The sequence below is a fragment of the Actimicrobium sp. CCI2.3 genome, from assembly GCF_035019065.1.
In the GTDB taxonomy this organism is placed as follows: Bacteria; Pseudomonadota; Gammaproteobacteria; order Burkholderiales; family Burkholderiaceae_D; genus Actimicrobium.
Window position 1 is genome coordinate 1 of sequence record NZ_JASJWR010000018.1, and the last position, 93,053, is coordinate 93,053.

The 93,053-nt window shown below is 59.3% G+C and carries 83 protein-coding genes, 1 other RNA gene and 1 riboswitch; of the genes, 31 read left to right on the forward strand and 53 right to left on the reverse strand.

Annotated elements, in window-relative coordinates; translation table 11 throughout:
• Positions 1 to 186: 186 nt before the first annotated feature.
• The gene (purB, locus tag QN370_RS11295) at positions 187 to 1,554 is read right to left on the reverse strand and encodes an adenylosuccinate lyase (RefSeq protein ID WP_322126463.1); all 1,368 of its coding nucleotides are present in this window, start codon (positions 1,552 to 1,554) and stop codon (positions 187 to 189) included.
• Between the two features lie 167 nt (positions 1,555 to 1,721).
• Between purB and QN370_RS11300 the strand changes: the two genes are divergently transcribed.
• Positions 1,722 to 2,330 carry a glutathione S-transferase family protein gene (locus tag QN370_RS11300; RefSeq protein ID WP_322126464.1) on the forward strand — a complete coding sequence of 203 codons (609 nt, stop codon included), beginning with the start codon at positions 1,722 to 1,724 and terminating at the stop codon, positions 2,328 to 2,330.
• A gap of 94 nt (positions 2,331 to 2,424) precedes the next feature.
• Here QN370_RS11300 and QN370_RS11305 read toward each other — a convergent pair whose 3' ends face one another.
• The 3 genes from QN370_RS11305 to QN370_RS11315 all read right to left on the reverse strand — a co-directional run bounded on the left by QN370_RS11305 (position 2,425) and on the right by QN370_RS11315 (position 4,584).
• On the reverse strand, positions 2,425 to 2,835 hold the full coding sequence (locus QN370_RS11305) for a hypothetical protein (protein WP_322126465.1): 411 nt from the start codon (positions 2,833 to 2,835) through the stop codon (positions 2,425 to 2,427).
• A 145-nt stretch (positions 2,836 to 2,980) separates the two neighbouring features.
• Complete coding sequence (gene mnmA / locus QN370_RS11310) at positions 2,981 to 4,093, reverse strand: tRNA 2-thiouridine(34) synthase MnmA (protein ID WP_322126466.1); 1,113 nt, start codon at positions 4,091 to 4,093, stop codon at positions 2,981 to 2,983.
• Between the two features lie 20 nt (positions 4,094 to 4,113).
• The gene (locus QN370_RS11315; protein ID WP_322126467.1) at positions 4,114 to 4,584 is read right to left on the reverse strand and encodes an NUDIX hydrolase; all 471 of its coding nucleotides are present in this window, start codon (positions 4,582 to 4,584) and stop codon (positions 4,114 to 4,116) included.
• A gap of 234 nt (positions 4,585 to 4,818) precedes the next feature.
• On the opposite strand from QN370_RS11315, the gene QN370_RS11320 reads away from it, so the two are divergent.
• The 3 genes from QN370_RS11320 (at position 4,819) to QN370_RS11330 (ending at position 7,769) form a co-directional block, all read left to right on the forward strand.
• Positions 4,819 to 5,934 carry a Re/Si-specific NAD(P)(+) transhydrogenase subunit alpha gene (locus QN370_RS11320; RefSeq protein ID WP_322126468.1) on the forward strand — a complete coding sequence of 372 codons (1,116 nt, stop codon included), beginning with the start codon at positions 4,819 to 4,821 and terminating at the stop codon, positions 5,932 to 5,934.
• A 63-nt stretch (positions 5,935 to 5,997) separates the two neighbouring features.
• Positions 5,998 to 6,324, forward strand: a complete 327-nt coding sequence (locus tag QN370_RS11325; RefSeq protein WP_322124516.1) for an NAD(P) transhydrogenase subunit alpha — start codon at positions 5,998 to 6,000, stop codon at positions 6,322 to 6,324.
• On the forward strand, positions 6,321 to 7,769 hold the full coding sequence (locus QN370_RS11330) for an NAD(P)(+) transhydrogenase (Re/Si-specific) subunit beta (RefSeq protein WP_322126469.1): 1,449 nt from the start codon (positions 6,321 to 6,323) through the stop codon (positions 7,767 to 7,769). The genes QN370_RS11325 and QN370_RS11330 overlap by 4 nt, the downstream gene beginning before the upstream one ends.
• A 90-nt stretch (positions 7,770 to 7,859) precedes the next feature.
• Here QN370_RS11330 and QN370_RS11335 read toward each other — a convergent pair whose 3' ends face one another.
• The 4 genes from QN370_RS11335 to QN370_RS11350 are packed head-to-tail and all read right to left on the reverse strand — an operon-like array spanning position 7,860 to position 12,106.
• Positions 7,860 to 8,996 carry an FAD-dependent monooxygenase gene (locus QN370_RS11335; protein ID WP_322126470.1) on the reverse strand — a complete coding sequence of 379 codons (1,137 nt, stop codon included), beginning with the start codon at positions 8,994 to 8,996 and terminating at the stop codon, positions 7,860 to 7,862.
• Positions 8,996 to 10,339, reverse strand: coding sequence for an aminopeptidase P N-terminal domain-containing protein (locus QN370_RS11340; RefSeq protein WP_322126471.1), 1,344 nt, complete (start codon positions 10,337 to 10,339; stop codon positions 8,996 to 8,998). The genes QN370_RS11335 and QN370_RS11340 overlap by 1 nt, the downstream gene beginning before the upstream one ends.
• Positions 10,336 to 11,055 carry an N-acetylmuramate alpha-1-phosphate uridylyltransferase MurU gene (murU, locus tag QN370_RS11345; RefSeq protein WP_322126472.1) on the reverse strand — a complete coding sequence of 240 codons (720 nt, stop codon included), beginning with the start codon at positions 11,053 to 11,055 and terminating at the stop codon, positions 10,336 to 10,338. Before murU ends, QN370_RS11340 begins: the two co-directional genes overlap by 4 nt.
• A 28-nt stretch (positions 11,056 to 11,083) precedes the next feature.
• Complete coding sequence (locus tag QN370_RS11350) at positions 11,084 to 12,106, reverse strand: aminoglycoside phosphotransferase family protein (RefSeq protein ID WP_322126473.1); 1,023 nt, start codon at positions 12,104 to 12,106, stop codon at positions 11,084 to 11,086.
• 111 nt (positions 12,107 to 12,217) lie between these two features.
• On the opposite strand from QN370_RS11350, the gene QN370_RS11355 reads away from it, so the two are divergent.
• Genes QN370_RS11355 through rsmA form a run of 4 tightly spaced genes read left to right on the forward strand, consistent with a single transcriptional unit; the run spans position 12,218 to position 17,674 of the window.
• Positions 12,218 to 14,431 carry an LPS-assembly protein LptD gene (locus QN370_RS11355; protein WP_322126474.1) on the forward strand — a complete coding sequence of 738 codons (2,214 nt, stop codon included), beginning with the start codon at positions 12,218 to 12,220 and terminating at the stop codon, positions 14,429 to 14,431.
• A gap of 32 nt (positions 14,432 to 14,463) precedes the next feature.
• Entirely contained in the window at positions 14,464 to 15,861 is a 1,398-nt protein-coding gene (locus tag QN370_RS11360) for a peptidylprolyl isomerase (RefSeq protein ID WP_322126475.1), read from the forward strand.
• 14 nt (positions 15,862 to 15,875) lie between these two features.
• Positions 15,876 to 16,898 carry a 4-hydroxythreonine-4-phosphate dehydrogenase PdxA gene (gene pdxA / locus QN370_RS11365; protein WP_323581724.1) on the forward strand — a complete coding sequence of 341 codons (1,023 nt, stop codon included), beginning with the start codon at positions 15,876 to 15,878 and terminating at the stop codon, positions 16,896 to 16,898.
• Positions 16,895 to 17,674 carry a 16S rRNA (adenine(1518)-N(6)/adenine(1519)-N(6))-dimethyltransferase RsmA gene (rsmA, locus tag QN370_RS11370; RefSeq protein ID WP_322126477.1) on the forward strand — a complete coding sequence of 260 codons (780 nt, stop codon included), beginning with the start codon at positions 16,895 to 16,897 and terminating at the stop codon, positions 17,672 to 17,674. Before pdxA ends, rsmA begins: the two co-directional genes overlap by 4 nt.
• A gap of 77 nt (positions 17,675 to 17,751) precedes the next feature.
• On the opposite strand, the gene QN370_RS11375 is transcribed toward rsmA, so the two are convergent.
• The 13 genes from QN370_RS11375 to trxA all read right to left on the reverse strand — a co-directional run bounded on the left by QN370_RS11375 (position 17,752) and on the right by trxA (position 32,398).
• Positions 17,752 to 19,710, reverse strand: a complete 1,959-nt coding sequence (locus QN370_RS11375; protein ID WP_322126478.1) for a PKD domain-containing protein — start codon at positions 19,708 to 19,710, stop codon at positions 17,752 to 17,754.
• An 84-nt stretch (positions 19,711 to 19,794) separates the two neighbouring features.
• A riboswitch (cyclic di-GMP riboswitch) is annotated at positions 19,795 to 19,881 on the reverse strand.
• Between the two features lie 119 nt (positions 19,882 to 20,000).
• Positions 20,001 to 20,387, reverse strand: coding sequence for a lactoylglutathione lyase (gene gloA / locus QN370_RS11380; RefSeq protein ID WP_322126479.1), 387 nt, complete (start codon positions 20,385 to 20,387; stop codon positions 20,001 to 20,003).
• A 66-nt stretch (positions 20,388 to 20,453) separates the two neighbouring features.
• On the reverse strand, positions 20,454 to 21,278 hold the full coding sequence (locus QN370_RS11385; protein WP_416172132.1) for a M48 family metallopeptidase: 825 nt from the start codon (positions 21,276 to 21,278) through the stop codon (positions 20,454 to 20,456).
• A gap of 22 nt (positions 21,279 to 21,300) precedes the next feature.
• Positions 21,301 to 22,053 carry a lysophospholipid acyltransferase family protein gene (locus tag QN370_RS11390; protein WP_322126481.1) on the reverse strand — a complete coding sequence of 251 codons (753 nt, stop codon included), beginning with the start codon at positions 22,051 to 22,053 and terminating at the stop codon, positions 21,301 to 21,303.
• 28 nt (positions 22,054 to 22,081) lie between these two features.
• Positions 22,082 to 22,642, reverse strand: a complete 561-nt coding sequence (gmhB, locus tag QN370_RS11395) for a D-glycero-beta-D-manno-heptose 1,7-bisphosphate 7-phosphatase (RefSeq protein ID WP_322126482.1) — start codon at positions 22,640 to 22,642, stop codon at positions 22,082 to 22,084.
• On the reverse strand, positions 22,639 to 24,735 hold the full coding sequence (glyS, locus tag QN370_RS11400) for a glycine--tRNA ligase subunit beta (RefSeq protein WP_322126483.1): 2,097 nt from the start codon (positions 24,733 to 24,735) through the stop codon (positions 22,639 to 22,641). The genes gmhB and glyS overlap by 4 nt, the downstream gene beginning before the upstream one ends.
• Positions 24,736 to 24,833: 98 nt before the next feature.
• Entirely contained in the window at positions 24,834 to 25,754 is a 921-nt protein-coding gene (gene glyQ / locus QN370_RS11405; RefSeq protein WP_322126484.1) for a glycine--tRNA ligase subunit alpha, read from the reverse strand.
• Between the two features lie 131 nt (positions 25,755 to 25,885).
• The gene (gene lnt, locus QN370_RS11410; protein ID WP_322126485.1) at positions 25,886 to 27,397 is read right to left on the reverse strand and encodes an apolipoprotein N-acyltransferase; all 1,512 of its coding nucleotides are present in this window, start codon (positions 27,395 to 27,397) and stop codon (positions 25,886 to 25,888) included.
• The gene (locus tag QN370_RS11415; RefSeq protein WP_322126486.1) at positions 27,384 to 28,268 is read right to left on the reverse strand and encodes an HlyC/CorC family transporter; all 885 of its coding nucleotides are present in this window, start codon (positions 28,266 to 28,268) and stop codon (positions 27,384 to 27,386) included. Before QN370_RS11415 ends, lnt begins: the two co-directional genes overlap by 14 nt.
• Before the next feature lie 120 nt (positions 28,269 to 28,388).
• Complete coding sequence (locus QN370_RS11420; RefSeq protein WP_322126487.1) at positions 28,389 to 30,113, reverse strand: glycosyltransferase; 1,725 nt, start codon at positions 30,111 to 30,113, stop codon at positions 28,389 to 28,391.
• Positions 30,114 to 30,239: 126 nt separating this feature from the next.
• Entirely contained in the window at positions 30,240 to 30,509 is a 270-nt protein-coding gene (locus QN370_RS11425; protein WP_322126488.1) for a type B 50S ribosomal protein L31, read from the reverse strand.
• Between the two features lie 182 nt (positions 30,510 to 30,691).
• Positions 30,692 to 31,957, reverse strand: coding sequence for a transcription termination factor Rho (gene rho / locus QN370_RS11430; RefSeq protein ID WP_322126489.1), 1,266 nt, complete (start codon positions 31,955 to 31,957; stop codon positions 30,692 to 30,694).
• Positions 31,958 to 32,071: 114 nt separating this feature from the next.
• Positions 32,072 to 32,398 (reverse strand): thioredoxin TrxA, encoded by a 327-nt coding sequence (gene trxA / locus QN370_RS11435; RefSeq protein ID WP_322126490.1) that lies wholly within the window; start codon positions 32,396 to 32,398, stop codon positions 32,072 to 32,074.
• 325 nt (positions 32,399 to 32,723) lie between these two features.
• Between trxA and QN370_RS11440 the strand changes: the two genes are divergently transcribed.
• The 7 genes from QN370_RS11440 to QN370_RS11470 all read left to right on the forward strand — a co-directional run bounded on the left by QN370_RS11440 (position 32,724) and on the right by QN370_RS11470 (position 40,938).
• Positions 32,724 to 35,387, forward strand: a complete 2,664-nt coding sequence (locus QN370_RS11440) for a PD-(D/E)XK nuclease family protein (protein ID WP_322126491.1) — start codon at positions 32,724 to 32,726, stop codon at positions 35,385 to 35,387.
• A complete protein-coding gene (locus QN370_RS11445; protein WP_322126492.1) occupies positions 35,384 to 38,656 on the forward strand; it encodes a UvrD-helicase domain-containing protein in 3,273 nt (1,090 codons plus the stop codon). The genes QN370_RS11440 and QN370_RS11445 overlap by 4 nt, the downstream gene beginning before the upstream one ends.
• 59 nt (positions 38,657 to 38,715) lie before the next feature.
• Positions 38,716 to 38,946, forward strand: a complete 231-nt coding sequence (locus QN370_RS11450) for a DUF904 domain-containing protein (protein ID WP_322126493.1) — start codon at positions 38,716 to 38,718, stop codon at positions 38,944 to 38,946.
• Positions 38,943 to 39,254: a cell division protein ZapA gene (locus QN370_RS11455; protein ID WP_322126494.1), complete on the forward strand. Its 312-nt coding sequence runs from the start codon at positions 38,943 to 38,945 to the stop codon at positions 39,252 to 39,254. Before QN370_RS11450 ends, QN370_RS11455 begins: the two co-directional genes overlap by 4 nt.
• A gap of 92 nt (positions 39,255 to 39,346) precedes the next feature.
• A non-coding RNA gene (ssrS, locus tag QN370_RS11460) (6S RNA) lies at positions 39,347 to 39,526 on the forward strand.
• A 78-nt stretch (positions 39,527 to 39,604) separates the two neighbouring features.
• Positions 39,605 to 40,072 carry an EVE domain-containing protein gene (locus tag QN370_RS11465; protein ID WP_322126495.1) on the forward strand — a complete coding sequence of 156 codons (468 nt, stop codon included), beginning with the start codon at positions 39,605 to 39,607 and terminating at the stop codon, positions 40,070 to 40,072.
• A gap of 62 nt (positions 40,073 to 40,134) precedes the next feature.
• Entirely contained in the window at positions 40,135 to 40,938 is an 804-nt protein-coding gene (locus QN370_RS11470; RefSeq protein ID WP_322126496.1) for a sulfite exporter TauE/SafE family protein, read from the forward strand.
• 413 nt (positions 40,939 to 41,351) lie between these two features.
• Here the strand turns inward: QN370_RS11470 and QN370_RS11475 are convergent, their stop codons facing one another.
• The 3 genes from QN370_RS11475 to QN370_RS11485 are packed head-to-tail and all read right to left on the reverse strand — an operon-like array spanning position 41,352 to position 44,579.
• Positions 41,352 to 42,869, reverse strand: coding sequence for a malonyl-CoA synthase (locus QN370_RS11475; protein WP_322126497.1), 1,518 nt, complete (start codon positions 42,867 to 42,869; stop codon positions 41,352 to 41,354).
• On the reverse strand, positions 42,866 to 43,669 hold the full coding sequence (lgt, locus tag QN370_RS11480; RefSeq protein ID WP_322126498.1) for a prolipoprotein diacylglyceryl transferase: 804 nt from the start codon (positions 43,667 to 43,669) through the stop codon (positions 42,866 to 42,868). Before lgt ends, QN370_RS11475 begins: the two co-directional genes overlap by 4 nt.
• 13 nt (positions 43,670 to 43,682) lie before the next feature.
• A complete protein-coding gene (locus QN370_RS11485; protein WP_322126499.1) occupies positions 43,683 to 44,579 on the reverse strand; it encodes a LysR substrate-binding domain-containing protein in 897 nt (298 codons plus the stop codon).
• Between the two features lie 117 nt (positions 44,580 to 44,696).
• On the opposite strand from QN370_RS11485, the gene ilvD reads away from it, so the two are divergent.
• A complete protein-coding gene (gene ilvD / locus QN370_RS11490) occupies positions 44,697 to 46,370 on the forward strand; it encodes a dihydroxy-acid dehydratase (protein WP_322126500.1) in 1,674 nt (557 codons plus the stop codon).
• A gap of 271 nt (positions 46,371 to 46,641) precedes the next feature.
• Here ilvD and QN370_RS11495 read toward each other — a convergent pair whose 3' ends face one another.
• Positions 46,642 to 46,875, reverse strand: a complete 234-nt coding sequence (locus QN370_RS11495; protein WP_322126501.1) for a TIGR04438 family Trp-rich protein — start codon at positions 46,873 to 46,875, stop codon at positions 46,642 to 46,644.
• A gap of 164 nt (positions 46,876 to 47,039) precedes the next feature.
• On the opposite strand from QN370_RS11495, the gene QN370_RS11500 reads away from it, so the two are divergent.
• Positions 47,040 to 47,348: a c-type cytochrome gene (locus QN370_RS11500; protein ID WP_322126502.1), complete on the forward strand. Its 309-nt coding sequence runs from the start codon at positions 47,040 to 47,042 to the stop codon at positions 47,346 to 47,348.
• Between the two features lie 66 nt (positions 47,349 to 47,414).
• Here QN370_RS11500 and QN370_RS11505 read toward each other — a convergent pair whose 3' ends face one another.
• The 3 genes from QN370_RS11505 to QN370_RS11515 form a co-directional block, all read right to left on the reverse strand.
• Positions 47,415 to 48,416 (reverse strand): MBL fold metallo-hydrolase, encoded by a 1,002-nt coding sequence (locus tag QN370_RS11505; protein WP_322126503.1) that lies wholly within the window; start codon positions 48,414 to 48,416, stop codon positions 47,415 to 47,417.
• A gap of 96 nt (positions 48,417 to 48,512) precedes the next feature.
• Complete coding sequence (locus QN370_RS11510) at positions 48,513 to 49,286, reverse strand: SDR family oxidoreductase (protein WP_322126504.1); 774 nt, start codon at positions 49,284 to 49,286, stop codon at positions 48,513 to 48,515.
• Positions 49,287 to 49,367: 81 nt separating this feature from the next.
• A complete protein-coding gene (locus tag QN370_RS11515) occupies positions 49,368 to 50,519 on the reverse strand; it encodes a branched-chain amino acid ABC transporter substrate-binding protein (RefSeq protein WP_322126505.1) in 1,152 nt (383 codons plus the stop codon).
• A 141-nt stretch (positions 50,520 to 50,660) separates the two neighbouring features.
• Here QN370_RS11515 and QN370_RS11520 point away from each other — a divergent pair, with 141 nt between their 5' ends.
• Entirely contained in the window at positions 50,661 to 51,170 is a 510-nt protein-coding gene (locus QN370_RS11520) for an Lrp/AsnC family transcriptional regulator (RefSeq protein WP_322126506.1), read from the forward strand.
• Between the two features lie 38 nt (positions 51,171 to 51,208).
• Here QN370_RS11520 and QN370_RS11525 read toward each other — a convergent pair whose 3' ends face one another.
• From QN370_RS11525 to folD, 11 genes are all read right to left on the reverse strand, one after another.
• On the reverse strand, positions 51,209 to 51,643 hold the full coding sequence (locus tag QN370_RS11525) for an EamA family transporter (protein WP_322126507.1): 435 nt from the start codon (positions 51,641 to 51,643) through the stop codon (positions 51,209 to 51,211).
• Between the two features lie 50 nt (positions 51,644 to 51,693).
• Entirely contained in the window at positions 51,694 to 53,115 is a 1,422-nt protein-coding gene (locus tag QN370_RS11530; RefSeq protein ID WP_322126508.1) for a sensor histidine kinase, read from the reverse strand.
• Positions 53,091 to 53,756: a response regulator transcription factor gene (locus QN370_RS11535; protein WP_322126509.1), complete on the reverse strand. Its 666-nt coding sequence runs from the start codon at positions 53,754 to 53,756 to the stop codon at positions 53,091 to 53,093. The genes QN370_RS11530 and QN370_RS11535 overlap by 25 nt, the downstream gene beginning before the upstream one ends.
• A 25-nt stretch (positions 53,757 to 53,781) precedes the next feature.
• Positions 53,782 to 54,540 (reverse strand): hypothetical protein, encoded by a 759-nt coding sequence (locus QN370_RS11540; RefSeq protein ID WP_322126510.1) that lies wholly within the window; start codon positions 54,538 to 54,540, stop codon positions 53,782 to 53,784.
• A 47-nt stretch (positions 54,541 to 54,587) separates the two neighbouring features.
• Positions 54,588 to 55,394 carry a hypothetical protein gene (locus tag QN370_RS11545; RefSeq protein WP_322127214.1) on the reverse strand — a complete coding sequence of 269 codons (807 nt, stop codon included), beginning with the start codon at positions 55,392 to 55,394 and terminating at the stop codon, positions 54,588 to 54,590.
• Between the two features lie 239 nt (positions 55,395 to 55,633).
• Positions 55,634 to 56,950 (reverse strand): D-amino acid dehydrogenase, encoded by a 1,317-nt coding sequence (locus QN370_RS11550; protein ID WP_322126511.1) that lies wholly within the window; start codon positions 56,948 to 56,950, stop codon positions 55,634 to 55,636.
• A 122-nt stretch (positions 56,951 to 57,072) separates the two neighbouring features.
• Positions 57,073 to 57,501, reverse strand: coding sequence for a hypothetical protein (locus QN370_RS11555; protein WP_322126512.1), 429 nt, complete (start codon positions 57,499 to 57,501; stop codon positions 57,073 to 57,075).
• A 9-nt stretch (positions 57,502 to 57,510) separates the two neighbouring features.
• Complete coding sequence (locus QN370_RS11560; protein ID WP_322126513.1) at positions 57,511 to 57,936, reverse strand: DNA polymerase III subunit chi; 426 nt, start codon at positions 57,934 to 57,936, stop codon at positions 57,511 to 57,513.
• 10 nt (positions 57,937 to 57,946) lie between these two features.
• Entirely contained in the window at positions 57,947 to 58,591 is a 645-nt protein-coding gene (locus tag QN370_RS11565) for a glutaredoxin family protein (protein WP_322126514.1), read from the reverse strand.
• Between the two features lie 14 nt (positions 58,592 to 58,605).
• Positions 58,606 to 60,711 carry a M3 family metallopeptidase gene (locus QN370_RS11570; RefSeq protein ID WP_322126515.1) on the reverse strand — a complete coding sequence of 702 codons (2,106 nt, stop codon included), beginning with the start codon at positions 60,709 to 60,711 and terminating at the stop codon, positions 58,606 to 58,608.
• Between the two features lie 4 nt (positions 60,712 to 60,715).
• Entirely contained in the window at positions 60,716 to 61,561 is an 846-nt protein-coding gene (gene folD / locus QN370_RS11575) for a bifunctional methylenetetrahydrofolate dehydrogenase/methenyltetrahydrofolate cyclohydrolase FolD (RefSeq protein ID WP_322126516.1), read from the reverse strand.
• Positions 61,562 to 61,845: 284 nt separating this feature from the next.
• On the opposite strand from folD, the gene aceE reads away from it, so the two are divergent.
• From aceE to lpdA, 3 genes are all read left to right on the forward strand, one after another.
• A complete protein-coding gene (gene aceE / locus QN370_RS11580; protein ID WP_322126517.1) occupies positions 61,846 to 64,542 on the forward strand; it encodes a pyruvate dehydrogenase (acetyl-transferring), homodimeric type in 2,697 nt (898 codons plus the stop codon).
• Between the two features lie 80 nt (positions 64,543 to 64,622).
• Positions 64,623 to 65,981 (forward strand): dihydrolipoyllysine-residue acetyltransferase, encoded by a 1,359-nt coding sequence (gene aceF, locus QN370_RS11585; RefSeq protein WP_322126518.1) that lies wholly within the window; start codon positions 64,623 to 64,625, stop codon positions 65,979 to 65,981.
• 62 nt (positions 65,982 to 66,043) lie between these two features.
• Positions 66,044 to 67,816: a dihydrolipoyl dehydrogenase gene (gene lpdA / locus QN370_RS11590; protein WP_322126519.1), complete on the forward strand. Its 1,773-nt coding sequence runs from the start codon at positions 66,044 to 66,046 to the stop codon at positions 67,814 to 67,816.
• Between the two features lie 54 nt (positions 67,817 to 67,870).
• On the opposite strand, the gene QN370_RS11595 is transcribed toward lpdA, so the two are convergent.
• The gene (locus QN370_RS11595; protein WP_322126520.1) at positions 67,871 to 70,405 is read right to left on the reverse strand and encodes a chemotaxis protein CheW; all 2,535 of its coding nucleotides are present in this window, start codon (positions 70,403 to 70,405) and stop codon (positions 67,871 to 67,873) included.
• Between the two features lie 169 nt (positions 70,406 to 70,574).
• On the opposite strand from QN370_RS11595, the gene QN370_RS11600 reads away from it, so the two are divergent.
• From QN370_RS11600 to QN370_RS11615, 4 genes are all read left to right on the forward strand, one after another.
• Positions 70,575 to 71,321, forward strand: a complete 747-nt coding sequence (locus QN370_RS11600; RefSeq protein ID WP_322126521.1) for an ABC transporter ATP-binding protein — start codon at positions 70,575 to 70,577, stop codon at positions 71,319 to 71,321.
• On the forward strand, positions 71,318 to 71,854 hold the full coding sequence (locus tag QN370_RS11605) for a hypothetical protein (protein ID WP_322126522.1): 537 nt from the start codon (positions 71,318 to 71,320) through the stop codon (positions 71,852 to 71,854). Before QN370_RS11600 ends, QN370_RS11605 begins: the two co-directional genes overlap by 4 nt.
• Positions 71,855 to 72,110: 256 nt before the next feature.
• Positions 72,111 to 73,652: an ABC transporter permease gene (locus QN370_RS11610; protein WP_322127215.1), complete on the forward strand. Its 1,542-nt coding sequence runs from the start codon at positions 72,111 to 72,113 to the stop codon at positions 73,650 to 73,652.
• Complete coding sequence (locus QN370_RS11615; protein ID WP_322126523.1) at positions 73,652 to 74,881, forward strand: efflux RND transporter periplasmic adaptor subunit; 1,230 nt, start codon at positions 73,652 to 73,654, stop codon at positions 74,879 to 74,881. Before QN370_RS11610 ends, QN370_RS11615 begins: the two co-directional genes overlap by 1 nt.
• 4 nt (positions 74,882 to 74,885) lie before the next feature.
• On the opposite strand, the gene QN370_RS11620 is transcribed toward QN370_RS11615, so the two are convergent.
• The 3 genes from QN370_RS11620 to QN370_RS11630 all read right to left on the reverse strand — a co-directional run bounded on the left by QN370_RS11620 (position 74,886) and on the right by QN370_RS11630 (position 77,961).
• Positions 74,886 to 75,497 carry an FMN-binding negative transcriptional regulator gene (locus QN370_RS11620; RefSeq protein ID WP_322126524.1) on the reverse strand — a complete coding sequence of 204 codons (612 nt, stop codon included), beginning with the start codon at positions 75,495 to 75,497 and terminating at the stop codon, positions 74,886 to 74,888.
• 8 nt (positions 75,498 to 75,505) lie between these two features.
• On the reverse strand, positions 75,506 to 76,708 hold the full coding sequence (locus tag QN370_RS11625) for an acetylornithine transaminase (RefSeq protein WP_322126525.1): 1,203 nt from the start codon (positions 76,706 to 76,708) through the stop codon (positions 75,506 to 75,508).
• A 209-nt stretch (positions 76,709 to 76,917) separates the two neighbouring features.
• Positions 76,918 to 77,961, reverse strand: a complete 1,044-nt coding sequence (locus tag QN370_RS11630) for a CDP-6-deoxy-delta-3,4-glucoseen reductase (protein WP_322126526.1) — start codon at positions 77,959 to 77,961, stop codon at positions 76,918 to 76,920.
• Positions 77,962 to 77,973: 12 nt separating this feature from the next.
• On the opposite strand from QN370_RS11630, the gene QN370_RS11635 reads away from it, so the two are divergent.
• Together QN370_RS11635 and QN370_RS11640 are read left to right on the forward strand one after the other, a co-directional pair.
• Positions 77,974 to 78,864: an SDR family oxidoreductase gene (locus QN370_RS11635; protein ID WP_322126527.1), complete on the forward strand. Its 891-nt coding sequence runs from the start codon at positions 77,974 to 77,976 to the stop codon at positions 78,862 to 78,864.
• A gap of 114 nt (positions 78,865 to 78,978) precedes the next feature.
• The gene (locus QN370_RS11640; protein ID WP_322126528.1) at positions 78,979 to 79,284 is read left to right on the forward strand and encodes an EF-hand domain-containing protein; all 306 of its coding nucleotides are present in this window, start codon (positions 78,979 to 78,981) and stop codon (positions 79,282 to 79,284) included.
• A 48-nt stretch (positions 79,285 to 79,332) separates the two neighbouring features.
• On the opposite strand, the gene QN370_RS11645 is transcribed toward QN370_RS11640, so the two are convergent.
• Positions 79,333 to 80,277: a LysR family transcriptional regulator gene (locus QN370_RS11645; protein WP_322126529.1), complete on the reverse strand. Its 945-nt coding sequence runs from the start codon at positions 80,275 to 80,277 to the stop codon at positions 79,333 to 79,335.
• A 109-nt stretch (positions 80,278 to 80,386) separates the two neighbouring features.
• Here QN370_RS11645 and QN370_RS11650 point away from each other — a divergent pair, with 109 nt between their 5' ends.
• A complete protein-coding gene (locus QN370_RS11650; protein ID WP_322126530.1) occupies positions 80,387 to 81,640 on the forward strand; it encodes an MFS transporter in 1,254 nt (417 codons plus the stop codon).
• A gap of 12 nt (positions 81,641 to 81,652) precedes the next feature.
• A complete protein-coding gene (locus QN370_RS11655; RefSeq protein ID WP_322126531.1) occupies positions 81,653 to 82,630 on the forward strand; it encodes an LLM class oxidoreductase in 978 nt (325 codons plus the stop codon).
• A 178-nt stretch (positions 82,631 to 82,808) separates the two neighbouring features.
• Here QN370_RS11655 and QN370_RS11660 read toward each other — a convergent pair whose 3' ends face one another.
• The 9 genes from QN370_RS11660 to hda all read right to left on the reverse strand — a co-directional run bounded on the left by QN370_RS11660 (position 82,809) and on the right by hda (position 90,751).
• The gene (locus QN370_RS11660; protein ID WP_322126532.1) at positions 82,809 to 83,300 is read right to left on the reverse strand and encodes a hypothetical protein; all 492 of its coding nucleotides are present in this window, start codon (positions 83,298 to 83,300) and stop codon (positions 82,809 to 82,811) included.
• Between the two features lie 192 nt (positions 83,301 to 83,492).
• A complete protein-coding gene (locus tag QN370_RS11665; protein WP_322126533.1) occupies positions 83,493 to 83,984 on the reverse strand; it encodes a hypothetical protein in 492 nt (163 codons plus the stop codon).
• 135 nt (positions 83,985 to 84,119) lie between these two features.
• Positions 84,120 to 85,940 (reverse strand): GspE/PulE family protein, encoded by a 1,821-nt coding sequence (locus QN370_RS11670; RefSeq protein ID WP_322126534.1) that lies wholly within the window; start codon positions 85,938 to 85,940, stop codon positions 84,120 to 84,122.
• Positions 85,941 to 85,987: 47 nt separating this feature from the next.
• On the reverse strand, positions 85,988 to 86,818 hold the full coding sequence (panB, locus tag QN370_RS11675; RefSeq protein ID WP_322126535.1) for a 3-methyl-2-oxobutanoate hydroxymethyltransferase: 831 nt from the start codon (positions 86,816 to 86,818) through the stop codon (positions 85,988 to 85,990).
• A 2-nt stretch (positions 86,819 to 86,820) separates the two neighbouring features.
• Complete coding sequence (locus QN370_RS11680; RefSeq protein ID WP_322126536.1) at positions 86,821 to 87,462, reverse strand: deoxynucleoside kinase; 642 nt, start codon at positions 87,460 to 87,462, stop codon at positions 86,821 to 86,823.
• A gap of 4 nt (positions 87,463 to 87,466) precedes the next feature.
• Entirely contained in the window at positions 87,467 to 88,012 is a 546-nt protein-coding gene (gene folK / locus QN370_RS11685; RefSeq protein ID WP_322126537.1) for a 2-amino-4-hydroxy-6-hydroxymethyldihydropteridine diphosphokinase, read from the reverse strand.
• Positions 88,009 to 89,376, reverse strand: a complete 1,368-nt coding sequence (pcnB, locus tag QN370_RS11690; RefSeq protein ID WP_322126538.1) for a polynucleotide adenylyltransferase PcnB — start codon at positions 89,374 to 89,376, stop codon at positions 88,009 to 88,011. The genes folK and pcnB overlap by 4 nt, the downstream gene beginning before the upstream one ends.
• On the reverse strand, positions 89,373 to 90,056 hold the full coding sequence (locus tag QN370_RS11695; RefSeq protein ID WP_322126539.1) for an HAD family hydrolase: 684 nt from the start codon (positions 90,054 to 90,056) through the stop codon (positions 89,373 to 89,375). Before QN370_RS11695 ends, pcnB begins: the two co-directional genes overlap by 4 nt.
• Positions 90,053 to 90,751 (reverse strand): DnaA regulatory inactivator Hda, encoded by a 699-nt coding sequence (hda, locus tag QN370_RS11700; protein ID WP_322127216.1) that lies wholly within the window; start codon positions 90,749 to 90,751, stop codon positions 90,053 to 90,055. The genes QN370_RS11695 and hda overlap by 4 nt, the downstream gene beginning before the upstream one ends.
• A 189-nt stretch (positions 90,752 to 90,940) precedes the next feature.
• Between hda and purM the strand changes: the two genes are divergently transcribed.
• Both purM and QN370_RS11710 read left to right on the forward strand, forming a co-directional pair.
• Positions 90,941 to 91,984, forward strand: coding sequence for a phosphoribosylformylglycinamidine cyclo-ligase (gene purM / locus QN370_RS11705; protein WP_322126540.1), 1,044 nt, complete (start codon positions 90,941 to 90,943; stop codon positions 91,982 to 91,984).
• Between the two features lie 570 nt (positions 91,985 to 92,554).
• Positions 92,555 to 92,809, forward strand: coding sequence for a type II toxin-antitoxin system Phd/YefM family antitoxin (locus QN370_RS11710; protein ID WP_322126541.1), 255 nt, complete (start codon positions 92,555 to 92,557; stop codon positions 92,807 to 92,809).
• The last annotated feature ends 244 nt before the right edge of the window (positions 92,810 to 93,053 follow it).

Consider the following 93,053-nt stretch of genomic DNA (forward strand, 5'->3'; position numbering starts at 1 on the left):
TCAACATCAACATCAACATCAACATCAACATCAACATCAACATCAACATCAACATCAACATCAACATCAACATCAACCCCTACTACTACTACCGCTCAATCGTAGGGTGCAATAACCGAAGGGCATTGCACCAGCCGACGTCATCGACGTCATCGACGCCACGACGTCCGGGCGACCTCCCGCCCGTCAGATCGCCCGCGCCAGCTTCTCCGCAATACCGATGTAATTCGATGGCGTCATCGCCAGCAGCAAGTCCTTGGCATCCTGTGGAATTGCCAGGCCGACGATGAAGTCGCGCAATGCGTCTTTCGAAATACCTTTGCCGCGCGTCAGTTCCTTCAACTGCTCGTAGGCGTTTTCGACTGCGTAGCGGCGCATCACGGTTTGCACCGGTTCGGCCAGCACTTCCCATGTCGCGTCCAGGTCTTCGGCCAGGCGAGCCGGATTGACTTCGAGCTTGTTGAGGCCACGCAGGCAGCTGTCGTAGGCGAGGATGGTGTAGCCGAAGGCGACGCCGATATTACGCAGCACGGTCGAGTCGGTCAGGTCGCGCTGGAAGCGCGAGATCGGCAATTTGTCCGACATGTGCTTCAACATCGCATTGGCCAGACCGAGGTTGCCTTCGGAGTTTTCAAAGTCGATCGGGTTGACCTTGTGCGGCATCGTTGACGAACCAATCTCGCCGGCTTTCAGGCGCTGCTTGAAATAGCCGACCGAGATGTAACCCCACAGGTCGCGGTTCAGGTCGAGCAGGATGGTGTTGGTGCGGGTGATCGCATCGAACAATTCGGCCATGTAATCGTGCGGTTCGATCTGGATTGTGTACGGGTTATAGGTCAGGCCAAGACGCTGTTCAATGACCTCGCGTGAAAAGCTCTCCCAGTCGAAGTCCGGATAGGCCGACAGGTGCGCGTTGTAATTGCCGACAGCGCCATTCATCTTGCCGAGAATTTCGACGGCAGCGATGCGCTGTTCGGCACGGCGCAGACGGGCCACGACGTTGGCGATTTCCTTGCCGAGCGTGGTCGGGCTGGCCGGCTGGCCGTGGGTGCGCGAGAGCATCGGCAGCGCGGCATTGTCGTGTGCGAGCGTGGTCAGCCTGGCGATCACTGCCTGCAGCGCCGGCAACACGACGTCATTGCGGGCGGCTTTGAGCATCATGCCGTGCGAGGTGTTGTTGATATCTTCGGAGGTACAGGCAAAGTGGATGAACTCGGACGCCGTGACCAGTTCCGGGACATCCTTGACCTGTTCCTTGAGCCAGTATTCGACGGCCTTCACATCATGATTGGTCACCGCTTCGATGGCCTTGATGCGGGCGGCATCCGCTTCGCTGAAATCACTGGCGAGCTTGTCGAGCAAGGCACTGGCCGTTGGCGAGAACGGTGTGATTTCGCTGAAGCCCGCTTGCGCCAGCGCCTGCAGCCATGAAATCTCGACTTTCACACGGTGATGCATGAACCCGGTTTCGGACAGGATAGGGCGCAAGGCATCGGTCTTGGCGGCATAACGGCCATCGAGTGGGGACAGGGCGGATAGGGAAGTCAAGGGCATGATGAAGGCTCGGTGGACGAAAAAGGGAAGGGCGGATTCTACCATCCGCAGCCAGTGGAAAATCCGGTTTTGTCAACCTGTTATACGTACCGCAACGACCACAAAGAGCGGCCGGAACAGCGGTCTGCCGGTGCTATAATCCGGCAAAATCCACCTTCTAAGCGTCTATGAAACTCATCGGATCCCTGGCCAGCCCCTACGTGCGAAAAGTTCGTGTCGTGATGGCCGAAAAAAAGCTGGACTACGATTTTGTGCTGGAGGACGTCTGGTCTGCTGACAGCACCATCCTTGCATCGAATCCGTTAGGCAAGGTGCCGTGCCTGATCATGGAAGATGGTACGGCGATGTTCGATTCACGCGTGATTGTCGAGTACCTTGATACGCTCACGCCGGTGGGCAAATTGTTGCCGCCGCCCGGCCGCGATCGGGCCGGCGTCAAATGCTGGGAAGCGCTGGCCGATGGCGTCTGCGACGCGGCAGTGCTGGTCCGGCTGGAAAAAACACAGCGCCTGGAGGCGCTGCAAAGTCAACCCTGGATTGATCGCCAGACCCTGAAAATCAACGCCGGTATCAAGGCGATGTCAACCGGGCTGGCTGAAACTGCCTTTTGTACCGGCAACCAATACACGCTGGCTGATGTCGCCGTGTGCTGCACGCTGGGCTGGCTGACTTTTCGTTTCCCCGACATCGACTGGCGCACCGACTATCCGAATCTGGCCCGGCTCGCGGACAAAGTTGGCGAGCGTGCTTCGTTCAAGGATACGCTGCCACAATAAAACTGGTTCCACGTTGCGAGGGTTTGCAGGTGAGCCAAGATGGTTCGTTGCTTGCCAGGGGCCTAGTTTTTGGAAGCGGGTTTCTGTATTACTTTTAGGCTCCTTCGTTAATATTTTCCATCCCCTTAAAAATATCCATGTTCGATACGTCGAGCGTCGCCTGAGAGTTTGAAGGTTGGTTGACAGACTGTTGGAGTAGCTGAGCCTGTGCGTTTTGGTAGGAAGCCGCCATTGCTGCTACGGCGGGGTCTGATAGTTGCTGCGCAGTCCACTCCATCGCGCCGCCTATTGCACTCGCAGTACTTGCAACATGTGAGACTAAACTTCCAACTGTACTTACAGGGGGCTTAGCGTCTTGTCCATCTCCACCTATAGTGTTGTCGTGGCTTAGGACGGATTCTGGACCAGAATTTGTGCCGCCGGTTTTTCCGGGTTGTGAACTTGGAGACGATAACGCATTTGAGAATGAATCGTTTTTGCTTAATACACTTTGTGGGCCGCTCATGGTGTTGCTCCTCGAAAAAAAGTTGCGTTGTTAGGGATTGAACACTGATCAGTGGCAAGCGTGAATGGATGAGTTCCATCACCGTGTCCGGCACGGCGAAGACTTGCCACCTCTCCCGTACTGCCGCACACCAACCCAGGCAGCGCTACAACACCAGCGAGTTCGCAATAATCCCGCCACCCAGACACACATCATCCCGATACAGCACGGCCGATTGCCCTGGCGTCACCGCCCACTGACTGGCATCGAATGCCAGCTGCATCCGTTGTGGATCGACCATCCGGAAATCGCATGACACGTCAGCCTGGCGATACCGCGTCTTGGCCGATAGTTGACCACCAACCGGCGGCATCCCGGCGATCCAGCTCAGCTGTTCGGCATCGAGGCTGGCCGACAAGAGCCAGGGATGGTCATGACCCTGCACTACATACAGCGTGTTGCCTTCCATATCCTTGCGTGCGACATACCAGGCGTCACTGCTGCCGTCGGCATGTTGATGCGCCTTGATGCCGCCGATGCCGATGCCTTTGCGCTGGCCCAGCGTATAAAAACTCAGGCCGACGTGTTCGCCGACGATGTCGCCTTCCGGCGTTTTCATCGGGCCAGGCTGATACGACAGGTAGCGATTCAAAAATTCGCGGAAGGGCCGTTCACCGATGAAGCAGATGCCGGTCGAGTCTTTCTTGGCAGCGTTTGGCAAGCCAAGTTGTTCGGCCATCTTGCGTACCTCGGTCTTGCGGATTTCACCGAGCGGGAACAGGGTCTTCGAGAGCTGGGCCTGATTGAGCCGATGCAGGAAGTAACTCTGGTCCTTGGTGTGATCGATGGCCTTCAAGAGTTCGAAGCTTCCTGGTGCGACAGTCGATTCGCGCACGCGGGCATAGTGGCCGGTGGCGATCAAGTCCGCGCCAAGGTGCATCGCATGGTCGAGAAAGGCCTTGAACTTGATTTCGGCATTGCACAGCACATCCGGGTTCGGCGTGCGGCCGGCCTGATATTCACGCAGGAATTCGGCGAAGACGCGGTCCTTGTATTCAGCTGAAAAATTGACTGCCTCGATGTCGATGCCCAGCACGTCGGCCACGCTGACGGCATCGATCCAGTCCTGCCGGGTCGAACAGTACTCGGCGTCGTCGTCGTCTTCCCAGTTTTTCATGAACAGGCCGATCACTTCGTAGCCCTGTTCTTTCAGCAATGCTGCCGATACCGACGAGTCAACGCCACCCGATAATCCGATCACCACTTTCTTTTTGCTCATTGCGCACTACCCGTTTGTCTTCAGAAAATCGAGGGAGCACTGTACAGCATCGACAGGGGGATGCGCTTGCCAGCCAGATAATCATCGACACACAGCAGGACAATATCGCTGCGATGCGTCGCCCGCGTGGCGACCAGTTCGTCATAAGACATCCAGAGCGTACGGATGATGCCGTGGTCCAGCGGCTGGTCGTGCACGGCACCGGCGTTGCCGCAAAAGGTGAAGCGCAAATAGGTCACGTCGATGCCGCTGCGCACCGACAAATAGCGCGCCATGTAAAAACCGACCAGTGCGGTCGGGATAAAGTCATGGGCAGTTTCTTCCAGGGTTTCGCGGATCACGGCTTGTTCGAGCGATTCGCGCGGATCAAGATGGCCGGCCGGCTGATTGAAGCGGATGCCATCGCTGGTCTCTTCCTCGACCATCAGGAACAGGCCATTGCGCTCGATGATCGCAGCAACGGTGACAGATGGTTTCCATTGATCGGACATAAGTTCCCCTGAAAGAGCGGCCATTTTACCGTGCCATTTCAGCGTTATGGTGGCGTTTCGGTTGCCACTATTGGTAAAGGTGCGTGTTCTGTTACTGTGCCCCAAGTTAACGCGCTTTAATCTTGCGCAAATTTTTTTAGCAAGCATTTGGTGAATCGAAAAAAAAACGGCAAAATCAGTCACCTTTTTTTCATCCGCACGCCGCCAACAACAACCAACAACAAGGAACATCCCATGAAAATCGGCATACCCGCTGAAACGCGGTACGGTGAAACCCGCGTTGCCGCTACGCCCGAGACGGTCAGGAAACTGATCGCTGCCAAACATACTGTCGTCGTACAAGCCGGTGCGGGCGTCAGTGCCAGCGTCACCGATGAATCCTATGTGGCCGCCGGAGCAACCATCGGTAGCGCCGCAGACGCGTTCGGTGCAGCGATGGTGCTCAAGGTGCGTGCACCGAGTGCCGACGAACTGCCGCTGATGACTTCCGGCACCGTCGTCATCGGCATGCTCAACCCGTTCGATGCCGACAATACCGCCGCGATGGCCGCGCAAGGGTTGTCCGCCTTCGCGCTCGAAGCCGTGCCGCGCATCACGCGCGCGCAATCGATGGACGTGCTGTCCTCGCAAGCCAACATCGCCGGCTACAAGTCGGTGCTGCTGGCGGCGAATACCTATCAGCGCTTCATGCCGATGCTGATGACGGCAGCCGGTACCGTCAAGGCGGCACGGGTACTGATCATGGGTGTCGGCGTGGCCGGGCTGCAAGCCATTGCCACCGCCAAGCGTCTGGGTGCCGTCATCGAAGCCTCGGATGTGCGGCCATCGGTCAAGGAACAGGTCGAGTCGCTCGGCGGTAAATTTCTTGACGTGCCCTACCTCACCGACGAAGAAAAAGAAATCGCCGTCGGCACCGGCGGTTATGCCCGCGCGATGCCAGCCGACTGGATGCGTCGGCAAGCCGAACTGGTCCACGAGCGTGCCCAGCTGGCCGACATCATCATCACGACCGCGCTGATCCCGGGCCGCAAGGCACCGGTCCTGATCAGCGAAGACACCGTCAAGGTGATGAAGCCCGGCTCGGTCATCGTCGACATGGCCGTCGAGCAGGGCGGCAATTGCCCGCTGTCCGAACTCGGCAAGACCGTCATCAAACATGGCGTGCATATCATCGGCGAACCAAACCTGGCGATGCTGCTGGCGGCCGACGCGTCGGCGCTGTATGCGCGTAACGTGCTCGATTTTCTCAAGCTCATCGTCGATGCCGATGCCGCACTGGTGATCAATCGCGAGGACGAAATCGTCGCCGCCACGCTGCTGTGTTCGGGCGGCGAGGTGCTTCGCAAATAAGCAGCGCAAATAAGCTACGCAAATAAGCAGCGCAAATAATCCAAATAAATAATCGAGGACATCATGGAAGTCAGCCACACCATCATCAACCTGATCATTTTCGTACTGGCGATTTACGTCGGCTACCACGTGGTCTGGACGGTTACTCCCGCGTTGCATACGCCGCTGATGGCGGTCACGAATGCGATCTCGGCCATCATCATCGTCGGCGCGATGCTCGCTGCCGGTCTCACCGAAGGCCGTCTCGGCCAGGTCATGGGCACGCTCGCCGTGGCACTGGCTGCGGTCAATGTCTTCGGCGGATTTCTGGTGACGCAACGCATGCTCGAAATGTTCAAGAAAAAAGAACCGAAGGTCGCCAAAGCCCCGGTTGAAGGAAGCAAGCCATGAGCATGAACCTCGTTACCCTGTTGTATCTGATCGCGTCGGTCTGCTTCATTCAGGCTCTCAAAGGCTTGTCGCATCCCTCGACCGCACGGCGCGGCAATGCCTTCGGCATGGGCGGCATGGCGCTGGCCATCGTCACCACGATTGCGCTGATCATCAAACTGAAATCGGAAGCGATGGGCGCACCGCTGGGCTATGGTCTGGTGATCTTTGGCGTGGTTGTCGGTGGCGGCATCGGTGCCTATCTGGCACGCACTGTCGAAATGACGAAGATGCCGGAACTGGTCGCGGCAATGCATTCGCTGATCGGTCTGGCTGCGGTCTGTATCGCCGTGGCGGCCGTGTCGGAGCCGTGGGCCTTCAACATCGCCGCACACGAGATGGCGATCCCGTTCGGTAACCGTCTGGAACTGTTCATCGGCACCTTTGTCGGTGCGATCACGTTCTCCGGTTCGGTCATTGCGTTCGGCAAGCTGTCGGGCAAATACAAGTTTCGCCTGTTCCAGGGCCAGCCGGTCAGTTTTCCGGGGCAGCATTTTCTGAATCTGGCGCTGGCGATTCTGATGGTTGGTTTCGGCCTGATTTTCTGCTTTGCACCGGGTACCGAACCGGCGTGGATTGCCTTCGTGCTGATGGCCATCATCGCCTTTGTGCTGGGTGTGCTGATCATCATCCCGATCGGTGGCGCGGATATGCCGGTGGTGGTGTCGATGCTCAACAGTTATTCAGGCTGGGCGGCGGCCGGGATCGGCTTTTCGCTGAATAACTCGATGTTGATCATTGCCGGTTCGCTGGTCGGTTCGAGTGGTGCGATCCTGTCGTACATCATGTGCAAGGCGATGAACCGCTCGTTCTTCAACGTCATCCTCGGCGGCTTCGGTGGTGATCCTGCGGTCGCCGCAGCAGTCGGTTCGCAAGCGGCACGGCCGGTCAAATCCGGTTCGGCTGACGACGCGGCTTTCCTGATGAGCAACGCTGAAACCGTCATCATCGTGCCGGGTTACGGCCTGGCCGTGGCGCGTGCCCAGCACGCATTGAAAGAGCTGACCGCCAAGCTGACCGCGAAGGGTGTGAGCGTCAAATACGCAATCCATCCGGTGGCCGGGCGCATGCCGGGACACATGAACGTGCTGCTGGCCGAAGCCGAAGTGCCCTACGACCAGGTCTTCGAGATGGACGACATCAACGGCGAATTCGCGCAAGCCGACGTGGTGCTGGTGCTGGGTGCGAACGACGTGGTCAACCCGGCCGCGAAAGATCCGAAATCATCGATTGCCGGCATGCCGATTCTGGAGGTCTACAAGGCCAAGACCGTCATCGTCAACAAGCGTTCGATGGCCTCTGGATATGCCGGGCTGGACAACGAACTGTTCTACATGGACAAGACGATGATGGTGTTCGGCGATGCGAAGAAGGTCATTGAAGAGATGGTCAAGGCCGTCGAATAAAACCGGCGTGTGGGCCAGCGTGCCCGCACGCGAGCAGCACAGCATTGTCCGGTTCGGCCTGCCTCAGTCAGGCCGAATGCTTTTGGTACGTTACCTCTGTCCGTACATCATCTGCTGCGCCAGCATCTTGCGTGCCGGTGCCACCGCATCCATCAACCCCAGCGACAAGCCCAGCAAGCCTTGCGACAGCGTGCCTTCCGGTGCACTGGCGAACACGCGCGCCATCGCATCCGTGACGCGAATGGTCATGCCGCGATCCTGGCTGCGCTGCGCGTGGAACGCGGTCAGTGCGGCGGGACTGACGTCGCTGGCCAGCAAGCGCGCCAGCACCATCGCGTCGCGCAAGCCGAGGTTCAAGCCCTGTCCGGCGACCGGATGCAGCGTCTGCGCGGCATTGCCGATGGCGACCGTGCGGGCGGTAGGCGCGACATGCGCGTTCAGACCGAGCGGGTACATGAAGCGCTGCTTGCAATCGAGGAAGCGGCCGACCCGTCCACCGAATAACGCTGCGAGTTCGATCAGGAACGCGCTGTCGGTCAGCGTCATCAGACGCTCGGCGGTGTCGCTGTGGGCACACCAGACGACTGCGTAGCCATCGTCCTGCGGCAACAGCGCCAGCGGGCCTTCCGAGGTGAAGCGCTCGAAGGCCCGCTGCATCAGCGGCACGCTGGTCGTCACATGCGTGACGATGGCGCTTTGGCGGTAGTCGCGATGCAGCGTGCGGGCCGGTTGCTGCGCAAACACGCCGCCTTCTGCCTGTATCAGTACGTCGCTACGCAAGCTGCTGCCGTCATCGAAGCTCAGCGTCACGTGGTCGGTTAGTTCATCGGTGGCGCTGACCTGCATCGGCCGGCGCACGACAATGCCGGCTTGCGTCGCAGCCGCCGACAGGGCCGTCACCAGCGCACCGTAGCGCGTGACATAGCCCAGCGCCGGCAAGTCGTAGTCGGCACGATCCATCAGCGTGCGACCAAAATGGCCGCGCCGCGAGACGTGAATCTGGGAGATGGCTTGTGCCGGTACCGGCCACGCACCGACCTGTTCGAGAATTTGCCGGCTGCCATACGACAGCGCGATCGAGCGCGGATCAGCGGCTGATTGTGCCGCTGTCTTCGCATCAATCAGGGCGATACGCGCCGGTGCCACGCCGCGCTGCACCAGCAAACCTGCCAGCACCAGCCCGACCGGACCGGCGCCGCAAATGGCGATATCGACGTCGGTCTGCATCAGGTGTTGCGCATCATGGCTTCGATGTCGGCGATGGTTTTGGGTGCGGCGCTGCTCATGACCTCCGCGCCATCGGCGGTGACGGCAACATCGTCTTCGATGCGGATGCCGATGTTCCAGTATTGCTCGGGAATGCCGGGGGCTGGCCGCACGTAGATACCCGGTTCGACCGTCAGCGTCATGCCGGGATGCAGGATGCGCCATGGCTTGTCGCCGCCCTCGCTGGTGGTGTCATTGACTTCGCGGTATTCGCCGACATCATGCACATCCATGCCCAGCCAGTGGCCGGTACGGTGCATGTAGAAATGGCGGTAGTCGCCATTGGTGATGACGTCGTCGAGCGTGCCGACCTTGTTGGCATCGAGCAGGCCGGTATCGAGCATGCCTTGCGAGAGGATGCGCACAGCAGCGTCATGGCCATCCATGAAACGCTGGCCCGGCCGGATGGCGGCAATGGCGGCATGCTGGGCCGCCAGCACCAGTTCGTACAGCGTGGTTTGCGCTGGCGTGAAGCGGCCGTTGGCGGGAAAAGTGCGCGTGATATCGGAGGCATAGCTATCAAGTTCGCAACCGGCATCGATGAGCACCAGATCGCCGTCTTGCAGGACCGTGGCACCCGCGCGGTAATGCAGCACGCAGGCATTCGCGCCGGTGGCAACGATCGAGGTGTAGGCCGGGAAGTCGGAGCCGTGACGGCGGAATTCGTGCAGCAGTTCGGCGTCGATCTGGTACTCGTGCAGACCGGGTTTGGCCATGCGCATTGCCCGTGCATGGGCTTCGGCGGAGATCGTCGCGGCACGGCGCATGATGGCCAGTTCGGAGTCGTCCTTGATCAGCCGCATTTCATTGAGCAGACCGCTGACATCATGGGCTGACGACGGTGCGGTGATGCCGGCACGCGACTGGGTCCGGACTTTTTTCAGCCAGCCCTGGACCTGCGCATCGAGTGCGCTGTTGCTGCCCAGCGCGTAAAACAGCGCTGGCTGGTCGGCCAGCAGTTTCGGCAAGATGGCATCGAGCGCGTCGATCGGGAAGGCGGCGTCGAAACCGAATGCTTCACGGGCATTGTCAGGGCCATGCCGAAAACCTTCCCAGATTTCACGCTCGCTGTTTTTCTCGCGACAGAACAGGATGGATTGATTCTTCTTGCCCGCGACCAGCACGATGACGGCTTCCGGTTCGACGAAACCGGACAGGTAGTAAAAGGTGCTGTCATGCCGGTACGGATATTCGGCATCGCTGTTGCGGTGCACTTCCGGCGCGGTCGGGAGGATGGCTACGCCGCCTCCGCGTGCCTGCATTTGTGCGATCAGGCTGGCGCGACGGGCGGCGTAGGAACTCATGGTTGTTTGCTTTCAGTGAGGGGACGGTTCAATTGGGCCAGACGCTCGGGCGTACCGACGTCTGTCCAGTCGCCACGATACACCTCTCCGCCGATTTGTCCCCGGGCAGCAAAATCGCGTAGCAGTGGTGCTAGCTTGGCGGAGTGTCCGGGAATAAGTGTAGCGAATAATTCCGGCCGGTAGACGCCGATACCCGAGAATGTATACCGTGGTGTGCCATCGTTGTTGACGGCGAAAGTGGTCAGGCCGAAGTCGCCGTCGGGCACGTGCGGCGGATTTTTTACCAGGTAGATCCAGCCGATATCGCGCTGGTCAGCCGGATACGGATTGCCCCACATGTCGGCATCGACCAGCGCCGACTTGACCTGCTCGAAATCGAAATGCGGGCAATAGATATCGCCATTGACGACCACGAACGGCGCATCGCCCAGCAGCGGCAGCGCCTGCGCAATGCCACCGGCGGTGTCGAGTGCGGTGGCTTCCGCCGAATATTGCAGGGTCGCGCCGAACTGACTGCCGTCGCCGAGCGTGTCGACCAGTTGCTGGCCGAGATGGGCGTGGTTGATGACGATTTCGGTGATGCCGGCACGCACCAGGTTCAGGATGTGCCAGACAATGAGTGCGCGGCCGCGGACTTTGAGCAGTGGTTTGGGGCAGGTGTCGGTGAGCGGACGCATCCGCTCGCCGCGCCCGGCGGCGAGGATCATGGCTTTCATGCAGCAGGCTTTCAGTAAGAGATGAAGATCAGAAGGTGTAGCCGACCGACGGTGCCTTGTCCTCGAGTTCATCGAGCAGCACGATCAATGGTGCCAGCACCTTGTAACGACCGGCGACCTTGCGGGTGTAGCGCATTACGAGCGGCAAGTCTTTCAGATAGGCGTCCTTGCCATCGCGGTGATACAGACGCGCGAAGATGCCGAGCACTTTGAGATGACGCTGCAAGCCCATGAATTCAAAGTCACGGTAGAACGCGTCAATGTCGGGGTTCACCGGCAGGCCGGCGCGCTTGGCCCGTTCCCAGTAGCGGATAGCCCAGTCCAGTACTTGCTCTTCATCCCATTCGATGTATGCATCGCGCAGCAGCGACACCAGGTCGTAGGTGATCGGGCCGTACACCGCATCCTGGAAATCGAGGATGCCGGGATTGCCGACCGGTAGCACCATTAAATTGCGTGCATGGTAATCGCGATGCACATACACCTGCGGTTGCGCCAGGTTGTTGGCCAGCAGCGCATCGAAGACGCCATTGAGTGACTTGTGCTGGGCTTCGCTGAGCGTGACGCCGAGGTGTTTGGCGACATACCAGTCAGGGAACAGCATCAGCTCGCGCTGCAGCAGCGCGCGGTCATAGTCGGGCAGCACACCGGGCTGGCTGTGCATCTGGATGTGGACCAGTGCGTCGATCGCATCGAGGTACAGCGCGGGTGCCGTGTCGGCGTTGAGCTGCTCCAGATAGGTGGTCGCGCCGAGGTCGCTGAGTAGCAAAAATCCTTGCGCGACATCCTGCGCCAGCACGGTCGGCACCGATACGCCGGTGGCACCGAACAGTTGGGCGACGGCGATGAAAGGCTGGACATCTTCCTGCGGTGGTGGCGCATCCATCACGATCGCGCTGCTGCCGCTGTTGCCATTCTCGCCGAGGTCGACCCGGAAGTAACGACGGAAGCTGGCGTCGGCTGACGCGGGGCGCAAGCTGTCAAGGCGGATGTCGGCAGGCAGGCTGGCAAGCCAGAGTTTTAAATTGGTCAAACGAAGATCAGTTGGCATAAGTAAAGGCAGGAGACAGTCCGGGTTTCCGGTCGGGAGGGAATGAGTTCCCCTATAATAAGTGATTCAATTTAAAAAATCGCCTGCCACGGTGGTCACTCCCCCCATTTCATGATCCGGTTCCCTGTCCTGTCCCCGACGCAGCGTCTGCTTCGCACCCTGACCGCTGTGGTCGCGGCTGCCGCACTGCCCAGTTACGTGCTGGCCCAAAGCGCGTCCAAGCCTGTGAAGCAGAGTGACCGTGAAGCACCGGCCGAGATCAGCGCAGAGAGCATGACCGGTCGACCTGATCGCGAACTCGATCTGGCCAACAAGGTCGAGATCGTGCGCGGCGTGACGACGATCAACTCCGACAAGGCCCAGTACCATGTCGTCGAAGATGAAGTCGAAGCCATCGGCAATGTCCGCATGAAGCGCGTCGAGGACATCTATACCGGCGACGAGCTCAAGCTCAACATGGATGGCGGTATCGGTTATGTCACCAATCCGACCTATCGCCTTGAGCGCACCAAGGGTCAGGGTGCGGGCAAGCGGATCGACTTTGAATCCGAAACCGAAGCCACGGTGGTCGATGGCACGTACAGCACGTGCGAAGGACCGAACCCGGATTGGTATTTGCGGTCGGGCACACTGAACCTCGACACCGCGCGCGACATCGGCCTGGCCCGGAACAGTGTCGTGTATTTCAAGGGTGTGCCCATCCTCGGCGCGCCGGCCATGTCGTTCCCGCTATCGGGTGCGCGCAAGTCGGGCGTGCTGCCGCCTACCATCGGCGCGACCAACCGCGGCGGTCTCGAAGTCATGGTGCCGTATTACTTCAACATTGCACCGAACCGCGACCTGACCGTTTATCCGAACGTCATTGCGCAGCGCGGTTTGCAGCTTGGTGCGGTGGCGCGGTATCTTGATCCGTCGTATTCGGGCGAAACCAAGCTCGAAGGTTTGCTCAAGGACAAACTGACCGGGACCGACCGCTGGTCCGTGTCATCCATCCATACGCAATCGCTGCTTCCCGGACTGACGCTGAACTGGAATATCAACGCGGCATCCGATGATGCCTATCCAAGTGATTTTTCGCGCACCCTGACCACTGCCCAGCAACGTTTGCTGTTGCGCGACCTGAGCCTGAGTTACGGCCAACCGTACTGGAGCCTGACGGCACGTGCCAGTAAATACCAGGTCTTGCAGGATCCGCTGGCACCGATCGCGCAGCCGTATGACCGCTTGCCACAGATTACTTTCAGTTCGGCGCGTCCGGATATCGGCGGTTTCGATCTGGCACTGGATTCGGACCTGACGCGCTTCGCGCATCCGACGCTGCAGCAGGGTGACCGCCTTTTCGTCAGTCCGAAAGTGTCGTATCCGATTATCGAGCCAGGCTTTTTCATTACACCAAAACTGTCGTTCCATGCGACGCGCTATCAGCTTGCCGATGGCGGTGCCGGTGTCGCGCCAGGTACTGATACCTCGTTGCAGCGGACTATTCCGACCGCCTCAATCGACAGCGGCATGGTATTTGAACGCGAGTCCAATTTCTTTGGCCACGGCATGACCCAGACGCTGGAGCCGCGCCTGTTCTATGTCTACACGCCTTACCGCGACCAGTCGATGCTGCCCAATTTCGACAGTGGACTGGCCGACCTGAGTTTTACCCAGTTGTTCAGCGAAAACCGTTTCGTCGGTAATGACCGCATTGGTGACGCCAACCAGGTCACCGCAGCAGTGACCACGCGCTTTCTGGAAGAGACGGGTGCGGAGCGGGCGCGCATCGCGCTGGGCCAGCGCTACTATTTTGCTGATCAGCGCGTTGCACTCGGGACCTTGCCCAATCAAAGCCGGTCCGACTTGCTGCTGTCGGCCAATGGTCGCGTCAGCCAATCGTTTTCGGCGGAAACCAACCTGCAATACAGCCAGAGCCAGGGTGTGCTCAACCGTGCCAACGCAGGCATCAAATATCAGCCGGGTCCAATGAAGGTACTGAATCTGGCGTACCGGCAGGACTTGCCGAATAATCTGGAAAAATCATTCGAGGTGTCGACGCAGTGGCCATTTGCCAGTCGCTGGTATGGTGTTGGCCGGATCAATTATTCGCTGACCACCAGCAAGGTTGCCGAAGGCTTGCTCGGGGTCGAGTACAAAGCCGACTGCTGGGTGTTTCGCGTCGTTGCGCAGCGCATTCCGACAGCGACCTTGCAAGCCACGTCGGCATTATTTTTCCAGCTTGAATTAAACGGATTGTCCAAACTGGGGTCGAACCCGCTGCAAGCGCTGCGCAGCAGCGTACCGGGTTACCAGAACGTCAATCAACCTTATAACCGTCAATGATTACGAATTTTTCCAGGACTCCAGATCACACCATGCGACAAGTCAACTCCCCAGTTCAGTATCTGAAAATTGCTGCCGTGCTGATCAGTCTCGCCTTCGGCGCGATGCAACCGGCGAGCGCGCAGTTCACACCGTCCAATCAAGTTGCGCCCGCTACCACGGCACCGCGCAGCAAAGAACCGCAGCCCATCGATTCGATCGTCGCCGTCGTCAATAGCGATGTCATCACGCGCCTGGAACTTAACAACCGGGTTGTCATGGTCGAATCGCGCATGAAGCAGCAGGGCACGCAGTTGCCGCAACGCGCATTACTCGAAAAGCAGATCCTCGAGCGCATGATCGTCGATCGCGCCCAATTACAACTGGCGGCTGACAGTGGCATCAAGATTGATGATGTGATGCTGGACCGCGCCATGGCGCGACTGGCCGAGCAGAATCAATTATCGATGCAGGATTTCCGCAACCAGCTGGAACGCGAAGGCATGTCTTTCTCACGCTTCCGTGAAGAGATTCGCGAAGAAATCGCGATGCAGCGGATTCGTGAACGCGAAGTCGACAACAAGCTCCAGATCACCGAATCCGAAGTGGACAACTACCTCGAAGCCGCGAAGAGCGCGCCGCAGATTCAGCCCGAGTACAACATCGCACAGATCCTGGTGCGCATTCCCGAAAACGCGACTGCCGAACAGATCGCTGCACGCCGTGCGCGGGCTGACGACGTTGCCCGCCAATTGCGTGGTGGTGCGGATTTCAACAAGCTGGCGGCGTCGTATTCGGACTCGGTTGATGCGCTCAAGGGTGGCGAGCTGGGCTGGCGGACGGCCGACCGTTTGCCACAAATCTTCGTCGATGCCGTCGCCAAGCTCAACGAGGGCGAACTGTCCGACGTGATCAAGAGCGCCAGTGGTTTCCATATCCTGAAAGTCGTCGGCAAGCGCAGCCGTACCGCCGAGAACAGCACGGCGGCAGTTGCCGCCGCCGCAGTCGAGCAAACCCATGCGCGGCATATCCTGATCAAGGTCAACACCATCGTGACGGCGTCCGAAGCGCTGCGCAAACTGACCGACCTGAAACAGCGTCTCGATAACAAGGCCGCGACTTTCGATGAACTCGCCAAGCTGTATTCGAATGACCTGTCCGCCTCGAAAGGCGGCGACCTTGGCTGGATTTATCCGGGCGATACCGTGCCTGAATTTGAACGTGCGATGAACCTGCTCAAGCCGGGCGAAGTCAGTGCGCCTGTCGAAACACCATTCGGCTATCACCTGATCGAAGTGATCGAACGCAAGAGTCAGGATGTGTCGCAAGAGCGCCAGCGCCTCGCCGCACGTCAGGCATTGCGTGAGCGCAAACTCGAAGAAGCCACGCAGGATTGGGTTCGTCAGTTACGCGATCGCGCTTATGTCGAATACCGGCTGGATAGCCAATAATGGCGACTGCCAGCATGACCACTGTGCGACCGACCGTCGCCATTACCTGTGGCGAACCAGCCGGGATCGGTCCGGAAATCGCCTTGCGCGCCGCCTGGGAGCTGCGTAACGATGTCAATTGCGTGCTCATCGGCGACGCCGCGTTCCTGGCCATTCTGGCCGATCAGATCGATCCGGCCATTGCGCTGGCGGCTACCTCGGTGCAGGCCGTACGCAATGGCGGATTGCCGACTTTTCCGCCGCAGCGACTGGTGGTGCTCGACAGCCCGCTGGCCGCTCATGTGGTGCCCGGTCAGCTCGATCCGCGCAATGGCCGCAGTGTGCTGCAAATGCTCGACATGGCCATTGAAGGTACCCGTGCCGGCTGGTTTGCCGCGATGGTCACTGCTCCTCTGCAAAAAAGCACGATCAATGATTCCGGCGTGCCGTTCACCGGTCACACCGAATACCTCGCTGAAAAAACCGGTACCCCGCATGTCGTGATGATGCTCGCGGCCAGCGGCGCGCATCCGTTGCGGGTGGCACTGGCGACGATTCATCTCGCGCTCAAGGACGTACCGGCGGCGATCACGTTCGACAGTCTTGGCCGCACGCTCGACATCCTGCAGCAAGAGTTGCAGCGCCGTTTCGGACTGGCCACGCCGCGCATTCTGGTGGCGGGACTCAATCCGCATGCGGGCGAGGGCGGCTATCTCGGACACGAAGAAATCGACATCATCATTCCTGCGCTGCAGGCAGCGCGCGCGCGCGGCATCAGTGTGGCGGGTCCGTATCCGGCCGATACGCTGTTCCAGCCCAAGTATCTGAAAGACGCCGATTGCGTGCTGGCGATGTATCACGATCAGGGCTTGCCGGTGCTCAAGTACGCCAGTTTTGGACATGGCATCAATATCACGCTGGGCTTGCCAATTATTCGCACCTCGGTCGATCACGGCACCGCGCTCGATCTCGCGGCACTGGGCGTCGGACATGCCGACCATGGCAGCATGGTCGAGGCGATCCGTACCGCAGTGCAGATGGCGGCGGTCGCTCCATGAAGCACGTCGCCCGCAAACGCTTCGGCCAGAATTTCCTGACCGACAAGCAAGTCCTGCAAGACATCATCCAGACCATCGCCCCGGCCCGCGCCGATACCATGGTCGAAATCGGTCCCGGCCTGGGTGCGATGACGCGATTGCTGCTCGATGACCTCGATCAGCTGCACGTGGTCGAACTCGATCGTGATCTGGTCGTGCGCCTGCAAAAAACCTTCGATCCGAAAAAATTGCTGATCCATTCCGGCGACGCATTGCAGTTCGACTTCGGCACCTTGCCGGTGCCGGCCGGACAGAAGCTGCGTGTGGTGGGCAACCTGCCTTACAACATTTCCAGTCCGCTGCTGTTCCACCTCGCCAGTTTTACCGCGCTGGTGCAGGATCAGCATTTCATGCTGCAAAAGGAAGTGGTTGAACGCATGGTCGCGCCACCCGGTGGCAAGAGCTATGGTCGGCTGTCGGTGATGCTGCAATGGCGCTACGCGATGTCGCTGCGTTTCATCGTGCCGCCGACGGCCTTTGATCCGCCGCCACGCGTCGAGTCGGCCATCGTGCGCATGATTCCTCTCGAAACACCGCTGCCATGCAATCAGCAATCGCTGGAGGCCGTGGTGCTCAAGGCGTTTTCGATGCGCCGCAAGGTACTGCGCAATTGCCTGGCCGGCATGTTCACTGAAAATCAGCTGATCGATGCCGGCGTCGATCCGACCTTGCGGCCCGAGACGATATCGCTGGAGCAGTACGTCGGATTGGCCAACCGGTTGCCGGTCGGCGAGTAATTCGCCGTCGCAAAAAAAACCGGCAAGCGCTTCCTTTCGGAAGCCCTTGCCGGCTTTGTTGTTCCTGCTGAAATGAATCAGGAGATGGTGATCTTCACGCCCTTGACGAACGTTACGCCAGCCTTGTTGACACTTTTCAAGACGACATCATAAGTACCTGCCTTGGTGAAGGTGTGCGAGGAACTGGTGCCGGCAACCACCGGGGTGGCATCACCAAAATTCCATTGGTGCGATGTGAAGTCGCCGGTGGCTGAGGTCACGACGGTGATGGCGTCGAACTTGATGGCCAAGGGAGCCTTACCCGAGACGGCCGAGGTACGGATCGCTGGAGCGAGGGCCGGCAAGGTGGACAAGGCGCTAGTGCCGCTGATGTTGTACTCGCCAAGATTGCCGTAGTTGGTATAGCCGGTGGTCTTCGCGTCGCCGCGTCCTGCACCGCTGACGCTCAGGTAATAGACGCCGCCTGTCGGTATCGATGCACTGATCGTTTTGGACAGCGTGGTAGCCGTCGGGCTACTGGTCGCCAGGACCTTGCCGTTGACATCAAGCAGTTTCAGCGAGATGTCGAGCGTGCTGCCCAAGATGGCACCACCGACTTTCAGATTCACCGGACCGGCACCGGCAACAAAACTGAACATGTCGACATCGTCAGGCTTTTCAATGCGACCCAGACCGCTCAGGTTGCTGAGTCCATTGGCGTTGCTGGCAACGAGTGCATCAGCGAATGGAATCGTATCGCCATGGTCATCGGCGCGTGGGCTCAGGCCGCGTGCGAGCATGACGGCGTAAGCATCTTCCTTGTTGTTGGCATTGGCGTACTCGCCCTTCGACCATTGCGGCAGATTCTTGTAGTAGCCGACTCCCATGATGGGTGCCCAACCTGTCTCGCCGGTGCCCTGTCCAGCGTAGTAGGCTGACGATGGTAGCTGACCCTGGTGATTCAGCCCCAGTGTGTGGCCGAGTTCATGCGAGACGCAATCGGAAATGTACTTTTCGGCATTGGCCAGATTGTTCGGAAAGCAGAATGCCGGCGCTGCACCGGCAGCGAACTTGCTGAACGAGTTCAAATAGGCGTAGCCACCTGCCGAACTGCTTTGCGGCGTGATCAGGATGGTTGCACCGATCTTGCCGGCGGGGACGGCTGGCGCTTCTGTCGTGATATCGACATCAAATGCGGCATAGGCTTCTGCTACCCGTAACAACACTTTCTGGATCACCAGACGTTCGGCGTCGCTGAAGGTCGCTGGTGCCTTGTCGAGATCAAAGGCGGGATTGCTGCCCTGGCCGGTAAAGTTCAGGTAGAGCACGCGGGTCGAATCTGGTTTGGTATGCAGCTTGAAAGTCTGGTCAAACGGGAACGGGCTGGCACCACCGGCAGTCGCGACCGATGCAGTCACGGCAGCGGTTGCCATCGTGGTGCCATTGGCAGCGCCAGGGATGACAGTTTCTTCATCGATGTGGAGGACGCGACCTTTGGTATCGACGTGCACGCTCTTGTCGGACAACAGCAGTTGACGGAATGCGGCGCTGCTCATGCCGTACCATTTGGCGACGGCGTCAAGGCTGCCCCCGAGTTGCGTGATCGCATTTTGACCCGACGACATGGCATCGAGCTGGATGCGGCCAAAGGGCGCATTCTCGGTAGAACCCTCAGCGCTGACCGGCACAAAATTACCGGACAGTTCCATGCGCGCCATCATCGCTGGTGTCAGGCCGGACTCAGCCGGAACTTCGGGCGTGACCTCTTTCATGGCAACAGTCATCATGCCGGGCGAATCATTGGTGATGCTGGATTGGCTATTGCTGGCTGTCACCAGCTCGGCATGGGCCATCAACATCGGATTGGCTGCCCATGGGCTGGATGCAGAGGTGACGGTGCTTTGGGCCGGTGCCAGTGCAACAGGCGCGGCGTTTTGTTCTTGCGTGGTGTCGTTGAAACGTGTTGCGGCGTAGATGCCAAGTCCGCCGAATGCGATGGCGATGGTGGCAACGATGGCTGTGTAAGCTGGTTTTTTACTAGTTATCGGTGATGTCATGGTAGTACCCCTTTGTTATATCGATGAGTTGAACAAAGGGCTTACGCGGTCAACAAGACAGCCAGCTCCTGCTGGAATAGTCTTGCTGGCAACCCCGCTACCGTGATCCGTGAAGACCGTAGGCCGGAGGCTTTGCGTCCTTGCTTTTCAACAAGTTTGCCCTGCAGTAATAGTCTATCTTGCTCGGAAGCAAGTCAAGAGGAATTTGGTGAATTTGTTTCTGTTGTGGATAAGTTCTTTATGGCGGTCGACTGCCGGTCTCGCTTGCCGATGGCAGTCGGCCTGAGCGATTACTCTGCGCGTTGAATCAGTTCGATTTTGTAGCCGTCCGGATCTTCAACGAAAGCGATGATCGTCGTACCGCCCTTGACCGGTCCCGCATCGCGGACCACTTTGCCTCCGGCTGCGCGGATGCTGATGCAAGCCTGCGCCACATCCGGGATGCCGATCGCGATATGGCCGTAGGCATTGCCCATCTCGTAGCTATCGGTGTCGTAGTTCCAGGTCAGTTCCAGTTCGGCGTGGTCCGGGTTGGTGCCGTAGCCGACAAAAGCCAGCGTATATTTTTGCGACGGGTTGTCGCTGGTGCGTTGCAGTGTCATGCCCAGCACGGTGGTGTAAAAATCGATCGAACGCTGCAGGTTTCCAACGCGCAGCATGGTGTGTAGTAATCGCATGTAACTCTCCGGGAAAAGGGTGGGACTGAGGAGTTGCCTGCATCGATGATGCGGGCAACAAAGAAATCAGCAGGGAGGCAAGGTCGCCGGTGCCTGCTGACGCAGCATTTTGCGCGCCGCTTCAAACTCGGGGAAGATCGATTGCACGGTGGCCCAGAACTGCGGTCCGTGGTTCATCTCGCGCAAGTGTGACAGCTCATGCGCGACCACGTAGTCAATCAGCGGCAGCGAAAAATGGATCAGCCGCCAGTTTAACCGGATACGTCCGTCGGCCGTGCACGAGCCCCATTGCCGGGTTGCCGAGGACAACGTGTAGGAGCGATAGCTGACACCGAGCCGCGCTGCATACAGTGGCAGGCGCTCGCCGAATACCCGGCGCGCTTCGACTTGCAGCCAGGCTTGAACGCGATCTTTGCGTTGCTGTTCGGTGCTGTCGGCGGGAAGGCAGAGGATCAGCTCGGTGGTGCTGGTGTCGACGTGAATCACCTTGTCTTGCAGTGCGCGCAGTCGCAGTGTCAGCGGGCTGCCAAGATAGGACAGCGTCGCGCCATCGATCCATTGCATCGCTGCTGGCCGCGTGCGTGCAGCGCGCTCGCGCCGTTCGGCCAGCTTGGTCAATATCCAGTGTTGCTTCTCGCGTATCGCACTGTCGATTTCGCCAACGCTCACCCAGCGCGGAGCCGTCACGCGCAAACCGTCGTCATCAATGATGAAGCCGATGCTGCGGCGATTCGAGCGCTTGAGGCTGAATTCGAGGATGTGGTTGCCGACATGCAGGCGACGCTTCGGTACTGCCGTCGCGGTGTCGGCGATGGGCGTCAGCTCTGCCGCGAACAGGTTCAGTTGCGGCTCAGGCAGGGCCGCTGGCGTGGGTTGGAGGCGCACTGTCAGAGGGTTCGCTCAGTGGAATAGCTTATTTTTTGATAAAAGGCGTGGCATAGATCGTTGGCGAAATCACGCGCATTTCGGACTCGATCCAGTTTTCAACGGCCTGCATCAGTTCAGCCGGGGTCTTGCCCTCGGGGGAGATCGGTGCCCCGATCGAGACCGTGATCAGGCCAGGTTTCTTGATGAAGGAATTTTTTGGCCAGCACTGGCCCGAGTTGACGGCAATCGGTACGACTACGGTGCCGGTTTCGATCGCCAGGCGCGAACCGCCACCCTTGTATTTGCCCTGGCTACCGACTTCGGTACGGGTACCTTCGGGGAACATGATGACCCATTGTCCGTCGGCCAGGCGTTGCCGGCCCTGCACCACGACTTGCGCAAAGGCATCGCGGCCGTTGCTGCGGTCGATCGGGATCATGCGCAGCAGCGCCAGCGCCCAGCCGAAGAACGGCACGTACAGCAGTTCTTTCTTGAGCACGAAGATCAACGGACGGGGCATGTCAGCCAGCAGGAAAATGGTTTCCCAGGCCGACTGGTGTTTGCAAAGCAGGATCACCGGCGACTCCGGCAAGTTGGCGCGGCCACGGACTTCGTAGCGGATGCCGCAGACGACCTTGGCCAGCCAGACCACGAACACATTCCAGCGCGACGTAATGAAGTAGCGCGCACGGTACGGCAGCGGCAAGCAGATAAAACAGATGCAGGCCCACGGAACCGTGACGACAACCTGCACGACAAGAAACACCAGGGACCGCAACAGCAAAATGAAACGCGACATCAGAACTCCGGAAAAAATAAAGGGTGGGTCAGGCCGGCATCAGCAAGTGGTCGACCGCTGCGGACAGATTGTCAAAGACGAGGGTGCCAGGCGGCAAACCGCCCTTGGCTTCGGTGTTCAAGCCCTTGCCAGTGCGCACCAGATAGGGCACGCAGCCAACCACGAAACCGGCCTGCAGATCCCGCAATGAATCGCCGATCGTCGGTACGCCCTTCAGATTGACGCCATATCGCTGTGCAATTTCATGGAGCAGGCCCGGTTTGGGTTTGCGGCAGTCGCAATTGTCGTCGGCGGCATGCGGGCAAAAGAAGACGGCATCGATTTCGGCACCGACGAGTTGTGCTGCGGCGTGCATTTTTTGATTGATGGCGTTGAGTGTTGGCATGGTGAACAACCCGCGTGCCAGTCCGGACTGGTTGGTGGCAACCACGACACGGTAATCGGCCTGATTGAGGCGCGCGATGGCTTCCATCGAACCCGGAAGTGGACTCCACTCGGCGGCTGATTTGATGAAGGCGTCCGAATCCTGGTTGATCACCCCATCGCGGTCGAGGATGATCAGTTTGACCGGTGGCGTGCGATCGCTCATGTGGCCAGCTTTGAAATGTCGGCTACCCGGTTCATCATCGCGTGCAGCTGTGACAGCAGGGCGATCCGGTTCGCCCGGAGCTGTTCGTCTTCGGCCATCACCATCACGTCCTTGAAGAAGGCATCCACGCTTTGGCTCAACTGCGCCAGTGACAGCAAGGTGCCGCTGAAATCGCCTTTGGCGAACGCTGCATCGACCTGCGGTTGCAACCGCATCATCGCACCGTACAGCGCTTCCTCGGCGGCTTCACGCAGCAGGCCGGTGTGCACCGGACCGGGCGTGCCGTCGGTCTTTTTCAGGATGTTGGTAATGCGCTTGTTGGCCGCAGCCAGCGACTCGGCTTCGGGCAGCGCGGCAAAGGCGTGGACGGCATCGAGGCGGTCGATGATGTTGTCGAGGACGTCCGGTTGCTGCGCGAGCACGGCCTCGATTTCGTTGGGCGTGAAGCCGCGTTCGCGCAGCAGACCGCGCAGGCGGTCAACCAGGAAAGCCAGCAATTCCGGGCCGGGTGCCGTGAATGCAGGGTTGTCTGCGAACAGGGCGATGGTGTCGCCCAGTACCGTCGAAAGCGACAGCGGCAGACGCTTTTCGATCAGCATGCGCAAGACACCCAGCGCATGGCGGCGCAAGGCGAACGGGTCCTTGTCGCCGGTTGGCTGCAGGCCAATGCCCCAGATGCCGATCAGGGTTTCGAGCTTGTCGGCCAGCGCCACGGCGGTGCCGGTGGTGCTGGCTGGCAGCGCGTCGCCGGCAAAGCGCGGCTGGTAGTGTTCGGAAATCGCTTGTGCTACTTCGGCCGGTTCGCCGTCATGGTGCGCGTAATACGTGCCCATGATGCCTTGCAGTTCGGGGAACTCGCCGACCATATCGGTGATCAGGTCGGTCTTGGCCAGCAGTGCGGCGCGTTCGGCCAGCGCCACGTCGGTGCCGCTGGCCAGCGCGAGCTGGCCGGCCAGCGCAGTCACGCGCGCGGTGCGCTGCGCCTGCGTGCCGAGCTTGTTGTGATAAACGATGCTGGCCAGTCCGGGCAAGCGGTCGGCCAGGGTTTTTTTCTTGTCCTGCTCGAAGAAAAACTTGGCATCCGACAGACGTGGACGGACCACGCGCTCGTTGCCGCCGATGATGTGTTGCGGATCGTCGGTAGCGATATTGGAGACGATCAGAAAACGCGAGCGCAGCTTGCCGTGGTCATCGGTTAGCGCAAAATATTTCTGGTTAGTCTGCATCGTCAGGATCAGGCATTCCTGCGGTACGGCCAGAAACTCTTCTTCAAAATGACAGGCATAGACCACCGGCCATTCGACCAGTGCCGACACTTCATCAAGCAGCGCTTCCGGCATCAGTACCTGATCGGCACCGGCAGCAGCGAGCAAGGCGGCGCGGATATGTTCCTTGCGCGCACTCGGACTGGCGATGACTTTGCCTTGCAATTGAAGCGTGCTGGCATAACTGTCGGCATCGCTGATGCGCAGTTCGCCTTCGGACAGGAAGCGATGCCCCAGAGTGATTTGTCCAGCCTTCAGGCCCAGCAGCGACACGGGCACCACTTCATTACCGAACAGCGCAATGAGCTTGTGGACCGGACGTACGAACTGGACCGTGCTGCCGTCAGGACGCTGGTAGCTCATCAGCTTCGGGATCGGCAACTTGGTAATGGCGTCTTCAAGGACGTTTTGAAGCACGCCGTGCAAGGACGCACCGGCTGCGCTGTAGTTGTAGAAAAAACTCTCGGCCTTGCCGTCAGCGGCGCGTTCGAGATCAGCCAGCGTCGGCGTTGCGCCCGGAATCGCGAGGGCCATCGCTGCCAGTTTTTTCAGCAGCGGCGCAGTCGGATTGCCGTCGGCGTCGAGTGCGACGGACACTGGCAACACCTTGTCGCGCATCGTTTTGGTGGGCGAGAGCGCACGCACTTGCGTGATCGTGACGGCGAGTCGGCGTGGTGATGCAAAGGTGGTGGCGATCGCGCCGGCATCGAGGAAGTCGCGCGCAGTGAGACCGGCGACGACGCCGTTGGCAAAGGCATCGCCGAGTTTGGCGAGCGCTTTTGGCGGCAGTTCTTCGGTAAGCAGTTCGACCAGCAGCGTTTGATTCATGATTGGGCAGTCATTTCAGAAGCAGGCCGCCAGCACGTGGCGACCGAAATTAGAGGGGCGAACGTTCGGACACATTCCAGGCTGCATTCAGGCAGTATTCAGACTGGTAGCGGCGTACCAGTGACAACGTCGCACATCGGAAAACCAAGCTGCTCGCGCGAGGCCAGATAGGCATGCGCGACCGCGCGTGACAGCGTGCGGATACGGCCGATATAAGCCGCCCGCTCGGTCACTGAAATCGCACCGCGCGCATCGAGCATGTTAAAACTGTGGGCTGCCTTGAGGATCATTTCGTAGGCCGGCAAGGTCAGCGGAACCTCCATCAGGCGCTTGGCTTCGGCTTCAAAACTGGTGAATTGCGCAAACAGGAAATCGGTATTGGCATATTCAAAATTGTAGGTGGATTGCTCGACCTCGTTTTGATGGAAGACATCGCCATAGGTCAGCTTGCGCGTCACGCCGTTGGTGGTGGCTTCGGTCCAGACCAGGTCATAGACATTTTCAACGCCTTGCAGATACATCGCCAGTCGCTCGATACCGTAGGTGATTTCGCCCAGTACCGGCTTGCAGTCGAGGCCGCCGACTTGCTGGAAGTACGTGAACTGTGTCACTTCCATGCCATTGAGCCAGACTTCCCAGCCCAGACCCCAGGCACCGAGTGTCGGGTTTTCCCAGTCGTCTTCGACGAAGCGCACGTCATTTTGCTTGAGGTCCAGCCCGAGTGCCTCGAGCGAGCCGAGGTACAGGTCAAGGATGTTTTCCGGTGCCGGCTTGAGCACCACCTGATACTGGTAATAGTGCTGCATCCGGTTCGGATTGTCGCCATAGCGGCCATCCTTGGGGCGGCGCGACGGCTGGACATAGGCGGCGCGCCACGGCTCGGGACCGATCGCGCGCAGGAAGGTGGCGGTATGCGAGGTGCCGGCACCGACTTCCATGTCGTACGGTTGCAGCAGCGCGCAACCCTGGGCGGCCCAGTATTCTTGCAGTTTGAGGATGACTTGTTGGAATGTGAGCATCTTGTGTCGACTCTTGGTTCGTATCTTGGTTCGGATTGCAGCGGGAGAAAAAATTGTTGCGCGCGATCCGGAGGGACCGGCGCAAAGAGCACGATTCTAGCATTGCAGCGGGGCTGCGGCCCCGCAATCCGTCATGTTGGCTGGCTTTTGCGCAGCAAGCACGCTGCCAGCAACATGATGCCTGCGATTGCCAGTGCCAGCCAGTTACCCATCAAGATGTAAGGCGTCTTGCCGGTATAGCCTTGTACCGATGCGCCAAGCACGCCGGTGCTCAGCGGTGTGAGCTGGCTCACGACGCGACCGCGCTGATCGATGACCGCCGTCGCACCGGTATTGGTCGCACGCAGCATCGGCCGGCCGGTTTCCCGCGCGCGCATTTGCGAGATCTGCAAGTGCTGCGGCAGGGCAATCGAGTTGCCGAACCAGGCGATGTTTGAGACATTGAGCAGCACCGTAGTGTGTGCCGCACGACCGTTGAGCTGGGCGGCAATTTCCTCGCCGAACAAGTCTTCATAGCAGATGTTCGGCAACACCCATTGGTCTTGCACGGCCAGCGGTGTTTGCTGCACATCGCCGCGGCTGAAGTCGCCCAGCGGAATGTGCATCAGGTCAGTGAACCAGCGAAAGCCGAAAGGAATGAATTCACCGAACGGCACCAGATGGTGTTTGTCGTAACGGTACGGTTGCTTGCCACCGATCCCGATCACGCTGTTGGTGTAATGCAGCGGCGAGTCATTCACCGGCACACCGACCAGTAACTGGCTGCCAGTCGATTGCGCAAATCCGGCCAGGCGCGGCAGGTAGTCCTCGGGCAATTGGCCCAGCAACAGCGGCAGAGCGGTCTCGGGTGTGACGATCAGGTCGGCGGGCGCGGCAGTGATCATGGCGTGATACTGGATCAGCGTGTCGGGTACGCGTTCCGGATTGAATTTCATTTCTTGCGGGACGTTGGCTTGCAGCAGCCGCACCGAGATCGGCTGGCCTTGCGGTGTAGTCCAGCTGACTTGCTGCAGCAACGCGCCGACAATGAACAGCAGCGCCGCCAGCCAGCCGAGTCGCCGATGTTGTGGCAGCAGGACCAGCGCGCCGGTGATGACGGCGGCGATCAGGCCGATGCCGTAGACGCCCACCAGCGGCGCATAACCAGCCAGTGGTCCGGCATTGTGGGCATAGCCCGACGAGAGCCACGGAAAGCCAGTGAAGATCCAGGCCCGGGTCCATTCGGCCAGCATGAACAGTGCCGGCACGACCAGCAACAGAAAGACGGCGGGCGAGCAGCGCCAGCGCACCCGCATCGCCGCCGCCATGCCGGTCGCTGCCGCCATCAGGCCAGCGAGGAACAAGGCTAGTCCGGCGACGGCGATGACGGTGATGACCGCTGGCAGAGCGCCATAGTCATGCAGACTGATGTAGAGCCAGCACGTGCCAAAAAGCAGCCAGCCGAAACCATACATCCAGCCCAGCAACGCGCTGTGACGTACCCGTTCGCTGCCCAGCAGCAGCCAGCACAGTACGCAAAGCGAAAGGATTTGCAGCGGCCACAGGCCGTAGGGAGCGAAGGCCAGCACATTACCGGAGCCAGCCGCAAAGGCCAGCAAGGGTCCAAACCGCTGCGGCCAGCGGCCCGGTTTATTCAGTGGCATCCGTGGCGATGATGCCGAGCTTTTCGACTAGCAGCACATGCACCTGGCGCGCGTCGGCGCGCAGGACTTCAAAGCGCAAGCCATCGATATCGAACGCGTCACCCTTGTGCGGCACACGGGCCAGGTGGTTGGCGACCAGTCCGCCGATGGTATCGACGTCTTCATCCGAAAAATTCACGCCGAGTTCGGTATTGAACTGGCCGATTTCGGTCAGTGCCTTGACGCGCCACTTGGCACCGAACTGGCCGTCTTTGATGGCGAGCACGTTGTCGTCTTCTTCATCGAAATCGTATTCGTCCTCGATGTCACCGACGATCTGTTCGAGCACGTCTTCGATCGTGATCAGACCGGCTACGCCACCGTATTCATCGACCACCACCGCCATGTGATTGCGGTTGGCGCGGAAGTCGCGCAGCAGCACATTGAGACGTTTTGATTCGGGGATGAAGATGGCGGGGCGCAGCATGTGGCGCACATCGAAGGATTCTTCGGCGTAGTAGCGCAGCAGATCCTTGGCCAGCAAGATACCGACCACCTTGTCGCGTTCGCCTTCGACCGCCGGAAAGCGCGAGTGGGCGGTTTCCAGCACCATCGGCAGCCATTCTTCGATCGGCTTGGCGATGTCGACCATGTCCATTTGCGAACGCGGAATCATGATGTCGCGGGCTGACAGGTCCGATACCTGGAACACGCCTTCGATCATCGACAGGGCGTCGGCGTCAATGAGGCTGCGTTCATGCGCGTCCTGAAGTATTTCAAGGAGCTCTGCGCGGTTTTCCGGTTCGGGCGAAATGAGGGCGGTGAGTCGTTCGAACAGCGAACGATGGGGTTTGGCGTCGATGGGTTTCGCGCCAGTAGAGTGATCTTGCATTGGGCTGGGAGCCGTGGGTTCGGTGTAGTTCTGGAGTGCTCAGGATACACCATCTGCGTCGTAGGGCTGATGATTCTGCGCATGCCGCCACATGTTCGGGCGACCCGCATTGCGTCCAGTCTAACTGCCGACCCGCTGGTAGAGCCGGTAACGTTCGTCGCGATCCGACGGACGACGGCCTGCCCACAGCAACTTCCAGCGCACGCCATCGCCGAATGGTTCGATCATGACGTCTTTGGCGAGCGGCCGGTTATTGTCCTGGAGTAGCAAAAAGTCGCAGTCGGCACCGTTGAACGATGCAAAGTTGACCTGTCCGAAGTAAGCGAACGTCGCACGCTGGGTCGGACCGACATTGGTATCGACACAGGCATTTGCGCGCGGCAGTTGTGAGGCGATCTGCTGCGCGACGCTCGCGTAACTCTTGCCGTAATCCAGCCAGGGCAACCACAACGTCATCAGCAGCAGCCAGCACAGGATGACTCCGGCAGTCGACAGGACCACCGCGCGCCAGAGTACCGATGGCCGGCGCGAAATGCGCCAGTGCACGACCACGATCCAGCCAGCGGTGGCCAGCACGGCGACGACAAAAGCCAGCCAGTTGAATTCCGGCTTGAAGCCGGGAGCCAGCTTGAAGGCATTGCGTGCCAGTTGCGCTGGCCAGCCGGTCTGTTTGGCGATCCAGCCAATCCAGATGAACGCCGCTGACGTCGAGAGCGTCATCACGGCGAACCAGTCGACGGCATTGATGGCACCGCGCTTCATGGTCGGCAAGCCGAAGGCGGCCAGGATCGCCAGTGGCGGCAGCAGCGGCAACAAGTTGCCTTCGACATGATGCGTATTGAGTAGCACCAGCAGCGTGACGACAAGAAAGGTTGTCAGCGGTAGCGTGATGTGCAACGCACCGCGCTGCTTGCGCCAGGCATACACAGCCCAGGCGGCAAATGGCCAGGCTGGCCAGGCAAACCAGATGCTGTAGCGGAAAAAGTATTTCACTCCGGCTGCCGAGGGCAGTGCCAATTGGCTCAGGTTCCACGACATCCAGGCCGACACAGGTGAACCATCGTAAGGTTGCAGCAGATTGGCCAGTATCGGCCAGCTGGCGGCGATCACCAGCGCCAGAGGCAAGGTCAGTATCAGCAACCAGCGCAACAGCGCCGGCTGGCGCCAGCCGGCCAGCAGCGTGAAACCGATGAACAGTCCGGCCGGCATGACCCATCCGCGCGTCAGTGCCAGCAAGCCGAACACCAGTCCGGCCACTACGGCAGTGCGCAATGACGGGCGGTTGAACAACCGTGCGACGGCGTACAGGGTGGTTCCTGTCAGGGCCACATAGAGTGCTTCGGCACTGGTTTCATGGCTGTGCAGCAGCAGACCCAGACAGCCGAGATAAATCAGCAGCGCGCCATCAGCCAGGGTGCGGCCGTAATCGCGCGGCTCGGGCTGGCCACCGAAGGCCAGTTGCAATGGCTGGGTTTCGGGCCGACGGCCTAGCAGATAGGTTGTTTGCCAGACCGATACCGAACCGAGCAGAAAGAATCCGACGGTGGCAAGGCGAGCGGCCAGAGCGTCACCGACCAGCCAGCCGAACAACTTGATGCAGATCGCGCCTAACCAGAATGCCAGCGGACCTTTTTCGGGCATGGCGAGCCCGACAATATTGGGCCACAGCCAGTCAGCAATGCCGCCATGCGCCATCGTCCACATGATGCCGAAACCGGCCGCGTCGTCGGTTTTCCACGGATCACGTCCGATCAGGCCGGGCAGGATGTAGAGGATACACAGGGCAAACAGCGCCATGCGCGGAAGCGCTTGGGTGGCGGAGGCAGGGAGGCGGACTGGCTTCATCAAGGTATGGCGGTCGGCATGGAGCCTAAAGTCTGGTCGGCGTTATTGTGCAACAAAAGGGCACTTCATATTGATCATTAAACAAAAAAGGCAGCCGAAGCTGCCTTTTTGTCGAGCCAGGGGAGATTAGTCCTGAGCGATCTGGGTGCGCGAACCAACAGCACCAAATTTCTTGCGGAACTTGTCAACGCGGCCTGCCGTGTCGACGATCTTGTGTTTGCCGGTGTAGAAAGGATGCGATTCCGACGAGACTTCGATCTTTACCAATGGGTATTGCTTGCCTTCGAACTCAGCCATTTCACGGGTCTGAACGGTCGAACGGGTAAGGAATTTGAAATCGCATGACAGATCGTGGATCAGTACTTCGCGATAATTCGGGTGAATGCCTGCTTTCATTTGGAGCCTCGGTAGTTGAATTTTGGTAGCCAATCGCCACTTCGTCGGTCGTTCTGCTTCTTGACCCGATTGATGATCACTTGCCGTTAAATGGATCGCGGAGTGTACAGGATAAATCCGTGCTGTGGTGTCGTGGCGCGACAAAATGGTTCAGGCCACGACAACCAACCCGCGTTGGCGCGTCAGGAATTCCCGCGTCGCATCATGTCAAAGAATTCGGCGTTGTTCTTGGTCGCCTTCATCTTGTCGAGGATGAATTCCATCGCTTCGATTTCATCCATGCTGTAGAGCAGCTTGCGCAAGACCCAGATTTTTTGCAGCTGGTCTGGCTTGATCAGCAATTCTTCGCGGCGGGTGCCGGATTTGTTGAGGTTGATGGCAGGATAGACGCGCTTCTCGGCCAGACGGCGCTCGAGATGGACTTCCATGTTGCCCGTACCTTTGAATTCTTCAAAAATCACGTCATCCATGCGGCTGCCAGTTTCGATCAGGGCGGTCGCAATGATGGTCAGCGAGCCGCCCTCTTCGATATTGCGGGCGGCACCGAAGAAACGCTTCGGACGCTGCAACGCATTGGCATCGACACCACCGGTGAGCACTTTGCCGGAGGCAGGGATCACGGTGTTGTAGGCGCGTGCCAGTCGGGTGATCGAGTCGAGCAGGATGACGACGTCTTTTTTCATTTCGACGAGGCGCTTGGCTTTTTCAAGCACCATCTCGGCAACCTGCACGTGGCGGGTAGCTGGTTCGTCGAAGGTCGAGGCAACGACTTCGCCGCGCACCGAACGCTGCATCTCGGTGACTTCTTCCGGCCGTTCGTCGATCAGCAACACGATCAGCGTGCAGTCAGGATGGTTCGCGGTGATCGCGTGCGCCATGTGCTGCAGGATGACTGATTTGCCGGATTTTGGTGATGCCACCAGCAAGCCACGCTGGCCTTTGCCGATCGGAGCGATCAGGTCGATGATGCGGCCGGTGATGTTTTCCTGGCCGTTCATTTCGCGCTCAAGCCGCAGCGGCTCGTTCGGATGCAATGGGGTCAGGTTTTCAAACAGGATGCGGTGTTTCGAGGCTTCCGGCGATTCGCCGTTGACCTTGTCGACTTTCACCAGCGCGAAGTAGCGTTCGCCATCCTTCGGGGTGCGCACTTCGCCTTCGATCGAGTCGCCGGTATGCAGATTGAAGCGGCGGATTTGCGAAGGCGAGATATAAATGTCGTCGGTCGAGGCCATGTAACTGGCATCGGGCGAGCGCAGGAAGCCGAAGCCGTCAGGCAGCACTTCCAGGGCGCCATCGCCGAAAATTTGTTCGCCGGTTTTTGCGCGCTTCTTGAGAATTGCAAACATCAATTCCTGTTTGCGCAAGCGGGCGGCGTTGTCGATATCGAGGCCGATGGCCATTTCGAGCAGGGCGGAGACGTGAAGCGCCTTGAGTTCAGATAAGTGCATGGTCATTAATAAAGTTGAGTATCCCGTGACGGGAATAGTGAGGTGGGGGAGTGGACTGCGTGGCGAAAAATTAGTGGGGTGTGCGACGACGCAGGCGCCTCGTCGCTCTCGGTATTAAATGTTGCTGTCGATGAATGAAGTCAGCTGGCCCTTGGCCATGGCACCGACTTTTTGCGCAGCCGGGACGCCGTTCTTGAACAGGATCAGGGTCGGAATGCCGCGAATGCCAAATTTGGCCGGTACGGCCTGATTGCTGTCGACATCCATTTTTGCTATCAACAGCTTGCCGTCGTATTCCTTGGCAATTTCTTCCAGGATCGGAGCGATCGATTTGCAGGGACCGCACCACTCTGCCCAGAAGTCAACCAGGACAGGCTTGTCGGATTTCAGTACGTCGATGTCAAAGGACGCATCGGTAATATGTTTGATGTTTTCGCTCATGATTTCCTCGGATGAGGGTTTTAGTGATTCAGTGTTGAACCAAAGGGTGAATCAACGTCGCAACTTCATCGCCATTGTTCCTCGACGTCTCCGTGCGTACCACGACGCTGCCGTAACTACAGGACAGAGATGGAGGTAACAGGGTGAAAATCAAGGGAACTTGCAGGTCAGAGAAAAGTCCTGCGACTAAATATGGCTCAAACTATAACCGATTTTTTCCGGCTGCGGGTTCGCTGCCTGCTTCCGCGTGGACCCCTGCATAAAATGCGTGGTGATCCGTCATGATCGTGGCACCATGCCTGATCCTTTTTCCGATACGGCTCTCATGTTGTTAACCCCTTGCCTGCTCGCGCCGTCAGCGCATTTCTGGACTGATGCGGCAGTCCGTCTGCTGGCATTCCTGCGCGCACAGCAGGCCACCGATGCGCTCGCCGATTTTTCTTCCTGTCGCGTACTGGTGCCGACCTTCGAACAGGCGCGTCGCTTGAAGCTGGCGCTGGCTGCCGCGGTTGGTACCGCCTTTGTGCCGCCGGTCATTACGACGTTGTCGTCCTGGCTGGCATTGCAGGTGCCGCCGGACAGCGTGGCTGGCGATAGCGAGCGGTTGATGGCGCTCTATGCCGAGCTGCGCCAGCATGCCTGGCTGAAAAAACTGTTCACGGCACGCCGCAATACGGACCTGCTGCCGCTCGCGCAAACCCTGCTGGCGTTATCGGACGAACTGACCTTGAGCCTGCTGCCGGCAATGCGCCAGTACCCGATGGAGTCCGAGCAGCGTTGGCAAGCCGCGCTCGACCAGTTGTCGCCGGCGGCCCGCGAGCTGCTCTCCGATGAGAGCCAGCTGGTCTGGACCATCTGGAAAACCCAGCTTGATTTGCGCGATGCCAACGCCAGCCGGCTAGACCAGTTACTGCAACTGGCTGCACGCGGATCGCAGTCGCTGGTCTGGATTTCGCCGGTCGAGGCCGATCCGTTTGAACAGGCGTTCCTGTCTGCTTATGCCGAGCGGCATCCCGTCCTGCCGATTTGCCTGGACTGGCATGTCGAGGCGCTGGCACCGGTATTTGTCGCGGCGTGGCCGGAGCTGGCCGACGGTGCTGCGGTCAGTCAGGTAACTGCCGGGCCGCAACGCGTTGCGCTATTTCCGGCGAGTAGTCTTGAAGACGAGGCGGTCAGTGGTGCGCGAACGGTGCTCGACTGGATTGCCGCTGGTCATCCGCGTATTGCCATCATTGCGCAGGACCGGGTGGTGGCGCGCCGCTTGCGGGCCTTGCTTGAGCGCGCCGAAGTCTTCGTTGCGGATGAAACCGGCTGGAAATTATCGACCACCCGCGCCGCCTCGGCGCTGATGGCGTTATTCGATGTCGTCACTTCACGGGCCGAAACCGGTGCCTTGCTCGACTTGCTCAAGTCGCCGTTCATTGCCGTCGCGCCATCAAGTGTGATGACGATCGAACTGGCACTGCGCCGTGCCAATGTCACCGGTGGTTGGGATGCCGTCGCACTGGCATTGCAGGCACTGCCCGTCGAACACCAGTTGCTGCTGCGCTTGCGCGAGCAAGCCGGTCGCTTCCAGCGCAACCGCAGTCTGGGCGACTGGCTGCGCCTCACCCGTGAGGTGCTCGATGTCCTCGGCATGTTGGCTGCGTTGTCAGCCGAAAGCGCCGGTGAGCAATTGCTGGCGCTGCTTGACCGGATTGCGCTGGAATGCGGTGCGCTCAGCCAGCCGTTTTCGTTCGCCGAGTGGCGTGCTTTTTTCAGTCTGCAATGCGAAGCAGCGGCATTCGAGGTGTCCGAATCGGACCAGCGCGTGATCATGTTGCCGCTCAACGGCGCGCGCTTGCGCAGCTTCGATGCGGTGCTGGTGGTGGGTGTCGATGCCGCGCACTTGCCGTCGCAACCGCCCGAGACGCTGTTTTTTGCCAATGCAGTGCGGCGTGAATTGGGCCTGGCCACGCGTGAAATTCGTCAGCGCCAGCAATTGCGTGACCTGACTGAATTGCTCTCCAGCGGCAGCACGATTGTGCTGTCGTGGCAAGCCAGCGCGGATGGCGAGCCCAATGCAGTCAGTCCGTGGATAGAACGCCTGCAACTGACCTTGCTGCGCGCCGGTTTGCCGGCGCTGCCGCTGCACCAGAGCGACATCGCCCTGCAGCAACTGCAACCCGCGCTGGCGACGATGCCGGCCCCCGCGGCGGCGGCTTTGCTGCCGGCCAAACTGTCGGCCAGCGGTTACAACAGTCTGATTGCGTGTCCGTACCAGTTCTTCGCGACGCGGATGCTGGGGCTCAATGCGATTGACGAACTGTCCGACCTGCCTGAAAAACGCGATTACGGCGACTGGCTGCATCAGATTCTGGCCCGGTATCACGCCACCGTTCGTGCCGGACAGACACCGCTGCCGCAACGCGCGGCGTTGCTGGCTCATGTGTCGGAGCAGGTTTTTCAGCAAGAACTGGCGCGTAACGCGGCGGCGCTCGGTTATTACGTGCGCTGGCAAAAAGTCATGCCGGCGTATTTGCAGTGGGCTGGTGAACGCGAGGAAGAGGGCTGGCAATTCGTCATCGGCGAGCAGCAGATGGAGCGCGAGCTGTCCTGGCCCGGTGGTGCCATCCGGCTGCATGGCCGGGTCGACCGGATCGACGAACATACCGATGGCACCCGCGCAGTGCTCGACTACAAGACTAAAGCCGTGCAGGCTTTACGTGATCGCTTCAAGCAGACCGAAGATCATCAGCTGCCGTTTTACGGACTGTTGGCGGACGCCCGCATGAGCGCCGGTCACTATGTCGCGCTGGAACTGACCGGCAGCAAAACCGGTGACGTGGCCGCCCCCAATTACGCCCTGTGGCAAACCACTCTGGAGCATCGCATCATCGAACAAATGCACGCCATCTCCACCGGAGCCGCCTTGCCCGCCAACGGTATCGACACCGTCTGCCAATACTGTGACGTGCGCGGCCTGTGCCGCAAGGGAGCCTGGGCATGACCCTGCCACGCGCCTACACCATCAACAATGCTGAGGCCTCGACCGAAGCCTTCATCGCGGCGGCCTGCGATCCGCGCCATTCGGTCGTCGTCGAAGCCTGCGCCGGCAGCGGCAAGACCTGGCTGTTGGTGGCGCGCATGTTGCGCTTGCTGCTGGCTGGTACCGCGCCATCGGAAATGCTGGCTATTACCTTTACCCGCAAGGCCGCGCAGGAAATGCGCGACCGCCTGATCCAGCTCTTGCGCGAACTGGCACTGGCACCGGACGACACGGTGCGCACGCTGCTGCGCGAGCGCGGCATCGACCCGTCCGAGTTGAGCGCACTGATGCCGGTCGCACGTGGCCTCTACGAAAAAGTCCTGGCCAGTCCGCAAGCCCTGTCGATCGACACCTTTCACAGCTGGTTTGCCAAGCTGATCCGGCTGGCTCCGTTGGCCTCCGGTGTCCCGCACGGTTACAGCCTGACGGCCGCGACCGGTGCGTTGATGCTGGATGCGTACAGCCGTTTCATGCAAGTGCTCAACGAAGAAGGTCAATCCGAGGTCCGGCAGGCGCTACAAAAATTATATGAACTGGTCGGTGACTGGAGTGCGAAAAAGCTGCTCGATGCCTTCGTTGGCAAGCGTGCCGAATGGTGGGCTGCCGCGCAAACCGGATTGCCACTCGATGCGCTGGCCGAGTTGTGCGGCGACGATGGCGTGCGCGATGCGCGTCTGAGTCTGTGGCAGGACGCGGCACTGGTCAATCGCATGCAGCGGATGGCATGGCTGCTGGGGCAGGGTGCTAAACGCAATCAGGAACGGGCGGTGGCGATCGAATCGGCGTTGACGGCGGGAGCCAGTCTTGACGGTTTCCAGCAATTGTTCCTGCAGTTCATGGATGACAAGGGCAAGGTACGCGCCAATGATCACCGGCGCGGCAAGCTGCTCGCCGCCAACGAGGCCAATCTCGGCGAGAACAGCGCCGACAGTTTCGAGGCCGAATTCGGCGCGATTGCTGCCGCGCTGCTGCAATTGCAACGGCGCAGCGCAGAGACGACGGTGCTGGCACTCAATGCCGCACTGTTCACGGTCGGGGCGGCCTACCTGGAGGTGTATCAGGCGGTCAAGGCCGAGCAGCGCGTGTTCGATTTTTCCGATCTCGAATGGCAGGCCTACCGCTTGCTCGGCAACGAGGAGCATGCCGCCTATTTGCAAAGCCGGCTTGACTCGCGCTACCGCCACATTCTGCTCGATGAATTTCAGGACACCAATCCGCTGCAATGGAGCATTGTGCGCGCCTGGCTGGCGGCCTACGGTGACGACAGTTCGGCACCCAGTGTCTTCATCGTGGGTGATCCGAAGCAATCGATTTATCGCTTTCGTCGTGCCGAACCCCGTGTATTTCTGGCGGCGCGTGCGATGCTGGCCGCGCAGGGTGCGGCGATCCTGCAAACCAACCAGACCCGGCGCAATGCGCCCGCCATCATCGACCTGCTCAATGGCAGCTTCGGTCCGAATCCGATCTTTTCGGCGCAGACGACCCTGTCAGAGCGGCCCGCAGTGATCTGGCGTTTGCCATTGGTGGTGCCGCCTGCCAGCACGGTGGTCAAGCCCGACGGATTGGTGCTGCGCGACCCGCTGGTCACAGCGCTGGAAGAAGAGGACGATGCGCGCCGTCTCGATGAAGGCCGCGCAGTGGCCGTGGCGATACGGCGTGCACGGCTGGAGCTGGCTGCGGGCAACGGCAGCATGCCGCGCTGGTCGGATGTGATGTTGCTGGTCAAGAAGCGCGCCCATCTCGGTGCCTACGAAACGGCGTTGCGCGAAGCCGGGATTCCGTTTGCCTCCGACAAGCGCGGCGGGTTGCTGGAATCGCTGGAAATCGCCGACCTGATCGCCTTGCTGACCTTTCTGATCACGCCTGGCGATAACCGCGCACTGGCCCACGTGCTGAAATCTCCGATCATCGGTGCCGATGACACGGACCTGATCCGGCTGGCGCAGCACGATGGCGGTAGCTGGTGGCAGCGCCTGCTCGCGCTCGACGCGGTATTGCCCGACGCCACCCGGCAACTGCAGCACTGGCTGACGATCGCACCCGGCCTGCCGGTGCACGACTTGCTCGACCGACTCCTGCATGAGGGTCAGCTGGTGGCACGCTATGCGGCGTCCGTGCCGGCGCTGCTGCGCGGGCAGGTGATCGGCAATCTCGAAGCCTTCACGGCGCTGGCGCTGAACCTCGATGCTGGTCGCTATCCCAGCTTGCCGAAATTCATTGATGCCTTGCGGGCATTACAAAATGCTGCGCACAACGATGCCCCCGACGAAGCCGATATCGATGCCGCGCTCGATGCCGTGCGCATCCTCACCATCCACAGCGCAAAAGGACTGGAGGCCGACATCGTCGTCCTGCTCGATGCCAATCACAGCGAACCGGCGCGCGACGACGTCGGCATCCTGTGCGAATGGCCGCAGGACGCCGCTGCACCTACCCATTTCTCGGCGTTCGGCCGGGCCGCCGAACGCGGTGCTGCACGCGATGCGTTGTTCGCCGATGAAGACCGGTTTCGCACGCAGGAAGACTGGAACCTGCTGTACGTCGCAATGACGCGCGCCCGGCAATGTCTGATCATCAGCGGCGTGGCGGGCAAGCGCAATGCGCGGGCCGATGGCACGGTCGAGGGTAGCTGGTATGACCGTTTGCTGGAGGCCACCGAAATGCAGTTCGAGGCACAAGAGTGTGGTCAGGAAGACCGTGTCGAACCCGATTTCCTCTGGCCGGTTTTCAATCCGACGGTGAGGCCGCCGGCGGCCATCGAGGCGGTGGCGGTGAGTACGCCCGAAATCGACGAAGGCATTGCGTTGCATGGTTTGCTGGAGCGGCTCACGCAGCATCGTGATGGCGTGTTCGCGGTGCCTGACGCTGCCATCATCGCGCGCTGGCTGGACTGTCCGCTGGCTTGCGCGGGCGTCGTGCGCGAGCAGGCAATCACCATCCTTGGTGCGCCAGCATTGAGCCGGTTTTTTGATCCGCAGCAGATCGTGTTTGCCCACAATGAAATCGAATTACTGCATGATGGAGAGCTGCTGCGCTTTGACCGGCTGGTGCAATTGCCGGATGCGTTATGGATACTCGACTACAAGCGCCGCTTGCTCGCCAGTGAACGGGCTGACTATGCAGCGCAACTGGCGCGTTACCGGCAGGCGGCGCTGGCGGTGTATGCCGGCCAGACAATTCGGTCTGCGCTCATTCTGGTCGACGGGTCGTTCCATGAATTTGTCAGTTAATTCCGTGTCGGCCTGCTCTAATCGGTTGACGCCGGTTACGCCGCAAAATATAGTGCGCCATGATTTCAGATTTCAGCAAACTCTCCGATAAAGTCAACCAGCTCGCCGAGCTGGTTATTTCTTTGCGTAGCGAAAATATCGCCTTGCAAAAATATGCCGTCAGCGTTGCCGTCGACAACGCCGAACTGACGCGGCGCATGCAGGAAGCGCATGATCGCGTCGCAGCCCTGATGGACCGGTTGCCTTCCGAACCGGAAATTGAAGCCAAAGATGTCGAGGAATCTCCATGATCCAGCTGCCAGTCCTGATGATGGGACAAACCTTCACACTGGTGTGCAAGGAAGGTGAAGAAGGTGCGCTGCAAGCGGCGGTCAATTATCTTGACAAGCGCATGTGTGCGATTCGTGATGGCGGAAAAATCAAGGGCAACGATCGGATCGCAGTGATGGCCGCGCTCGGTATTGCAGTCGAATTGCTATCGACCAAAGCGCCTGCCGGACCACTGTCCGACCTCTCAATGGCCGAAGTGCATCAGCAGATTGCGCACATGCATACGGTGCTCGATCAGGCATTGACGCCGCAAGAAAACCTCTTCTGAAATGGGGTCTCTTCCCTCTCGGAGAGCCCTGAAATAAACCGCGAAATAACGGCCAAAAGGTTTGACAGAAGGATCGATCAGAGTAGACTTTAACCTCCCTGCAGTGTTCGCGATTGCCATATATTCCTAGAACCATTTATGTGCATCGGCCGCGGAATATTGTTTGATGGGTGTGCATGTCGCTAGTCCGATGAGCCCGAAATTGAACTGACTGTAGCCACCTTGAACCGGTTGGTTCGGGATGCCGGCAAAGCGGCACCAGCGGGGATTTTACAGTGCAGCGGTTGCATGAAAATGCAGCCGTTTTTTTTCGCCTTTTCCATTTCGTTCGTTTTCCTGGGATACGCCCGATGGCCTATTGGCTCATGAAATCCGAACCGACCGAAGTCAGCATTGACGATGTGCTGGCCGCGCCCGACCAGACCATGCCGTGGTTCGGCATCCGCAATTACCAGTCGCGCAATTTCATGCGCGACGCGATGCGGGTGGGTGATGGCGTGCTGTTCTACCACTCCAGTTGCGCCGCGCCCGGCATTGTCGGCCTGGCCGAAGTCGCCAGCACGTCCTACCCGGACTTCACCCAGTTCGATCAGCGCAGTCATTATTTCGATCCGAAAGCCACGCCGGAAAATCCGCGCTGGATGATGGTCGATATTCGCGCATTGCGCGCCGTGCCGCTGGTGCCGTTATCGGCGTTGCGGGCGGCCGAAGAGCTGGTCGACATGCAGGTGCTCAAGCGCGGTAACCGGCTGTCAATATCGCGCGTCGAACCGGCCGACTGGCGCTGGATCAACCAGCACCTGATTGCTCCCGCCTGATCTCTACGCTTTTATCGCACATTGATGCAGGTCAAACTCACTCACCCGCAGGAGCACCATTGATGGATCCCAACCTGATCATTGCTTTTCTTGTCCTTGGCAGTGCCGTGGGTTTTGCTGCCGGCTTGCTTGGCATTGGTGGCGGCATGTTGCTGGTGCCGTTCATGACCGCACTGCTCACTTACAAGGATTTTCCGAAGGAGCTGATCATCCACATGGCCATCGCGACGTCGCTGGCCACCATCATGTTCACCTCGGTGTCTTCGGTGGTTGCGCATCACCGGCGCGGCGCGGTGCGCTGGGATATCGTCAAGCTGCTGGCACCGGGCATCCTGATCGGCTCGGTGATCGGGCCGTGGATCGGCCAGCAAATGAATTCTTCGACGCTGGCGCTGTTCTTTGCCGCATTCGTTACCTTGTCGGGGATACAGATGCTGTTCGATAAAAAGCCGGCCGGAACACGCGGCTTGCCAGGCAAGTTCGGAACCTTCGGCGCTGGCGGGGTCATCGGCGTGCTGGCTGGACTGGTCGGTGCCGGTGGCGGTTTTGTCTCCGTGCCCTTCATGACCTGGTGCCAGGTCAAGATTCACAATGCGGTCGCCACCAGCGCAGCGCTCGGTTTTCCGATTGCGTTGGCGGGGACCGTGTCGAATATCTATTTTGGCTTGTCGATACCGGACCTGCCGTCGGGTTCGATTGGGTATATTTACCTGCCCGCGCTGCTGGTGATTTCGATTGCCAGCGTGGTGACAGCGCCGCTCGGGGCGAAGGCGGCGCACGCGTTGCCGGTGAAGACTTTGAAAAAAATCTTTGCCGTGATGCTGTTTGCGCTGGCGGGGTACATGCTTTACAAGGCGCTGGTGTAGTCTTCGCGGTGATCGGTGCAATGCCCTGCGGTTATTGCACCGAATGTTCTGACTGCGGTTGCTGATTCCTTATGTGCTCCGTCATGACCTAGCCGGGGGCGGCCCGGCAGCCGGACCGGCATGCGGTCCCTTCTTTTTGCTTCGCCAAAAAGAAGTAACCAAGAAAAAGGCGACCGCGAAGCGGCTGCCCTTCGGGTTCCCAAAAGCCGGAGCCAGTCAGGGGGAAGGCCGCAAACTCGCTTCGCTCAGACATGCGTCCTTCTTATCCCCTGCCTGACTCCGACTTTTGGCAGCTGCTTCAATGCGGAACAGGTCAACTGCAACTTCAACATCAACATCAACATCAACTTCAAAACGACAATGCAATGGTTCGATAACCGACACCAAATGCACTGATGCCCGAAGCTACAGCGCTAGGACTGCGCCACCAACGGATACCGCTCCCGCAACAAATTTTTCTGCACCTTGCTCATCGCATTGCGCGGTAATTCGTCGACGAAGACCACCTGCTTGGGTACCTTGAAGTTGGCGATGCTGGCTTTCATCGCTGCGATGACGCCGGCTTCGGTCAGCGTCGCACCTTTGGTGGTGACGATGATCGCCATCACGGCTTCGCCGAAATCCGGGTGCGGTACGCCAATCACGGCCGATTCCTCGACCCCATCGAGTTCATCGAGGAAGGATTCGATCTCTTTCGGGTAGATGTTGTAGCCGCCGGAAATGATCAGGTCTTTGCTGCGGCCGACGATGCTCAGGTAACCCTGTGCGTCGAAACAGCCGACGTCGCCGGTGATGAAAAAGCCGTCATCGGTAAATTCCAGCGCGGTCTTTTCCGGCATTTGCCAGTAGCCCTTGAACACGTTGGGTCCGCGCACTTCGATGGCACCAATGACGCCGGTTGCGCACACTTGCCGTTGCTCATCGACGACCCGCATCGTGATGCCGGGCAAGGGCAGACCGACTGTGCCGCCGACACGTGCGCCATCGTACGGATTCGAGGTCATCATCGCTGTTTCGCTCATGCCGTAGCGTTCGAGAATCGTCTTGCCGGTGCGGGCAATGAAACTGTCGAAGGTGTCGAGCAGCAGCGGGGCCGAGCCGGATACGAACAGGCGTATTGATGCACAGGTGTCGCGCTCGAATGCCGGATCGGCCAGCAGCCGGACATAAAAGGTCGGCACGCCCATGAAGACGGTCGCACGTGGCAAATGCCGGATCACGGTGGTGCTGTCAAAGCGCGGCAAAAAAATCATTTTGCTGCCGTTGAGCAGCGCACCATGACATGCGACGAACAAGCCGTGGATGTGGAATAGCGGTAGCGCATGCAACAGCACATCGTCTGCTTGCCAGTGCCAGGCTTGCTGCAACACTTGTGCGTTGGTTGCGAGATTGCGATGGCTGAGCATCGCACCCTTGCTGCGTCCGGTGGTACCCGATGTGTACAACAGCGCGGCCAGATTGTCGTCGGTTACGGCGACTGTCTCGAAGGTGTCCGGTTGTGCCGCGGCGCGTTCGAGCAGCGAGCCCTGGCGCTGGTCATCCAGCGTGAAGACTTGCTGCGTGCCGGCCGCAAACGCCAGTTTTGACAGCCAGCCGAAGGTCGACGGCGCGCAGACCAGCAAGGCCGGTTTCGCATCGTTGAGGAAATACGTCATTTCAGCGGCGCGGTAAGCGGTATTCAATGGCACGAAGGTGAAGCCGGCGCGCAAGGTGGCGAGGTACAGGATCAGCGCTTCGGGCGACTTCTCGACTTGCACGGCGATGCGCGCACCGGCCGGCAACACCAGACTGGCGAGCAGGTTGGCCATGCGTGCGCTGGCGTGTTCGAGGTCATGCCACGAGTACTCGAGGCCGTCGTGGGTTTCGATACAGCAGGTGCTGCGGTCAGCCGGAAAGTTGGCAGCGAACAGGGCGTACAGGTTACTCATCAATGTGGGACTTTCTTGCTGCGGTAAGCGATGACGATCAGGATGATGCCGAGCACGATCATTGGCACCGACAACATCTGTCCGGCGGAAAGCGTGACCGGTCCGAGCGGCACCACATAGTCGGGTATGCGGAAGTATTCGGTGAAAAAGCGGGCGCAACCATAGCCCAGTGCGAACAGGCCGCTGACCGCCATGCGTGGTCGCTCTTTGCGCGCATACAGCCACAGTACGATGAACAGCAGCAACCCATCGACCAGCGCCTGATAGATCGGCGAAGGATGGCGCGGCAGGTTATCGACATTGGGCCAGATCATCGCCCAGGGCAGCGATGCATCGGCGATCCGGCCCGGCAGTTCGGCATTGATGAAATTACCGATCCGACCAAACGCGTAACCCAGCGGTACCAGCGGTGCAATGAAATCCATCACGTCCATCAGGTGGCGACCTCGCCGACGACTCCAGAGCGCCATCGCCAGCAGCACACCGAGGAAGCCGCCATGGAAGGACATGCCGCCTTTCCAGACCATGAAGATATCGAGTGGATTGCTGAAATAAAAGGCAGGGTTGTAAAACAGGACTTCGCCGAGACGTCCGCCAATGACGACGCCCAGCACGCCGTAAAACAGCATGTCATCAAGGTCTTCTTTTTTCCAGCCCATGACGGCGATGTGGGTCTGCTTGATCCGCACCCGGCCGAGCAAAATGAATTGGGCAAAGGCGGCCAGGTACATCAGCCCGTACCAGCGGATGGCCAGCGGGCCAAGATGGATGGCAATCGGGTCCGGCATCGGATGGATCAGCATGGAAATTTCCGCATCAGGTTTTCTTTCGCAATAAATCGAGGAAGGCGTGCAGGACCGGCGAGTGATTGTCGCGCCGCCACGCCAGTCCGGTTTCGACCAGGGGTGTTTTGCCACGCAAGGTTTTGTACTCGACGCCGGGGCGCTTCAGATTGGACACGGATTGTGGCACAAGTGCAATGCCCATACCCGCAGAAACGAGTCCGACGATAGTTTGCATCTGGATCGCTTCCTGACCAATGTGCGGCGTCAAGCCCGCATCGCGGAAGGTCGCCAGGATGGCATCGTGGAAGGCGGGCGCGATACGGCGCGGAAAAATAATCAGCGGCAGGTCAGCCACGGCCTTGAGCGATACGGCGCCGCTGCCAGCGAGCGCCTTGATGCCCTTGGGTGCCGCCAGGATCAGCGGCTCCGACAGCACGCGCAGGTAAGCCAGGTCGGTCGACGATTTTTCGGGCAGCGGCGCGATCAGCAGGCCGACATCAATGCGGTTGTGGGCCAGGTCCTCAAGCTGGATATCGGTGGTGGCTTCGCGCAATTCGATGTGCACGTGCGGCGTGTGTTCGCGAAATTCGCGCAGGAACGGCGGCAGCACGCTGTAGTCGGCCGTCGAGACAAAGGCCAGTACCAGCCGTCCCGACGCGCCCGAGGCGGCCAGTCGTACCAGTTCGGGCAACGCATGCGCCTGCGCCAGCAAGCGCCGCGCTTCGGTCAGCAGCGCGCTGCCAGCCGGCGTCAGCGCAACGCTGCGATTGGTGCGGGCGAACAGCCGATGACCGAGTCCGGCTTCGAGCGCCTGGATGGTTTGCGACAACGGTGGCTGCGTCATGTGCAGCCGCGCGGCGGCACGGCCGAAGTGCAGTTCTTCGGCCACCGTCACAAAATAGCGTAGCTGGCGCAGTTCGATGGTCATGGATTGTTGTCTTCTTCCATTGAGTCGTCAATCGTCTCAATCTCGTGCGAATCATATATTTGACAGCATGCGACACGCAAGGCACTGTAGCGCTTTTATTCCTCTCCGGAGACTTCCATGGCATTCAATCGCCGCTCGAAAAATATCACCCAGGGCGTCTCGCGCAGCCCGAACCGTTCGATGTATTACGCCATGGGCTACGAGAAGGCCGACTTCGACAAACCGATGGTCGGTATCGCCAATGGTCACTCGACCATTACACCGTGCAATTCGGGCTTGCAGAAACTGGCTGACATCGCGATCTCGACGATCAAGGAAGCCGGCGGTAATCCTCAAGTGTTCGGCACGCCGACGATTTCGGATGGCATGTCGATGGGTACCGAAGGCATGAAGTATTCGCTGATTTCGCGCGAAGTCATTGCCGACTGCATCGAGACAGCGGTCAATGGCCAGTGGCTCGATGGCTGCCTCGTCATCGGCGGTTGCGACAAGAACATGCCAGGCGGAATGATCGCGATGGCGCGGACCAATGTGCCGAGCATCTATGTCTACGGCGGTACGATCAAGCCGGGCAACTGGAAGGGCAAGGACCTGACCATCGTGTCAGCGTTTGAAGCGGTCGGCGAGTTTTCGGCTGGCCGCATGTCGCAGGAAGATTTTGATGGCATCGAGCGCAATGCCTGCCCGTCGTCGGGTTCGTGCGGCGGCATGTACACCGCCAACACGATGTCGTCATCGTTTGAAGCGCTCGGCATGTCGCTGATGTACTCGTCGACCATGGCTAACCCCGATGATGAAAAAACCGGTTCGTGCGCCGAGTCCGCCCGCGTGCTGATCGAAGCGATCAAAAAAGACCTGAAGCCGCGCGACATCATCACGCGCAAGTCGATCGAGAACGCCGTGTCGCTGATCATGGCTACCGGTGGTTCGACCAATGCCGTGCTGCATTTTCTGGCCATTGCCCACGCGGCTGAAGTCGAGTGGACCCTCGATGATTTCGAGGCCGTGCGGTTACGCGTGCCCGTGATCTGTGACCTGAAGCCATCCGGCAAATATGTCGCGACCGACCTGCACAAGGCGGGCGGCATTCCGCAAGTCTTGAAGCTGCTATTGAATGCCGGCTTGCTGCACGGCGACTGCATGACGATTACCGGACGCACGATGGCCGAAGAACTGGCTGCCTTGCCCGATGTGCCGCGGGCTGACCAGCACGTGATCCACACCCTTGAAACCGCGCTGTACAAACAAGGTCATCTGGCCATCCTGAAAGGCAACCTGTCACCAGAAGGTTGCGTGGCCAAGATCACCGGCCTGAAGAACCCGGTCATTACCGGACCGGCGCGCGTGTTTGAAGATGAATACACGGCGATGGATGCGATCCTCGCTGACCAGATCAAACCGGGCGATGTGCTGGTGATGCGTTACCTCGGCCCGAAGGGTGGTCCGGGCATGCCGGAAATGCTGGCACCGACTGCGGCACTGATCGGCAAAGGATTGGGCGAAACAGTTGGCCTGATTACGGATGGTCGTTTTTCAGGTGGTACCTGGGGCATGGTGGTGGGTCACGTCTCGCCGGAAGCTTTCCTGGGCGGCACCATTGCGCTGGTGCAGGAAGGGGATTCGGTCACCATTGATGCGCGTCAGTTGCTGATTCAATTGAATGTCGCTGACGAAGAAATTGCCCGTCGGCGTGCTTTGTGGACCGCACCGGCACCGCGTTACACTCGTGGCGTATTGGCCAAGTTTGCCAAATTGGCGTCGTCGGCCAGCAAGGGTGCGGTGACGGACTGAGGTTTTTCTTTGCGAAGAGAGGTGTGACCTTGGGAGCTTGTTCGGTGCAATGCCCTTCGGTTATTGCACCCTACGCAAAGTAGACACCGCTCAAAAAACCGTAGGGTGCAATAACCGAAGGGCATTGCACCAAATGCAAAGTAGACACCGCTCAAAAAACCGTAGGGTGCAATAACCGAAGGGCATTGCACCAAATGCACTGGCAAGCCCGTTTGAAAGGAGATGTGACGTCTTTCCGGAAAAGCTTTACCGGTATGCGATGGGGAAATGATTACCAGCGCGGTGGTTTTTTCTCGAAGGTTTTCTTGACGCGCTCTGTGCGGATGCGTTCCATTTCGTCGTGTGCTTTGCGCTTGTCGAGTCCGAAGAGGGGTTCGATGAATTCAAACCAGATGAAGGCAACGCCGAACAGAGCGGCAATCCACCACCAGGATAAATTGGCGACCGGGCCGATCTCGAAATAGCGCAGCAGACCCAGAACGACGATCAGGATGATGATTGGCATTACGACTCCTCTTAGTTTTTGTAGGATAGGGTGTCTGGAACTAACGGTCAACCGCGTTGGGCGGGGGTTGCGTGCAGTCGGCGGAGGATTTGTCACAACTTAGCTGTCAAGGCATTCCGATAATCCACTGTAGAATCGATCGCTAGTCTTACATGGAGATCGCGATGAAATTTTACTTTCTGGTGGGTGTGGCCTTGAGTGCATTCGTGTCGAATGTGGCGTTGGCCAATGCCGATTTGGCGAAGTCGAAAAACTGCATGGCGTGTCATGCGGTTGCCAACAAGGTGGTGGGTCCCGGATACAAGGACGTCGCAGCCAAATACGCCGGACAAAAAGATGCGGAAGACAAGTTGACGCAAAAAGTACTTAAAGGCGGCAGTGGTAACTGGGGTGCGATACCGATGCCTGCCAATACGCAGGTCAGTGAAGCCGAAGCGCGCACGCTGGTGAAATGGATATTGACGCTGAAATAAGCGTCGGGCAATTAAAAAAGCCGCCGGGTTGATTGAACCCGGCGGCTTTTTTATGGGAGCGGCAGGTTAGCGACCGATGCCAAACGGTGCGTACTGCACCGGTACCCAGCCGTAGCTGGCGCCTTCGCTGCGCAACTGGCCAATACCTGGAAACGGCAAGTGGGCACCCGCGACATAGCTCTGCTTCTTGACCGCGTCATCGAAGATTTTTTTGCGCATCGGGACGGCTTTGCTGCTGTCGTTGTCAAAACCGATGGCGATGCCGGGACGCGGGAACTGCGTTGCATAACTGTGGATCAGGTCGCCCAGGATCATCAGGGTCTGGTCTTTCGAGGTGACCTGATAGCTGGTGTGGCCGGGCGTGTGTCCCGGTGTCGCTACAGGCGTGATACCGGCGACGAGCACTTCGCCACTGGCGAAAGGCTTGAATTTTCCCGCGTCGATGTACGGTTGGACCGAGTCACGCGCCATCTTGAAGAAGCCTTGCGCGTCTTTCGGTGCCTTGGCGGCAATCGCTGCATCCAGCCAGAAATCGGCCTCGGCCTGCGCCGGACGCAATGTCGCATTCGGATAGGCAGGCTTGCCATCAGCATCGAGCAGGCCGCAAGCATGGTCCGGGTGAAGATGAGTCACCACGATGGTGTCGATCTGGGATGGCTCGTAGCCCGCCGCTTTCAGGTTGGCAGGCAGCGCACCCAGCGTCGGGCCAAAGCATTTGGCCGACCCGGTATCGACCAGGATCAGGTTGCTGCCGGTGTTGATGAGATAGGCATTGACGGCTGTCTGGATACTTTTCTTGTTGACGAACGAACGTGCCAGCAATGCCTTGATCTCTTTCGGTGTCGCATTTTTCAGCAGCGCCGTGTCGAGTTCGATATAGCCGTCGTAGAGCGCAGTGACTTCAAAGTCACCAATGGCCATCCGGTAGTAGCCGGGAACCTGGGTCTTGACTTGCGCGGGTGCCGCCGCCAGCACTGCAACGGGTGCCAGTAACGTGCAGGTCGCCAGGCCCGCCAGAGCGAGCGTCAGGACGCTGCGTTGTGCAAAATGAAAAGTGATTGATGGCATGAGAATCCTTGTAGCAAGTTGATCGGAAAGTGCCGTAGTCGGTTTTTTTCAAATGGCAGGATAGGCGATCCGGGAAATGTCTGCAGGCGGCAGTGGTTATCGTCCCAATGTCGGGAACTTGGCGAAGCCGCTATCGACCAGGATGAACTCGCCGGTAGTGCGGGCTGCGCCATTGCAGAGCCAGAAGCAGGCGTCGGCGACGTCGTCCGGCTGGATCGTCGACGCCAGCGGGGTGACCTTTTCGTAATTGGTCCGCATCGCGTCATAGCGCTCTATCCCCATGCCTTGTTGCAGCCAGGGTGTTTCGACCAGGCCCGGTCCGACCGCATTGACCCGGATCGCAGGTGCCAGTGCGCGTGCCATGCCAAATGTCATGGCGTTGAGTGCACCTTTCGACGCCATGTAGGCAAGGCAGGAGCCGCTGCCCATGACCGATGCGACCGACGACACGTTGACGATGCCGGCTCCGGGATTACGCTGCATCAGCGGTGCGAAGGCACGGATCATCTGGTAGGCACCGATCACGTTGACTGCATAAATGTCATGGAAGTCCTGGGCCGACAACCCGTCTAGATCGGTTGCGGCGACGAATTTCGTCGTGCCGGCATTGTTGACCAGCGCATCGGCACGTTGCCACTTAGCGTCCACCGCTGCGGCGAGTGCGCGGCAATCGGTATCTTGCGCGACATCCGCTTGCATGACCAGAACGTCCGCACCAAGCGCACGGCATTGTTCGGCAACGACGTTGGCCGGTTCCGGATTGCGCGAAAAATTGATGACCACGTTGTAGCCGTTGCGGGCAAACAGGCGCGCAGTGGCGGCACCGATGCCCGACGATGATCCGGTAATGACTGCTACTTTTTTAGACATGACATCCTCGACTGGAAACAGAGTGGCAAAAAAAAACGCCCCGATCTTGCGATCGTGGCGCCTTGGGGAGCAACCGGATAATTACTTCACTACTGCCAGTTGAAGACGCTTGCCGCTCTGGTAGGTGTACAAGGTCAGTGTGCCGTCCTTGATGTCGCCTTTGCTATCAAACGCGATATTGCCGGTCACGCCTTTGTGCTGGATTTTCGACAGCACGGGTGCGTACTTGGCGGGATCTGACGAGCCGGCCTTGACCATCGCATCGACCATCGTCATGACGGAGTCATAGACGTACGGTGCGTAGATCTGCACATCGACGCCGAATTTTTTCTTGTACGCCGCCTTGAAGTCTTCCATGCCTTTTTTCTGTGCATCTTCGACACCGCCTGCTTCAGCGCAGACCACCTGATTGTCGGCCATCGCATCGCCGGCCAGGGTGGCCAGTGCTTCGGTACAGATACCATCACCGCCCATGAACTTGGCTTCGATGCCCAGTTGTTTCATCTGACGCAGCATCGGACCAGCGACGGCATCCATGCCGCCGAAGAACACGACGTCCGGTTTTTTCGATTTGATCGAAGTCAGGATGGCGTTGAAGTCGGTTGCCTTGTCGTTGGTGTACTGGGTGGCGACGATCTCGACACCGGACGATTTACCTTTGGCACCCTTGATGAATTCCTCGGCAACACCTTGACCATAGGCAGTACGGTCATCGATGACCGCAACACGCTTGGCCTTCAGGACTTGCACGGCGTAGCGACCCAGCGTACCGCCGAGCTGACCGTCATTGGCGACCACGCGGAAGGCGGTCTTGAAGCCTTGCTGCGTGTATTTTGGATTGGTTGCTGATGGAGAAATCTGTGGAATGCCGGCTTCGTAATAAATCTTCGAGGCAGGAATCGTAGTACCTGAGTTGAGGTGACCGATGACGCCGTTGACTTTGGCATCGACCAGTTTCTGTGCGACGGCCGTACCTTGTTTTGGATCGGCTGCATCGTCTTCTGTCAGTAGCTCGAACTTGACTTTTTTTCCACCGATGACGACGCCTTTGGCGTTGAGTTCGTCGATGGCCATCCTGGCACCGTTTTCATTGTCTTTGCCCAGATGGGCGATCGCGCCAGAGATCGGACCGACGTGACCGATCTTGACGATCTGTTCCTGGGCGGAAGCAGTTCCTGCAAATGCAAATGCCAACGCGGCGGCCAAGGGAATCATTTTTGGTTTGAACTGCATTTATATACTCCTGAGGATTGAAAAAAAACAGCCTAGCGGCAACACTGTCATTCAGATTTCTGAACATGTAGAAGTTACATGACATGAACGTGATCGCAAAGCGTTTTTCTGCGATTTTTTAACCAATTGTTCATTTTTTATATGCCTAAAATTTACGCACTAGACAAAGTCGATCGCAAGCTCCTGAACCTGCTGCAAAAGGACAATCAGACCCCCACGCGCATGCTGGCCGACAAGACGCATATCTCGCAGCCGACCTGCCTGCGCCGTCTGCGCAACTTGCGCGAGGCCGGCATTATCAACGCCGATGTGGCGCTGGTCGATCCGTTTGCGCTGGGCTACGGCATGCTCGCTTTTCTTGAAATTTCACTGACGAATCAGTCCGACGAATGCATGCAGGAATTCGAGACCAGAATGAGCAAGGAAGCCGAGGTCATGCAATGCTATTTCATCTCGGGAGATTTCGACTATTTCCTGGTAGCGCATGTCATCGACATGGACGCGTATTACCAATTTGTGCGCAGGGTGATTTCAGGTTCGGGTAACGTGCGGCATTTCCAGTCGCGCTTTCCGATGAAGCGCTCCAAGTTCGTGACACGGATTGCCTTCGATGAAAAGTCGCTGGAAGTGCAAGTGCGCGCAAAAAAATGAACTCTCTGCAGCCGATTCTCCCTAAGTCCGACAGGCTCCTAGCGCTTGAAGGCCAGCAAGAGCACCCCACCAGCGACCATCGCGATACCGGACCACTCCCGTAACGATGGCCGTTCGCCGAGAAACGCAAAGGCAAATACCGCGACCAGGACAAGACTGAGCTTATCGACTGGAGCGACCTTCGACGCTTCACCAAGTTTGAGTGCTCTGAAATAACAGACCCACGATGCGCCAGTCGCCAGGCCGGACAAGGTGAGAAACAACCATGTTTTCGGTGAAAGTGCGAAGGGATCGGACCACTTGCCTGTCGCCGCGACGAAGACTGACAGGACCACGATGATGATTGCCGTTCGGATCAAGGTGGCGAGGTCGGAATCGACGCCCTGAATTCCGATCTTGGCAAAAATGGCGGTCAGTGCCGCAAAAATGGCGGACAGAATTGCCCAGTAAAACCAGCCGGTTGTTGTCGTCATCTGTTTCCCTTTTTTGCGGGTGGATTCATTTTTCGGTGGTCACGACCAGATCAAACTGACTCGGTGTCTTGAGGTAACGGCGGTGCATTTCTCGTCCTTGCAGACCCTTGATGAGACGGCCTGGCCAGCGAAACGGACACCTGAACACGCAAGCCTGAATGGCTTGCTTCGTCTGTCAATGCTAGCGCAATCTTCGCGCCAATCCGGTCCGTGATTGCCTTGACGATGGCAAGTCCCAGACCTGATCCGGCTTGATCACTGCCCGGTGTGCGATAGAACGGGTCAAATACCCGCTGTTGCTCGGCCACTGAAATACCTGGTCCGGAATCCTGGATACGCACAATAGCCTGGCCGTCTTTCGTGGTGACCGAGAGATCGACCGTGCCGCCATCTTGCGTGTAGCGAATAGCGTTATCGACTAAATTCTTGATCACGGCAATCAGATCTGCTTCGCTGACCCAGAGTGCGGCGTCTTGCTCGCCGTCGACACCGATATCGATCTGCCTCGCTTCTGCCAGTGGCAAGATATCTTCCAGCACACGGCGGAAGATATGTTGCACGGATATCGGCGCTTTGGGTACCGTGGAGACAGTCTGTGCCTTGGCCAGGGTGAGGAGTTGGTCCAGCAGGTTGCGGCCGCGCTCTATGCCCCGGCGCAATGTAATGAGACGTTCATGCGCCAGGTCGGACATCTCGGCCTGGGCCAGTCGTTCGGCTTGCAGCGACAACGCAGTCAATGGCGAACGCAGTTCATGCGCGGCATCCGCGACAAACCGGCGCTGTGTCTCCATCGATTGCTCGACGCGAACGAGCAGACGGTTGATCGCCACCACGAATGGACGTACTTCGGCGGGAAGATACCTGTCTTCGACGGGATGTAATTCCTGTTCGGATCGCCCGTCAATTTCTGCCGACAACGAAGCGATCGGCAGAAACAGCTTGCGCACCAGGTCAGCCACGATCAGGAGCAGGATGGGCACCAGTATCAGCAGCGGCATCAGGGTACGCAAGGCACTGGCGCGCGCAATGTCATTGCGTACACCGGCTTCCTGCGCAACGGCGATCCGTTCGTTATCGGACGTCGTTTTGACCAGCACACGGAATGGCTCGCCGCTGACGTCAAGCGTATGCAAGCCGTCGGGGAGGGTTGGCGGCAGCAGCAGCGGTGCGCCAATGTTTCCCGTGGCGGCCGCCTTGCTGCCATCGTAAAGATATTGAACGACGACACGCGATTCCTCGTCGCTGTCCCTGGCGCGGCCATCGTCCCCGAGATGGGATAGCGGCAGATGCTGCCGGTCGAAAAGGGCGGCAACCTGTCGCAGCATGTCGTCTTGCAACTCGTGCGCTTCGTCAAATGCCGATACGAAGGAAAATGATCCCGCCAGTATCGCAATGACCAGAATCACAAGCGACAGCGTAAAGGACAGCTTGAACTGAACCGATTCGTTCAAGCGTTTTTTGAAACCATCCATCCGACTCCTCTGACATTTTTGATGACGTCGCTACCTAGCTTGCGCCGCAACGCATGGATCAGGAATTCGACGGCGTTGCTCTCAACCTCTTCGCCCCAGCCGTAAAGTCGGTCTTCCAGATCGCGCCGGGAAAGAATTGCGCCGGGGCGTGTCAGCAAGGCATGCAGCAAGCCGAACTCACGGTTGGACAGTTGTACCGACTCACCGTCGTTGACAGCGACCTCCCGGGTTGCCGGATCGAGCGACACGATGCCATTGCCGAGAACCGGTGTTGCGCTGCCTCCCTGGCGTCTGAGTACGGCTCGCATGCGAGCCAGCAGTTCGGCGATCTCAAAGGGTTTGAGCAGGTAATCATCGGCCCCGCCGTCCAGACCACGCACGCGATTATCGAGGCCATCGCGGGCGGTGATGATGAGAAGTGGAACCGGATTGCCGCTGGCGCGAATGCTGGTCAGTACTTCCAGACCATCCTTGCCGGGAAGTCCAAGGTCGAGCAACACCAGATCATAGTGCTGGCAAGCCAGCGTCGTGAGGGCGGTTTGACCATTCTTGACCCAGTCAGCCGCGTACGACGCGTCTTTCAGCGCGCCCTGGATGGCTTCGCCAATCATGATGTCGTCTTCGACCAGCAATACGCGCATGTCAACTCCCGCAAATAACGATCAATCAGTGCGCTGTTCTAGCCGCATTTTGCTTGAAAAGCAGAATGCTGATCAGGATAAAAGCAAACAGGGCCGCCGAGGCGGAATAACGACTCAGTGCCAGGCCGCCAGCATTGAGCGGCTTGTCCAGAAAGTCGCCGACCACGGCCCCGAGGGGACGCGTCAAAATGAAGGCGGCCCAAAATAGCAGAGTGCGCGACACCGTGGTCCAGTAGTAGAGGGCCACGACCAGCGCCAGCAACGCGCCAAATATCATGGCCGCACCGGCATACGCCAGTCCGGCGGTGCCGGCAGTCCAATCGCCCAGTGCCGTTCCTAATGTTTGAGAAAACATGATGGTCACCCAATAAAACATTTCGGCTCTCGGTGAACTGACGGTGCTGACTGAGACCGAGCCGAGTGTCCGATGCCAAAGCAGCAGCGAGCCGAGCAACAAGGCCGTCAACAATGCCGAGCCCCCCGCGTAGCCGATACCAAGGGAACGGTCAGCAAAATCCGCGAGCGTCGTGCCGACGGTAGTGGTGGCGATGATGGTGGTCCAGTACAGCAATGGCTGAAAGGTCCTGGACTTGATCTGGGCAAATACCGCAATCAAAAACACGGCCATGAAAATGATCGACCCAACGAGGTAGCCCAGATTCATTGACATCGACACGGCATCGCCGCCGGTTTCCCCCAGTGTGGTGGCTGCAATCTTGATGACCCAGAAAACGAGCGTGACTTCCGGCACTTTGGCCAAGGATTTTTTTAGTGATGCATTCATGGAGGTTCCTGTAAGTGGGGCAACGGTTGACGGGAAGGGGGCCGATGTTATTCGGCAGCGCGTACGTTCCGGTTGCTGCCAGCGCCGAACTGCGCGAGCGCGACCAGCATCACGATGACGCTCAGGAACAAGGCGCTGGTCCACAACGCACCCATGCCAAGCCCGCCATCGGTCCCGGCCTGCGTCAGCAGGTCGCCGAGTGCGGCACCGAACGGGCGAGTCAGGATGTAGCCAATCCAGAAGGTGAGAACCGCATTGCCACCAAAGCGCCATGCGGCATAGGTGATCGCAATAAGGATGCCGAACGACACGGTGCCCCAAGCGAAACCAAGGCCCACCGCTTCGGTGGTCAAATCACCTGCGGCCGTCCCCAGGGCAAACGTGCAAAGTATGGCTGACCAGTAAAACAATTCCCTGCGGCGTGTCACGATGTCGTGCATCGACAAGCTGCGCTCGACCCGGAACCAGACCGTAAAAATCGCCGCAAGCATCACGGCAAATACAGACGTGCTGATCGTCAGGCGCACGCCCAGACTATCGGTAAGAAAATCGGTAATCTGGGTGCCGACGATGCTGACCAGAACTACGGTCAGCCAGTAAATCCAAGGGACATGGCGTCGGGTACGACATTGCATCAATAGCGCAATCGCCAGCAGTGCAGCCATCGCTGCGCGCGTGACGCCATGGCCGAGTCCCGCATCGACTGCCAGATAATCGGCACCCGTTTCGCCGACCGTCGTGGAGAGAATCTTGATGATCCAAAACGCGAGCGTCACTTCCGGGACTTTGTTAAGCGAGGGTAAGGTGGATGAGACAGAGGAACTGGAGGACGTGATGGAAGTGGTGGTCGGCATGGACATGGCGTGTTCTCCGTACAAGGACTATTGATGTTGACGCCAGTATTGCCGGACAAACTTAGCTCAGTCATAGGAGGAATCATTGACCTGCTCACTCGCGCTGAACAAGGTCATCGATGGTCGCCGGATACCAGCGCGTTGCGCGCAAGGCTAACCGTTCCGTTGGCAGCGAATGAGGGTGACGACCAAAAAAAACGAGACCGCCTGGTCTCGTTCGTTGGGGGTGCTCGTAGCGATCAGGCTTGTACGGGCGATCCTTTTACGCCGGTTTTGGCAGGCCGACGCGGCATGCCGGTGAAGGCAAAATCGACTTCCGGCTGACGGCCGCAAATGATGTCGGCAATCGCGCGGCCGGAGCCGCAACCCATGGTCCAGCCCAACGTACCGTGGCCGGTGTTGAGGTACAGATTACTGAATTTCGTTTTGCCGATGTACGGCACATTCGATGGCGTCAGTGGCCGCAAACCGGTCCAGTAAGTTGGGTTGTCATAGTCGCAGGCACCCGGAAACAATTCTTTGGTGCGGCGCGTGATGGCTTCGCAGCGGGCCGTATTGAGTTCACGCGTGTAGCCATTGAGTTCGCAGGTGCCTGCCACGCGTAGACGGTCACCGAGGCGCGAGACGACCAGCTTGTAACCGTCATCGGTCAGCGAGACCGACGGTGCCAAGTCCGGATTGATGATCTTGTACGTCGCCGAATAGCCTTTGCCCGGATAGATCATCAGGTCAATGCCCAGTGGCTTCAAGATAGGTACCGAAAAACTGCCCATCGCCATCACAAAAATATCCGCGTGCAGCACTTCATGGCGACCGGCTTCATTGATGATTTCCACGCCGGTGACTTTGGCGGAGGCACCACGGCCTTCAGTGATGAGTCGCGTGATCTGCGTGTTGAACTGGAACTTGACACCGGCTTCCTCGGCTTTTTTTGCCAGTCCGGTGGTGAACTTGTAGATGTCGCCCGATTCATCGCTCGCCGTGAAATCGCCGCCGACAATCTTGTCGCGCAGGCTCGCCAGAGCGGGTTCGATGCGGACCACTTCTTCTGCGCTGATCGAGTCACGCTGGCAGCCAAGCTCGCACATCAGTTTGGCGGCAGGCAGCGATTCTTCGAAGTCTTTTTTGTCCGTATAAAAATGCAAAATGCCGCGCGTCAAATGATCGTAATCAACGCCGGTTTCTGCACGCACTGCTTGTAGTGTCTGGCGGCTATATTCGCAAATCGCCACGATCTGGCGAATGTTGTCCGCAGTGCGGGCCGGCGTGCATTCGCGCAGGAAGTTCATGGCCCAGCGCCATTGCAGCCATTCAGGCCGGAAGCGATACAACAGAGGAGCATCTTCCTTGCCCAGCCACTTGAGTATTTTCATCGGGGCGGCCGGATTAGCCCAGGGTTCGGCATGCGATACCGAGATCTGGCAGCCATTGGCAAAGCTGGTTTCTTGCGCGGCACCTGGCTGGCGATCGATCACCGTCACATCGTGACCTGACTTGTTCAAAAACCACGCTGAGGCGGTGCCGATAATCCCTGATCCCAATACAATAACTTTCATGGCCATCTCCAATTTACGATGACTCAATTGTAGAAAATTATGGTCTGTTCAGGCCCGCAATTACGTGGCCTAAATATTTATTTATGAAAGAATTATCTGGGTGAGTGTCGATAAAACAAAATTTAAAGCGGATTATTTTTTGTTTGGAAATTCGGCATTTCCTGCGCGACGGCGCGGCTGATCGCTTCTTCAAGTGTCTGCTTCAGTTCCTGACGGATTTCCTGCGCCAGTCCACTGACAGCCAGTTGCAGCACGTCGGCCAGGCTATCGCGGATACGGTCTTCAAGCATGACATCGAGTCGCCTGAGTACCTGGCGCGTGATGCGGTCGCTCATCTCCGCTTGCATGCTGGCAAAGTCTTCCTCGGTCCACGTGGTTTCCTGCAGGTCGGCCAGCGCGCTGGGGAGAGTGCGTTCCGGAATGCTGGCTTTCATCAGCAACAGGGGTGGCTCATACAACGTTGCCTGATCGTCGGCACGCGTCGCCTCGTCATCGATGGGCATGACTTCGGTCAGCAAAGGAATGCCGCTATCGGCGTCGTGATTGATCATCGCTGGGCCTCATTTGTCGGCAACAAAATGCGTCAGCGCATAGCCACGCTGCTGGTAAAAACGGTAACGATCGCGACCGCTGGCAATCTCGGCTGCATCGGTGGCGACGATTTCAAACAGCCGCTCGAAGCGGGCAAAGGTTGGCGGTGGCTGGCTGGTCAGGTTGATCAGGATTTGATGGTGCGGCAGTGCATCGGCATCCGCATCGGTGGCGGCGAGAATGACTGGCGTATGGATCGCCAGTGCATCGTCGGCCATCACGTGCGCAACAAAATCATGGTCGGAAAATGTCCACAGTGCCGCATCGAGTGCGGCCAGTTGCGGTGGTTCGCCCATCAGCACGATCTTGCAATTGGCATGGCGCGCCTTGCGCACCAGCCGGCAGACGTAATGAATCTTGTCAGGGATATTGCTGTAGAAGTCGACTCTGGTCATGGCAAGGGTATTAGAAACGGAATCCGGAATCTGTCTTCCCGCTCGGCAGTGGCGCAGAAGAAGAACGACTTGCTGGCGTACCGGGCAGTTCGGCTGGCTCGGTCTGCACCTTGTCGGTGACGGGTGCTGCCGCGCCCGCTGGCGGATTGCGATAGCCCGTCGGCAAGCGACTGGTTTCCGGATAAGCCGCCGCCGTCAGCATATTGCCCCAGGCACCGCTTTCAAAGCCGGTCTGCTTGGAGCGTCCGACCAGCAGCATCGGCATCGTGCCATCGCCGCCAGCCTGTTTCAGGTGGACGATGTCGGCTGCGCTGTTGACGGTTTTTTCGGTGTACGGAATGCCACGTTTGGACAGGTAGGCACGGCCAAGGTCGCAGGGGACACAGGTCTTGGTTGTGTACAGCACGACAGGGTGATCCCGGGCCGCTCGCACTAACGCATAGGGCAGGGCGGTATTGCTGTCGCTGTCGCTGGTGGCGGTGGCAACTTCCGAGGATTCGGAGCGGCGCGCCGTCGCCGGCGGCGGCGTGTCGGTGTAGTTGAGCTTGCCGTCGGCACCGGTCCACTTGTACATTTGCTGCGCCATCCCGCCGCCACTGGCGAGCACGCTCGCCACCATCAGTACGCCGCTCAGGATTGCCTGCAGATGCTTCATGGTGTCTCCCTCATTCAGCTCGCACTCGGAGCCATGCCGCTGTGTCGCAACAAGGCGTCAATGTTGGGTTCGCGACCACGGAACGCCTTGAACGAATCCAGCGCAGGGCGGGAACCGCCGACTGCCAGTACCTCGCGCAGGAATCGCTTGCCGGCTTCGCTGTAGCCCTTGTCGCCGTCTGCCGAACGGGCCTCTTCAAAGGCACCATAGGCATCGGCGGACAGGACCTCGGCCCACTTATAGCTATAGTAACCGGCAGCATACCCGCCGGCAAATATATGGCTGAACGAGTTCTGAAAGCGGTTGAAATCGGGCGGAATGAGGACAGCGACTTGCTGCCGAACCTTGGCAATCAGATCGGCGACGGCATTGTTGGCGGAAGCATCGAAGTCGTCGTGCAACAACATGTCGAACAGCGAGAACTCCACCTGACGCAAGGTTTGCATGCCCGACTGGAAGTTCTTGGCGGCCGTCATCTTGTCAAACAGCGCGCGCGGCAGTGCGGCACCGGTATCGACCCGCGCTGTCATGTGCTGCAGGACATCCCATTCCCAGCAAAAATTTTCCATGAATTGCGATGGCAATTCGACCGCATCCCATTCCACGCCAGAAATGCCGGAGACGCCGATTTCATCGACTTGCGTGAGCATGTGATGCAAGCCATGGCCGAACTCATGAAACAGCGTGATGACTTCATCATGCGTGAACAAGGCTGGCTTGACTTTGCCATCGATGGTTGTTGGCTCGGTGAAGTTACAGGTCAGGTACGCCACCGGTGTCTGTACTTGCGTGCCATGCAGGCGACGACCACGTGCATCGTCCATCCACGCACCGCCACGCTTGCCGCTGCGGGCGTAGAAGTCGAGATAGAACTGGCCGATCAGCTTGCCGTCGCGCTCGATGCGGAAGAACTTCACATCCGGATGCCAGACCGGCGCGCTATCGGCCTTGATCTCGACCGAGTACAGATTTTGCACCAGGCGGAACAAGCCCTCGGTGACTTTGGTCTGCGGGAAATATTGCTTTACTTCCTGCTCGGAGAACGCGTAACGCTGCTCGCGCAATTTTTCGGAGGCGTAGGCGACGTCCCACGATGCCATCTCGGTCAGGCCGAGTTCGGTCGCGGCGAAGCTGCGCAGTTCTTTCAGGTCCTGTTCGGCAAACGGACGGGCACGCTGGCCCAGGTCGCGCAGGAAGTCACTGACTTGCTGCGGCGTGTCCGCCATCTTGGCCGCCAGCGAGACTTCGGCATAGCTGGCGTAACCAAGCAGGCTGGCTTCTTCCTTGCGCAGTGCCAGCAAATCGATGATGTTCTGGGTGTTGTCCCACTCCGGTTTCACGCCGAGTTCGGAGGCTTTCGTGACGTTGGCGCGATAGACCTGCTCGCGCAGCGCACGGTTGTCGGCATATTGCAGGATAGGGAAGAACGACGGGAAATGCAGCGTGAACTTGTAGCCGGCCTTGCCGTCCTTGTCGGCCGCAGCACGGGCAGCTTCTTTCACGTCCTCCGGCAAGCCGGCCAGTTCGGCCTCGGTCTCGACGAACAGCGCGTAATCATTGGTCGCATCGAGTACGTTCTCGGAGAAGCGGGTCGAGATGTCGGCGTGCTTTTCCTGAATCGCGGCAAAACGCGGCTTCAGGTCGTCGGACAGTTCCGCCCCGCTCAGGCGGAAATCGCGGATCGCGTTGTCGATGATTTTCTGGCGGGTTGGCGACAGGCTGGCAAAACCGGCGTCGTTGCGCAAGGCCTTGTACTTGTCGAACAGCGCCAGGTTTTGTCCGAGTGCGGTCCAGAATTCGGTGACCTTGGGCTGGTTTTCGTTGTACACGGCGCGCAGCGCTGGCGTGTCCATCACGCCATTGAGATGGCCGACGATGCCCCAGGCACGGGCGAGTTTCTCGGTCGCCAGATCGAGCGGTTCGACAAAATTGTCCCAGCTGACCGTCTCCATCGGTGCTTCCAGTTGCGTAATCACGGCGCTGCATTCGGCAATCAGCTGATCGATCGCCGGTGTCACATCGGTCGGCGTGATCAGATCGAAACGTGGCAGGTCGGAAAAGTCCAGCAAGGGGTTGGCAACTGAGTTTGCAACCGCGTTAGCAGCAATGGAGGTGGTCATCGGTTTATTTTCCTTCAGCAGATTCAAGGGTATTGACGAGCAACATCGTGATCGTCATCGGACCGACACCGCCCGGTACGGGCGTAATCCAGCCGGCAATATCTTGTACTCCGGCGAAGTCCACATCGCCGCACAGCTTGCCGTCATCGTCGCGGTTCATGCCGACGTCGATGACGATGGCACCGGGCTTGACCATGTCTGCCGTCAGCGTATTGCGCTTGCCAACGGCTGCCACGACGATGTCGGCCTGACGCGTGTGATAGGCCAGGTCCGGAGTACTGCTATGACAGATGGTGACAGTTGCATTGGCTTGCAAGAGCAGCAGTGCCATCGGTTTGCCGACCGTATTGCTGCGGCCGATCACCACCGCATGCTTGCCCTTGATCGGTACGCCGGTGCTCTCGATCATTTTCATGCAGCCGAACGGCGTGCACGGACGAAAGCCCGGCAAACCTGCCATCAGTTCACCGGCACTCTGGACCGAGAAACCATCGACGTCCTTGCGGGTCGAAATCGCGTCAATGACTTTGGCGGGATCAATATGCCTGGGTAGCGGCATCTGGACGAGGATGCCGTGGACCGACGGATCGGCATTGAGTGCCGCGATGCGGACCAGCAGATCGGCTTCGGACAGCGTGGCGGCATACCTTTCCAGCGTCGATACGATGCCCGTATCAGCGCATGCCTTGACCTTGTTGCGTACATAGACTTGACTGGCCGGATCTTCGCCGACCAGAATCACTGCCAGTCCGGGCGGTGTCCCGGCAGCGGTCAGCGCGGCAGCGCGGCGGGCGACATCGGCGCGCAATTGTTGGGAGAGCTGGGTTCCGCTGATCAGTTGGGCTGGCATGGTGATGGTTTCCGGCTGAAATAAAACCGCGATTATAAAGCCCGGTCGCTTTGGGCGGGCAGGCGGTTGCTGTGCTGAAGGCGTCAGTTGACGAAGGAAACTTGCCTCATAAAAATGACGCTTCGCAGCATTATTTCGCATTATGAGAAATGCATCCACTATTTGAAAAAGCCAAAAAGTGCTGATAAAATCTGCCGGAACAAATGCGCGCACTACCCGATTTGTTGCAGAATGCTTGGCGTCGACGCCCGTTCGATGCAGGTAAAAAAACCAGGAGACAATGCATGTCAGCTCAGCTCGATCAAGTCCTGGCGCAAGCCGCCACCGATCCCGATGTCATCGAAACGCAAGAGTGGCTCGATGCCCTCGAAGCCGTGATTGAAAACGAAGGCCCCGAACGCGCGCACTACCTGATGGAGCGCATGGTCGACCTGGCCCGCCGCCGCGGTGCTCATATCCCGTTTTCCAGCAATACCGCTTACGTCAACACGATCCCGAACGATCTCGGTGCCCACTGTCCCGGCAATCTCGAATTTGAAGAGCGCCTGCGCTCGTGGATGCGCTGGAATGCGATGGCGATGGTGGTCAAGACCAACCGTGCCGATGGCGACCTCGGCGGCCACATTTCCAGTTTTGCTTCGCTGGCCAACATGCTCGGCATCGGCTTCAACCACTTCTGGCACGCACCGACCGAAGAGCACGGCGGCGACCTGCTCTACATTCAGGGTCACTCCTCGCCCGGCATTTATGCCCGTGCGTTCCTCGAAGGCCGCTTGACCGAAGAACAGATGCTGAACTTCCGTCGCGAAGTCGATGGCAAGGGTTTGTCGTCGTATCCGCATCCGAAACTGATGCCGGAGTTCTGGCAGTTCCCGACCGTCTCGATGGGCCTTGGCCCGCTGATGGCGATTTATCAGGCGCGCTTCCTCAAGTACCTGCATGCGCGCGAAATCGCCAAGACCGACAACCGCAAGGTCTGGGTCTTTTGCGGCGATGGCGAAATGGACGAGCCGGAATCGATGGGCGCGATCGGCATGGCCGGCCGCGAGATGCTCGACAACCTCGTCATGGTGGTCAACTGCAACCTGCAGCGCCTCGATGGTCCGGTGCGCGGTAACGGCAAGATCATCCAGGAACTCGAAGCCGATTTCCGTGGTGCAGGCTGGAATGTCGTCAAGGTCATCTGGGGTCCGGGCTGGGATGAACTGCTGGCCAAGGACAAGGAAGGCATCCTGCAGCGCGTGATGATGGAAACCGTCGACGGCGAGTACCAGAATTACAAGGCCAAGGACGGCGCGTACGTGCGCAAGAATTTCTTTGGCAAGCATCCGAAATTACTCGAGATGGTCGCCAACATGACCGACGACGATATCTGGCGCCTGACCCGTGGCGGTCACGATCCGCACAAGATTTACGCGGCGTTCAAGATCGCCCAGGAAGCCAAGGGTCAGCCGACCGTCTTGCTGGTCAAGACCGTCAAGGGTTTCGGCATGGGCAAATCCGGCGAGGCGCGCAACACCGCGCACCAGACCAAGAAGCTCGACGATGAATCCATCCGCGAAATGCGCGACCGCTTCGCGATCCCGATTGCGGATGACGAACTGGCCGACGTGCCGTTCTTCAAACCGTCCGACGATGCGCCGGAAATGAAGTATCTGCACGAGCGCCGCCAGGCCCTCGGCGGCTATCTGCCACAACGTCGCATGCATGCCGACGAGACCCTGAAAGTGCCGGAGCTGTCGGTGTTCAAGGCGGTGCTCGATCCGACTGCCGAAGGGCGCGAAATTTCGACCACACAAGCGTATGTTCGGGTGATCTCGATCCTGCTGCGCGACGCAGCGCTGGGTCCGCGCGTGGTACCGATTCTGGTCGATGAGGCGCGCACGTTCGGCATGGAAGGCTTGTTCCGCCAGATCGGCATCTTCAACCAGCAAGGTCAGTTGTATGAGCCGGTCGACAAGGATCAGGTCAGCTACTACCGCGAAGACAAGGCTGGCCAGATCCTGCAAGAGGGTATCAACGAAGCTGGTGCAATGAGTTCGTGGATTGCTGCGGCCACCTCGTATTCGACCAACAACCGCATCATGGTGCCGTTCTATACCTTCTATTCGATGTTCGGTCTGCAGCGCGTCGGTGACCTGGCCTGGGCTGCTGGCGACATGCGTTCACGCGGTTTCCTGATGGGCGGTACCGCCGGACGGACCACGTTGAATGGCGAAGGCTTGCAGCACGAAGATGGTCACAGCCATGTACTGGCCTCGACGATCCCGAACTGCCTGCCGTATGACCCGACCTTCGCGCATGAAGTCGCCGTCATCCTGCACGACGGTCTCAAGCGCATGATCGAACAGCAGGAAGATGTGTTCTATTACATCACCCTGATGAATGAAAATTACAGCCATCCGGGTATCAAGGAAGGTCAGGAAGCCGGCATCCTGAAAGGCTTGTATCTGCTTCAGGAAGGCAAGGCCGACACCAAGCTGCGCGTGCAACTGATGGGCTCCGGCACCATCCTGCGCGAAGTCATTGCGGCAGTCGATTTGCTGCAGGATGACTGGGGCATTGGTGCCGATGTCTGGTCGGCGCCATCGCTGACCTTGCTGGCCCGCGATGGCCAGGATGTCGAGCGCTGGAACATGCTGCATCCGACCGAGCCGGAGCGCGCTGCGCATATCACGCAATGCTTGCAAGAGACCAGGGGACCGGTTGTTGTCGCCACCGATTACATGCGCACGTTTGCCGAACAGGTGCGGGCGTTCGTTCCGAAGGGTCGCAGCTACAAGGTGCTGGGTACCGATGGTTTCGGTCGTTCGGATTCGCGTGCCAAGCTGCGTGAATTTTTCGAGGTCAATCGCTATTACGTGACCGTTGCCGCACTCAAATCGCTGGCCGATGAAGGTGCCATCGAACAGGCCATCGTCGAGCAGGCGATTGTGAAATACGGGATCAATCCGGAAAAACCGAATCCGGTTACCCAGTAATTCATCGAACCCCATCCTTACCGCAGCGACCGCGCATGACCATGCGCGGTCGCTGCTGATAAAAAATACGGAGCAACGTCATGAGTGTGAGTGAAATCAAAGTCCCGGATATCGGCGATTTCAAGGAAGTCGAAATCATCGAACTGCTGGTCAAAGTGGGCGACACGATCAAGGTCGACCAGTCACTGATCACGGTCGAGTCGGACAAGGCCAGCATGGAAATCCCGTCCAGCGGTGCTGGCGTGATCAAGGAAATCAAGGTCAAGGTCGGCGACAAGGTTGCGATGGGTTCGCCGTTGCTGACCCTTGAAGCGTCCGACGCAGCGGCCGAGCCAGCAGCGGCAGAAGCAAAGCCTGCTGCCGTCGAGGCACCAGCGCCAGCGCCGGCACCGGAAAAAACTGAAGCGAAAATCGAGGCAGCTCCTGCACCGGCACCAGCACCGGCACCAGCACCAGCACCAGCACCGGCACCAGCAGCGGCACCAGCAGCGGCACCAGCAGCCAGCGGCAAGCCAGCCCACGCCTCGCCATCGATCCGTAAATTCGCCCGCGAACTCGGCGTCGATCTGGTCAAGGTCGGCGGGACCGGTCCGAAAGGCCGCATCCTGCACGAAGACGTGCAGAGCTTCGTCAAGGCCGCACTGGCCGGTGGTGGCGCGGTCGCTGCCTCGTCGGTGCCACGCAATGGTTCCGGTGCCGGCATGGACCTGTTGCCATGGCCATCGCTGGACTTCACCAAGTTCGGCGCGATCGAAGTGCAACCGCTGTCACGCATCAAGAAGCTCAGCGGCCCTAACCTGCATCGCAACTGGGTGATGATTCCGCATGTCACGCAATTCGATGAAGCTGACGTCACTGACCTCGAAGACTTCCGTAAATCGTCCAATACGGCGCTGGCCAAGTCCGGCGTCAAGCTGACGATGCTGGCGTTTGTCATCAAGGCCAGCGTCGCTGCGCTGAAAAAATTCCCGGCTTTCAATTCATCGCTCGATGCGACCGGTGAAAACCTGATCCTCAAGCAGTACTACAACATCGGTTTTGCCGCCGACACACCGAACGGCCTGATGGTCCCGGTGATCAAGGATGTCGACAAAAAAGGCATCGCACAAATCGCTACTGAAATGGGCGAGCTGTCGGCGCAAGCGCGTGACGGCAAGCTCAAGGGCGGCGACATGCAAGGCGCGACGTTCACGATTTCGTCTCTGGGCGGGATTGGCGGGACGATGTTCACGCCGATCATCAACGCACCGGAAGTGGCCATCCTCGGTTTGTCGAAAGCCTCGATCAAGCCGGTCTGGGATGGCAAGCAATTCCAGCCGCGCCTGATGATGGGCATGTCGCTGTCGTACGACCATCGCGTCGTCGATGGTGCGATGGGTGCGCGCTTCTCGGTGTATCTGTCCGAGGCACTGGTCGATTTGCGCGTCACGTTGCTGTAAAGCGGCACGCCACGAATGCAACCCAGCCCGCGCCTGCGCGGGTGACGAACCTGGAGACATGAATGAGTCTGATTGAAGTGAAAGTCCCCGACATCGGCGACTTCAAGGAAGTGGAAATCATCGAACTGCTGGTCAAGGTGGGCGATACCGTCAAGGTCGACCAGTCGCTGATCACGGTCGAATCCGACAAGGCCAGCATGGAGATTCCATCGAGCCATGCCGGCGTCATCAAGGAACTGAAGATCAAGGTCGGCGACAAGGTCGCGATGGGATCACTGATGCTGATGCTGGAATCGGCGGAGGCGGCCGCACCTGCACCTGCGGCAGCGCCCGCAGCGGCAACTGCATCGGCAACGCCTGCTGCTGCACCTGCTGCTGCACCCGCTGTTGCTGCACCTGTCGCCGCTGGCTTCGACGGCAAGGCCGACATCGAATGCGACACGCTGGTTCTCGGCGCCGGTCCCGGCGGCTACACCGCCGCGTTCCGTGCCGCCGACCTCGGCCAGAAAGTCGTGCTGATCGAACGTTACGCGACCTTGGGCGGAGTCTGTCTGAACGTCGGTTGCATCCCGTCGAAAGCCCTGCTGCATGCGGCAAAAGTCATCACCGAAGCCGAAGAGATGTCGCACTTCGGTATCAAGATGTCGTCGCCGGAAATCGACCTCGACGCGTTGCGCAGCTGGAAAGACGGCATCATCAAGAAGCTCACCGGCGGATTGACCAGCTTGTCCAAGGCGCGCAAGGTACAGGTCGTCGAAGGCAAGGGCGTATTCAGTTCGGCCAATACCGTCACCGTCGAAACCAAAGACGGCAGCAAGGTCATCGCGTTCAAGAATGCGATCATCGCGGCCGGTTCGGCGGTCTCGAAAATCCCGGGCTTTCCGTACGATGATCCACGCGTCATCGACTCGACCGGCGCGCTCGAACTGCGTCAGATTCCGAAGAAGATGCTGGTCATCGGCGGCGGCATCATCGGCCTCGAAATGGCCTGCGTGTATGACGCGCTGGGCAGCAAGATCACCGTCGTCGAATTTGCCGACGGCCTGATTCCGGCGGCCGACCGCGACATGGTGCGTCCGCTGCACAAGCGCATCGAGAAACGCTACGACGCGATCTACCTGAAAACCAAAGTCACCAAGCTCGAAGCGCGTGTCGACGGCTTGCTGGCCACTTTTGAAGGCGACAACGCACCGAAAGAACCGCAACTGTTCGACATGGTCCTGATGGCAGTTGGTCGCCGTCCGAATGGCCGTGAAGTCGGTGCCGACAAGGCCGGCGTGGTGGTCAACGAGCGCGGCTTCATCCCGGTCGACAAGCAGCAGCGCACCAACGTCGCCAACATCTTTGCGATCGGCGACATTTGCGGCGATCCGATGCTGGCCCACAAGGCCACCAACGAAGCCAAGGTTGCCGCCGAAGTCATCGGTGGTCACAAGGTCCAGTTCGATGCGATGACCATTCCGTCGGTGGCGTACACCGACCCCGAAATCGCGTGGATGGGCGTCACCGAAAATGAAGCCAAGGCGCAAAACATCCCGTTTGAAAAAGTCAATTTCCCGTGGGCGGCCAGTGGTCGTGCGCTGGCGGTGGGCCGTGACGAAGGGTCGACCAAGCTGTTGTGGGATCCGTCGACCAAGCGCTTGATTGGTGCCGGTATTGTCGGCGTCAATGCCGGCGAATTGCTGGCCGAGCTGGTGCTGGCGATGGAAATGGGCGCTGATCTCGAAGATATCGCGCTGACCATCCACGCGCATCCGACCTTGTCGGAGACACCGATGTTCGCTGCCGAAATGGCGCTGGGGACGATTACGGACTTGTATATTCCGAAGAAATAATCGCGCTCCGCGTGTTGCATCAAGCCCGCCAGCGCAGTGCGCCGGCGGGCTTTTTCATGCAGCCAGTGTTTCCATGGTGGGCTGCTCCGGCAGCAACAAGCCAAACAGAAAATCGATATCGAGCACCTGGATCAGCAAGCGACCTGCATTGGCCTTGATCAGGTTGCACACCATCCGGCCGCTGTGCTGCGTGACAAATGGTGCGGTGGTGATCTGCGCCGCATCGAATTGCGCGACCGCGTGCAGTTCACCGACCAGCAGGCCGATGACCTGGCCCCCGAGCTCGACAATGACAACCTGATTGGCGCTGTTCTGTGTGGACGGTACGCCACTGAACAGGTACGACAGATCAAAGACCCAGACATAGCGGTCGATTTCACCATCGCGCTGCAAGATCACCACGCCGACCCGGTCGGTACGACCGCCCAGCGAGACCGGCTTGACCGCGCTGGCCGGCAACGCTTCGAGCACGTTGCCGGCGGCCAGCGCCAGCAAGGCATCGTCGACAAAGAAGGTGGCGAATTCCTGGCCGCCGGTGCGGGTCGGATCGCTGTCAATGCGCAGCGTGGCGCGATGACCGGCGTGGTTGCGTGCACTGACTGCGCCGAGCTGCGCGTAGACGATCGCCAGGACATCTTCGCAATAGCCATCAGACACCTTGAATTCGCGATAGCCGTTCGATACCGTCACGCCGAGTACGGCGTAGTGACCGTCATGGATCACGATGCGCGAGCTGCTGCTGCCATTGGGCAGTTGCCGCAGTGCCGGGTCGAGATCGAGCAGGCTGCCGACCGGACGCGTCGGGTCGGTGCTGGCAATGATGCGGCCTTGCCGGTCAATAAACAGCGCACTCATTGATGCATCGCTGTCGAGCGCACCGTGCAGCATCGCTGAAAATTCCGGTCCCGCATCAAACACGATGCCGATGCCGCCGACGATGCGGGCCGCATTGTGCGGATCGCGGATGGCGGCGTGATAGACGTAGGTCGGCACGTCGCCGTACAACGGTGCAGGATCGAACGGCGTGACATGGAATGCCTGTTCCGAGCGCAACGCACATACTGCAGCCAGGGTCGCGGCATCGATGCAGTTGCCGCAGACCGACGGCGCGCCGAGGTCTTCATTGCTCGCGGCAACGATGACGCCATTGGCGTCGTAGACCACCAGCCGGGTGTAGACCGTGTAGAGGGTGTTGATGTAATTGAGCAGCGTGTTGAGCGCGGTGGTGTCGGCATTGTCTCCGGCCAGCGCGCTGCGCAGTTCCGGTGTCAGCGCCCACCAGCGGCAGTCATCCGAGCGCTCGTACAGATTGCGGTCCAGCAGGTCGACCAGCAGGTGCGCGGTGAATTCGGCATGGCGCAATTTGGAGGCCAGCACCGTGTCGTAGAGTTCGCCGATCGAGGTGGCAAACAGCGCATCGCTGCGCGCGCCGGTTTCACTGATTTGTTCGAGTACCGACTTGAGCTTGCGCGCCTCGTCGTTCTCGCCCGCGGTCATGACCTGGCCATTCCAGACCACGCGCCGGATCGTGCTGGCCGCACTGATGATCTGGAACAGCGGCGGGCAAAAGGTATGGGCCTGCGACAGCAAGCCATCAGCCAGCGCCGGATCGAGAGCGCTGCGGGTGGCGTGGTCATTGCTGTTGAAAGCGACATCGACCGGCATCATCACTTGACCCTGCCAGCCGCGTGGTCCCGGATAGCTCTGGTAGCCTTCGGTGACGAGCGTGCGCACCAGGTAGGCGCGGCCGCCAAACAGGCGCAGCGTGGTGTCGCCATCGCGATTGACCGGCACGATGGCACCCAGCGCAATCCATAACGGATCGCCACTTTCGATGACCCGGTTCTCGCCATCGAGCAGCAGCAGGATGGCGCGCCCGGCCGGATCGCGATGGGAGTGAAAGATGCCGGCCATCTCCTGCTCGAAATGAAAGCACAGGCAGAGCAGGCCGACGATGGCACCGGTGTCGGGATGGTGCATGCGGCGCGAATAGATCAGCGCCTTGCGTTTGCCCGGTCGCAAGTCCGATGCGCCGAAGCTTTCCACCCAGCTGTCACTGGCCAGCGTGCGGGCAATCAGCGCGTCGTTGCAATGCGTCAGTGGCGACTGCGGATCGATCTGGGCCAGCACGTTGCCCTGCGGGTCGAGCAGCAGGATTTCGTCATACACGGTGTACTTGCTGCGATAGGCGCGCAGTCGTGCAGTAATGCTTTGCTGGTCGCCGTCCAGGCCGGCGACGAATGCACACAATTCGTGATCGGTTGCCAGGAAGCCGACATCGGCGGTGCGTTCGTACAGATTGCGCACCACGATGTCGATCACGTAATGCGCCTTGGTGCCGATCTCGGCCAGCACGTTGGCGACTTTTTCGCGTACCAGGCTTTGCACCAGCTCCTGCTCCAGCTGGTTGAACCCGGCCCGGGTCGACGCCATCGTTGGCAGGATGGTGCGCGCTTCGACCGGACAGTTCATCTTGGCGGACGATTCGATCATGCGCCACATCAGATTGAGTTCGTGCAACGACTGTTCGCAGCGGATCACGTCGCGCATGTAGGGCAGGAAGGTATCGATGGCAAGTGTGTTGTTCATGGCAGTTTCCCTGTTTGTTTTTTTAACCTTCAATTCTTCCAAGCAATTATTGTGCTTGCCGCGCTGAAGGTCAGTTGATCCAGCGCACAGTACTGGCGGTATCGGGTCACGCAGCCGAGCCGTAGCGGGCATAGTCAGGAAAGTCCAGTCAGACCAGAGACCGTTGACGATGACCTCTTCACCGACCATTGCCGCTGCCGCTGCATGCCCGGCAGCGCTGATCTTCGAAGCCCGTGGCCTGACCAAGGTCTATCAAATGGGCGACGTGCAAGTGCACGCGCTGCGCGGCGTCGACCTCGATTTGCCGGCCGGCGAATTCGTCGTCCTGCTGGGCGCATCCGGCAGCGGCAAGTCGACATTGCTCAATATCCTGGGCGGGCTTGACGTGCCCAGCAGTGGCACCGTGCGCTACGCTGGCGCGACGTTGCAGCTGGCCGACGACGCCGTGATGACGCAGTACCGACGTCATCACGTCGGCTTTGTCTTCCAGTTCTATAACCTGATCCCTAGCCTGACTGCGCGCGAAAATGTCGCGCTGGTCACCGAGATCGCCACCGATCCGATGACGCCCGAACAGGCGCTCGACCTGGTCGGGCTGGGCCAGCGGCTGGACCATTTCCCGGCGCAACTGTCGGGTGGCGAACAGCAGCGCGTGGCCATTGCACGGGCCGTGGCGAAGCGCCCGCAAGTGCTGCTGTGCGACGAACCGACTGGTGCGCTTGATGCGCAGACCGGCGTGCTGGTGCTCGAGGCGCTGGCCCAGGTCAATCGTGATCTTGGCACGAGCACGGTAGTAATCACCCACAATGCGGTGATTGCGGCAATGGCAGACCGGGTCGTGGTTTTTGGTGACGGACGGGTACTGCGGATCGACTGCAACGCGCACAAAAAAGCCGCCTCGGAGCTGCACTGGTGAGCGCGCTCGATCGCAAGCTCTGGCGCGACCTGTGGCAAATGAAAAGCCAGGCGCTGGCCATTGCGCTGGTGGTCATGTGCGGTGTCGGGACTTTCATCATGTTCCTGTCGACGCTCGATGCATTGCGCTCCACGCAGCAGCGCTACTACCGCGACTACCGCTTTGCCGAGGTCTTCGCCAGCCTCAAGCGTGCGCCCGAATCATTGCGCCTGCGCCTGCATGAGATCCCCGGCGTTGATCAGGTCGAGACCCGTGTGATGGCGATGGTGCGACTCGATCTGCCCGGTTTTGCCGAGCCGGTGACCGCGCAGGTGGTGTCGGTATCCGAGCGCGGTAGCACCGGCCTGAATGCGCTGCACTTGCGCTCCGGTCGTCTGCCGCAGCAAGCCGTTTGCACTGGCTCACCGGCTGCAACCGGGCGAGCGCTTCGGCGCGATCCTCAATGGCCGGCACCAGACACTGACCCTTGTCGGCACCGCGTTGTCTCCGGAATTCATACAGCAGTTGCGGCCCGGTTCGGCTTTCCCGGATGACCAGCGTTTCGGCGTGCTGTGGATGCACCGGCGCGCACTGGGGCAGGCGCTCGACTTGCAGGGCGCGTTCAATGATGTGGTTCTGACCCTGCATGCACGGGCCAGCGCGCAGACGGTCATCGATCAGGTCGATCAGCTGCTCAAACCCTATGGCGGGCTCGGTGCGATCGCGCGCAAGGACCAGCGCTCGCATCGTTTCCTGAATCAGGAGCTGACGCAACTGGGTACGCTGGCCAGCCTGTTTCCGGCGCTGTTCATGGGCATCGCTGCCTTCTTGCTGCATGTTGTCATCGGCCGGCTGGTGGTGATGCAGCGCCAGCAGATCGCAACCCTGAAAGCCTTCGGCTACACCAATCTGACCGTGCTTGGGCATTACCTGAAACTGGTAGCCGCGATTGTCGGGCTGGGCATTGTCGCAGGCAGTGCGCTGGGCACCTGGCTTGGGCAGGGCTTGTCCGGGATTTACGGAGCGTTTTATCACTTTCCGTACCTGCTGTTCCGGCTGCCTCCCGTCGTGGTCGTGCAGGCGGCGCTGACCAGCATGCTGGCAGCGGGTGCCGGTGCGGTGCTGGCAGTCTGGCGCGCTGCGAAGATGCGACCGGCACAGGCGATGCGAGCCGAGACACCGCCCCGCTACCGGGTCAGCTGGCCCGAACAGTTCGGTCTGCAACGCTGGCTGTCGCAACCGGCCCGGATGATCCTGCGCCAGTTGCAGCGACGCGCAGTCAAGTCCGGGCTGACGCTGCTGGGCATTGCAATGGCCTGCGGAATCATCCTGACCGGGCTGTTCCAGCGCGACACCGTCGGCCATCTGCTGCATGTGCAGTTCGGTATGGCCCAGCGCGAAGACCTGTCACTGGTGTTCACGGAACCGACCGCTTACCGGGCACGCTTTGATTTGCTCGAACTGCCGGGCATCACGCATGTCGAGGTATTCCGGACCTTGCCGGTATTGCTGCGGCACGGCCGCTCCAGCTACCGCAGCGTTATTCGCGGCATTGCGCCGGATGGTGACCTGCAGCGCCTGCTCGATGCCGACCTGCGACCGGTGGCGTTGCCTGACGACGGCGTGCTGCTGACGGATTTTTTGGCCGGGATGCTCGGCGTGCGGGTTGGCGACCGGCTCGAGGTGGCCGTGCTGGAAGGACACCAGCAAGTGCGCGAGCTGGTCGTCTCGGGATTGATACGCGAGTACATGGGGGTCTCGGTGACGATGAACCTGGTGGCCTTGAACCGCTTCCTGCACGAAGGCCCGACCATTTCCGGTGCCTGGCTGGCCATCGACAGCGCCCGCCTGCCGGTGCTCTACGAGCGCTTCAAGACGATGCCGCGCATCGCTGGTGTCACCGAACGGGCGCAGGAAATCCGCAACTTCAACCGCGTGATGCAGACCACCATGCTGTTCTTCACCTATGTCGCGACCGTCTTTGCGGTCATCATCGCGTTCGGCGTGATCGACAACAGCGCCCGCATCGCGCTGACCGAGCGCGGCCGCGAACTCGCCAGCCTGCGCGTGCTGGGTTTTACCCGAGGCGAGATCGCCACCATCCTGCTCGGCGAACTCGGCTTACTGGTGCTGCTGGCGATTCCGCTGGGCTTGTGGCTGGGCATCGGCATGTGTCATTACATCGCACATTCGATGCAGAACGACCTGTTTCGTGTGCCGGTCGTACTGATGCCCCAGACGTATGCGTTTGCGGCGACGGTGGTGCTGGTGGCGGCATGCCTGTCCGGGCTGGCGGTGCGCCGGCGGCTCGACCAGCTGGACCTGATCGGCGTGCTGAAGGAGGGGCGGTGATGGCGCTGCCACTGCCACTGCGGCCACCGCTGCCACCGGTTTCGGCTTCGGCGCGCCGCCGCATTATGCTGGTCTTGCTGGTGCTGCTGCTCGCCGCCGGGTTGTTCTTCGGCTTTCGCCCGCGTGCCATCGAGGTCGATCTTGGTACGGTGCAGCGTGCGCCGCTGCGCGTGCGCATCGAGCAGGAAGGCCGCACGCGGGTGGTCGACCGGTATGTCGTGGCCGCACCGGTGAACGGCTATGCACGACGCATCGCGCTGGAGATTGGCGATCCCATCGCGCGTGGCGCTACGCTGGTCGAGCTCGAGCCGGTGCGGGCCGAAGTCATCGATGAACGCCGCCGTGCCGAAGCCGAAGCGCGCATCGCGGCGGCGCGCAGCACGGTCGGTGCGGCCGAACAGCGCGCCAGTGCCGCAGCCAGCAGCGCCAGCCTGGCCAGCAACGAACTCGCGCGGGCGCGTACCTTGCGATTAGCCGGCTATACCTCGCAAGCTGCCGAAGAGCGCGCCACCAGCGATGCCACGCGCAGTGCTGCCGAGCTGCAATCGGCCAACTTTGCGGTCGCCACGGCGCGGCATGAGCTGGAGATCGCCCGCACTGCACTGAAGTACGCCGCCAGCAGTGGTAGCGCCGAGCCGGTGGTGCTGCGCGCGCCGGTGGACGGTCGCGTGCTGAAAATTGCACGCAAGAGCGAAGGCACGGTAGCCGCCGGCCAGCCGGTCATCGAGATTGGCGACCCGCGCGCGCTGGAGGTCGAGGTCGATGTGCTGTCGGCTGATGCGGTGCGACTGCATCCCGGCATGCGTGTGGTGTTCGAGCATTGGGGCGGCGACGGCGAGCTGGCTGGCCGCGTGCGCCGGATCGAACCGGTCGGCTTTACCAAGGTCTCGGCGCTGGGCGTTGAAGAGCAGCGCGTCTGGGTGATCGTCGGATTCGATTCGGCACCATCGCAATGGCAGCGGTTGGGCGACGGCTATCGGGTCGAAGCCAGCTTCATCGTGTGGGAGTCGGCCGACGTGCTGCAGATTCCTGCCAGTGCCCTGTTTCGGGACGGTGAACGCTGGGCAGTGTTTGTCGTTGATAAAGGCAAAGCCGTCCGGCGAGTCATCGACATCGGCCAGCGCAATGGCTTGCAGGCGCAAGTGCTGTCCGGACTGCAGGCTGGCGAACAGGTGATCGTGCATCCGGATGACCGGGTGCACGATGGCAGCAAGGTAGCAGGCCGCTAGCGCGTCATGCCCAGTGGCCGAGACGCTGCATCCACTGCGCGATGGCGCGTTCGTTTTCACCACCGGCTTCGTGCCAGGCTTGCATGTCGGGCTGGTCTTCGGCTAACCGGTGCTGGCCCAGCTTGAACTTGCCTTCGAGCTGGTCGACCCGAATCGTGAAGCCAACGATCGCCTTGAGCAGACCCTCGCGCAAGCCGGTATCGAGCTGGTCGAACTGGGCGTGGTAGCCCGGTTCGTTCTGCTCCACCAGGCTGGCCAGCAAGGCCAGCTTGGCGTCGACGTCGTGTTCGATGAGTGCGGTGCCGCTGGCATGGACCGCAATGTAATTCCAGGTCGGCACGCGATTCTTGCCGACATACCGCGTCGGTGAAATATACGTGTGCGGTCCCTGAAAAATCACCAGCGCAGCGGGGTCGGCCTGCAGCGCCTGCCAGTGCGGATTGGCGCGCGCGACGTGACCATCGATCCGTACTGCGCCATCGACCTGCCGCGCCAGCACCGGCACGTGGGTGGCAAACAGTTTGCCGTCCACGTTCGAGACCAGCGTGGCGAACGGATAGCGCTGCATCACTTCAAGCAGCAGCGCCGGATCGTCCTCGCGGAAGTGCTGCGGCACGTACATGCTTAGTGACCGAGGTCGCGCATCACTTTTGAAAGCATCGCCAGCATCTGGTCGATCTCGGCATGCGTGACGTTGAGTGCCGGCATGAAGCGCAACAGGTCGGGGCGTGGCGAGTTCAGCAGCAGACCGAGCGGTTCGAGGTTACGTGCCGCTTCGACCAGTTGCGGACCGATATCCTTGCCCAGCATCAGCGCACGCAGCAAGCCTTCGCCACGTTCGCCCTGCAAGCCGTGTTCGGCGCACAGGGCCAGCAAGCCTTGCTGCAAATAGGCACCGCGTTCACGCACCGTTGGCAGGAAATCTGGTGCCAGTAGCGCATCGATCACGGCCACGCCGACGGCCGCCATCAGCGGATTGCCGTTGTAGGTGCCGCCCTGGTCGCCCGGTTCAAAGCAGGCGATTTCTTCGCGGCACAGCAGGGCGGCCAATGGCACGCCGCCACCAATGCCTTTGCCCAGCGTCATGATGTCCGGCTCGATGCCCGACAACTGATAGCCGAACAATTCGCCGGTGCGGCCCATGCCGCTCTGGACTTCATCGACCATCAGCAGAATGCCGCGCTCTTTGGTCAGGGCCCGCAAGGCCTGCATGAATTCGCGTGTGGCCGGAATGACGCCGCCTTCGCCCTGGACCGGTTCGAGCATCACGCCAATGGTGGTGTCGGTGATCAGGCGTTCGACGCTGGTGATGTCATTGAGGTCGGCTTTCGGAAAGCCCGGTACCTGCGGCGCGTACATCGTGTCCCAGCCCGGCTTGCCACTGGCCGACATCGTGGCCAGGGTACGGCCATGGAAGCTGTGGTCGAAGGTAATGATTTCGTAGCGATTTTCGCCCGCGGCATTCTTGAATTTCTTGCCGTATTTGCGCGCCAGCTTGATCGCTCCTTCATTGGCTTCGGCACCGCTACTGGCAAAAAAGACCCGGTCAAAACACGAGTTTGCGGTCAGCCGTGCAGCCAGTGCAATCGATGGCTCGTTGAAGAAGGCCGGTGACGGGTTGATTACCTTTTTCGATTGCGCGAGCAGCGCATCGCTGATGCATTGCGGTGCATGTCCAAGGCAGTTGACCGCCCAGCCCTGCAGGTAATCGAGATAGCGCTTGCCGGTACTGTCGGTGAGCCACATCCCGCTGCCTTCGGTAAAGACAATATGGGGACGGTTCGTAATGAACATCAGCGCATTGGTTTCGTATTGGTTGAATTCCATTTTCAGCGACTCCGCAAAAAGGTAAGGGCAAAGAAAAATCAGGCGAAAAAAAAGCCACAGGATCAGCCTGTGGCATCGGGATCAGTGAACGATCACCCGTGCGGCTTCCCGGACTGAGGCAGTCGGGATGGGCGTCGCGCGTGTTGTCTGGTGAGGTTCATGACCCGATGGTAGGGCGTTTGGCACGGGGCGTCAAAGCGTTTTTCAACTCATCCGGGAACCGTTGGATTGGCGGCGATATCGGCTTCGCTGGTGAAGGCATCGGCAAAGAACTCTTCTGCGGGCAAATGGCAGTGCTCCACGAACTCGCGTTGCGCGGCATCGACCATGACCGGGACGCCACAGGCATACACCTGATACGCGCTCAGATCGGGAAAGTCGTCCATTACGGCGCGATGGACAAAGTCGGTCCGGCCCTGCCAGTGGTCTTCGGGCATGGCATTCGATACCACCGGTACGTAAGTGAAACCGGGCACGTTGCGGGCCCATTCTTCACACAGGGCGTTCATGTACAAATCGTGCGGGCGACGACCGCCCCAGTACAAGGTCATCGACCGGCCGCTGTTTTTTTCGATGGCTTGTTCGATGATGGCCTTGATCGGCGCAAAGCCGGTGCCGGAGGCAACCAGTACCATCGGCTTGGCGGATTCATCACGCAAAAAGAAGGTGCCGTGCGGGCCTTCAAAGCGCAGGATGTCGCGCTCTTTCATCGTGTTGAACACATGGTCGGTGAACAGGCCACCGGGTGTATGGCGGACATGCAGCGTGATCTGTTCGTCGAGATGCGGTGCGTTGGCCATGCTGTAGCTGCGGCGTTTGCCATCCTTGAGCAGGAATTCGATGTACTGACCGGCACGATATTGCAACCGTTCGCTGGCCGGCAATTGCAGGGCCAGCAGCATGACGTCGTCGGTCAGGCGTTCGAGTTTTGCAACGCGGGATGGTAATTTCTTGATCGGAAAATCGCCGATGCCGGCCACTTCGCGCACTTCGATGTGCAGATCGCCGTGGGGCATGGCGCAGCAAAACAGCGCGCCACCGGCTTCTTCTTCGTCCACCGACAGGGCTCTGGCCTGATGCGTTCCATGGGTGACGGCACCACTGAGGACTTTACCTTTGCAGCTGCCGCAGGCGCCATTTTTGCAGCCATATGGCAGGCCGACGCCGGCGCGGATTGCCGCTGCCAGGACGGTTTCATCGGCAGCACAGCTGAACTGGTGCCCGCTAGGAGCGACGGTAATCTGGAAAGTCATACAATCCTGAACATGAATAAAAGTCTGACTACAAAAAAAATTGGCCTGCCGCGTTTGCTGATCATCGGATGTGGCGATGTCGGGATGCGCTTGTTGCCACTGCTACGCGAACGCTTCCGGATTGTCGCCGTGACCAGTCAGCCTGGCCGCGTTGCCGAACTGCGTGCCGCCGGTGCCGTACCGATCGTCGCCAACCTCGACGAGCGACCCAGTCTTGCGCGTCTGGCGCGACTGGCACCCTACGTGGTCCACTTGGCACCACCACAAAGCGAAGGCACGACCGACCGGCGCACACGCAACTTGTGCGCCATTTTACCTGACGCAGCCACTGTCGTTTATGTCAGCACCAGCGGCGTGTATGGAGATTGCGCGGGCACGCTCATTGATGAAACCCGGCCGGTCAATCCGGTCAACGCGCGCGCGAAGCGACGGGTCGATGCCGAGCAGGTTTTGCGCACCTGGGCCCGGCGTGCACATGGCCGGCTCGGCATCCTGCGCGTGCCCGGAATTTATGGTGCCGACCGCTTGCCGCTGGAGCGTTTGCGCAAAGGCACGCCGGCACTGATTGCTGCGGATGACGTCTACACCAACCACATCCATGCCGATGATCTGGCGCGGATCATCGTGACCGCGTTGTTCCGCTTGCAGCCAAACCGGGTCGTGCACACGGTCGATGATTCGGCGATGAAGATGGGCGAGTATTTCGATACCGTTGCCGATGCCTTCGGCCTGCCGCGACCGCCGCGCCTGCCGCGTGTCGAATTACGCGAACTGGTCTCGCCGATGCTGCTGTCATTCATGTCGGAGTCGCGCCAGTTGAGCAACCGGCGACTGAAGCAGGAACTTGGCGTGCGCCTGCGTTATCCCACGGTGAATGATGCCTTGCGTGCGATTAAATTGTGAGTCAGCTTGGACACGGTCATGGGTGCTGACGCACGTACGTCTTTCGCTATCGTGGGTTAGGATGGTTACTCGTATTTAGCTTCATTTTTAAATTTCCCAGATAAAGGATCCGCGATGAAAAACTTGACGACTTCACTGATTGCCGGCGCACTGCTGTGTATTTCCTCCGCTACGTTCGCTGCCAGCCACACGGCAGCGCCATCAGCACCGATGTCTGAAGATGGCGCCAAGCCGATGATGCACAAGGAAAAAGACGGCAAGCATATGGCGATGATGATGGAAATGGATACCAACGGCGATGGCATGATTTCCAAAGAGGAATTCATGAAGCATCACGAAAAAATGTTCGATGCGATGCCGAAGAACAAGGATGGACTGGTCGACCTGAAAGCCATGCATGCGCCGGCAATGAAGAAATAGATTTTTCGTACCAGCGAACGCATGCGAAGCCGTTAATTTAACCGCCGGTCACACAGGGTTCGAAACACCCTCAGTGGCAGTAATGGGCCGGATGTTAAGCGATGCTTCGAAATGCGAGATCAGCGCCTGCACTTTGGGCGCGTGTTCGCGACTGCGCTGCCAGACAATATGTAGCGGCAGTCCCTGCGTCGCAAGCTGGGGCAATATCTTGACCAGGCGTCCGTCCTGGATTTGTTGCCCGACGAGCCAGGTAGCGAGTTGGGCAATCCCCAAACCTCTTTCTACGGCGGCGACTTGCGCCTCGGCCTGGGCAAGCACAATCCGGCCGCTGACCTGTTGTCGCGCCAATGGCTTTTGCTCCTCTTTGATTAACAAGGGGCTGGAACTCCCATCTGCTTTCCCATAAAGAATGATGTCGTGATTCAGCAGATCATTGACGTCGCGGGGCTGTCCGTGCGCCGAGAGGTAGCCTGGCGAGGCGCAAAAAATCAGTTCTTCATATCCCAGGCACTTGTAGCCGACAGTTGCCGGCCACGTGTCATCCCCGCCGATTCTCACCACGACGTCCAGGCCATCTTCTACGACGTCGACAAACCGGTCGGTAAACGATACGTGGGGGATGACTTGCGGGTATTTTTCGGCAAAGGTCAAGACGGATGCAGACGCTTGTATTCGACCGAAGGTCGCCGGTAAATCCACTCTCAGTCGTCCGGAAGGAATACTTTCTTCACCGGACAGTATCCGTTCCGCCGCCTCCACCTCATCAAGCACCCGTGCGCAGACCTTGTAGAACTCCTCGCCGGCGTCGGTCATCTCCAGTTTGCGTGTGGTCCGTTCGAATAGCGGTTTCTTCAATCGGGACTCGAGCCGGGCAATTGCCTTTCCCACTGCCGACTTAGTCAAATTGAGACGATCGGCGGCAGCCGTGAAGCTGCCTGCTTCTACGACGGCAACGAATGTTTCAAGGCCTTTCAGACGTTCTGCGGGTGTCATGGTCAAGTTTTAAGTGGAAATTATTTCTACAGTATCAAAGAATTTATATCCGCAACAAGAATTTAATTCCTATATATGATGAACTCTGTCTTTTTTAGAGTGAACTGCAATGTCTAATGTCAAAATCCCGAATTCCGAGCCTCAGTTGGCTCCTGCTTCCACAACAGGAAGTACGGCATCAATTGCCATCCTCGCCGTGGCGGCATTCGTTATCGTTACCACCGAGTTCCTGATCATCGGACTGCTGCCTGCTCTCGCACGTGACCTTGGCATCTCTGTCACCACGGCGGGCCAGTTCGTTACCTTGTTCGCCATTGTGGTGATGGTGTGCGGGCCGTTCCTGACTGCCGCGCTGGCCAACATCGAGCGCAAGCGCTTGTTCATTGCGATCCTCGTGTTGTTTGCGTTCTCCAATGCCTTGGCGGCTGTCGCACCGAATGTCTGGGTGCTGGCCATCGCGCGTCTGCTGCCGGCGCTTGCACTGCCCGTGTTCTGGGGCACGGCGAGCGAAACGGCATCGCAAATCGCCGGTCCAGGCAAAGCTGGCAGTGCGGTGTCCAGGGTTTATCTGGGCATCTCTGCGGCGATGCTGTTCGGCATTCCGCTAGGTACGCTGGCGTCGGATGCCATCGGTTGGCGCGGAGCCTTTGCCTTGCTGGCGGGGTTGTCGCTGGTAATCGCTGTCCTGATGTTCCTGAGCATGCCGACGGTGCGCTCCTCACAACCTGCGAGCATGGCTGATCAGGCAAAGATTCTCAAAAGTCCATTTTTTCTGGCCAACGTCGGGCTGTCAATACTGGTCTTTACCGCCATGTTCACCGGCTACACGTATCTGGCCGAGATGCTGGAAAAGTCCGCTGGCATCGCTTCGGCACAGGTTGGCTGGTGGCTGATGGGTTTTGGTGCCGTAGGGTTGTTTGGTAACTGGCTCGGTGGTCTGTGGGTCGATAAAAAGCCGCTCGCCACCACTGCCATTTTCAGCGTGCTGCTGGCCGTCGGTATGGCTGCATCAATGGCGCTGGCCGGGAACAGTATCTGGTTTGCTATTGCTCTGGGTACATGGGGCATCGCCAATACGGCCCTTTATCCTATTTGCCAGATCCGCGTCATGAAAGCGGCTTCGAAGGCGCAGGCACTGGCAGGCACGATCAATGTCTCTGCTGCCAACGGCGGGATCGCGCTCGGTGCAGTACTCGGCGGACTCAGTATTGCAGCCTGGGGGACAGGCAGTGTCGGCTTTGTATCGGCTGCCATCGCGGTGCTGGCTGCGCTGGCCGCAGCGCTGGTCTCAAAATTGGCACCGACGACGGCGTCATCCGGTCCTGCGAACAAGGTCCCGTCCGCTTCGCCTGCTCGCTCATAAGGAGTTTTCCTGATGCTTCAACCATCGATAGGACCGATACCCGCAGAGCTCGTCAGTCATCCTGGATACCAGCGGGTATTCAGGCCAGGTCGACTGACATTTGGCTTCATCATGCCTCTGGAAGGCTATCCTGACTCGCCCTTTCCGACATTGGAAAATCATCAACGGCTGGCGCGGATGGCGGACGAGGCGGGATTTTCTGCCTTGTGGCTGCGCGATGTTCCGTTCTACGATCCCAGCTTCGGCGACACCGGGCAGATGCTCGATCCGATGGTCTACCTGGGCTTCCTGGCCGCGCACACACGCCGGATTGCACTTGGCACGGCCGGGATCATAGCGACACTGAGGGAGCCACTCATCGTCGCCAAACAAGCCGTGTCAGTCGACCAGTTGCTGGGCGGTCGCTTCCTGCTTGGCCTGTCCACCGGCGACCGTGCGATCGAGTATCCGGCTTTCAATGCCAACTACGAAAACCGGAGCGAACGCTATCGCGAGGCCTTCAGTCTCATCAAAGTGGTCACCGAACAAGACTTTCCTGGCGCGAAAACAACGCATTACGGGACGCTCGATGGTGCCATTGACCTGATCCCCAAACCGGTCGGAAAGCGCTTGCCGATGATTGTCGTCGGGCGTGCCCGGCAAGACATGGAGTGGATCGCCACGCACAGTGACGGATGGATCTGGCATCTCAGTGATTTCAAACGCCTGCCGCAGTTGATCGAACTGTGGCGTGCCAGTCATCAGGATCAATGGATCAAGCCGTATGGCTACGGCACCATGTTCGACCTGTCCGAAGACCCGCATGAGCCGCTGCGCATCATGGGCAACGGTGTTCGGGCTGGCCGTAATGCGCTCATTGAATTGTTTCACGAGCAGCAGCAGCAAGGTGTCAGCCACGTTGCGCTCAACCTGAAGCCGCTGCGCAGGCCGGCCCATGAAGCACTGGCCGAGTTGGCCGAATATGTGTTGCCACTGTTTCCGGCCGAGTAAATTTTTCATACCCGAGCTCCCATAAGCTCATCTCATGAACGCGCCACGCACTACCGCGAAGCACTGATTGCAGAAGTATTCCGGTTACTCGATACGCGGCTTGACCACATTGAAGCACGCATGAAAAATGCCGTTCAGTTTTAAACTGAACGGCATTTTTTATTGTGCGACCGGCTGATTATTTAACCGTTGCTGCTTTCACGTCAGCCTTGCCTTCGGCTTTCACTGCGGCGGTTTCTGCCTTGGCTTTCATCTTGTCTGCGCTGGCTTCGACTTTGACGTTGTTGGCTTTTTCGTCAGCGTTGATGCTGGTTTTTTCTGCTTTGACATCGGACTTTGCGGTGGTCATATCGGCCTTGGCTTCTGCCTTGGTCTTGTCGGCCGGAGCTGCGCTGGCGACATCATGTTTTGCTTCGGCTTTAGCTTTGGCAGATTTCGCATGGGCCTTGGCTTTCTTGGCTTCGGCCTTGGTCACGGCCTTGTCGACGGAGGCATTTGCTTTGACATCGGTCTTGGCTTCTGCGGTAACGGCTTTGGTGTCGGCCTTGCTGGCGTTGGCTTCAGCCTTGACGACGGCTGGTGTGGCAGGAGCGGCGACCGGGGCAGGAGCTTGTGCAAAAACTGAGGTAGCGAACAGACCGGCGATGAGGGCAGCGATTAATTTGTTCATGATATTTCCTTGGTAGAGTCAGTAGCCGGGATGGCTTGCAGTGCAGTCAATGACGGCAGTCAGTGCTCGTCGTTGACGCGGTTTTGTCTTGCTTTGTGAGCGGTTGTAACGACATCGAAGAAACGGATTTTTCAGTTTCGGCCAACAAACAAGACAGGTAGTACCTGCCTTATTTGTTGTGGTGCCGACTGATTATTTGACGGTTGCTGCTTTCACGTCAGCCTTGCCTTCGGCTTTGACCGTGGCGGTTTCTGACTTGGCTTTCGTCTTGTCTGCACCAGCTTCGACTTTGACCTTGTCGGCTTTTTCGTCAGCCTTGATGCCGGTTTTTTCTGCCTTGACATCGGCCTTCGCAGTGGTCATATCGGCCTTGGCTTCTGCCTTGGTCTTGTCTGCTGGAGCGGCACTGGCGACATCATGTTTTGCTTCGGCTTTAGCTTTGGCAGATTTCGCATGGGCCTTGGCTTTCTTGGCTTCGGCCTTGGTGACGGCCTTGTCAACGGAGGCGTCTGCTTTGACATCGGTCTTGGCTTCGGCGGTAACCGATTTGGTGTTTGCGCTGGAGGCTTTTGCTTCAGCCTTGACGACTGCCGGTGTGGCAGGTGCAGCGACCGGGGCAGGAGCTTGTGCAAAAACGGAAGTGGCAAACAGACCGGCGATGAGGGCAGCGACTAATTTGTTCATGGTATTTCCTTGGCAGAGTCAGCAGCCGGGATGGCTTGCAGTGCAGTCAATAACGCCACCCGGAGATCATCGTTGACCCGGTTTCGTCTTGCTTTGTGAGCGGTTGTAACGGTGCTCCTGCTGTGTGCGCAGCGTTCAGGTCAATGACGACGTTACCTTCAGCACTTCATCGGCGGTCGTGGTGCCGTCGATGATTTTCATCGCACCGGCAACTCGCAGCGGTTGCATGCCATCGCGGATGCTTTGCTGGCGCAGCGCATGGATGTCGCTTTCTGCCTTGATCAGTTTTGAAAATGGTTGCGACACCATCAGCAATTCGTAGAGTCCGGTGCGACCGCGAAAGCCCGTGTGACGGCATTCGGTGCAGCCCACCGGGCGATAGATCGCGGCGGGTTTCGGGATCGTGAAACCTTCGGTCAGGCTGGCCCAGACTTCATCCTGCAAGTGGCCATCGGGGGTCTTGCAGTCACTGCACAAGGTGCGCACCAGGCGCTGCGCCATGATGCCGATCAGCGTGCTTTCGAGCAGGTAGTACGGCACGCCCAGTTCGAGCAAGCGCATCACTGCCGATGGCGCGTCGTTGGTGTGCAGCGTTGATAGCACCAGATGCCCGGTGAGCGCGGCCTGGATGGCCATCTCGGCAGTTTCGAGGTCGCGGATTTCACCGACCATGATGATGTCGGGATCTTGCCGCATCAGCGCGCGCACGCCATCGGCGAAAGTCAGGTCGATGCCATGCTGGATCTGCATCTGGTTAAACGAGGGCTCGACCATTTCGATCGGGTCTTCGACGGTGCAGACATTGACCTCGGACGTCGCCAGCGCCTTGAGCGTCGTGTAGAGCGTCGTAGTCTTGCCCGAACCGGTCGGGCCGGTGACGAGAATGATGCCATGTGCGCGCTTGGTCAGCGTATCCCAGCGTAGCGCATCGTCGGGCGGGAAGCCCAGCTCCGGCAAGGTCTTGACGACCACCTCCGGATCGAAAATCCGCATCACCAGTTTTTCACCAAAGACGGTCGGCAGGGTCGATAGCCGCAGTTCGATTTCCTGGCCTTGCGGTGTGCGGGTCTTGATGCGGCCATCGAGCGGGCGACGTTTTTCGATGACGTCCATGCGACCCAGCAGCTTGATGCGTGCGGTCATCGCAATCATCACCGCCGCGGGTACCTGATAGACCTGATGCAGTACGCCATCGATGCGAAAACGGATCGCGCTGAAGTCGCGCTTGGGTTCGAGATGGATGTCCGACGCACGCTGTTCAAACGCGTATTGCCACAGCCAGTCGACGATGTTGATGATGTGCTGGTCGTTGGCATCGACCTGCCGGTTGCCTTGTCCGAGTTCGACCAGTTGCTCGAAATTGTGACGCGTGGCGATGTCCTGGCCGTTGAGCTTGTGGGCACCCTTGATCGATTTGGCGAGCGTGAAAAATTGCGCGGTGTATTGCGCAATGTCGAGCGGGCTGGCGATCACCAGGCGCACGCTGCGCCGGGTGATCTTGGCGATTTCGGCCAGCCAGTCGGTTGAAAACGGTTCCGCCGTGGCGACGATCAGTTCGGTCGCGGTTAGTTCAATCGGCAGGATATGAAAGCGTGCCGCGTAGCCGGCCGACATCACATCGGCGACTTTGGTGAAGTCGATTTTTAGCGGATCAATGCGATAGAACGGCAGGTTGACCTTGCCGGCCATCCACTCGGTAAGCAGGTCCAGCGTCAGCAAGCGGTGCGGTGGCAGCGCCGAGGTCAGCTTCGATTGCGCTACCGCAGTCAGCGGATGCATGGTCAGCGTGGCGTTGCGCAGGATGCCCTGGGCGGCGGTGTAGCGCGCCTTGACATCGGCCTTGTTGACGATGCCGTCAGCGAGCAACCACGTGAACACTTGCTGCAGGTCGATGAACTTGCTGCTGGCCTGAGAGACGGGAGTCGGTTGGGCTGACTGCGCTGACTGAGCTGACATGGCTGGTACGCTTTCGCTGAGCGGTGGACGACGATTCGAAAAGTCTCTCAGAAGCAGTGTTCGGCAGCCGGGAAAGAGCCCTCCTTGACGGCCTTGATGTAGGCGCTGACGGCGGCGTCGATGCTGCTTTGTCCCTCCATGAAGTTTTTCACGAAGCGCGCCTTACGACCCGGAAACGCTCCCAGCATGTCATGCATGACCAGTACCTGACCAGAACAATCGGGTCCGGCACCGATGCCGATGGTCGGCACCTCCAGTAGTGCTGTTGTTTCTTTGCCGAGCGCGGCTGGAATCGCTTCAAACAGGACGATGGCCGCCCCGGCCGCTTGCAATGCCAGCGCATCGGACTTGAGCAAGTCGGCACTGGCAATGGACTTGCCTTGCACCTTGTAACCGCCAAGCTGATGCACCGATTGCGGTGTCAGACCCAGATGCGCACAGACCGGTACGCCGCGCTCGGTCAGAAAACGCACGGTCTCGACCAGCCAGCTGCCGCCTTCGAGCTTGACGATCTGGGCACCGGCCTGCATCAGCAGGACCGCATTGGCATAGGCGCTTTCGGGTGTGGCGTAGCTGCCGAAGGGCAGGTCGGCCATCAGTAGCGCAGTATGGTTGCCGCGCGCGACACAGGCGGTGTGATAGACCATGTCGGCCACAGTGACCGGCAAGGTTGAATCGTGACCCTGGGTGACCATGCCAAGCGAGTCGCCGACCAGCATGATCTCGATGCCGCAGCGATCCATCAGGGCTGAAAAACTGGCGTCATAGCACGTCAGCATGGTGATTTTTTCGCCGGCCTGACGCAGCGCTGCCAGCGTATGAATGGTGACCGGCTTGTTGCGGCCGGCGCTCTGGTTTTCTTGCAGATATCCTGCCATCGTCATTCCCCGAGGTTGAAGAACTCGCGCTTGCCGCGCATGTTCCGGATGTGCATCACCAGCAGGTTGAAGTCTTCGTCGCGCTCGATCGGATTGAAGTGATCGGCATTGACGATCAACAGCGGCGCTGCATCATAGTGATAGAAAAAACGGCTGTAGCTTTCGCACACGCGCGTCAGATAGTTTTCCGAGATGCCGGCTTCGACCGTGACGCCGCGCTTGCGCACGCGTTCGATCAGCGTGGCCGGTTCGGCTTGCAGATAGATCACAAGATCCGGCACCGGTGCTTGCGGGTGCAGGTGGTCATACATTTGCTGGTACAGGTTGAGTTCGTCATCGCCCAGCGTCAGGCGGGCAAACAGCGGATCTTTGTCGATCAGAAAATCGGACACCAGCGACGCATTGAAAAAATCCGTTTGCGCCAGATCACGTAACTGGTTCATGCGCTGGAACAGGAAGAACATCTGCGTCGGCAGCGCGTAGCGTTCGGCATCGCCGTAAAAGCGTTCCAGGAAAGGGTTCTCTTCGGGGCGCTCAAGCAGCAGTTGCGCACCGAAATTTTCGCCGAGTTTTTGGGCCAAGGAGGATTTGCCGACGCCGATCGGACCTTCCACAACGATGTAATTGTATTTATCGAAATTCATGATCTCAAGAAGAAAGTCCACCCATCACATCACCATCGGACAGCAGCCGCACGGGTTTGTCCATGCACGACCGCTGCACCATTTTTTGTATGACTTGCCCGGCGACGTCAGCGACGAACGTATGCGCCGGTCCGTAGCCGGGAATATCGATCAGCGCATCAAGCTGCAAGAGCGGGATCAGCGTAAACGCCCGTTGCGTCAGGCGCGGATGCGGCACGGTCAGCGTCGTCGTTTGATGCTGTTCGCTGCCAAACAACAGCACGTCGAGATCGAGCGTGCGCGGCGCATTCGGAAAAGGCCGCTCCCGCCCGAACGCCAATTCGATCTGCTGCAAGTGCGCCAGCAAGTCCGGTGCGCTCAGGCGCGTGTCGAGTTGGGCGACGGCATTGACGAAATCGTCACCGGTCGCGTCGACCGGCGCACTGCGAAACAGGCTCGATTGCGCGCTCAGTCTGGTTTCAGGCAGCGCATCGATTGCCAGCAGCGCACGCTCCACCGTGTCGCGTGCGTCGCCCAGGTTGGCGCCCAGGCCAACATACGCAATGGTCACTCGCTGCTTCCGCTGGCACCGTCTTCCGGCTTGGCGCGGCCACGTCCGCCACGGCGCTTGGCACGTTTGGGTGCGCCGGTCGACTCGTTGCTGCGCGGTTTTGGTACTTGCAGCTGTTCCCGAACGACGACGTCACCTTCCATGAAATCGGTCCACCATTCGCCCAGTTCGGATTCGATTTCACCGGAGGCGCAACGCAACAGCAGGAAGTCATAGCCGGCACGCAGACGCAGATTTTCCAGCAGCTTGTAAGGTGCCCTGCCCGTACGGCGCTCGAAGCGCGGTTGCATGGCCCAGATATCGCGCATGTCGGAGGCGATCTTGCGTTGCAGCGAGAGCTTTTCGGTCTGGTTGTCGAGGACATCATCGGCGGCCAGATGCAGCGCCGGGATCGAGGCTTCACCGGCGGCCTGATAGGCCGTCCATTTTTCGAGCACCTGATGCCACAGCAAGGACGCAAACAGAAAGCCCGGCGACACCGGTTTGCCTTGCTTGATGCGCAGGTCGGTACTGGCCAGCGCCAGCCGGACGAATTTTTCGCCCAGCGGTTGTTCCAGCACGACGTCGAGCAGCGGCAGCAAGCCGTGATGCAAGCCTTCCTTGCGCAATTGGTGCAGGCACGCCAGCGCATGGCCGCTCATCAGCAGCTTGAGCATTTCGTCGAACACCCGTGCCGCCGGCACGTTGTTGATCAGCGGTGCCATCGTCTTGATCGGTGCCGCAGTGGCGGCATCGATGGTGAAGTCGAGCCTGGCCGCGAAGCGCACCACGCGCAGCAGACGTACCGGATCTTCGCGATAGCGCTCTTCCGGTACGCCGATGATGCGCAAGGTCTTGTTGCGGATATCGGCCATGCCGCCGTGGTAATCGAGCACGGTTTGTGTCTCGGGATCGTAGTACATCGCATTGATGGTGAAGTCGCGCCGGATCGCATCTTCATGTTGTTCGCCGAAGGTATTGTCACGCAGGACGCGGCCGTGCTCGTCCTTCGGCGCGGCTTCCATCGAAGACCCGCGAAAGGTCGTCACTTCCAGCAAATCCTGGCCAAACATCACGTGCACGATCTGGAAGCGGCGGCCAATGATGAAGGCCCGGCGAAACAATTTTCGGACTTGATCCGGCGTCGCATTGGTGGCGATGTCAAAGTCTTTCGGCTTGATCCCGAGCAGCAGGTCGCGTACCGCGCCGCCGACCAGAAACGCCTTGAAGCCGGCCTGCTGCAAACCTTGCGTGACACGGATCGCATTTGATGACACCAGCTTCGGATCAATGCCATGTTCTTTCTGACTCAACATGACCGGGACGGTGTGATCAACCGGTTTGGATTTGCTGCCGAGAATGCGGCGGAAGAATTTTGTGATCATTGAGCGGGAACACTGAACAGGTCGAGGGTGGGCCAGCCCTGCGCATGGGCATGCGCGGCCAGCAGGGCATTGGGATTGGTCGCCACCGGATTGGTCACCAGCGACAACAGCGGAATATCGTTTTGCGAATCGCTGTAGAAGTAGCTGGTAGCGAAGTCGTCGAGCCGGCGTTGCGTTGCCGCCAGCCAGATGCCGAGGTTGGTGACCTTGCCGGGTCCGAACGGTGGCGTGCCGCGCGACTTGCCGGTGAATCCGCCGTCGGCATCGTGTTCGGCTTCCGCAGCGATCAGGTTGGCCACGCCGAACGCCTGGGCGATCGGTGCCGTGATGAAGCGGTTGGTGGCCGTGATGATCAGGATTTCGTCACCGGCATCCTGATGTTGTCGGACCAGTGCCAGCGCAGCGGGGCGGATCGCCGGCACGATCACTTCGTCCATGAATTGCTGGTGCCACGCATCGAGCTGTTTGCGTGGAAACGCAGACAGCGTGCCGAAAGCGAATTCGAGATATTCAATCGGGTCCAATGACCCGTCCTGATATTGCGCAAAGAAGGTCGCATTGCGTTTGGCAAAGGCTTCCGCATTGACGGCACCGATGCGACAAATGAACTGGCCCCACTCGTAATCGGAGTCGAGCGGCAAGAGCGTATGGTCGAGGTCGAAAATGGCCAGATTGCTCATGGTGACAGGGTGCTTTCTTGTTCGCGTAGTTCACGTTGCAGGAGTTCGCGCAGCAGCGGCAGGGTGACTGGTCGCTTGGTCTCGAGAGAGTATTGATCCAGTTCGTCGAGCATTGCGGACAGGGAGCGCATGTCGCGCCGGAAGTGGGTGATGAGGTAGGGTAACACGCCGGTTGCGAGCGTAAAACCACGGGTGCGGGCGGCCAGCGTCAGGGCAGCAATTTTTTCATCATCGGTCAAGCCATGGACTTCATAAATCAGGCCCCAGCCCAGCCGGGTGCGCAAGTCTTCGCGCAAGTCGAGTCGGGCAGGTGGCAACGCGCCACTGGAAATGAGCGCGCCACCGTATTCGCGGATCTGGTTGAACAGGCCGAAGGCGGCGATCTGCAAGTCGTCGGACAGGCGATCGCAATCATCGAGCAAATACAAGCCGATATCGGGCGCATGGATAAAGTCGGCCGGCGGTGAAGTCGGGCCGATCAGACGCGTGCTGGCCGTGGTGTTGAGCGCGTGCAGCAAGTGACTTTTGCCGGCGCCGGCTTCACCCCAGCAATACACGAAGCGCGCACTGAGCGGCAGCTTGTCGCCATACGCATGCTGGCTTAGCAGGGCCAGCAGCTCGGTATTGCGGCCAGGCTCGAAATTGTCGAGGTTCTGCGGTTTTTCGCCGGGCAAATCGAGCAGCATCTGGCGCATTGGCGGACAGTAAGAGGTCGGGTCAGGAAGGACTGCCATCGGGGTCTAGCTAGCCTGGTAGAAAGAAATTGTCATGAACTGGGAGCTCGCGGGCGCTGTTTGATAAAATGGGTGCTTCTGCAAAGGCCATCGTTCGCAATGGCCTTTGTTTCAACCGCCTATTTTAACGCCTCCGCTGCCAATCACATCATGAGTACCCCTGCAAACGTTTCACTTTCCTACCGCGATGCGGGTGTTGACATGGATGCCGGCGATGCGCTGGTCGAAGCCATCAAGCCCTTCGCAAAACGCACCGCCCGTGAAGGCGTACTGGCCGGCATCGGTGGTTTCGGTGCGATGTTTGAAGTCAGCAAGAAATTCAAGGAGCCGGTGCTGGTCTCCGGTACCGACGGCGTCGGCACCAAGCTCAAGCTGGCATTTCATCTGAATCGCCATGACACGGTCGGCATCGATCTGGTCGCGATGAGCGTCAACGACATTCTGGTGCAAGGTGCCGAGCCGCTGTTCTTCCTCGACTATTTTGCCTGCGGCAAGCTCGATGTCGCGACTGCGACCGATGTCATCAAGGGTATTGCCTTTGGTTGCGAGCAAGCCGGTTGCGCCCTCATCGGTGGCGAGACCGCAGAAATGCCAAGCATGTATCCGGATGGCGAATACGACCTGGCCGGCTTCGCGGTCGGCGCGGTTGAAAAATCAAAAATCATCGACGGCAGCAAGATCAAGTCCGGCGATGTGGTACTGGGACTGGCATCGAGCGGCGCGCATTCAAACGGCTATTCGCTGGTGCGCAAGATCATCGCGATGGCCAAGCCCGACCTCGATGCCGACTTCCATGGCCGCACACTGGCCGATACGCTGATGGCCCCCACCCGCATTTACGTCAAGCCGCTGCTGGCACTGATGGCGTCGATGGAGATCAAGGGCATGGTCCACATCACTGGTGGCGGATTGGTTGAAAACGTGCCGCGCGTGTTGCAGAGTCACTTGACAGTCGTGCTGCAGAAAAAATCCTGGGTCATGCCGCCGCTGTTCAACTGGTTGCAGATGCACGGCAACGTGGCGGACGCCGAGATGCACCGCGTCTTCAACTGCGGTATCGGCATGGTCGTCATTGTCGCCAAGGAAGATGCCGACGCGGCCATGGCGCAGCTGACCGAAGCCGGCGAGACCGTCTCGCGCATCGGTGTCGTGCGCGAGCGGCAGGATGGCGAGCATCAGACGCAGGTGGAGTAAGTTTGTTCAACGGCAGATCGCCCGATCTGCCGTATTCAAAAAGGCGGCTCATGTCGATGACGCATCGTTTCCAGCTGGTCGACGTGTTCAGCGAGCAGCCTTTTGCTGGTAATCCGCTGGTAACTCGTCTTCGATGCCGACGAGTTGCCCGAAACCGCGTTTCTGCTGATTCCCGACTAGCCCCTTTCCGACCACCGCCTGCGTACTTTTACGCTCGATCGCGAACTGCCTTTTAATCGACTCCGTGGTGGCAGTCGGTGCAATGCCCTTTGGTTATTGCACCAACCGTCAAACGAAGCGACCTGTTCGCCAAGGCATCCGGCGCCTTTTTTTGCACGATCAATCTTCATTAGCGTCACTGTGATGCCTGCGATTTGATGCCATGCGGTTATCGCACTCTTTACGCTGCGTCGGGGCCGGCATTTTTTGTCGTCGTGTTGGTAAAAGATGGCGGCCCCGCTGTGTTTTGTGGCGATATATTTTTGGTTGAAGCGGATGCCCTCCGCATTGCTTGAGGCTCGACGTCCTGCTTGATAAACTGAATTTTTATTTCGTGACCAGAGGCACATCATGCACACATGGACAGTCCACGATGCAAAAGCACGTTTTAGCGAACTACTTGATACGTGTATTCAGGAGGGGCCGCAACTGGTAACACGGCGTGGTGCCGACGCGGCGATACTTGTGCCGATTGCACAGTGGCAGCGGCTAAATCCGGTTGCGCATGCGACATTGAAAGAGTTGTTGCTCTCAGAAGTAGGGCGGGTCGATCTAGTATTGCCGACACGCGGTCGGACAAACCGCCGTCGCAATTCTACGCTGTAGAGAAAACGTGTTTTTGATCGATACCAACGTGATTTCTGAACTCCGTCGGCCCAAGCCGCACGGTGCCGCTGCCTTTTAATCGACTCCGTGGTGGCAGTCGGTGCAATGCCCTTTGGTTATTGCACCCTACGGGTCGGCGGTACGCGACGAGGCAAGATTATCAAAGAGTAGATACTCTGTTCAAAAGCAAGCCTTTTTCAGGTTGAAGAGCGAATCATTTGAGCAGGGACCGCATAGAATCGCG

What these genes read in the sequence shown, in the direction of transcription:
- purB (WP_322126463.1), bottom strand. Translation starts at nt 1,554, where the DNA reads ATGCCCTTGACTTCCCTATCCGCCCTGTCCCCACTCGATGGCCGTTAT.
- QN370_RS11300 (WP_322126464.1), top strand. Translation starts at nt 1,722, where the DNA reads ATGAAACTCATCGGATCCCTGGCCAGCCCCTACGTGCGAAAAGTTCGT.
- QN370_RS11305 (WP_322126465.1), bottom strand. Translation starts at nt 2,835, where the DNA reads ATGAGCGGCCCACAAAGTGTATTAAGCAAAAACGATTCATTCTCAAAT.
- mnmA (WP_322126466.1), bottom strand. Translation starts at nt 4,093, where the DNA reads ATGAGCAAAAAGAAAGTGGTGATCGGATTATCGGGTGGCGTTGACTCG.
- QN370_RS11315 (WP_322126467.1), bottom strand. Translation starts at nt 4,584, where the DNA reads ATGTCCGATCAATGGAAACCATCTGTCACCGTTGCTGCGATCATCGAG.
- QN370_RS11320 (WP_322126468.1), top strand. Translation starts at nt 4,819, where the DNA reads ATGAAAATCGGCATACCCGCTGAAACGCGGTACGGTGAAACCCGCGTT.
- QN370_RS11325 (WP_322124516.1), top strand. Translation starts at nt 5,998, where the DNA reads ATGGAAGTCAGCCACACCATCATCAACCTGATCATTTTCGTACTGGCG.
- QN370_RS11330 (WP_322126469.1), top strand. Translation starts at nt 6,321, where the DNA reads ATGAGCATGAACCTCGTTACCCTGTTGTATCTGATCGCGTCGGTCTGC.
- QN370_RS11335 (WP_322126470.1), bottom strand. Translation starts at nt 8,996, where the DNA reads ATGCAGACCGACGTCGATATCGCCATTTGCGGCGCCGGTCCGGTCGGG.
- QN370_RS11340 (WP_322126471.1), bottom strand. Translation starts at nt 10,339, where the DNA reads ATGAGTTCCTACGCCGCCCGTCGCGCCAGCCTGATCGCACAAATGCAG.
- murU (WP_322126472.1), bottom strand. Translation starts at nt 11,055, where the DNA reads ATGAAAGCCATGATCCTCGCCGCCGGGCGCGGCGAGCGGATGCGTCCG.
- QN370_RS11350 (WP_322126473.1), bottom strand. Translation starts at nt 12,106, where the DNA reads ATGCCAACTGATCTTCGTTTGACCAATTTAAAACTCTGGCTTGCCAGC.
- QN370_RS11355 (WP_322126474.1), top strand. Translation starts at nt 12,218, where the DNA reads ATGATCCGGTTCCCTGTCCTGTCCCCGACGCAGCGTCTGCTTCGCACC.
- QN370_RS11360 (WP_322126475.1), top strand. Translation starts at nt 14,464, where the DNA reads ATGCGACAAGTCAACTCCCCAGTTCAGTATCTGAAAATTGCTGCCGTG.
- pdxA (WP_323581724.1), top strand. Translation starts at nt 15,876, where the DNA reads ATGACCACTGTGCGACCGACCGTCGCCATTACCTGTGGCGAACCAGCC.
- rsmA (WP_322126477.1), top strand. Translation starts at nt 16,895, where the DNA reads ATGAAGCACGTCGCCCGCAAACGCTTCGGCCAGAATTTCCTGACCGAC.
- QN370_RS11375 (WP_322126478.1), bottom strand. Translation starts at nt 19,710, where the DNA reads ATGACATCACCGATAACTAGTAAAAAACCAGCTTACACAGCCATCGTT.
- gloA (WP_322126479.1), bottom strand. Translation starts at nt 20,387, where the DNA reads ATGCGATTACTACACACCATGCTGCGCGTTGGAAACCTGCAGCGTTCG.
- QN370_RS11390 (WP_322126481.1), bottom strand. Translation starts at nt 22,053, where the DNA reads ATGTCGCGTTTCATTTTGCTGTTGCGGTCCCTGGTGTTTCTTGTCGTG.
- gmhB (WP_322126482.1), bottom strand. Translation starts at nt 22,642, where the DNA reads ATGAGCGATCGCACGCCACCGGTCAAACTGATCATCCTCGACCGCGAT.
- glyS (WP_322126483.1), bottom strand. Translation starts at nt 24,735, where the DNA reads ATGAATCAAACGCTGCTGGTCGAACTGCTTACCGAAGAACTGCCGCCA.
- glyQ (WP_322126484.1), bottom strand. Translation starts at nt 25,754, where the DNA reads ATGCTCACATTCCAACAAGTCATCCTCAAACTGCAAGAATACTGGGCC.
- lnt (WP_322126485.1), bottom strand. Translation starts at nt 27,397, where the DNA reads ATGCCACTGAATAAACCGGGCCGCTGGCCGCAGCGGTTTGGACCCTTG.
- QN370_RS11415 (WP_322126486.1), bottom strand. Translation starts at nt 28,268, where the DNA reads ATGCAAGATCACTCTACTGGCGCGAAACCCATCGACGCCAAACCCCAT.
- QN370_RS11420 (WP_322126487.1), bottom strand. Translation starts at nt 30,113, where the DNA reads ATGAAGCCAGTCCGCCTCCCTGCCTCCGCCACCCAAGCGCTTCCGCGC.
- QN370_RS11425 (WP_322126488.1), bottom strand. Translation starts at nt 30,509, where the DNA reads ATGAAAGCAGGCATTCACCCGAATTATCGCGAAGTACTGATCCACGAT.
- rho (WP_322126489.1), bottom strand. Translation starts at nt 31,957, where the DNA reads ATGCACTTATCTGAACTCAAGGCGCTTCACGTCTCCGCCCTGCTCGAA.
- trxA (WP_322126490.1), bottom strand. Translation starts at nt 32,398, where the DNA reads ATGAGCGAAAACATCAAACATATTACCGATGCGTCCTTTGACATCGAC.
- QN370_RS11440 (WP_322126491.1), top strand. Translation starts at nt 32,724, where the DNA reads ATGTTGTTAACCCCTTGCCTGCTCGCGCCGTCAGCGCATTTCTGGACT.
- QN370_RS11445 (WP_322126492.1), top strand. Translation starts at nt 35,384, where the DNA reads ATGACCCTGCCACGCGCCTACACCATCAACAATGCTGAGGCCTCGACC.
- QN370_RS11450 (WP_322126493.1), top strand. Translation starts at nt 38,716, where the DNA reads ATGATTTCAGATTTCAGCAAACTCTCCGATAAAGTCAACCAGCTCGCC.
- QN370_RS11455 (WP_322126494.1), top strand. Translation starts at nt 38,943, where the DNA reads ATGATCCAGCTGCCAGTCCTGATGATGGGACAAACCTTCACACTGGTG.
- QN370_RS11465 (WP_322126495.1), top strand. Translation starts at nt 39,605, where the DNA reads ATGGCCTATTGGCTCATGAAATCCGAACCGACCGAAGTCAGCATTGAC.
- QN370_RS11470 (WP_322126496.1), top strand. Translation starts at nt 40,135, where the DNA reads ATGGATCCCAACCTGATCATTGCTTTTCTTGTCCTTGGCAGTGCCGTG.
- lgt (WP_322126498.1), bottom strand. Translation starts at nt 43,669, where the DNA reads ATGCTGATCCATCCGATGCCGGACCCGATTGCCATCCATCTTGGCCCG.
- QN370_RS11485 (WP_322126499.1), bottom strand. Translation starts at nt 44,579, where the DNA reads ATGACCATCGAACTGCGCCAGCTACGCTATTTTGTGACGGTGGCCGAA.
- ilvD (WP_322126500.1), top strand. Translation starts at nt 44,697, where the DNA reads ATGGCATTCAATCGCCGCTCGAAAAATATCACCCAGGGCGTCTCGCGC.
- QN370_RS11495 (WP_322126501.1), bottom strand. Translation starts at nt 46,875, where the DNA reads ATGCCAATCATCATCCTGATCGTCGTTCTGGGTCTGCTGCGCTATTTC.
- QN370_RS11500 (WP_322126502.1), top strand. Translation starts at nt 47,040, where the DNA reads ATGAAATTTTACTTTCTGGTGGGTGTGGCCTTGAGTGCATTCGTGTCG.
- QN370_RS11505 (WP_322126503.1), bottom strand. Translation starts at nt 48,416, where the DNA reads ATGCCATCAATCACTTTTCATTTTGCACAACGCAGCGTCCTGACGCTC.
- QN370_RS11510 (WP_322126504.1), bottom strand. Translation starts at nt 49,286, where the DNA reads ATGTCTAAAAAAGTAGCAGTCATTACCGGATCATCGTCGGGCATCGGT.
- QN370_RS11515 (WP_322126505.1), bottom strand. Translation starts at nt 50,519, where the DNA reads ATGCAGTTCAAACCAAAAATGATTCCCTTGGCCGCCGCGTTGGCATTT.
- QN370_RS11520 (WP_322126506.1), top strand. Translation starts at nt 50,661, where the DNA reads ATGCCTAAAATTTACGCACTAGACAAAGTCGATCGCAAGCTCCTGAAC.
- QN370_RS11525 (WP_322126507.1), bottom strand. Translation starts at nt 51,643, where the DNA reads ATGACGACAACAACCGGCTGGTTTTACTGGGCAATTCTGTCCGCCATT.
- QN370_RS11530 (WP_322126508.1), bottom strand. Translation starts at nt 53,115, where the DNA reads ATGGATGGTTTCAAAAAACGCTTGAACGAATCGGTTCAGTTCAAGCTG.
- QN370_RS11535 (WP_322126509.1), bottom strand. Translation starts at nt 53,756, where the DNA reads ATGCGCGTATTGCTGGTCGAAGACGACATCATGATTGGCGAAGCCATC.
- QN370_RS11540 (WP_322126510.1), bottom strand. Translation starts at nt 54,540, where the DNA reads ATGAATGCATCACTAAAAAAATCCTTGGCCAAAGTGCCGGAAGTCACG.
- QN370_RS11545 (WP_322127214.1), bottom strand. Translation starts at nt 55,394, where the DNA reads ATGCCGACCACCACTTCCATCACGTCCTCCAGTTCCTCTGTCTCATCC.
- QN370_RS11550 (WP_322126511.1), bottom strand. Translation starts at nt 56,950, where the DNA reads ATGAAAGTTATTGTATTGGGATCAGGGATTATCGGCACCGCCTCAGCG.
- QN370_RS11555 (WP_322126512.1), bottom strand. Translation starts at nt 57,501, where the DNA reads ATGATCAATCACGACGCCGATAGCGGCATTCCTTTGCTGACCGAAGTC.
- QN370_RS11560 (WP_322126513.1), bottom strand. Translation starts at nt 57,936, where the DNA reads ATGACCAGAGTCGACTTCTACAGCAATATCCCTGACAAGATTCATTAC.
- QN370_RS11565 (WP_322126514.1), bottom strand. Translation starts at nt 58,591, where the DNA reads ATGAAGCATCTGCAGGCAATCCTGAGCGGCGTACTGATGGTGGCGAGC.
- QN370_RS11570 (WP_322126515.1), bottom strand. Translation starts at nt 60,711, where the DNA reads ATGACCACCTCCATTGCTGCTAACGCGGTTGCAAACTCAGTTGCCAAC.
- folD (WP_322126516.1), bottom strand. Translation starts at nt 61,561, where the DNA reads ATGCCAGCCCAACTGATCAGCGGAACCCAGCTCTCCCAACAATTGCGC.
- aceE (WP_322126517.1), top strand. Translation starts at nt 61,846, where the DNA reads ATGTCAGCTCAGCTCGATCAAGTCCTGGCGCAAGCCGCCACCGATCCC.
- aceF (WP_322126518.1), top strand. Translation starts at nt 64,623, where the DNA reads ATGAGTGTGAGTGAAATCAAAGTCCCGGATATCGGCGATTTCAAGGAA.
- lpdA (WP_322126519.1), top strand. Translation starts at nt 66,044, where the DNA reads ATGAGTCTGATTGAAGTGAAAGTCCCCGACATCGGCGACTTCAAGGAA.
- QN370_RS11595 (WP_322126520.1), bottom strand. Translation starts at nt 70,405, where the DNA reads ATGAACAACACACTTGCCATCGATACCTTCCTGCCCTACATGCGCGAC.
- QN370_RS11600 (WP_322126521.1), top strand. Translation starts at nt 70,575, where the DNA reads ATGACCTCTTCACCGACCATTGCCGCTGCCGCTGCATGCCCGGCAGCG.
- QN370_RS11610 (WP_322127215.1), top strand. Translation starts at nt 72,111, where the DNA reads ATGGGCATCGCTGCCTTCTTGCTGCATGTTGTCATCGGCCGGCTGGTG.
- QN370_RS11615 (WP_322126523.1), top strand. Translation starts at nt 73,652, where the DNA reads ATGGCGCTGCCACTGCCACTGCGGCCACCGCTGCCACCGGTTTCGGCT.
- QN370_RS11625 (WP_322126525.1), bottom strand. Translation starts at nt 76,708, where the DNA reads ATGGAATTCAACCAATACGAAACCAATGCGCTGATGTTCATTACGAAC.
- QN370_RS11630 (WP_322126526.1), bottom strand. Translation starts at nt 77,961, where the DNA reads ATGACTTTCCAGATTACCGTCGCTCCTAGCGGGCACCAGTTCAGCTGT.
- QN370_RS11635 (WP_322126527.1), top strand. Translation starts at nt 77,974, where the DNA reads ATGAATAAAAGTCTGACTACAAAAAAAATTGGCCTGCCGCGTTTGCTG.
- QN370_RS11640 (WP_322126528.1), top strand. Translation starts at nt 78,979, where the DNA reads ATGAAAAACTTGACGACTTCACTGATTGCCGGCGCACTGCTGTGTATT.
- QN370_RS11645 (WP_322126529.1), bottom strand. Translation starts at nt 80,277, where the DNA reads ATGACACCCGCAGAACGTCTGAAAGGCCTTGAAACATTCGTTGCCGTC.
- QN370_RS11650 (WP_322126530.1), top strand. Translation starts at nt 80,387, where the DNA reads ATGTCTAATGTCAAAATCCCGAATTCCGAGCCTCAGTTGGCTCCTGCT.
- QN370_RS11655 (WP_322126531.1), top strand. Translation starts at nt 81,653, where the DNA reads ATGCTTCAACCATCGATAGGACCGATACCCGCAGAGCTCGTCAGTCAT.
- QN370_RS11660 (WP_322126532.1), bottom strand. Translation starts at nt 83,300, where the DNA reads ATGAACAAATTAATCGCTGCCCTCATCGCCGGTCTGTTCGCTACCTCA.
- QN370_RS11665 (WP_322126533.1), bottom strand. Translation starts at nt 83,984, where the DNA reads ATGAACAAATTAGTCGCTGCCCTCATCGCCGGTCTGTTTGCCACTTCC.
- QN370_RS11670 (WP_322126534.1), bottom strand. Translation starts at nt 85,940, where the DNA reads ATGTCAGCTCAGTCAGCGCAGTCAGCCCAACCGACTCCCGTCTCTCAG.
- panB (WP_322126535.1), bottom strand. Translation starts at nt 86,818, where the DNA reads ATGGCAGGATATCTGCAAGAAAACCAGAGCGCCGGCCGCAACAAGCCG.
- QN370_RS11680 (WP_322126536.1), bottom strand. Translation starts at nt 87,462, where the DNA reads ATGAATTTCGATAAATACAATTACATCGTTGTGGAAGGTCCGATCGGC.
- pcnB (WP_322126538.1), bottom strand. Translation starts at nt 89,376, where the DNA reads ATGATCACAAAATTCTTCCGCCGCATTCTCGGCAGCAAATCCAAACCG.
- QN370_RS11695 (WP_322126539.1), bottom strand. Translation starts at nt 90,056, where the DNA reads ATGAGCAATCTGGCCATTTTCGACCTCGACCATACGCTCTTGCCGCTC.
- hda (WP_322127216.1), bottom strand. Translation starts at nt 90,751, where the DNA reads ATGCGCCAGATGCTGCTCGATTTGCCCGGCGAAAAACCGCAGAACCTC.
- purM (WP_322126540.1), top strand. Translation starts at nt 90,941, where the DNA reads ATGAGTACCCCTGCAAACGTTTCACTTTCCTACCGCGATGCGGGTGTT.
- QN370_RS11710 (WP_322126541.1), top strand. Translation starts at nt 92,555, where the DNA reads ATGCACACATGGACAGTCCACGATGCAAAAGCACGTTTTAGCGAACTA.